Below are 115,343 nucleotides of genomic sequence, written 5' to 3'. Positions count from 1 at the left end.
ACCACATTGAAAATGGTCGTTTCTTACTGGTCGAGCGCGTGGCTGAAGAAGTAGCAGAGCTTATCATGCAGCGTTTCTCTGTGCCTTGGGTGACAATCCGCCTAGCGAAGCCTGGCGCCGTGCCGCAAGCACGTGCTGTTGGTGTGGTGATTGAGCGAGGCCGAGCATGATCACCACTTATATTGGTGTTGGGACGAACGTAGAAAGAGAGCAACATGTGCTTGCTGCGTATCAGGAGCTGCAACGGCTTGGAGAAAATCTCCTCGTATCACCGATATATGAATGCGAACCTATTGGTTTTAGCAGCAAGAATTTCTACAACTTTGTCGTTGCAATGCGTACCGAGTTGTCATTAGAAGAGTTGAGCCATCAACTACGCGAGATTGAATTTAAGTGGGGACGCGAAGAAAACGCGCAAAAGTATCAGGATCGAACACTGGATCTCGATATAGTGTTGTTCGGTGAGCGCGTCTCCAAGAAAAAACCTGAGCTACCTCGCAGTGATATCTACAAATATCCTTTTGTCACAAAGCCGCTGTATGATCTCGAACCGCAATTAGTGATCCCAGGCGATGGACGCACAGTCGCAGACATTTGGCATGCTATGCAGCCAGTCGATTCGCTCAAACCCGTTTCCTTTCATTTTTAATTTGAGTTGTTTACATGAGTTATTTTGAAGCCTTTATTTTGGCTCTGATTCAGGGGCTGACAGAGTTTTTGCCTATCTCAAGCTCTGCCCATTTGATCCTGCCTTCCGCTATTTTAGGATGGGAAGACCAAGGTCTGGCCTTTGATGTTGCTGTTCACGTCGGTACATTAATGGCTGTCGTGATCTATTTTCGTCATGAAGTAATCACTTTGTTTCAAGCGTTATTTGCTTCGATCTTTAAAGGAGATCGCAGTAAAGAAGCTAAATTGGCTTGGATGATCGTGATTGCGACGATTCCAGCTTGTGTGTTCGGCTTATTGATGAAAGACATCATTGAAGTGTATCTACGTAGCGCTTACGTCATCGCGACTACTACGATCGTATTTGGCCTGTTGCTATGGTGGGTAGACAAAAACGCTAAACTCGTTGCCGATGAATACCAAACGGGTTGGAAGAAAGCTGTATTTATCGGTATTGCTCAAGCCTTAGCGATGATTCCTGGAACTTCACGTTCAGGGGCGACCATCACAGCAGCGCTTTACCTTGGCTTTACTCGAGAAGCGGCTGCCCGATTTTCGTTTTTAATGTCGATCCCAATCATTACATTAGCTGGTAGCTACTTAGGCATGAAGTTAGTGACCAGTGGTGAACCTGTCCATGTTGGTTTCTTAATGACTGGCATTATCACATCGTTTATCAGTGCGTACATCTGTATCCACTTCTTCTTGAAGATGATTTCACGAATGGGCATGACACCGTTTGTGATTTACCGTCTCATTTTGGGCGTCGGTTTGTTCGCTTTTCTATTAAGTGCATAATTGATGTTAACGAAAAACGCCCGCGAAATCCGCGGGCGTTTTTGTTTGTTCGTTACTTCTTAAGTGCTGCTTTCACTGCTTCAATACGTCGTTTTTCTTGCTCGTCACGAATCGCAGGGCCTTTAAAGCCCTCTTTGATAATGGCTTGAACGTCAACTGCCGCTGCTGCTTGGTAGGCTTGCCTAAAAATATCCGCCTGTGGATATGGTTGCGTTTCCAGTCCTTTACGACCAGCGTGATCCGCTTGGCAGCAAAGCAAGATATCTTGCAGACGTTCGGACTTACGCCACACATCAAGTTTATTGAGTATTTTAATTATGGTTTGTGGTTTAAGTTCAGCCGCGCGATGAATATTGGAGTGCTGTTCGCACACCATCAAGGCTAAATCACGAAACTCATTTGGTACCCGGACACGTTCGCACAGCTTTTTGATCAGTTTTAATCCTGTATGGCAATGCATTTTGTGGCTTGGCCATTCGCTCTCTGGCGTCACGCCCTTACCCAAGTCATGCACTTGGGCGGCAAACCTGACGGGGAGTGAGTTACTCAATTTTGCGGCTTGCTCTGCCACCATCAAAGTATGGATGCCAGTATCGATTTCTGGATGCCACTTCTCAGGTTGAGGTACGCCAAATAGTGCATCAATTTCAGGTAACACCACGGTTAATGCACCACAGTCTCGTAGAACCGATAAGAAAATATCAGGGCGAGGAGTAGAGAGAGATTTATGCCATTCTTGCCAAACACGCTCGGGAGTCAGTGTGCTCAGCTCTCCGGACTCTGCCATGTGACGCATTAACCGCATGGTTTCGTCGGCAACCGTAAAGTTTAGATCAGCAAGCTTCGCTGCGAAGCGAGCGACACGTAAAACGCGTAGAGGGTCTTCAATAAAGGCGTCTGATACATGGCGTAGCAGTTTATCGTTGAGATCTTGCTGGCCACCATATGGGTCATGGATCGTGCCATCACTCTCCATTGCCATCGCGTTAATGGTTAAATCACGACGTATCAAATCTTCTTCTAAGGTGACGTTTTGATCGAAGAAACATTCAAAACCAGTGTAACCAGAACCTGACTTTCTCTCTGTTCGTGCAAGGGCATATTCTTCTTTACTTTTGGGATGCAGAAATACAGGAAAGTCTTTACCAACGGCGGTGTATCCTTGGGACAGCATCATCTCGGGCGTCGCGCCTACGACCACCCAGTCGTTGTCATAACTATCAATTCCGAGCAATTTATCTCGAACTGCGCCACCTACTAAATAAACTTGCACGAATTACCTCTTAATTTATGGATATGCCGTTGGACATTGTAGCAAGCAATGGTACTTTTCTTTACTCCTAAGAATAGAAGAAGAGCGTTTATACCATGTCTGACTATTCCCAGGTGGTTTTTTAGCTGGAGAGCCTAATGTATAAGGACTTTTTTGGGTTTGTCGAACAACCATTTTCGATTGTTCCAAACTCACGTTATTTGTATTTAAGCCAACGTCACAAAGAGGCAATCACACATCTCCAAGCTGGGCTAGGCGATGGCGGTGGCTTTGCTATGCTTACTGGCGAAGTAGGTACAGGCAAAACGACCGTCGCAAAAGCGATGCTGGCGAATTTGGGTGATAACACCAAAGCGGGTCTTATTCTCAATCCCACGTTTTCGAGTAGAGACTTGCTCGAAGCCATTTGCGATGAGTTCAAAATCACCTATCCGCCAGATGCAAACCTCAAACAGCTAAACCAGGTTATCCATCAATATTTGCTGCGTAATTATCGTTCAGGCTGGCAGACATTGCTGGTCATTGATGAGGCTCAACACCTTGCCGCCGACGTTCTAGAGCAGTTGCGCTTGTTGACCAACTTGGAAACCGATACCAGAAAATTGCTCAAAGTGTTGTTGGTCGGGCAGCCTGAATTGCAGCGGTTATTACAAACAACACAACTACGCCAACTTGCCCAGCGTATTACCGGGCGTTATCACCTGTTGCCGTTGGATGAAAAAGAGACAGAAGATTACATCGCATTTCGACTACATACAGCAGGTGGCGACCAGCAACTGTTTAATCGTGCTTCTTGTAAACTTATAGCCAAATACAGTCACGGTATACCGCGGCTCATCAACCTTATCTGTGACAAATCCCTCAACATTAGTTATCACCAGGGTAATGTGGTGGTGGATAAGCAAACCGTTCAGCAGGCCTGTGAAGAGGTGATGCAGTTTCAGGCAGATATTTATCAGCAAGATAAAAAAGAGCGCCGGACTTTCCGTTGGCCTGCTTGGGGCTCTGTCACGGTAGGCCTTATTGCTGCATTAAGTACGGGGTGGGCGGTCGTGAATTATATGCCAGCTCAAGCGACGTCAGTGTTGACACAAGTGACGGAGCCAAGAGTAGAGCCAACACCAACCGTCGTCAGCCAACAGTTAACGGATGAGCAGCGTGCTTTATTGTTAACACAAAAACAGTCGAACCTCGCTGTAAATGATTTGTATCGTTTGTGGGGGTATCAAGCATCGGTTCGCGATAACCTTTGTTTGTCAGAACCGCAGTCGACTATGCGTTGTGAGCGTAAAATGGCGACTTGGCCGCTGTTGATGCAACAAAATCGCCCTGTGATCTTGGAGTTGAATTATCAAGGTGATGTTGGGTATGTCATTCTATATGCCGTCGGTAATGACCAAGCTGAAGTGCTCAATGGTAAGCAGCGTCTCCGTCTGCCAATTTCATGGTTAAAGCCGTTGTGGCAGGGCAATATTATCGAACTGTGGCATGCTCCGCTGAATGAAACATTACGTTTAGACATGGAAGGCCCTGCGATTGAAGTATTAGACCGATTATTAGCAGAAGCGGTGAGTGAGCCACTGCTTGAAACGTCTATTTTTGATGGTGCGATGAAAGAGCGAGTCGAGTTATTTCAACGCTGGCAAGGAATTGGTGTCGATGGTATTGCAGGTAAGCGAACGCTAGACCGACTTCAGCAAAATGTTCAGCCAGATGCGCCTCAACTGGCGAGAATAGAGAAGGAGGACGCATAATGTCAGCTGTGAAACATATAGGTCTGTTCTTGCTGCCAATCACTGCTTCTGCTATTGGAGTCGCTTGGTACTTAGATCTCTTTGCACCGAGTGTTGAAGTAGATACAACGTCCCCGATAGAAAAGGTCGAAGTGGTATCACCTTTCAAAGTATTAGACTATCCAGAGAACACCCAGTTGGCCCAATTGCCAAGAGAGTGGCCAAGTGCAGAGCTATCGCGTGATTTTGGTACATTTACCACCCCCGATGAATACACGAGCCATACACCAAGCAGAGATGAAACACGCAACTCAGCATCAACCCAAACGACTTCTCCTGCTGAAGAGGACCTCGGGTTGTCTTTGGATGATCTGGATTTATCCTCATTATCTCCTGATTTAGCTAGGAAGGTCGAAAATGCCTTATCCCGAGATGATGACAACTCTTCATCACAAACGGCACGCGTGAACGATTTAGAGCGCAACGCTCACCAGTGGCAAGGGCGTCTACCTGCGCTTAATTTGCAAACCCATATGTACGCTAGTGATGAAAATCGCCGTTGGGTGAAAATTAACAATGTTGAGTATCATCAAGGGGATGTCGTTGATGATCAGGTCACTCTAAGAGAAATACAACCGCAAGCTGTGATTGTTGAGTTCCAAGGTGAGCAAATTCGTATACCAGCGTTGTATGAGTGGAAAGGCTAACTCTTGTAGAAACACATCAAGCCAGCGAAATCATATCGCTGGCTTTTTATTTTTCAGAGCATCTTTTGCATCTATTCTGGTGATGATTTTTAGATACTCAAACAAGCAAAATATAGCTTTTCTCAGTCGTTTAAATAGCACCAATATCATTCATCTATTGATAGCGCGATTCCAGTCAGCGTTGTGTAAAAAGACACCATCTTCACGAACTTCGGAGTAATGACTTGGTCCACGTTAGACCCCATCACATAATAGGAGTCTAAACAGAGACACATGCGTATTCTGATTTTTTCTTTAAGTATTGTTGCATCGACAAGCTATGCAGCAAAGCCAGACCCATTCCCAGTTACACCAGATAGTCGCGGGCAAGATTTCATGGTCAGTGCGACGAATCCTTACGTGAGCAGTACCGGTTACTCAATATTGAAAGAAGGCGGTAACGCTGTTGATGCTATGGTCGCGATGCAGATGGTGATGTCTGTCGTTGAGCCAGATATGACCGGAATTGGCGGCGGGACTTTCGCGCTGTTTTATCAACATGACGAGAAAAAATTTCTGGCCCTTGATGGTCGAGATGAAGCGCCCTCTAGCGCGAACCCTGAAATGTTTGTTGAGAATGGGGAAGTACTCAGTCGCAACGAAATATTAGGCCCTCGTTCTGTTGCGGTTCCGGGCACGTTGCGGTTGCTTTACACCACTCATGAACAATACGGCAAGTTGCCATGGGCAGAGCTGATTAAGCCGGCGATTACATTGGCGAGCAATGGGTACGCGATGAACAGCTACACCTACGACATCGTAGTAAGAGAGCAAAGCCGACTTGAGCAAGATCCGGAAGTGAAAGCCTTGTATTGGCAAGGGGACGATATTAAGCCGACGGGAACCTTGATGAAGAACCCTAAGATGGCTGAGACGCTGAGGAAGATCGCGCAACAAGGCGATAGTTACCTTTATGGTGGTGAGCTTGGTCAGCACATCGTAGAGACGGTTAATAGTCGTATTGACGACCAACACGAGAAGTTGTCTTTAGAAGATTTTAAACATTACCAAGTGAAGCAGCGTGACATCATTGAGAGCGACTACCGTGGGAATAAAATCGTCTCTTTTGGTTACCCAGCTTCGGGCGGTGTGATGGTCGCTCAGAGTCTTGAACTGCTTGCACCCTATGACATTGCCCATATGGCGAAAACGGATGTGGAACCTTGGCGTCTCATGACTGAAGCGATGCGAATTGCAAAAGCCGATCGTATTGCGTATGCCGGAGATCCGGATTATGTGGAAGCGCCAGTTGAACAGTTGTTGTCTAAAGCCTATCTAGATCAGAGACGTGATTTAATCCCCGATAATGGCACTTTAAAAGAGGATCCAAAAGCAGGACAGATAACGCAAACTCAGTATGCGCAATATCAAGGCTTCGAGAGCAAAGATACAGGGCATATTTCTATCGTCGATAGAGATGGAAATGCAATAGCAATGACTAGTACGGTAGGAACGGGTATGGGCTCGGGTGTGATGGTCGATGGCGTTATCTTGAACGCGCAGATGGCTAACTTCTCACCTCTGCCAACGGTTAACGGCAAACCTACGCAAAACTCAATTGAAGCGGGCAAGCGTCCACGTTCGGCTATTACGCCATTAATGGTGATGGACAGTGATGATAATTTGCGTTTGGTGGTTGGGTCACCAGGTAGTTCACAAATCCCGGGGTATGTACTCAAAACCGTGGTTGGGGTGCTGGATTGGAACTTATCAGCGCAAGAGGCTATTGACTTACCAAACATCCAGTATGGCACTAAGATAGACCGCACCAAGTCTTATGACCCGACTGGTTTGCTGGTGGAAAAGAAAACGTTCGCAGAAATGTTGGTGCCTGAGTTTATGGAGCTTGGCTACCCAGTGCACGTTATTCCAGTGGTAAGCGGTTTGAATGCAATTGAGCTAAAAGATGGCAAGCTTTATGGCGCAACGGATCGTCGTCGAGCCTCTAGTTCAATGGGGGAGTAGTACTCACTTCTATCAAACGAAGCAAACTAAAAAGCCAGTCAATATCGACTGGCTTTTGCGTTCTTTTTAAAGATAAAAGCGTAAGGGTTTATGCCCAACCCGCAGGAGAGCGCTTTCTACGAGGCATGACATGCGGAAGAATCAAACCAAATAGTAAACCTAAACCTGCGACACCGCCGCCATAAGTGAAGTACTTAAGCAGCATGTCATCTTTTTGTGTATCCAGTTTTGCGCGTAGCTCGCGGTTTTCTGTTTCAACAGAAGTAAGCTGATCGCTGATCTCAGAGTATTTATTTTCTAGATCTGAAATTTGTTGGTTACGTGTTTCGAGAGAGGTAACAAGACCTGCTTTCTCTGCATCAGAAGTTTGACGAGCATTAGCAAGCTGCTCTTTTACTTCGGCTAGCTCTTTCTCAATGCGAGGAAGGCGAATTGCCATGCTCTCTTGGTTTGTCACAAACTTGCTTTGTACCCAACCAGTGCGACCACGGTCATCACGAACTTGCGTGTAGCCAGTATCTCGGTTGGTTTTAATCAGTTGTACTTTAGAACCGGCGTTAACACTACCAATAATACGGTAGGTGTTATTTGGACCTGAGTGCATAAAAGTGAAGAGGTCATCAGAAATATAACGGTCTGCTGCTAGGGCCGCTGGCGCTGCTAGCAAAGTAAACAAAACCGTGATGATTAGTTTTTTCACAGTAAATCCCTTAACGATTTTTCTTGGAGACAGCGTTGGCACCGAATGATTGGAGCCGGAAATAGACGAATAGTATGCAGTTTCAAACTTCGGTGCAACAAAGAAGGGAGGCAAAGCCTCCCTTTCTGTGCGTTTGAGTCAATAATGACAAAGCGCTTACATTCTATTGACGAGTGTCTTAAGCGAACATCGCTTGAAGTCCGTAGAAGAATACTACGGCCAATAACGCACCCGCTGGTAGTGTAACGATCCATGATGCCACGATGTTACGAACTACGCCTAGGTTCAGTGCTGCGATACCACGAGCAAAGCCAACACCGAGAACCGCACCAACCAATGTTTGAGTGGTTGAAATTGGCAGGCCTGTACCAGACGCTAGAACTACCGTACATGCTGTTGCTAGCTGTGCTGCAAAACCGCGGCTAGGCGTTAGCTCAGTGATGCCTGTACCAACGGTTGCCATTACTTTGTGACCTAGTGTTGCAAGACCGACCACGATACCAATACCACCAAGAGGTAGAATCCACCAAGCGATGGTGCTTTTCGTGCTGATTTCGCCCATGTGTTCAACAGTCGATACGACAGCAGACAGTGGACCAATGGCGTTTGCAACGTCGTTTGAACCGTGTGCAAATGCCATCGCACAAGCGGTGATAACCATCAGAACGCTGAAGATACCTTCCACGCCAGAAAAGCTGCGGTCTTCTTCGCGATTAGCGAATTTTTTCTGGATGTATACGTAGCCGCCAATCATCACAAGTGCTGAAACTGCTGCTGCCCACATCCAGGCTTCACCATTGGTCAGGTGAAGACCAACGTGTTTTAGACCTTTTTTGATGGTTACAAGTGCAATCACCATTGTTGTGATGAACATGTAAACAGGTACAAAACGTTTCGCGTTAAACAGAGGGTTCTCAGTATCAAAAATCAGGCGCTGTGCGCTGACAAAGATAACGTAAGCAAAGAAACCTGAAATCACTGGCGTAATAATCCAGCTACCAACAATGCCTTGAACGCTGCCCCAGTCAACCGCTTCAGTACCTACTGATACGCATGCAAAACCAATGATTGCACCGATGATTGAGTGAGTCGTTGATACTGGCCAGCCCATGTAAGAAGCAAGAAGCAGCCATGTACCTGCTGCTAAAAGCGCAGACATCATGCCGTAGACAAGAACATCTGGTTGACTAGCAAATAAAGAAGTTTCGATTACACCTTTACGGATAGTGTCGGTTACTTCACCGCCTGCAAGGTAAGCACCTGCAAATTCGAAGATCATCGCAATGATGATAGCTTGTTTTACAGTTAGCGCTTTTGAACCTACAGATGTACCCATCGCATTAGCAACGTCGTTCGCGCCAATACCAATCGCCATCATGAAACCAAAAATCGCTGCAACAATAATCAGGACAGTGCCGTAGTTCGCAAGGATATCCATCGTAATACCTAGTTGTTTTATAACAAGCGGAACAAAATTTTACGCGCGCCAAACCATAAGACGATGAAAATAGTCATCGTCCCTATGACACGTGTTAATTATGCTCTTCGTTATGTCGTTAACTTTATGTTTTAAGATCGAGATAGCATGACTTCCAAACGAGCACCTACGCGCTGCGCTTGGTCGGCAATACCACCTACCCATTCAAGAATCTTGTATAGGAACATGACATCGATAGGGTTCATGTCAGCTTCAATCACCATCAACTGTTGGCGAAGTTCAATCTGCATGGCATCGGTATCATCTTCGATAACGTCTAATTGATGAATCATTTCAGCGACGAGCGTCACTTCACGGCCTTTGAAGCCGGTTTCTAGCAATTCATCAAGTTCATTGATTACCTTTTGCGCCTGATCGGCAGCATCAAGACAACGTTGAACGTAAGCGAGGAAGTTTGGTTGGAGAGCCTCAGGGATGACAAGTTGACGACCATATACACGGCCAGCAATGTCTTTTGCCAGGTTTGCAAGTTTGTCCTGTTGAGTCAAAAGCTCAAGCATGTCAGTACGGTCGACTGGCATGAACAAACCGCGAGGCAGTTTTAGACGGATTTCACGTTTCAGCACATCCGCTTCTTTCTCTAGGTGAGAAATTTGTGCACGGATTTCTGCTGCTTTTTCCCAATCACCCTTTGAAGATACTTCAAAGAATTTCACCAAGTGTGAACAACATTCGTTGACACACACAACGTGGCGTTGCAAAGGCTTAATTGGGGACTTTGCAAATAACCCCATAATTGTATTTACTGGCATGGTCATTCAACCTAATAACTATAACCTTAAAAAAACATACACCATTTCTGAGTGCTTGGCGAAATGTTGAACGATGGCTATAAAGGCGCGCATGGTAACGCATTAAATCGCTCATTAAAACTGTTTTAGATCATCATTCCGGCGATATTTCTCTCTTGCCGTGTGAGAAATTACGCAATATCCTGTTTCTATCTGCTTTGAAAGGTATAGCTATGGAAACCGAAATAGAACTGAAGTTTTTTGTTTCTCCTGAATTTTCAGAAACTTTAAAAGAAAAAATTTCTGAGACAAAAGTACTTCAGCATAGTTGTCGTGACTTGGGTAACACCTATTTTGATACTGCCGATAAATGGCTTCGAAAGCACGACATTGGTTTAAGAATTCGCCGTTTTGATGATGTATTCGTCCAAACCGTAAAGACAGCAGGACGCGTCGTCGCAGGCTTACATCAAAGACCAGAATACAATGCTGAGCACACTAGCGACGAGCCTAATCTGTCGCTTCATCCTCTAGATATTTGGCCTCCAGGTAAAGATGCAGAAACGCTGCAATCCGAGCTTATGCCATTATTCTCGACCAACTTCACACGTGAACAATGGCTGATTGGCATGCCCGATGGCAGTCAGATTGAAGTTGCCTTTGACCAAGGCTTAGTTGTAGCCAAAGGTGAAGACGAAGAAGAGAAGCAAGAGCCGATTTGCGAAGTTGAACTGGAACTTAAGTCTGGCCAAACCGAAGCTTTATTCACGCTGGCACGCAGCTTTTGCGAGCAAGGCGGTATGCGCTTGGGTAACTTGAGCAAAGCGGCGAAAGGTTATCGACTTGCAAGCGGTTATGCGGGTGATGAAGTAAAATCATTGGCACTTGTGGACAGTAGTCCGACGGATACCGTTGAATTTTGCTTGATCAACTCTTTAGAGCACGCTTTGTCTCATTGGCATTATCACGAGCAAATTTATGCTGAGCGTGACAGCGTGGAAGCACTGCGTGAAATCAATAATGCCATTCGTTTCATTCGTCAAACATTGACTATTTTTGGCGGGATTGTCCCTCGTCGCGCGAGCGCGATTCTGCGCCAAGAGCTTAAATGGTTGGAAGAAGAACTGAGTTGGTTGGATGAGCATGCACACCTTGAAGAGCTTTTAGATGACAAAGGCAATGTGCTGCGCAAGTTGGATGCACGTAAGTTCTTAGTATCTGAGTTGACTCAGCAGTTACAAGAGTTGCCAAGCCGTGAAGAAGTGCTAGGGTTGCTCAATTCCGCTCGTTACACAGGGTTACTGCTGGATCTAAGCCGCTGGATCTTAGCGCGCGGTTGGCAGCCATTTCTTGATGAAAAAGCACGTGAAAAAATGGCAAGTAATATCATGCCGTTTTCAGTTACTCAGCTCGATCGCACTTGGGCTGAGCTAATGGAAGCTTTCCCAGCAGAGCGCGATTTGACGGCGCAAGAGTACGTTGATCAGCGTTATCGCTTATTGCGTAACCTCTATACTGGTATTGGTTTCGCGAGTTTGTATAACTCGGATGAGCGTAACAGCTTCCGTTTACCATGGGCGGATCTGGTGCATGGTATCGATGATCTGCTAATGCTGAACCATTTGCTCCCGTTGGTTGATATGCTGGAAGACGCAGAAAAAGAGCAGTTAGAACGCTGGTTGCACCGTCAAGAGCGCTCAATTTTGCATGCAATGGATCAAACCCGAGCGATCAGTGTGGAAGTACAGCCTTATTGGCGTGAATGATCGTTCTGGTGGTAACGACAAAAAAATAGGACCGCATGGTCCTATTTTTTTGTCTCTGTTTTACGTTGTTGTAGCTCTTTTTCCATGAAATCGAGTCGTTCTAGTATTTGCGCTTGTTGGGTTAGGAGCTGCTCGAGCATACGTTCTTTATTGATTGAACTGTGCGTCTGTTGTTTCGTTGGGGCAGTAAGGATAGAGGTGATAAGACCCGAGATCATACCAAAGATACCCACCCCGCAAACAATGATGATGACAGCCAAAAACTTTCCTATGGAGGTCACTGGATAATGATCGCCGTAACCAACCGTTGAGATTGTTACAAATACCCACCACAAAGCATCGGCGCCAGTACGAATATTCGCTTCTGGGTTTTTCGCTTCGATAAACAGCATTGCACTAGAACCGAGTGTTATGAGGATAACCATCAATAGCAGTATAGAGGCGACCGTGGTTTCGCGGCGGTTTTCTTTGAGCTGATGCAAAATGAACTTTGACGAACGCAGTACTAATACCACTCGCATAATATGAAAAATACGAGCAAAGCGCAGGGGCTCTATCAATGGGATGCTCGCCACGAAATCTATCCAATGACGTTTAAGGAATAACCAGCGATCTGTGGACCGGATCAAATCAATGGTGAGCTGTAGTAGAAAAATACTACAGATTATGAAATCCAGACCGATAAGAACTTGACGGGTTTCGTGATCGATCGGGAAAAACAACAAGCCAGAGATCACAAATAGTGCCATAAAAGACAATATTAGTGACAACAGGCCCATCGGTCGTGTGCTGTCTTTGATATCATTGTTTTTCATACGAAGCTCAAAATAAATCGCGTAACCACGCAAAGCGCGAACATAACTATAAGTAATATAAAGATTATAGATAAAGACTATATAAGACTCGGTGGAGAACTGACAATGGAAAAGCTGGCATTTAAGCCATGGGAAAGGGTCATATCCGACATTCGACTGGTGCCTAAAATGGTCATGTTGATGGTCTTCAGTACTGTCCTGATCGTGGCAAAACAACTGTGGGACGCAAACACTTTTTACGACTCACTTTTAGCGGCGACACAAAACGCGCAAGTTGCCCAACAGCATTATGAAGCATACTTAACGCAAGTTGCTTGGCAAACCGCCTTATTGATAGTGGTTTTTGTCGTGCTCTTATTAGCGGCGGCTAGAGTGATGTTGCGTCAAACACAGTATCTGAGCGACGCGATCAAACTGATGGCGAGCAAGAACCTCTCTGTTCCATTTGGTATGGATTGTAAAGATGAATACGGAGATGTGGCACGTGAATTAGAAAAGACACGTCGACAATTGCACGATGTGATTCAAATGCAAATTAATGCGTCTGATGAATTATCAACGCTCACCGAAGTCATGACACTGAGCATGTCGGAAACGAAGGAATCGGCGCAAGAAGAGTTTAACGAAATTGATCAACTTGCTACGGCGATGAGTGAAATGTCGTCGACGGTCCAAACGGTTGCGGAACATGCCCAGACGGCATCTTCTCTAACAGAGCAAGCTTCCGCACAAGCAATTTCTGGTCAGCAGTTCTTGCAAAGTACAATGGCGAAAATGAGTGAACTTTCGTCGGATATCGCTTCATCGGCACAAGCGGTTAACCAAGTTGAAGAACGTGTTGAAGCCATTGGTAGCGTTGTGGGGACGATTCAAGGCATTTCTGAACAAACCAACCTGCTTGCACTGAATGCGGCGATTGAAGCGGCGCGAGCTGGCGAGGCTGGGCGGGGTTTTGCTGTGGTTGCAGATGAAGTTCGTAACCTTGCCCAACGCACACAACAAGCGACGGTAGAAATTCAAGAGATGATCGCACAGCTGCAAACCAGTGCTGAATCTGCGGTAGAACTCATGGAAAAAAGCGTTGTAGAAGCGGCAGATGGAAACGAGCTGGTTTCTAATGCTGGATCTGAGCTCGATGGTATTGTTGGGCAAGTGACGCAAATCAATGACATGAACTTCCAGATCGCGACGGCGTCTGGTCAGCAAAGCAGTGTTGCAGAAGAGATGAGCCAAAACCTCACCAATGTACGTGAGTTGGTTGAAGCCTCAGTTGTTGTTGTTACCGAGCTGCTAGAAACCTCTGAAATGATGCAAAATAATGCAGGTGAGCTAGACAAGAAGATCAAATCTTTCCAAGTTTAATATTCGATCCCGAACTTTTGATAAAACGCCCACAAACCTTTTGTGGGCGTTTTTATTTGCTTTCAGTCTGGTATAAAGAATGAGTTACCGTGCTTTTCAAACAAGGAAGAAAAATGCAGCTGCCTTCGCCACTGATTTCTATCGCTGAATCTGCCGTACAAAACGCCCAAGACGCAGGTTATTTTCCCCTTTGGCCCGATGAGGTTGCGCAGCAATTTCGTTATGTGGCGGGCTTAAGCCAGTTTATAACTGAAGCCATTCATCGCGATGAAGTCCTAGCCCGTGAGTTGCCAAGTATGTTAGCGCAGCCAAGTCGTCAGGAGTCTTACCGCTCACGCCTTGCTGAACTGTTGGAACAATGTCCTGATGAGATGTCTGGTCATCGCGTATTGCGTCAGTTTCGCAATCGAGAAATGGTGTACATTGCGTGGAAGGATTTCACGCATGCATGGTCTCTAGAGACGTCTTTAAGCCACTTATCTGAGTTGGCAGAAGCGATGATTTTTGAAACCTATCAATGGCAATATCAAGTGTGTTGTCAGGAGTGGGGCACGCCAACAAGTGAGGACGGTGAAGTGCAGCCGATGTTAATTATCGGCATGGGGAAACTGGGTGGTGGCGAGCTAAACTTTTCTTCCGATATTGATCTAATTTTCACGTATCCAGAGAATGGCGAAACCCAAGGCGCACGCCGCAGCATTGCCAATGCCCAGTTCTTTACTCGTCTTGGTCAACGCATCATCAAAGCGCTCGACCAACAAACCTTCGATGGTTTTTGCTACCGCGTCGACATGCGACTTCGCCCATTTGGAGAAAGTGGCCCCTTGGTAATGAGCTATGCCGCACTTGAAGATTATTACCAAGAGCAGGGGCGAGATTGGGAACGTTACGCGATGATCAAAGCTCGGGTGATGGGATGTGAGATGTACCCGCAGTATCAAGAGCTACGCCAAATGCTGCGCCCTTTTGTTTTTCGTCGTTATATTGATTTCAGTGCGATTCAATCTTTGCGTCGAATGAAGTCGATGATCAGTAGCGAGGTTCGCCGCCGAGGGTTGAATAACAACATTAAGCTAGGTGCGGGTGGCATTCGAGAAATTGAATTTATCGCTCAAGTTTTTCAATTGATTCGAGGTGGTCGAGAACCTTCTTTACGTAATCGAGGGCTGTTGGAAACGCTGCAAGGCATTGAAGAACTGGCATTGCTTACTCCACAAGAAGTCAGCGATCTAGAAGCCGCATACAAGTACTTGCGTCAATTAGAAAACTTGTTGCAAGCAATGGCGGATAAGCAAACCCAGACGCTGCCTGATTGCGAAACCGAACGCTTAAAGCTCGCCACCGCGATGAAAATGAGCTGTTGGGAGCAATTGATTGAGCAAACCCAGCAGCATATGGCAAATGTTCACCAAGTTTTTGAATCACTAATTGGTGATGATGAAGAAGACGAGGGGACTACCGTTGCTCGTCATTTTCATGAGCTATGGGATATGGCCGACAAACAAGATGTTCTTGAGCATATCTTGCAGCAGGATATTCAGATTGAAGACTTTGCTTCATGCGCGAAAACCATCATCAACTTTAAAACCGATCTGGCCAAAAAAACGTTAGGCCCACGTGGACGCGAAGTGCTCAATCGTTTGATGCCGAAAGTGTTTGATGCGGTCTTTGCCCATCCTGATGCACAGTTTGGTTTATCTCGTGTACTTCACTTGCTACACAACATCTGCACTCGCACGACTTACTTGGAATTATTGGATGAGCATCCAGCGGCTCTGGTGCAGCTCGTACGTTTGTGTACCGCAAGCCCAATGATTTCAGAGCAGCTGTCTCGTTATCCTATCTTGCTTGATGAGTTGATCGACCCTGCGCAGCTGTACAATCCCATTCCATTAGACAGTTACCGTACAGAGCTACGTGATTATTTGGCGCGTATTCCTGAAGATGATATGGAACAGCAAATGGAAGCGTTGCGTCAGTTTAAGCAAATTTGTATTTTGCGTATTGCAGCGGCAGATATTGCTGGCGCATTGCCAGTGATGAAAGTGAGTGACCATTTAACTTATTTAGCGGAAGCTATCGTTGATGCGGTGATCAGTCAGGCTTGGTTGCAAGTGTCTGAAAAGTACGGCGAGCCAACGCATGTGAAAGATCGTGAAGGTAAAGGCTTTGCTGTAATTGGCTATGGTAAAGTCGGAGGGTGGGAGCTCGGCTATAACTCCGATTTGGATATTGTCTTCATGCATGACTGCCCCGTCAATGTCTACACTGACGGCAAGAAAGAGATTGATGGTCGTCAGTTCTACCTTCGTTTAGCACAGCGTATCATTCATATTTTCTCCACTCGCACCGCTTCCGGTATTTTATACGAGGTCGATACCCGATTGCGTCCGTCCGGTGCATCGGGTTTGTTGGTTAGCCCAACGGACGCGTTCGACGACTATCAACATCAAGACGCGTGGACATGGGAGCATCAAGCACTTGTCCGCGCGCGCATGATTTATGGTGATGAACCACTGGCGAACGCATTTCACAATACGCGGCATGATGTGTTGTGCAAAGCACGCGATCAAGCTGAACTGAAAAAAGACGTTGTCGAAATGAGAGAAAAAATGCGCGGTCATCTTGGGGGGAAAAAGCCAGGCCGCTTTATGCTCAAGCAAGATGTGGGTGGGATTACCGATATCGAATTTCTCGCTCAGTACCTAGTGCTCAACTATAGTCACGATAAGCCGAAATTGACGCGTTGGTGTGATAATGTGCGCATCTTTGAAACGCTCATTGCGCAAAATGTCATGGACGAAGACCAAGCAATGCAGTTGATACGTGCCTACACGACAATGCGCAACGAAATACACCGCCGAAATCTACTCAATTTAGACGCTGATGTGGTGGAAGATAAGTTTGTTGCCGAAAGGGAGTGGGTAAAACAGGCTTGGAATCAGTGGTTCAGTTAAGACCATATATTTAGCCTCGATAAGGGCTGTGATAAACTCACTTCGATTTAATTTTTGGAGACCAACAATGAAACCAATTCTACCTGATTACAACAGCGCTGGTGTGCTCATCATCGGTGATGTCATGCTAGATCGTTACTGGTATGGCCCAACCGGGCGCATTTCTCCTGAAGCGCCGGTTCCTGTTGTAAAAGTAGAAAACAATGAAGAGCGTCCTGGTGGTGCTGCGAACGTTGCGATGAACATCGCATCACTAGGTGGCCATGCTCACATTGTTGGTCTTACTGGGGAAGATGAGCCTGCAAAAGTGCTGACGGAGACGCTGAGCTCACTCAATGTGAAGTGCGATTTCGTTGCACTGCCTGATTACCCAACGATTACGAAGCTTCGCGTAATGAGCCGTGGACAACAGCTTATTCGTCTCGACTTCGAAGACAAGTTTGAAAACACAGATTCTGCACCTGTGTTATCACGTATGGATGTCGCACTGCCAAACGTTAAAGCCGTGATTATGTCTGACTACGCAAAAGGCTCGTTAGAGCATGTTCAGGCATACATTCAAAAAGCGCGCGCAGCAAATATTCCGGTTTTCATTGACCCGAAAGGTGCGGATTTTGAACGCTACCGTGGCGCAACACTTCTTACGCCAAACATGAAAGAGTTCGAAGACGTTGTAGGTAAAGTGAAATCTGACCAAGAGCTAGTAGAGAAAGCACTGGCTTTGGTTGAAGAGTTTGAATTTGAAGCGCTTTTAGTGACACGCAGCGAAAACGGAATGACCTTGATTCGTCGTGGTCAGGAACCGTTCCACCTTCCAACTCAAGCGAAAGAAGTGTACGACGTGACAGGTGCGGGCGACACGGTTATCTCTGTATTGGCAGCGTCTGTTGCCGCAGGCAAATCATTTGAAGAAGCGTGTGCATTAGCAAACGCAGCGGCAGGTGTTGTGGTTGGTAAACTAGGCACGTCAACGCTTTCTGAGATTGAATTAGCAGAAGCGGTACATGGCAGCCAAGACACGGATTACGGTGTGATTTCAGAAAAAGCACTGATCGAAGCGGTGAAAAAAGCACGAGCTCGTGGCGAGAAAGTCGTTATGACAAATGGCTGCTTTGATATTCTGCACGCTGGGCATGTGTCTTACTTAAACCATGCTGCTGAACTGGGCGATCGCCTAATCGTTGCGGTAAATACCGATGAGTCAGTAAAACGCCTTAAAGGCCCTGGTCGTCCGGTAAACCCAACCGATCGCCGCATGGCGGTGTTGGCAGGTTTGGGCGCTGTGGATTGGGTTGTACCATTTAGTGAAGATACGCCGCAGCGTTTGATCTCAGAAGTTCTACCAAGCTTGCTAGTAAAAGGCGGTGACTACAAACCAGAAGAGATTGCTGGTGGTAAAGAAGTCATTGCGGCGGGTGGTGAAGTTCGTGTATTGAACTTTGAAGATGGCTGCTCGACCAGTGAAATCATTAATGCAATCAAAGGCGGTAAGGGCTAAGCCTGCTGTTTGTTAGCATTGAAATGCTATTTGCTCATAAAGGTCGCTAAGTGCGGCCTTTTTGATACTTGATGCTCAGAGACACTTATAGGCTCTGAACTATAAGTAATAAAAAACGCCAGCTGATAACTCAACTGGCGTTTTTTATTTATTAAGGCCTGAAGTATTCAGTTCGCGGTTATTTTGCCGCTTTCAAACCTGCATCAACATCCAAGATGTCTTGTTCGCTTAGCGTACCAACGGCTTGGCGTAGCTGAAGAACACTTAAAATGTAGTCGTAACGAGCGTTCGATAGGTTTTTGTTCGCATCGTATAGACGACGAGTCGCGTCCAGTACATCAACGATAGTACGAGTACCTACATCAAAGCCAGCTTCTGTTGCTTCTAGTGCAGAGCGTGCAGAAATAACCGCTTGCTCATACGCACGTAATGCGCCGATAGAGGCGTTAATGTTGTTGTTTTGTGCGCGAACATCTTTTACTACGCTACGGTACTGTGCTTCAAGATCTTCGCTTGCTGCCACGTACGCGTATTCAGCCTGTTTGGTTTGAGAGGTTACGTTACCACCTGTGTATAGCGGTACTGCAAGGTTCACACCAATATTGAAGTTGTCTGTCGTGTTATCACGAGAGCTATGAGAAGTATCACCGTAGTTGTAACCACCATCTAGAGAGAGCGTTGGTAGGTGGCCAGAGCTTGCTAGTGAAATATTGTCACGCGCAATGTCTTGAAGAATACGTGAAGATAGCAAGGTCAGGTTTTTGGTTTTTGCTTCATCAATGAGCGATTCAGCTGGTACGGTCGATGGGCTAGCAGTGAAGCGGCCAGTGTCCAAAATGTTGAGATCTTTGTGCTCTTGGCCTGTAATTTCACGCAGTGACTCGTAGCTATTAGTGAGCGCGTTTTCTGCCAACACTTCGTCCGCTAGCACTTGGTCGTACTGAGCTTGTGCGTCATGCACGTCAGTGATTGCAGACAAACCTACTTCAAAACGCTGTTTAGTTTGCTCAAGTTGACGGCCAACCGCGGCTTTTTCTGCACGTACGAAAACAAGATTATCTTGTGCGCGTAGAACTTCAAAATACGCTTGTGACACGCGAAGAATCAGTGCCTGTTGCGTCGCAGCGTAAGTTGCGTCTGCTTGGCGAGCACTTTTCTCAGCAGTATCTAGAGAGATCCAAGATGCGCGGTTGTAAAGTGCTTGTGAAAAGCTAACGCCAGCGGTTAGTGCGTTGCCATCGTTTGATACGTCGCTAATTAGATTTGAATCGTATTCAGTATCACCACGAGTTAAATTGTAACCCGCAGTAAGGTTAATTTGTGGTAATAGAGCACTACGGCTTGAGGTGATTGCTTCGAAAGCTTGGTCACGTTGTGCTGCTACACTGAGCAATTGTGGATCATTTTGTTTTGCCAAGTCGTAGATTTCAGCCAAAGAGTCTGCGAACGCAGACGTACTCATGCTACCTAGCGCTGCACTGATAAATAGTGGAAGCAATTTTTTCATTTTCTATTCCCGCGGTCCATAGATTGGTTAATTCTCAGTAGTTTAACTCAATTTGCACGATATTTACTCTAAAGTTTGCACTTTTTTACACGTAATTATCCACTTGTGCAATAAATTTTTAGCAAAGACTTAAATTAATTTGTAACTATTATACAAAAAGTTGAGCCAAGTCCTTTGAGCAAGCGAATAACAATGAGTAAACTACAGGATTCACTCAGAGAGGTGTTGAATGCAACAGCGTGACAAACAACAACAAGATTTTACTTCGCGAGATGTAAAAGTCATCTCGAAAGAAACCTTATTTGAAGGTTTTTTCAAAATGGTGAAATACCGCTTTCAGCATAGGCTATTTGCTGGTGGTTGGAGTGGAGTTGTCGAACGAGAAATGTTCGAGCGTGGTCACGCAGCAGCGATGCTTCCTTATGATCCAAAGACGGACCAGGTCGTAATCATTGAACAGATTCGTATTGGCGCGTTGGAACATGAACACCCTTGGCAGCTAGAAATTGTCGCCGGTATGATTGACCGCGATGAATCTGCTGAAGCCGTAATTCGTCGAGAGGCTGTCGAAGAAGCGGGGATTCAGGTGGGGCGCGTTATACCTGTCACTTCTTATTATCCTTCGGCTGGTGGTTGCTCGGAAAAGCTAGACGTCTTTGTTGGTGAAGTGGATGCGTCTAAAGCGCACGGCATTCATGGTTTAGACTATGAGAATGAAGATATCCGAGTTCATGTCATGAGTCGTGAAACGGCGTATCAATGGGTGAAGGACGGAAAATTTGAAAATGGTGCGTCGATTATTGCGTTGCAATGGCTGCAATTACACCATCAAGAGTTAAAGTCAGAATGGGGACTATCCCAAACGGTGGAGAGTGAGTAATGGCACAATTGGCTGAAAAACAGAGATATCATGTTGATTTAGCTGGTCTTATGAGAACGTATGAGACCAACTACGCTAAATTGAATGCCTTATTGCCTGCTTCTGCTGAAGTTGGGGATGTACGTTGCTACCAAGCGGCGAACATGGTTTACCAATTGACCGTGAATGAAATCACAAAATACACCACAGTTGTTGAGATATGTCAGAGTGATGAAACGCCAGTGTTTCCTTTACCGACGATGTCTGTCAGGCTTTATCATGATGCGAGAGTAGCCGAAGTATGCTCAAGCGGAGAGTTCTCTCGCATAAAAGCTAAGTATGATTATCCCAATGACCAACTGATGCAGAAAGATGAAAAGCATCAATTAAACACATTCCTCGGTGAATGGCTGACGTTTTGTTTACGAAGTGGTATCAGTAGAACACCACTTGCCTTCAATTGATCGTCACTTCACTAAAGGAAAATAACAAATAACGATATAGTGGACGAATCAGGTTTTCATTTTGCAATCATCTAGTGACAGCATCAAACTTTTACAAATTACGGATACTCATCTGTTTGCTGCCGATGAGGGAAGTTTGCTAAGCGTAAAAACAGTCGATAGCTTTAATGCTGTTGTTGCTGATGTTTTACGCCGCAACGTGGCGTTTGATTACATCTTGGCGACAGGCGATATTTCCCAAGACCATAGTGCAGAATCTTATCAGCGCTTTGCCAACGGCATTGAACCGCTAGAGAAAGACTGCTTTTGGCTACCTGGTAATCATGATTACAAGCCTAATATGGGCAGTGTTTTGCCTTCGCCACAAATCAAAGCCGCAGAGCATGTGTTGCTTGGCGAGCATTGGCAGTTAATTCTTTTAGACTCGCAAGTTGTTGGCGTTCCTCATGGGCGCTTGAGTGATCAGCAATTAACGCTACTCGAAGAAAAGCTAGCCGAACACCCAGAAAGACACACACTTGTTTTGTTGCATCATCACCCGTTACTGGTCGGAAGCGCGTGGCTTGATCAACATACTTTAAAAGATGCCGAAGCGTTTTGGCAGGTTGTCGAGCGTTTTGATAACGTGAAAGGCATTCTCTGTGGTCATGTTCATCAAGATATGAATGTGCTTTACAAGGGCATTCGAGTGATGGCAACACCCTCAACTTGTGTTCAGTTTAAGCCTAACTCGGATGATTTTGCCCTTGATACCACTTCGCCTGGTTGGCGGGAGCTGCAACTACACGCTTGTGGCGATATTACGACCCAAGTAGGTCGGCTTCCTGATGGCCAGTTCCAACCAGACTTCTCTTCTAACGGCTACTAACGCGCCCGAGCTCTCTGTTCGGGCTCGCTTTTTTGTGCGAGATATCTATGAGTAAACCTTCACTTCTTCTCTATATCCATGGCTTTAATAGCTCTCCACTCTCCATGAAAGCGAATGTGATGAGAGCCTACTGCGAGCAACATAGGTCTGATATCAAGGTGATTGTTCCCCAGTTACCTTGTTATCCTCAGCAAGCGGCGAAAATGTTGTTGGATATTATCGAGCAATATAAAGATGACTATAAAATTGGTCTAGTGGGCAGCTCATTAGGCGGTTTTATGTCAACGTGGCTAAATGACAAGTTTGGGTTTAAAGCGGTAGTGGTTAACCCCGCAGTCAAGCCTTATGAGTTGCTAGTAGATTATTTGGGTAAGCAAACTAACCCATATACGCATGAAACCTATACACTTGAAGCTTGTCATATTGACGAGTTAAAAGCTCTTGATGTACAAAGCATCGCGTCGCCACATTCTTTTTGGTTATTGCAACAAACAGAAGATGAGGTTTTAGACTATCGACAAGCGGTAGATAAGTTTGCAGACGCTAAGCAAACAGTAGAACAAGGCGGTGATCACAGTTTTGTAGGCTTTGAGCGTTATCCTGCACAGATTATCGAATTTCTAGAACTGTAATTCGAAAGCGATTGGAAAAGGCTCATAGTTTTTATTGATATATCCAACCGTTTCTTGACATGGGCGGTATGCTTTCCGACTATGTTTTGCCAAAAGATCTTAAGGGTCGAGGACCCTGGCTACTTTGTTATGCATCATGTTTACAAACTCTTAGTGATGTGAACAGGGTGGCTTTTTCGTTTCCTGAGTATGGGTACGCCCATTGGTGATACTCAGGCAACAAGTAAACTTTGAGAATAATTCCGTATTATGACTGAACAATATAATGCTGGTGCCATTGAAGTACTGAATGGCTTAGAGCCAGTACGTCGCCGACCAGGGATGTATACGGATACAGCGCGCCCAAACCATTTGGGCCAAGAAGTTATCGACAACAGTGTCGATGAAGCGCTAGCCGGACATGCCTCAAAAGTACAAGTCATCCTACATGCTGACCAATCACTCGAAGTGATCGATGATGGTCGAGGCATGCCTGTTGATATCCACCCAGAAGAGAAAGTATCAGGCGTAGAGCTAATTCTATGTAAGCTACATGCGGGTGGTAAGTTCTCTAACAAAAACTACCAATTCTCTGGTGGTTTGCACGGGGTAGGTATATCTGTAGTAAACGCGTTGTCAAAACGCGTTGAAGTAACAGTTCGTCGTGATGGTCAAGTGTATGAAATTGCATTTGAACACGGCGAGAAAGTGTCTGATCTGACCGTAACTGGCACATGTGGTCGTCGCAATCGCGGTACCAGCGTACATTTCTGGCCTGATGCGAAGTACTTCGATTCGGCTAACTTCTCTGTGACGCGATTAGTCAACAACCTGCGCGCAAAAGCGGTTTTGTGTCCGGGCTTAGAAATCACATTAACCGACAAAGTTAATGACAAAGACTATAAGTGGTACTACGAAGATGGTTTGAAAGACTATCTTGCGGAAGGTGTAAAAGGCTATCCAGTTATTCCTGAAGAACCATTTACTGGTGAGTTCTTGGCGGATACTGAAGCGGCAAACTGGGCGGTAATTTGGCAGCCAGAAGGCGGTGAGATGATCACCGAAAGCTACGTTAACCTGATCCCAACCGCTCAAGGTGGTACGCACGTTAATGGTTTACGCCAAGGCTTGTTGGAAGCGATGCGCGAATTCTGTGAGTTCCGTAATCTATTACCTCGTGGTGTGAAGCTAACGGGTGATGACGTTTTCGACCGCTGTTCTTACGTGCTGTCGGTTAAAATTCAAGATCCACAATTTGCAGGCCAGACTAAGGAACGTCTCTCTTCTCGTCAAACCGCGGCATTTGTCTCTGGCGTTGTAAAAGATGCGTTCAGTCTTTGGTTGAACGAAAAGCCTCAGCTCGCAGAGCAATTGGCAGAAGTCTGTATCGCTAACGCGCACCGTCGTATGCGAGCGGCGAAAAAAGTCGTACGTAAGAAAGTGGCATCCGGCCCGGCATTGCCAGGCAAGTTGACCGACTGTTCTGCACAGGACTTAAGTCGCACGGAAATCTTCTTTGTGGAGGGTGACTCTGCGGGTGGCTCGGCAAAACAGGCTCGTGACCGTGAATTCCAAGCCGTGATGCCACTGCGTGGTAAGATCTTGAACACGTGGGAAGTCTCTGCCGATCAAGTTCTTGCGTCTCAAGAAGTACACGATATCTCTGTTGCTTTGGGTATTGACCCAGATAGCGACAACCTCGAGAGTCTTCGTTACGGTAAGATCTGTATCCTTGCCGATGCGGACTCGGATGGTCTTCACATCGCAACGCTGCTTTGTGCTCTATTTACTCGTCACTTCCGCGCACTAGTGGAAGCGGGTCATATCTATGTGGCGATGCCGCCTCTGTATCGAATCGACTGCGGGAAAGAAGTGTTCTACGCCCTCGATGATGATGAAAAAGATGGCATTTTAGAGCGCTTGTCGAAGAAGAAAGCCAAAATCAACGTGCAACGATTCAAAGGTCTGGGTGAGATGAACCCACTTCAGTTGCGTGAAACCACCATGGATCCGAACACGCGTCGCTTAGTGCAGTTAACCATTGACGACTCTACGGCGACCATGGAAATGATGGACATGCTGCTAGGTAAAAAGCGTGCAGATGACCGTCGTTCTTGGCTACAAAACAACGGCGACTTGGCAGAGGTGTAACGGATGTCTACAGAAATTACCTACGATGGCGTCGAACAATTGCCAATGCGCAAGTTCACTGAAGACGCTTATCTGAATTACTCGATGTACGTAATCATGGACCGCGCCTTGCCATACATTGGTGATGGCTTAAAGCCGGTTCAACGACGCATCATTTATGCGATGTCAGAGCTTGGTCTCTCTGCATCAGCAAAATACAAAAAATCTGCACGTACCGTTGGTGACGTGCTAGGTAAATACCATCCGCACGGTGATTCAGCGTGTTACGAAGCGATGGTATTGATGGCTCAGCCATTCTCTTACCGCTATCCATTAGTGGATGGTCAAGGTAACTGGGGTGCGCCAGATGATCCGAAATCATTTGCGGCAATGCGTTATACCGAAGCAAAACTGTCTAAGTTTGCTGAAGTATTGCTTGGCGAACTTGGCCAGGGCACGGTTGAATGGCAACCTAACTTTGATGGCACAATGAAAGAGCCACAAATGTTGCCAGCACGTCTGCCTCACATCCTGCTTAACGGTGTAACCGGCATTGCCGTTGGTATGGCAACAGACATCCCACCGCACAACGTTCGTGAAATCGCAGATGCGACTATTCATTTGATCGACAACCCGAAAGCAGAACTGCCGGACGTGATGCAGTATGTCAAAGGTCCGGATTACCCAACAGAAGCAGAAATCATCTCGCCGCAAGCGGATATCGAGAAGATTTACCGCAACGGTCGTGGCAGCATCAAAATGCGCGCGGTTTGGCATAAAGAAGGTTCTGATATTGTTATCACTTCTTTGCCTCACCAAGTATCGGGTGCCAAACTGCTTGAGCAAATCGCTAACCAGATGCGTGCGAAGAAGCTGCCAATGGTTGACGATCTTCGTGACGAATCGGATCACGAGAACCCAACGCGTATCGTTGTGGTGCCTAAGTCAAACCGCGTCGATTGTGACTTGTTGATGAACCACTTGTTCGCATCAACGGATCTTGAGCGCAGTTACCGCGTTAACTTGAACATGATTGGTTTGGATAACCGTCCTCAAGTTAAAGGTCTGGTGCAAATTCTGTCTGAGTGGATCGAGTTCCGTCGTACGACTGTGCGTCGTCGTCTACAACATCGCCTAGACAAAGTAATGGCTCGTCTACACATCTTGGAAGGTTTGTTGGTTGCTTACCTCAACCTAGATGAAGTGATTGAGATCATCCGTACTGAAGACGATCCAAAAGCGGTGCTGATGGAACGCTTTGGTATTACCGATATCCAAGCGGATGCAATTTTAGATACCAAACTTCGTCATCTAGCAAAACTAGAAGAGATGAAGATCCGTGGTGAGCAAGACGAGCTAGAGAAAGAGCGTGAGAAGCTAGAACAGCTACTCGGTTCTGAGCGTCGTCTGAACACACTACTGAAAAAAGAAATCAAAGCAGACGCAGAGAAATACGGTGATGACCGTCGCTCTCCAATGGTTGAGCGTGCAGAAGCAAAAGCGCTGACTGAACGTGACCTCGTACCAAGTGAGCCAATCACGGTTGTGCTTTCTGAGAAAGGTTGGATTCGTCACGCGAAAGGCCATGACGTGGATGCCGAAGGCTTAAACTATAAGTCGGGTGATAAGTATTTAGCGCATGCTCGAGGTAAGAGTAATCAGCCTGCGGTATTCCTAGGTAGTGACGGTCGAAGTTACTCTCTGGAATCGCACTCACTGCCTTCTGCTCGTAGTCAAGGTGAGCCGATTACCGGTCGCTTGAATATTACGGCTGGTAGCAGTATTCGCCAAGTCATCATGAGTGAAGAAGAGCAGCTGTGGCTGGTGGGCTCAGATGCAGGTTACGGCTTTGTATGTAAAGGCGCGGACTTGCTGTCTAAAAACCGCAGTGGTAAAGCGCTCGTCACTTTACCTGCCAACTCTGAGATCATGACGCCAAAAGAGATTGAAGATTTAGACTCTGATGAAATCTTAGCAATCACTAACCAAGGTCGCATGCTGCTGTTCCCAATCAAAGACTTGCCACAACTGGCGAAAGGTAAAGGGAATAAGATCATCAACATTCCTGCTGCTAAAGCAAAAGAGCGAGAAGAAGTACTATCTCACTTAATGTCTTTACCAAAAGGTGCATCGTTAACGCTGTACGCGGGTAAGCGAAAGTTGGGTCTTAAACCGTCTGATCTTGATAACTTCCGTGGCGAACGTGGTCGCCGAGGTGGGTTATTACCGAGAGGTTTGCAGCGAGTCACTCGCATTGAAGTTGAGCTAGATGATTCCGATACGACGGAAACACCGAGCGATAGCGAGTAACGCACAAATAAAAATCCCAGCCAATGGCTGGGATTTTTTATGCTTCTTGCTTGTCTTCGGCAATGGTGACTTTCAAGGTCATCTCTTTTCCTTTGCGAATGATACCGACGTCCACGGTGGTGCCAGGACGTAAATCGGTGACGATATCCATAACGCTCTGACGCCCTTGCACTTTATTGCCATCAATGCTGATAATGATGTCCTGCTTTTGGAAGCCTGCCGCATTGGCTGGACCATTTGGATCAATACCAAGTACGACAATACCACCTATGTGTTCATTTCCAAGTAGGCGAGCAGTGACCGCATTAATGTCTTGGCCGTCGATTCCAATATAACCACGAATCACGCGGCCATCAGCGATGATTTTCTGCATGATCTTACTCGCTAGCGGCGCAGGGATCGCAAAAGAAATACCGTAAGTTTCTAAGTCAGTCGCTTGCTGAAAAGAGGCGGTGTTAATGCCGACGAGCTCGCCTTGTGTGTTCACTAGGGCTCCACCAGAGTTACCTTCATTGATGGCGGCATCGGTTTGAATGAATGCTTGACGACCGTCGCTAATAGATGAACGACCTGTGGCAGAAATAATGCCGAACGTTGTGGTTTGTCCAAGGTTGTATGGGTTACCGATGGCTAGTACTACGTCGCCCACTTGTGGTTTGTAATTAGAGTTCAGAGGGATTACGGGCAAATTCGAACCTTCGACACGCAGCACGGCTATATCAGTACGTTTATCTGTCCCTACGAGCTGAGCCGCTGCGGCTCTGCCGTCTTGTAATGCCACAACAATTTGATCAGCTTGAGCAACCACATGATAGTTAGTAATGATGTAGCCTTTCTCACTAACAATGACACCTGACCCCAGGCCTTGAGTCGAGAGTTTACTGCGATCATTCTCAACATACTTACGACTGTAGATGTTTACCACTGCAGGCGCTGCTCTTCGGACCGCTTGATTAAACGTCAACTCGACTGATGCGATATTAACAGGTTGAGGATCAAGCGCGGCAGGAATTACGTTTTTGCGCAAAGATGGAACCGCCAGTAATACCACTGCGGCAGTAGCCAAGCCTAAAAAGACAGAACGTAATAAAAAGCTGAGCATATCCTCTCCATGCGTGAGCGCCAAAATGGCATCGAAGATGAAGAATAGCATTACATTGAAAAATAACAAAAGGGCAGCGCGTCATCGCGTTGCCCTTTTCATTAGTTATTGAGCGATAAGGAAAAGTGATCGAGCCTTATCACTCAGTACTATGCATCGAAAACCTTATTTTCTATCACTTTGAAAGTGGTTAACGAATGACAAGATAAATAGTACGCTCACCACGTTGAATATTAAGAGCCAGTACACCTTTGTGTTTCTCTACGATTGTACGAAGCTCGGCAAGGTTTTTCACTCGTTGACGGTTCACACCGATAATAATGTCACCTTGTTGTAATTGATATTGAGCAGCCGGAGAGTTATCTGCAACGCTCGATACTTTAACACCTTGGATTACATCACTTGGTGTTGTATTGCTTAATTCCGCCCCTTTGAGTCCCTCATGTAATGTCTCCGCTTTAGCTTTCATATTCGTAGATTCGCCAAGCGTTACATCAAAGGTTTTATTCTTACCATCTCGAACCACACCTAATGTGATTTCTTTACCTGCGCCCAGTGTTGCCACTTTTGCGCGGAGCTCTGAGAAAGTATTAATCGCTTTGCCGTTCACCGATACAATTACGTCACCGGCTTTTAATCCTGCTTTATCGGCTGCGCTGTCCGGTACGACTTGACCAATAAAGGCCCCTTTACTCGACTCGTAACCCAATGCATCAGCTAGCTCAGAGGTTACTTCGCCACCTTGCACACCCAACATGCCGCGTTTGACTTCACCAAACTCTAGAATTTGATCAGTGAGGTTTTTCATCATGTTTGATGGAATCGCAAAGCCAATACCCACATTACCGCCGTTAGGGCCTAAAATTGCAGTATTAATACCGATCAGCTCACCATTAAGGTTGACCAATGCACCACCAGAGTTACCGCTGTTAATTGCGGCATCGGTTTGGATGAAGTTTTCGAAGTTTTCAACGTTTAAGCCACTACGACCAAGGGCTGAAACAATACCCGAAGTTACGGTTTGACCGAGCCCAAATGGGTTACCAATCGCAACCGTAAAGTCACCGACACGCAGTTTGTCGGAATCCGCGACTTTAATCTGCGTTAAGTTTTTCGCTTTCTCTAATTTAAGTAACGCAACATCGGCCATTTCATCACCGCCAACGAGCGTAGCGTCATACTCGCGCCCGTCAAAGAGGCGAACTCGAATCTCATCTGCGCCCTTGATCACATGGTAGTTAGTGACAATATGGCCTTTCTTCGCATCAATAATGACACCAGACCCTAAACCTCTGAACGGGCGCTCTCGCCTTTGTTCCATAGGAAAGTCTGGGCCAAAGAAAAATTGAAATTGCTCGGGAATGCGGCTGGTTTGTACTTGTTTACCTTCTACAGCAATACTCACAACAGCTGGGGTCACCTTCTCAAGCATTGGTGCCAAGCTAGGTAACTGTTGGCCATCCACATTCAAAGGTAATGCGGCAGTGGCTTGAACTGGGGCAATAATCGACCCCAAACTCAGAGATAGAACGGTGAGCGCAAGCAGTGGTTTTTTCATCCAATAACTCCTCTTGAAACATGTCTGCCAAAAAGAAATATCCGAACGGTTAGTTCACTTTGTTAATAACTAATATAGGGTCTAGTTCGGACAATCAAAAGGGGAGGCAGTGCACATCCAAGTTAGAGCGAAGGTGAGGTGAAAAAGTTCAAAAAAGGGCCGATACAAATGTATCGGCCCTAGATAGAAGTAAGAGAGGATTATGATGCTTTTGCGGTTACCGCTTCGGGAGCATTAATGATTTCTTTCTCTTGATCCTTCAAAAGACCGGTGGCGCCATTAGCGTAGTCTTTTGGTTGTTCGTTAAACTCTGGTTGATCTTCTGCAATGGTTTCAGACGACATTGCCGTTTTCTTATCAAACGGGTTGTCTTGTTCTGGTAAGTTTGGCAAAAGCTCAGAAGAGGTCTTGGCCATATGTTGGTATAGCTTGGTGTAATCTTTACCTAGGGTGTCCAACATTTCTGCGGTTTGTGCAAAGTGATCGACGAGCTCTTGACGTTGTTGCTCTAATTCAAACTTGGCCGCTTCAAGTTCTTTCTGCACAGACTTTTGTTTCTTGTATTCAGGGGTGGTTAGTCTACTAATGACTACGCCTACGATTGTACCGACCAGCAAACCCACAATGGCATAAATCCAAGGCATAACTGCTCCTTATAGTTGTTTTAACAAGTCTTTTACTACTTAGTTACACGCGGTGCTCGTCCATGTTACTATGGCTTGAACAGCCGATAAAGAAAAATAGCAGTATGTCTTCGGGGACTGATAACTACTTCTCTCTATTCTCAAAGTTGACCCCGAGGTAACCCTTTTCTCTATACCTCTATACGACTTAATACGATGACACCACTACAACAATATCAAAAAGACATAGCAGAACACGGGTTTCAGCGTGATGAAGCTCAGTATCAAGCGGTCGTTGCATTAGACAAGCTTTACCATGCTATCGTTGAATTTCAGTCAGCGCCTGTGCCTCAGCTTTCCAAATGGCAAAAGCTAATGGGGAAAAAAATCGACAAGCCTGAACCACCAAAAGGCCTTTACTTTTGGGGTGGGGTAGGTCGCGGTAAAACCTACCTTATGGACGCATTTTTTGATGCTTTACCGACCCAAAGAAAAATGCGCGTCCACTTCCATCGATTTATGTATCGAGTACATGATGAGTTGAAGCTGTTAGGTGATGTCGAAAATCCTCTATCAAAAGTGGCGGATAAATTTAAAGAAGAAGCAGATGTGGTTTGCTTTGATGAATTTTTTGTTTCCGACATTACTGATGCGATGATCCTTGCAACGTTACTTCAAGAAATGTTCAAGCGGCAGATGATCCTAGTCGCGACTTCAAACATCGAGCCGCAGAACTTATATCGTAACGGTTTGCAAAGAGCGCGCTTTTTGCCCGCGATCGATATGATTTTGGCACGTTGTGAAGTGTTGAATGTCGATAGTGGCGTTGATTATCGCTTAAGAACGTTAGAACAGGCTGAAATATACCATTACCCGCTTGATGAGCAGGCTAGCATAAACCTTAACAAATATTATCAGCAGCTGACTGGAGAGCGTCAGTTTGTTGCTCATCAAATCGAAGTTAACCACCGTCAACTAGCGGTGATTGAAGCAAGTGACGGGGTGCTGCATGCGTCGTTTGCTCAGTTGTGTCAAACTGCTCGCAGTCAAAATGACTACATTGAATTGTCTCGTATTTACCACACTGTATTACTGGCAGATGTTCAACAAATGAACCGAAAAATAGATGATGCGGCGAGACGCTTTATCGCGCTGGTCGATGAGTTTTACGAGCGCAATGTTAAGTTGATTATTTCTGCTGAAGTGCCAATGGCCGACTTATATACTGACGGGCAGTTAGAGTTCGAATTTAAGCGCTGTTTGTCTCGGCTTACTGAGATGCAAAGTCATGAGTATCTCGCGCGTGAACATTTGGCCTAGATCCAATGGGTTCTTAAAAAAGTGAAGAAAAAATTAGTGATTTGGCGCAAAAAAAGGTGATTTTTTCTTCGCTCTTCTCTATAATCCTGCGACCCACCGTTACTGCAGACCTGATTATCGAAGTTATTTCGAAATTGAAGGTCGAGAGTACCAACGACTCGAAGGGGTGATGACTGGGCTCTTAGACAGTGTGGGAGCACTATTGGGTGTTCCTTTAAAGTTTAAAATTTAATTAACGGGTTATTGTTAGCATGAAAACTTTCGTTGCTAAACCAGAAACTGTAAAACGCGACTGGTACGTTGTAGACGCTGAAGGTAAAACTCTTGGCCGTCTAGCAAGTGAAATTGCATCTCGCCTACGTGGCAAACATAAAGCTGAATACACTCCTCACGTTGACACTGGTGATTACATCATCGTTATCAACGCTGAGAAAGTTGCTGTAACTGGTAACAAAGCTAAGAACAAAGTGTACTACCGTCACTCTGAATTCCCAGGTGGTCTAAAATCTATCACTTTTGAAAAGTTGATCGATCGTAAACCTGAGATGGCTCTTGAGCTTGCAGTTAAAGGCATGCTTCCACGTGGTCCTCTAGGCCGTGCTATGTACCGTAAGCTAAAAGTTTACGCGGGCGCTGAGCACAACCATGTTGCTCAACAACCACAAGTACTAGACATCTAATTGGGGATTTCGAAAATGGCAGAGAATCAATACTACGGCACTGGCCGTCGCAAAAGCTCAGCTGCACGTGTTTTCATTAAACCAGGCAGCGGTAACATTGTAGTAAACAAGCGTAACCTTGACGAATACTTCGGTCGTCCAACAGCACGTATGGTTGTACAACAACCTCTAGAGCTAGTTGAACTAACTGAAAAGCTAGACCTTTACGTAACAGTTAAAGGCGGCGGTATTTCTGGTCAAGCTGGTGCTATCCGTCACGGTATCACTCGCGCGCTTATGGAATACGATGAGTCTCTACGTCCTGCTCTACGCGCAGCTGGCTACGTTACTCGTGACGCTCGTTGCGTTGAACGTAAGAAAGTTGGTCTACGTAAAGCACGTCGTCGTCCACAGTTCTCTAAGCGTTAATTTCCTCTTATCGGGAATTATGCTTTCAGAGTTACTCTGGAAACTGTGTACCAAAAGCTCGGCTCTATGCCGGGCTTTTTTGTATTTAAAGACATCATACTTGTCTTCAAGCAACGAACAGCCTTCACTTATCATCACACTCCGAGCAGGCCTTCTTATTCGTCCTCTTCGTCGAAAGGTTGTCAGTGCCGTTTTATATGTGTGCCTTATTTAATCGCGACTCACCACGCTTTCTCTTGCGATGCAGCATAGATGTATTCATCAGCAAGAATGTCTTTGTATCTTATTCTCCCTGTAACATGTTTTAAAATGACTTACGCTCCTTTTTGAGCATTCTGCGTGCTACAAAATTGAAAATATAAACACAGCAAGCTGAACGCGTAATACGAAATATTTCTCTGTGTAATTAACTGAAAACTACCAAGATAAAAGGTTTTATCCGCTTTCAGCGGGGCTTCTATGTGGTGCTTTCTTGTTACAAATCACATCAATTTTTTATAATTCTGCCGCTTTTGTGACGACGCGAGCGATTTGCCTCACAAATGTTACAAAAAGGTAGCTTTATCTTGTCAAAAAGTAGGGTTTTCTTTATCATTTCCCTCCAATAAATAGAACTAAATTCATTATTTGTTAGCCATGCTCTTATAAGCGGAATAATAACGATCCAAAGGGAGCAAATGGGAGAATGTTTGGATGAGCAACGCGCCTTTAAATAACGGTCGCAGGCGTTTTCTAACCGCTACAACGGCAGTTGTTGGTGGGTTAGGGGCAGTCGCCGTCGCCGTGCCTTTTATCAAATCATGGAATCCGAGTGCTAAAGCCAAAGCGGCGGGCGCACCGGTGGAAGTGGATATAAGTAAAATTGAACCAGGTCAGCTGGTTCGTGTTGAGTGGCAGGGAAAACCTGTATGGATTGTTCGCCGCACTCAAAGCGTTCTGGATAACTTAAAATCGATCGGTGATAAGCTTCGCGATCCACAATCTGAAATGGAGCAGCAGCCTGAGTACGCTCAGAATGAGTTTCGTTCGATTAAGGAAGAGTTTTTCGTCGCAGTTGGTTTCTGTACCCACTTAGGTTGTTCACCAACCTATCTACCTGACTCTTTCTCAGAGCAGGTGCAGGGCGTAAGATCTGGCTTCTTCTGTCCTTGTCATGGTTCTAAGTTCGACATGGCTGGTCGAGTGTTCCAAGGAGTACCTGCTCCGTTGAACCTTGTCGTTCCTAAGCACATGTATTTGAGCGATACCAAGCTCATTGTGGGTGTTGATGAGGGAGATGCATAATGCAAGCAATGTTAGATTGGGTTGAAAAGCGTATTCCTGCAATGAATGCTTATAAAAAGCATTTGTCTGAATACCCAATGCCTAAGAACTTCAACTTTTGGTACCTTTTCGGTTCTCTGGCGATGCTGGTTCTTGTTAACCAAATCCTAACGGGTATTTGGCTAACGATGAACTATGTTCCTTCAGGTGACGGTGCATTTGCGTCCATCGAATACATTATGCGTGATGTAGAGTACGGTTGGCTTCTGCGTTACATGCATTCCACTGGCGCGTCAGCGTTTTTCGTTGTTGTGTATCTTCACATGTTCCGTGGTTTGATCTACGGTTCATACCAAAAACCTCGTGAACTGTTGTGGATCTTCGGTATGTTGATCTTCTTAGTTCTCATGGCTGAAGCGTTCATGGGTTACCTACTTCCATGGGGTCAGATGTCATACTGGGGTGCGCAGGTAATCATTTCCCTGTTTGGTGCTATTCCTGTTATCGGTGATGACCTAACGCTTTGGATTCGTGGTGACTACATCATCTCTGGTGCAACGCTAAACCGTTTCTTTGCACTACACGTTATTGCACTGCCTATCGTTTTGCTTCTTCTTGTTGTTCTGCACGTATTGGCGCTGCACGAAGTAGGCTCAAACAACCCGGATGGTATCGAAACTAAGCTGCCAAAAGGCTCAATGGGCGACGATTACAAAACGCAATTCAAGTTCCACGATTACTACACGAAGAAATATGACATCATTGATTCGATTCCTTTCCATCCGTACGGCACGGTTAAGGACTTGGTCGGTGTTGCTGGTTTCTTGTTCTTCTTCTGTTACGTGCTGTTCTTTAACCCAGAAATGGGTGGGTACTTCCTTGAGCCGCCTAACTTTGAAGCTGCAAACCCACTGAAGACACCAGAGCATATTGCTCCGGTATGGTACTTCACGCCGTTCTACGCAATCTTACGTGCGGTTCCAGACAAACTATTAGGTGTTATCCTAATGGGCGCGTCAATTGCAGTGCTGTTTGTTCTACCTTGGTTGGATCGTTGTAAAGTTCGTTCATACCGTTACCGTAGCAAACTTCATCTATTGAATATTGTACAGTTCACCATCGCCTTTATCGCTCTGGGTATTTTAGGTGCGTTACCTGCGACACCAACGTACACACTACTATCTCAGATCTTTAGCTTGTGTTACTTCATGTTCTTTGTGTTGCTGTTCTTCTACAGCAAAAATGAAGCAACCAAACCATTACCAGAGAGGGTGACATTCAAATGAAGAAGTGGATTGTAATTCTATTTGCTATGTTGCCATCACTAGCGATGGCAGCTGGGGCCAGTGTTCCGCTGGATAAAGCGAATGTTGACCTTACGGATAAAGCTTCGCTACAAAACGGCGCGAAGTTATTCATGAACTACTGTTTTGCTTGTCACTCTACGCAATACCAGCGTTACGAGCGTGTAGCAACAGACTTGGAAATTCCAACAGACTTAATGAAAGAAAACCTGATTTTCAATCCTGAAGCGAAAATCGGTGATCTAATGGTCAATGCTATGCCACCGAAGCAAGCGGCAAACTGGTTTGGTGCTCCACCACCAGATCTTACGTTGGTTGCACGAGTTCGTGGTGCTGATTGGTTATACACTTACTTACGCTCTTTCTATGTTGATCCATCTCGCCCATTCGGCGTGAACAACATCGTCTTCCCGAGTGTTGGTATGCCGCATGTGCTTGAAGAGCTACAGGGCATCCCGACGCCTATTTACGATACGAAAATCGTAGATGGCGAAGAAGTACAAGTTGTTGTTGGTACTGAAACCGATGGCACGGGTGAGCTGAGTGAAGGCGAATATGACAAAGCGGTTGGCGATCTCGTTAACTTCTTAGTTTATTCAGGTGACCCAGTGCAGCTTGAGCGTCACGCTCTAGGCTGGTGGGTAATGGGCTTCTTAGTGCTTCTAACCATCGTTGTCGTGATGCTCAAGAAAGAGTATTGGCGCGATGTGCATTAATTGTGCTAAAATACCGTGCTAATTCCCAATTTTAATTGATGTACAATGGAGGCTTAGCCTCCATTGTTTTTATTTGTAAGTGTACTGGAGGGCTCCATGGCTGTAGCTGCCAATAAACGTTCTGTGATGACTCTTTTCTCAAGTGCATCAGATTTGTATAGCCATCAGGTTCGCATTGTACTAGCTGAAAAAGGTGTAAGTGTTGAAGTTGAGCTTGTTGACGAAGCAAACCTTCCTGCTGAGCTTGTTGAGCTAAACCCATATAAATCAGTGCCAACTCTTGTTGACCGTGAGCTAGCTCTTTACGATTCAAAAATCATCATGGAGTACTTGGACGAGCGTTTCCCTCATCCACCTCTAATGCCGGTTTACCCTGTTGCTCGTGGCAACAGCCGCTTGATGATGTACCGTATCGAACGCAACTGGTATTCACTCGCTGAAAAAGTGATGAAAGGTAATGCGGAAGAATCAGAAAAAGCACGCACAAAGCTGCGTAATGATCTTCTGACGTTAGCGCCAATTTTTGCTGAATATGAGTACTTCATGAGCGAAGAATTCAGCTTGATCGATTGTTACTTAGCTCCACTATTGTGGCGTTTGCCTCAACTTGGTATCGATCTTGTTGGCCCTGGTTCAAAAGAAATCAAGGTATACATGAACCGCGTATTTGAACGTGATTCGTTCCTTGCTTCTTTGACTGAAGCTGAACGTGAAATGCGCCTAGTTCGCTAAGCGATTTGAAACACGTTATGGATATTGCAAAAATGACTGCTCGCCGCCCGTATATGCTTCGCGCATTTTACGACTGGTTAGTAGACAATGACTTGACTCCTCACTTGGTTGTGGATGCAACAATGCCAGGGGTGCGTGTCCCGGTTGAATTTATTCAAGATGGTCAAATTATTTTGAATATTGCGCCACGTGCAGTGGGTAATCTTGAGTTAGGTAATGATGCGATTACCTTCCATGCTCGCTTTAGCGGTCGTCCGCACTCAGTGATTGTGCCTGTGTATGCTGTTCAAGCTATTTATGCACGTGAGAATGGTGCTGGTACTATGTTTGAACCAGAAGAAGCGTACACTCACATCGAAGAAGAAGCGATGACCGAGGAAGAATCATCCCCATCGTTCACAACGGTTAGCGATGAGCCTTCTGAGTTAGTTTCTGATTCAGATGCCGAAGAGGACGATGCTCCTCGACCAAAAGGCAAACCAAGCTTAAGAGTGATTAAATAATAAAAAAGCAGCGTAACGCTGCTTTTTTCTTTTTAACTTGTTGAAGATGATTTCAAGCCAGACTTTGGAAATTACTCACTAATCGTAAAGACTTCGACGTTCTCTTCACTTTCTGTGCTTGCCTCACTTTCTATTGTTTGTACACCGTCACTCGGTAAGTCCACTTCAACAGGCTCCATTTCGCCGTATTGGAACCCTTTAATGACTTGTTTTACGCCTGAGATATTACGTGCGATTTCTGTCGCTCGATCGCCTTGCTCTGGTGTGACATAACCAAACAGAAAAACATCGCCATCTTCGGTGATCACTTTAACCTTAACACCATTAAGCTCAGAATCAGTAAGCAAAGCTGACTTTACTTTGGTTGTGATCCAGCTGTCATTGCTAATCTGGGTAACAGTGAGTGGCTCTTTTTGTTTGATTTGATTGTGTATGACTTTTACACCACTAACTTCTCGAGCCCTTCGCTCTAAAGCAAGGATAAGGTCTTGTGTCGGAGCTTGTCCCATAAGGACTACAGTCCCATTATATGAACTGGCAACGACACGAACTTCACCTTTAAATGGTGCTTTATTGCCGATCGCCGCAACTTCGAATTCGATGTTATTGTCCTGCCAGATTTGTTTTGTCGTGCGTGTGTCCGTGACAATATTCGCTGTGGTTGCTGCACCTGCGATAAACAAACCTGCGCAACCACTTAAACTCAATGCTGTTAATAAGATAACGAGGCTACGTATCATAATTCTGACTCTCAGTCTTGGTTACTCTTCGTGAGCAGGGAAAAGCACCTGGTCAATAAGATCACAAAGACAATGGAGTGTTACCATATGTACTTCGTGAATACGTGCAGTGCGGTGTGATGGAATACGAATTTCGACGTCGTTCTCACCGAGTAGTCCTGCCATCTCTCCGCCATCTTTTCCTGTTAGCGCGATAATCGTCATGTCTCGAGTTACGGCTGCTTCCATCGCTTTGATAATATTTTTACTGTTACCGCTAGTCGACATGGCAAGCAAAATGTCGCCTGGTTGACCAAACGCTCGTACCTGTTTTGAGAAGATTTCCTGGTAGTGGTAATCGTTGGCCACTGCGGTTAGGGTGGTATTATCGGCGGTTAAGGCCATTGCTGGTAGGCTAGGGCGCTCAGTTTCAAAACGGTTTAAAAGACAAGAAACAAATTGTTGAGCGTTTGAAGCACTGCCGCCATTACCACAACATAAAATTTTATTGCCATTAAGCAGGCTCGACACCATCGCTTGAGCTGCATGAGTAATGGCATCAGGCAGCGCCTCTGCTGCTGCGATTTGAATTTGAATACTTTCTGTAAAGCTGTCTTTAATGCTGTCTAGCATCGCTTATCCTTCAGAGATTGCGTTTTCTATCCAGTTGATATCTCGCCCATTATCATGAATGGCGATGACATCAAATCGATAATCGATATTGTGTTTTAAGCGCTTTTGTTGGCTAAGCCAAACTTGTGCGGTTTTGACTAGCTTGCGCATTTTAGCGTGCGTCACCATTTCTGCTGCCGAGCCAAAGTGATTGTTCTTACGGTATTTGACTTCAACAAACACAATAGTTTCACCTTGTTGGAAGATTAAATCAATCTCACCGACCTTAGTCAGAAAATTTTGTTCAATAAAGTTTAAGCCCTGGCGTTGTAAATATTGCTTCGCCAGAGCTTCATATTGATTTCCGATTTGGCGCTTGCTAAAGAGCCCCACGCTCAGCCCAGCTTAGCTCACGCTGTACAACACAATTATTGTCGATACTTAAAATACCGGTTTGGCCGCCAACTGAGTAGCCCGGAACGACCTTCATTTGTGGCAGCTCCCCAATCAATTTATACGCATCCATACCCAGTGCTTTCAAACGTTTTTCCATGTTAGATTGCTCTGACCACAGCTCGTTCATTTCAGCGGTCACGCTAGGGTCTGGGTCAATCAGTAATGGAATATCGCTGTAGATGATGCCTGTTAGATCTTCGTAAGTCGCGCCGCCACTGTTGCTACGCGAGCTAGAGAAAATTTGTGGCGCTTTGGCGTCTGGGTTAATCGCTACCTCAATAAACGGCTTGATCAAAGTCAGTTCCGTGCTTCTAGCAACAATATAAACCGCATCGACATCACGACGGCTACGTGGCTGTGTTTCAAGCTTGATACGCATTAATGATTGCATCTGAGCAATGCGTTGTTTGCTTTCTTGCAGACCAAATACTTCATTGATGTCTTTTTGAAGTTGGCGCTTGTCGCCAAAATAACTTGCTGCGACTTTATTAGAGCTGTACTTGCGCCATTCTTTGTTGAACGCTTCAGTTACGCGCTCACCAAAGCTGCCCTTTGGTGCCAGAATCAGAGGGAAGTTATAGCCTTCGCTGAACAAGTGTTTCGCTGCCTGTGCGGCTTCTTGTTCTGGTGATAATGCCAAGTAGCAAATATTGCTATCTGGTTGCACATCTTCGGGAATATTTAGCGCAAGGGCTGGAATCGTAGGACCATTTTCTGAGCCATCCATGGTTGTGTGCAATAGCTCAACGTTTTCTTTTTCTAGGGGACCAACAACAAAGTCGATGTTTTCATTGATCAAACGTTGTTTAATTTGGTCGGCGTTATACGCATTAGTGTCGATTACCGTGAGGGTAGCGCTTGGATCACGGTTACGATCATTCATCATCGCAAACACAAAACCATCACGAATTAATTGCGCTTGTGGCGAGAACTTACCAGTAAGTGGCAGTAACAAAGCGGTGTTGTTTGGTTTAACGATGTCTAGAGAGAGAATGTTTTGAATCTCTTCTGGTGTGTAGATAGCGGCTGGGTGCGATGGGTTCTCGTTTAACCAGCGTTCTAGGGTATTTTTTAGTTGGGATAAGTTGCCCGACAGCGTTTTCGCATAAATAGCGAGTTGTAGCCAACCATCCAAAACATCTTCATTTGGCTCTGTTTCTAATGAGGTCAGTTCGTACTCGGAGTAGCTGCCAAAGTTCATCCAAATACGGCTAGAAATCTCTCTCTGCTCCGCGGACGATGCATATTGGCCAAATGCAACCAGTTGGCGGTTTGCCTCAAACGCTTGGTTAAGACCTTGATAAGCGTCGGCACGCATCAAGTAATAGTCTTTCCATTGCTCATTTGGCAACTTCCACCAAGGTTTAAAATTCAACAATTGCAGCAACTGAGAGTAATTACCCTGTTTTTGCTGTATGGTCGCACGCGCTAGTTGCCACTCTGCTTGCTGAACTTCGGTTAACTGTTGACGAGCCAGGCGCTTGATCAACATTTCTGCTTGATCAAACTGGTTTGCTTGAATCGCGGCTTTGGTTGCCATGATCAACCAGTCATTTTGTAAACTGCCTTCCGTGCTATCAGCTTGGATCATATAGTTCTGAACAGACTGAGTAGGCTCAAGTGTTACATCAACGCCATCAGGCTGTCTTGGACCTGAAGAACAGGCGGCGAGCGTAATTGCTAGTGCAACAGGAGTAAGTATGCGTGGTACACTGAGTCTCTTATGGTTAATCATTGCCGTGAGTTCTCTATAATTTTGTACAAAATTGTCTCTATATTAATCGTTGAAGTGATGGTAAACAAATGACAGATAAAAATAAGTTGCCGAATGAGGGGCCAACTCTCTATATCGTACCGACTCCAATCGGAAATTTAGCGGATATCACCCAACGTGCTATCGAAATTCTGTCGACTGTGGACATCATTGCCGCTGAGGATACTCGACATACGGGCAAATTACTGTCTCACTTCAATATTCAAACCAAAACTTTTGCTCTACATGACCACAATGAGCAGCAAAAAGCACAAGTTTTGGTAGAAAAGCTGCTTTCCGGTCAGTCTATCGCATTAGTTTCTGACGCTGGTACGCCACTTATCAGCGACCCAGGATACCATTTGGTGACAAAATGTCGTCAAGCGGGCGTTAGAGTTGTGCCTCTTCCAGGTGCTTGTGCGGTCATTACGGCGTTAAGTGCCTCTGGCTTGCCATCTGATCGCTTTAGCTTCGAAGGTTTTTTACCCCCGAAAAGCAAAGGTCGTAAGGATAAATTCCTAGAGATTGCTTCGGTAGAGCGTACGTGTATTTTTTACGAGTCACCGCACCGTATTTTAGACTCTCTACAAGACATGTTAGACGTTCTTGGCCCAGATAGAGAAGTTGTGTTGGCAAGAGAGCTAACAAAAACCTTTGAAACCATTCAAGGCATGCCGTTAGGTGAGCTGATTGAATGGGTGAAAAGTGACGATAACCAACAGCGTGGTGAAATGGTATTGTTGGTACATGGCCATCGTGAAACAACAGACGACTCACTACCTGAAGATGCTTTACGCACGTTAGGGATTTTGACCAAAGAGCTGCCTTTGAAAAAAGCAGCTGCTTTGGTGGCAGAAATACATAACTTGAAGAAGAATGCGCTATATAAATGGGGCTTAGAAAACTTAGACTAAGTGCCGCTAGCGAGATAAATGGTCAATGAGGGCTGATGTTTAGGAATCGGCCTTTTTATTATCTATTTTTGGCGCGCTGACTAAAAAGTCATCACTTAGTGCATTCATTTCATCATATCTGTGATCTAACTAGACTCTGAAGTGAGAACTCTATACAATCCGCCCTCGGAGCTGACTGGGTAGTCGCTGCTTTGTTGATGTCCTTCGGGAGACTGACGTCGAAGTCCCTTTGGGAGACTGACGTTGACGTCCTTCGGGAGACTGACAAAGGGGAGGAAAGTCCGGGCTTCATAGAGCAAGGTGCCAGGTAACGCCTGGGGGGCGCAAGCCTACGACAAGTGCAGCAGAGAGAAGACCGCCGATGGCCCGTAAGGGTACAGGTAAGGGTGAAAGGGTGCGGTAAGAGCGCACCGGACGACTAGCAATAGTTCGTAGCAGGGTAAACTCCACCTGAAGCAAGACCAAATAGGCCTCCACATTGCGTTGCTCGCGTAAGGAGGCGGGTAGGTTGCTCGAGCCAGTGAGTGATTGCTGGCCTAGACGAATGGCTACCGCCGCGCAAGCGGAACAGAACCCGGCTTATGTGTCGGCTCCACCTATTCGAGACCCATCTCTACTTCGGTAGTGATGGGTTTTTTGCATTTAATTGACGCAAACTATGTCATTACCAATAAACTTGGCGTAAATCACGTCTAACTTTAGACTTGTGGTGGCGATGATGTAGGAAATCAGTACACTAAAGAATCGCTTCAAGATCATTCAACGAGAAAGCTATGACCGAAACCTTCCAACATATTTCCGTGTTATTAAATGAATCCATTGATGGCTTAGCTATCAAACCAGACGGCGTCTATATTGATGGAACATTTGGCCGTGGCGGTCACAGCCGGACAATTCTATCTAAACTCGGTGAAAATGGCCGACTGTACAGTATCGACCGTGACCCTCAAGCGATCGCTGAGGCAGGCAAAATCAATGACCCTCGCTTCACCATTATTCATGGTCCATTTTCTGGTATTGCTGAGTATGCTGAAGAGTATGGACTAGTTGGAAAAGTGGATGGTGTTCTGCTGGATTTAGGCGTTTCTTCTCCTCAGTTAGACGACGCAGAGCGTGGCTTTAGCTTTATGAAAGACGGTCCGCTAGATATGCGTATGGACCCGACATCAGGTGTTCCAGTATCTCAATGGTTGATGGAAGCAGACCTCGATGATATCACTTGGGTCATTCGCGAGTTTGGGGAAGATAAACATGCGCGCCGTATTGCAAAAGCGATTGTTGCCTACCGTGAAGACGAAGAAAATGAGCCAATGGTTCGCACTGGTCAGCTGGCAAAATTGATTTCAGATGCCGCACCGAAAAGTTTTAAAGAGAAAAAACACCCTGCGACTCGTGCTTTCCAGGCTTTTCGTATTTACATCAACAGTGAGTTAGAAGAAATTGATACGGCACTTAAAGGCGCGGCGAGCATTCTAGCTCCTGAAGGCCGTTTATCTGTGATTAGCTTTCACTCTCTGGAAGACCGTATGGTCAAACGTTTTATCCGTAAAGAGAGCAAAGGGCCTGAAGTGCCACACGGTATTCCAATGACGGAAGAGCAAATTCGTGCTCTTGGTAGTGCGAATATGAAAGCGGTGAGCAAAGCGATTAAGCCAAGCAAACAAGAAATTGAAATGAACCCTCGCTCGCGCAGCTCTGTGTTAAGAATTGCGGAAAAGCTTTAATTATTATGACGAAATCCACTCCTAATCTTGCTAAGTTGATTGCAACAGATCTCCTCACTGTTGGTCGCTGGCCATTACTGTTGTTGCTATTGATCGTGGCATCGGCAATGGGAGTGGTATTTGCTACCCACCATGCGCGTCAAGCGATCACCGAGAAAGACCATACGTTGGTTGAACGAGAACGATTAGATAGCGAATGGCGCAACTTAATGTTGGAAGAAACTGCCCTCGCGGAACACAGTCGTGTTCAAGACCTTGCCAAAAAAGAACTTGAAATGAAACGACCTGATGGCGATAAAGAAGTGGTTGTCACGCTCAAATGATTAGAAAAAAATCCAACACGAAACAAGCCAATAAGCGTAAACCTGTAGCAAAAGAGAAATCGGCTACGGGGGATAAGAAAAACGATAATAAAGCAGTGAAAGTGGCGGTCGAAGAATCTTTCTTGATTCGTTGGCGCTTCCATCTATTACTGTTTTTTGTTTTTTGTGCATTTGCCCTTTTGGTGGCACGCGTAGCCTACATCCAAATCATTGAGCCAGATAACCTGATTAAACAAGGTGACCTACGTTCGGTTCGTGTTAAATCCATTCCTTCTGCTCGCGGTATTATTTCGGATCGAAATGGTGAGCCGCTTGCTGTCAGTGTACCGGTTGAGGCGGTTTGGGCAGATCCTGCCACTATATTTAAAGAAAACGCGTTAAGCCAGACCAAAAGTTGGCATGCATTAGCGGATGTTCTTGGTATTGACCGACAAGGGTTAATAGACAAAATTAAGCGCAATGAAAAACGTCGCTTTATCTACTTGCAGCGCCAGGTCAGTCCGGCCATGGCGAACTATATTCGTGAGCTAAAGCTGCCAGGTGTTGGCCTTAAGTCGGAATCTCGTCGTTATTATCCTGCAGGTGAGGTTAGTGCTCACTTAGTCGGTGTAACAGGCATTGACGGGCATGGCCTAGAAGGTGTGGAGCGTAGCTACGATGAGTGGCTCACTGGCGCGGCGGGTAAGAAAACTATTCGTAAAGACCGTTATGGTCGTGTTGTGGAAAACATTGCTTGGCAAGACAAGCAAGAAGGTAAATCACTTCAGTTAACCATCGATCAGCGCCTACAGGCGATTGCGTATCGTGCGATTAAGCAAGCCGTTGCGGACCACCGCGCCACTTCAGGTTCCGTTGTCATGTTGGATGTAAAAACGGGCGCCGTATTGGCCATGGTTAATGCTCCTTCTTACAACCCTAATAATCGTAGCGATTGGCAAAGCTATCAAATGCGTAACCGAGTGATCACGGACTCAATGGAGCCCGGTTCGACCATTAAGCCTTTCGTTATTTTAGCCGCCTTAGAAAATGGGATAGCCGATAAAGATACCATCGTAGATACCGGTAATGGTGTCCTACGTTTAGGTGGTAGTCGAGTCAGAGATGTCTCTCGCGTAGGCAAAGCGAGCTTGACCACGATCCTTAAAAAGTCGAGTAATATCGGTGTGACGAAGCTAGCAATGCAAATGCCGGTAGAGGCGCTTCTTGGGCTGTACAGTTCAGTGGGTTTTGGTGAGCTTTCTGGCCTAAACCTAGTTGGGGAAGTGACGGGTATTTTTCCTACACGAACTCGTTGGTCGCCAATTGAGCGCGCCACGATTGCGTTTGGTTATGGTCTATCAATTACACCAATCCAGCTAGCCCATGCTTATGCGACGCTTGGAAACCTTGGCAAATACGAGCCTATTCATATTATCGAAAGCAATGATCATGACATGTCACGTCAAGTGGTGAGTGCGAAGTATGCGCGTCAAGTATTAGACATGTTGGAAACCGTAACTCAAAAAGGGGGCTCGGCTCGCAGAGCGGCAGTTCCTGGTTATCGAGTGGGAGCGAAAACGGGTACATCACGTAAAGCTTCTGCCGGTGGGTACAGCGACGAGTACATCACCTACACGGCTGGGCTTGCTCCGGTTAGCGATCCGCGAATTGCTTTAGTAGTGATCGTAAACGAGCCTCAAGGTGATGACTACTATGGTGGTTCGGTAGCGTCTCCTGTTTTCTCTGAAATCATGAAAGGCGCGCTACAAATACTCAATGTTGCACCTGACGAAAACAAATTCCAACAGTAAGCCCTGTGGTTTACTGAGCAAACAAAATTAAGAAAACCTGAGCCAAAGCTCGGAGAACAAATATGACTAAAGCCATCAGTATGGACGTGCTGCTTTCCCCTTGGGTGGATTGCCCTAGCTTATCGTCCGTTCTTGTTTCTGAATTGGAGCTCGACAGCCGAAGAGTTCAACCTGGAACCACGTTTGTAGCAGTGATTGGCCATGTTGTGGATGGGCGTAAATTCATTGCCTCTGCAATTGAGCAAGGTGCAAATGCAGCCCTGGCGCAAGCCTGCGATGTCAAAACACATGGTACGGTGGAAATCATTGATGATGTTCCCGTCATTTACATCGATAGGTTGGACCAACGTTTATCCGCAATTGCTGGAAAGCTCTATGCTTACCCTAATATGGATTTGATTGGTGTCACCGGCACCAACGGCAAAACCACCATTACCCAGTTAATAGCGCAATGGCTAGAACTGCTTGACCATAAAGCGGCGGTAATGGGAACAACAGGAAATGGCTTCCTCAATAACTTGCAACAAGCTGCGAATACAACGGGGAATGCCGTTGAAATTCAGAAAACGCTCTCCTCTCTCGCAAATCAACAAGCCACATACACCGCGCTAGAAGTATCTTCCCATGGCCTGACGCAAGGTCGTGTCAAAGCACTATCATTTGCGGCGGGCGTGTTTACTAACTTAAGTCGTGACCACTTAGATTATCATGGCACGATGGAAGAGTATGCCAATGCAAAGCTTGGGTTGTTCACGCAACACCAATGTGAACGTGCCATTATCAATGCTGATGATGAAGTAGGTCATCAATGGGCGTCGCAGTTAAGTAATGCGGTCGCTGTTTCGCTCAAGCCGAACACTGAATTTGAAAGCGCAATTTGGGCGACGGAAGTCAGTTACGCGGAGTCAGGGATTACTATTAAGTTCGATGGTAAATTTGGCTCAGGTGAATTGCACGCGCCATTGATTGGTGAGTTTAATGCAACCAACTTAATGCTCGCTTTTGCGACCTTATTAAGCTTAGGTAAAGAGAAACAAGCGTTACTCGAAACTGCAGGTCAACTGCAACCCGTACTCGGCCGAATGGAGTTATTCCAAACTGAGGACCGTGCCAAAGTCGTGGTCGATTATGCTCATACTCCTGATGCTTTAGAAAAAGCGCTGCAAGCTTTACGAGTTCATTGTGAAGGCCAGCTGTGGGCTATTTTTGGCTGCGGTGGCGATCGCGATGCAGGTAAGCGTCCAATGATGGCGGAAATTGCAGAGCGTCTGGGCGACAGAGTGGTGTTGACTGACGATAACCCACGCAGCGAAGATCCGGTTCAGATTGTGAAAGATATGTTAGCTGGGCTGTCAAAACCTGCTGAAGCGATTGTTCAGCATGACCGCTTCAAAGCGCTGTCTTATGCCATTGAAAATGCTTCGCCAAACGACATTATCTTGTTAGCTGGAAAGGGCCATGAAGATTATCAGATTCGTAATGGCGAAACGATTCATTACTCCGACCGCGAGTCCGCAATGCAACTTTTAGGATTGACCTCATGATCAAAGTAACGTTATCTCAAATTGCAGACATCACTCGTGGTGAGCGATTCGGCGACGAGCTACTTATCGACGCGGTTTCTACTGATACACGAACGATTGAGCGTGGGGCTTTATTCGTCGCGTTAGTTGGGGAGCGCTTTGATGCGCACAACTTTTGCCAACAAGCGGTAGATGCAGGTGCCGGTGCTTTACTCGTAGAAAAACGCTTAGATGTGAATGTGCCGCAAATTGTGGTGTCGGATACCAAACTTGCATTGGGTGAGTTTGCTTCTTGGGTGCATCAAGCATGCAAAACACCTACCGTTGCCATCACCGGAAGTTGCGGTAAAACGACCGTAAAAGAAATGGTTGCGAGTATCCTGCAATTGAAAGGCAAAGTGTTATTCACGGCGGGTAACTTCAATAATGATATTGGTGTTCCGTTGACATTATTGCGCTCACAGCAGGATGATGATTATGCCGTGATTGAGCTTGGTGCTAATCATATAGGTGAAATTGCTTACACGACTCAGTTAGTAAAACCAGATATCGCGTTAGTGAACAATGTAGCCGCCGCTCACCTTGAAGGCTTTGGTTCTATCGATGGCGTGAAACAAGCCAAAGGTGAAATCTACCAAGGCCTTTCAGCTGGTGGTATTGCGATTGTTAACCTAGACAGCAATGGTGAAGCCAAGTGGGATGAAGTGTTAGCAGATAAGAAAGTCATTACTTTTTCACAAAGTAATACTGATGCAGACTTCTTCGCTTCTAACATCGTATTGAACGCCGCAGGTGAAGCAAGCTTTGACTTACATATCGCAGCAAGCTCACAAGAAATTGAACTGTCTCTGGGTATTATAGGTCAACACAACGTTGCGAATGCGATCGCTGCTTCTATTATTGCGTTACAAATGGGCGCCACATTAGAAGAGGTTCGCGCTGGCCTTAAACATTTGAACAAAGTGAAAGGTCGCGTCGAGGTTGAAGCGCTGAGCGAAAAGATAAAATTGATTGACGACAGCTACAACGCGAGCGTGCCAGCCATGAAAGCGGCAGTTGATTTATTGGCCGCTTTCCCAGGTCAACGCTGGCTGATTTTAGGTAATATGGCGGAATTGGGCGAGGAAAGTCTTGCACTTCATCGTCAAGTCGGGGAACATGCTGCCCCACAAAAATTTGAACATGTTCTCACATATGGTGCAGACGCCAAGGTGATCAGTGATCTTTGCCAAGGCATTCATTTTGAGACGCACCAAGAGATGATTGAATACATCAAGCAGCATCTAGACCAAGCCGTTCCTGAAAACCATACGATATTGGTGAAAGGAGCGAATGGTGCACGTATGTTTGAAGTCGCTGCTGCTTTGAAGGAGTATTATTAATGATTATTTGGCTTGCCGAGCTGCTACAGCCATACCTGTCTTTTTTCCGATTGTTTGAATACTTGTCTTTTCGAGCAATCCTAAGCGTATTAACCGCTCTAGGTCTGTCATTATGGATGGGACCAATCATGATCAAGCGTTTGCAAATGCTGCAAATTGGTCAGGTAGTGCGTAACGAAGGTCCTGAATCTCACTTTAGTAAGCGTGGTACCCCAACAATGGGCGGTATCATGATCTTAGCGGCCATCTCAATCACGATTTTGCTATGGACAGACTTATCCAACCCTTACGTATGGGCGGTACTGACAGTCTTACTTGGCTACGGTGCGGTCGGATTTGTTGATGATTATCGTAAAGTGGTACGCAAAAATACCGATGGCTTGATCGCGCGTTGGAAGTACTTCTGGCAGTCGTTGATCGCGTTTGTCGTCGCTTTCGCATTGTATGCTTACGGTAAAGACACAGCAGCAACTCAGCTAGTGGTGCCATTCTTTAAAGACATCATGCCGCAGCTTGGTTTGATGTATATCATTCTGACTTACTTTGTCATTGTAGGTACAAGTAACGCGGTCAACCTGACTGATGGTCTAGACGGTTTGGCAATCATGCCAACGGTTCTTGTTGCAGCAGGCTTCGCGGTTATTGCATGGGCGACCGGTAACGTTAACTTCTCTGAATACCTTCATATACCATACTTACCACATGCTTCTGAGTTAGTTGTCGTATGTACAGCAATCGTAGGTGCAGGCCTTGGTTTCTTGTGGTTTAACACGTACCCAGCACAAGTGTTCATGGGCGATGTGGGCTCACTAGCGCTTGGCGGTGCATTGGGCACCATTGCTGTTCTAGTTCGTCAAGAGTTGGTGTTGGTGATCATGGGTGGCGTATTTGTAATGGAAACGCTATCAGTCATCCTGCAGGTAGGTTCTTACAAATTACGTGGTCAGCGCATTTTCCGTATGGCACCAATTCACCACCACTACGAATTGAAAGGTTGGCCAGAACCTCGCGTAATCGTGCGCTTCTGGATTATTTCTATGGTTCTTGTTCTGATTGGTCTTGCGACATTGAAAGTGCGTTAATCGCGCTTTCCAAGAACAAGATTTACAGTGTGATCAAATATGGAACGTTGGCAAAACATACATAGTGTTGTCGTCGTAGGGCTCGGTATTACCGGGCTCTCTGTCGTTAAACACCTAAGAAAAAATCAGCCACAACTTGTGGTCAAAGTCATTGATACTCGTGTAAACCCTCCAGGTGCAGAGCGCTTGCCGGAAAGTGTTCAACTGCATAGTGGTGGTTGGAATACAGACTGGCTTTCTGACGCGGATCTTATCGTGACCAACCCTGGTATTGCGCTAGCGACACCAGAGATCCAAGCCGTATTAGCAAAAGGTACGGCAGTAGTAGGTGATATCGAGTTATTCGCTTGGGCGGTGCAGAAACCGGTGATTGCGATTACGGGCTCAAACGGTAAGAGCACAGTAACCGACCTCACAGGTGTGATGGCTGAGGCTGCAGGTTTGGATGTTGGCGTTGGTGGTAACATCGGTGTGCCTGCACTGGATTTGTTAGAACAAGACGCAGACCTATATGTACTCGAACTCTCGAGCTTCCAGTTAGAAACGACGTCAAGCTTAAAGCTCAAAGCCGCTGCGTTTCTGAATCTTTCTGAAGATCATATGGATCGTTATCAAGGCATGTCTGACTATCGACAAGCTAAGTTGCGTATTTTTAACCATGCTGCTCTTGCAGTCGTGAACCGTGATGATCAAGAAACCTTCCCAGACGCAGAGATGCCATTGGTGACATTTGGCAGCGACAATCAGGACTTTGGTCTCGAGGTGGATGGCAACCGTACTTGGCTGCTCGATCACGGTCAACGAGTTGTCGCAAGTGATGAGCTTAAGTTGGTTGGTAAGCACAACTTATCTAACGCTCTGGTTGCTTTAGCGCTATTAAAAGCTGCGGACGTAAACTATCACAACGCATTGAATGCACTTAAAAATTACACGGGACTGACACACCGATGCCAGGTGGTTGCGGATAATCAAGGCGTCAAATGGGTGAATGACTCTAAAGCAACTAATATTGCCAGCACTATGGCTGCGCTATCTGGTTTGGAATTGACAGGCAAGCTCTACTTACTCGTTGGTGGTGTTGGCAAAGGTGCTGACTTCTCGCCATTAAAACCGATCTTCGCGACGCTTAACTTGCAACTGTGTTGCTTTGGCGCTGATGGCGATGAATTTATGCCACTGCATGAATCTGCAATACGTTTCGACACTATGGAAGATGTGATTCAACAAGTATCTTCGCAGTTAAAACCAGGTGATATGGTGATGCTGTCTCCTGCATGTGCTAGCTTTGACCAATTCGACAACTTTATGGCAAGAGGTGATGCTTTCGCTGCTCTTGCTCAGAAATATGCATAATTAAAGGTTACACACTTCGTGGGTTTAGGTAACGTTAAACGCAGTATTGGCAATTGGCTCAAGCATCCAGCCCCAGAGGCGATGTTTGATCGTCAGTTAGTGTGGATTGCACTGGGTTTGATGTTGACTGGTTTGGTCATGGTAACCTCTGCATCATTTCCAATCAGCTCTCGATTAACTGAACAGCCGTTCCACTTTATGTTTCGTCATGCGACGTTTCTCGTGCTGGCGTTAGGGACGTCCGCTGTTATTTTGCAAGTGCCTTTGCAAGAGTGGTTTAAGAAGAGCCATTACTTACTTTGGGCTTCTTTCGCACTGTTGATCATCGTGCTCTTGGCGGGTAAGTCGGTTAATGGTGCGTCTCGTTGGATTCCCCTCGGGCTGTTTAACCTTCAGCCAGCGGAGGTCGCGAAGCTATCGCTGTTTATCTTCATGTCTGGTTACTTAGTTCGAAAGCAAGACGAAGTACGACAAACGTTCTTTGGTGGCTTTATGAAGCCAATCATGGTGTTTGCCTTCTTCGCAGTATTACTACTTGGTCAGCCAGACTTGGGGACGGTCGTCGTGATGCTGGTCACGCTGTTTGGCATGCTTTTTATCGCAGGTGCAAAACTAACCCAGTTTCTCGCCTTAATGGTGGCAGGTATCGGCGCTGTGGTAGGTTTGATTCTCGTCGAGCCATACCGTATGCGACGTGTAACCTCCTTCCTTGACCCGTGGGAAGATCCATTTGGCAGTGGCTATCAGTTGACTCAGTCTTTGATGGCGTTTGGTCGTGGTGAATGGTTCGGTCAAGGTCTCGGTAACTCAATTCAAAAACTGGAATATCTACCGGAAGCGCATACCGACTTTGTGTTTGCCGTACTTGCTGAAGAGCTTGGTTTCGTAGGCGTAGTGCTGGTCTTAATGCTGATTTTTAGCTTGGTGCTAAAAGCGGTTTACATCGGCAAGCGTGCATTTGAAGAAGGCGAAATGTTCGGAGGTTATCTGGCTTTCGGAATTGGTATTTGGTTTGCGTTTCAAACCTTGGTTAATGTTGGAGCCGCCGCCGGTATTGTTCCAACTAAAGGTTTAACACTTCCACTCATCAGTTATGGTGGTTCTAGTCTAATAATTATGTCCGTCGCAGTGTCCATATTACTGCGTATCGATTACGAATGCCGCTTGAAACGCGAGCAACAACAATCAGAACAACAAGCTAATGAAACAAAATAAACGTTTGATGGTGATGGCTGGTGGTACTGGCGGTCACGTATTCCCAGGTTTGGCGGTAGCAAAACAGCTTCAAGAGCAAGGTTGGGAGATCCGTTGGTTAGGTACGGCGGATCGAATGGAAGCGGATTTGGTGCCAAAACATGGCATTGAAATCGACTTTATCAAAGTAAAAGGGTTACGAGGTCAAGGCGTTAAACGTCTTCTTGCAGCACCATTTCAAATTATCAATGCCATTATGCAGGCTCGTGGTCACATGAAACGCTGGCAGCCAGACGCAGTGCTTGGTATGGGCGGTTATGTTAGCGGCCCGGGTGGTATTGCCGCTTGGATGAGTGGCATTCCTGTTGTTCTGCATGAACAAAATGCAGTAGCAGGTTTAACGAACCAATGGTTATCGAAAATCGCTAAGAAGGTTTTTCAGGCTTTCCCAGGCGCTTTTCCAAATGCCGAAGTGGTTGGGAACCCAGTTCGTGAAGACGTGACTCAATTAGCAGCGCCAACTGAGCGCATGCAAGAGCGCCAAGGTCCAATTCGCATTTTGGTGATGGGTGGCAGCCAAGGCGCACGTATTCTTAACCAAACTCTGCCAGAAGTGATGTCGAAATTGGGCGAAGATTACTGTATTCGTCATCAAGCGGGTAAAGGTTCTGCCGAAGAAGTGAACGCAGCATACCTAGCTAATGGTGTGGTAAAGGCAGAAGTAATGGAATTCATTGATGACGTTGCAGAAGCTTACGCATGGACTGACCTTTTAGTTTGTCGCTCTGGAGCGTTAACTGTTTCTGAAGTCTCGGCGGCAGGTGTAGGCGCTATTTTTGTTCCATTCATGCACAAAGACCGCCAGCAAGCACTTAATGCAGACCACTTGGTGGATTGCGGCGCGGCGAAAATGATTGAACAACCAGATTTAACCGTTGAGTCTCTGACTCAGCAGATCCAACAATTGGATCGCCAAGCTTTACTTACAATGGCTGAGCAAGCGCGTGGCGCTGCAAAATTGAATGCTGACCGAGTTGTCGCACAAGCCATTGTCGCTTTGACCGAAAAGCGTTAACCGAATTATTGAGAATAGAATTGATGACAATACAACATACACAAGACTTAGCTCAGATTCGCGCAATGGTGCCAGAGATGCGCCGCGTGAAATCCATCCACTTCATCGGTATTGGTGGTGCGGGTATGAGCGGCATTGCAGAAGTGCTGTTGAACGAAGGCTACCAAATCACAGGTTCTGATCTATCAGAGAACGCTGTGACAGAGCGTTTGGTATCAAAAGGTGCGACGGTATTTATTGGTCATCAAGCCAGTAATGTAGAAAAAGCCAGTGTGGTTGTTGTGTCAACGGCGATCAACGAAGAAAACCCAGAAGTGATGGCGGCACGTGAATTACGCATCCCTATTGTACGCCGCGCAGAGATGTTGGCTGAATTGATGCGATTCCGTCACGGTATTGCCGTTGCGGGTACACACGGTAAAACCACGACGACCGCTCTTGTTACTCAAATCTATTCTGAAGCCGGTCTTGATCCAACGTTTGTGAATGGCGGTTTGGTGAAAAGCGCAGGTACAAATGCGCGTCTAGGCTCGAGTCGTATTCTAATTGCAGAGGCAGATGAAAGTGACGCGTCATTCCTGCACTTGCAACCAATGGTGAGCATTGTTACCAATATCGAAGCCGATCATATGGATACCTATGGTGGTGACTTTGAAACCTTAAAGCAAACCTTCATCGATTTCCTTCATAATCTACCGTTTTACGGCCAAGCAATTGTTTGCATTGACGATCCTGTGGTTCGAGAGTTAATCCCACGTATTAGTCGTCAAGTGATAACTTACGGTTTTTCTGAAGATGCCGACGTACGTATTGAAGATTATCGTCAAGAGGGGCAGCAAGGCAAATTTACGGTAGTACGTAAAGGGCGAGCTAACTTAGATATCACGCTGAATATTCCAGGTCGTCACAATGCATTGAATGCGTCTGCTGCGATTGCGGTTGCTACTGAAGATGACATTGAAGACGATGCGATCCTAAAGGCAATGGCTGGTACGCAAGGTACGGGAAGACGTTTTGATCACCTTGGCGAGTTTGATACTGGCAACGGCCATGCAATGCTTGTTGATGATTACGGCCATCATCCAACAGAAGTGGATGTAACCATTAATGCAGCACGCAGTGGTTGGCAAGACAAGCGTTTGGTGATGATTTTCCAACCGCACCGTTATAGCCGTACTCGTGATTTATACGATGATTTCGCGAATGTGCTTGAACAGGTGGATGTATTGATCATGCTGGATGTTTACGCAGCGGGTGAAAAGCCGATTGCAGGTGCTGATGGGCGCGCTTTATGTCGCACAATTCGCAGCCGAGGCAAGGTAGATCCGATTTTTGTTCCAGAAATCGAGCAATTACCTTCAGTTTTAGCTAACGTTATACAAGACGGCGACCTAATCTTAACGCAAGGTGCGGGTGATATTGGTAAAGTGGCGAAACAGCTGGCAGGTCTTAAATTGAATATAAACAAGATGCTTGGCTGACACATATTGTTGATGCGAAGGACAGATAAAGACTCAGATCTCGATTTTGCGTCAATATCATTGTGATTTATTGCTATCAGTGTTTGATAGTTTACAAGAGCTCAGTATAATCCCAAGGTTAAAGTCAAGACTTTTACCTCTGCGTAATTATATGGGTAAAAAGTACACGACAAAAGTCAGGAAACGAAGACGTTGTTGAATATTGCACTGAATGACGAGCGACCAAACACGGGTAACAACCGTGGTCGCCAAGAAAAAATCTTGGGTGCGTTATTTTTCGTTGTGGTTGTGACTTTAATTAGTTCTGTTTTGTACGCGGCGATCAGTTGGATGTGGGATGACCAAAGGTTACCTCTCTCCAAAATAGTACTTCAGGGGAAACTGGAGTATGTCCAAGCTGACGATGTGCAGGCTGCATTTAGTCGAATTGATCACATCGGTACATTTATGTCTCAGGATATTGATGTATTACAGCAAAGTGTCGAAGCTCTGCCATGGGTAGCGCATGCCGCAATCCGAAAGCAGTGGCCGGATACAGTAAAAGTTTTTTTGACGGAGCATCAACCAGAAGCCATTTGGAATGGCAACGAACTGTTAGATAAAAACGGGTTCGTTTTTGATGGAGATGTTGCTCTGTTGCAAGAAGAAAAAGTGAAGCTGTACGGACCCAAAGATAGCGGGCCGGAAGTCTTACAGACTTACCGTGATTTGAGTCCTAAGTTTCAGCAATTGGGTTTAGCGATATCGTCTCTGGTATTAAACGAGCGACGAGCTTGGCAAATCATCCTTGATAACGGTATTCGATTAGAGCTCGGTAAAGAGTCTCTTCTTGAGCGTATAGAGCGCTTTTTTAAGCTCTATAACAAGCTTGGCAGTGACACGCAAAGAATCAGTTATATCGATCTTAGGTACGATACAGGAGCCGCAGTTGGTTGGTTTCCTGAACAAGAGTTAGAAGAGAGTACAGATGACTAAGGCCGCTGATGACAACATTATTGTTGGTCTTGATATAGGCACTGCAACCGTATCGGCTCTAGTGGGTGAGGTTTTACCAGACGGTCAAATTAATATTATTGGCGCAGGTAGTAGCCCCTCACGCGGCATGGATAAAGGTGGCGTGAATGATTTGGAGTCGGTTGTAAAATCAGTACAACGTGCAATTGATCAAGCTGAATTAATGGCAGAGTGCCAGATCAGCCGAGTCTTCATTTCGTTGTCTGGTAAGCATATCGCAAGCCGAATTGAAAAAGGTATGGGCACGATTTCTGATGAAGAGGTGTCTCAAGAAGACATGGATCGCGCTATCCATACCGCAAAATCGATTAAAATCGGTGATGAACAGCGAATTCTTCATGTGATCCCGCAGGAGTTCACCATTGATTACCAAGAAGGAATCAAAAATCCGCTTGGTTTATCTGGGGTAAGAATGGAAGTGAGTGTCCACCTTATCTCATGCCATAATGACATGGCACGCAATATTATTAAGGCGGTAGAACGCTGCGGCCTTAAAGTAGAACAACTCGTATTTTCTGGGCTTGCTGCTAGTAATGCAGTAATCACCGAGGATGAAAGAGAGCTTGGAGTTTGTGTGGTTGATATTGGCGCCGGCACGATGGATGTGGCCATCTGGACTGGCGGTGCGTTACGTCACACAGAAGTATTTTCGTACGCAGGAAATGCTGTAACCAGTGATATTGCTTTTGCTTTTGGTACGCCAGTGAGCGATGCTGAAGAAATAAAAGTCAAATATGGCTGTGCTTTGAGTGAACTGGTCAGTAAGGATGACACGGTTAATGTACCAAGCGTAGGTGGACGACCATCACGTAGCCTGCAACGTCAAACGTTGTCAGAAGTGATTGAGCCACGCTACTCTGAGCTTATGGGACTGGTTAACCAAACTATCGACTCTGTACAAGCAAAATTGCGCGAAGAGGGTATCAAGCACCATCTGGCTGCGGGAGTTGTACTCACCGGCGGTGCTGCGCAAATGGACGGAGTGGTAGAATGTGCGGAACGCGTATTCCGCAATCAAGTAAGGGTCGGCAAACCGCTCGAAGTCAGCGGATTAACTGACTATGTAAAAGAGCCGTACCATTCTACGGCAGTTGGATTACTTCATTACGCAAGAGACATGCAGTCTAGCGACGATAGCGATTATAATGAACCTAAACGCTCATCTGTAACTGGCTTTTTCGATAAATTGCGTAACTGGATACAAAAAGAGTTTTAACCTGAGTTGCAGGATAAACGGAGACAACACATGTTTGAACCGATGATGGAAATGTCTGACGATGCAGTAATCAAGGTCGTTGGGGTTGGTGGCGGCGGTGGTAACGCCGTTGAACACATGGTGCGTGAATCCATCGAAGGTGTGGAATTCATCAGCGTCAACACTGATGCACAAGCACTTCGTAAGACAAGCGTTGGCAATGTTATTCAGATCGGTGGTGATATCACTAAAGGTCTGGGTGCAGGTGCTAATCCACAGGTTGGCCGTGACGCAGCTCTCGAAGACAGAGATCGAATTAAAGATTCCCTGACTGGCGCCGATATGGTGTTTATCGCAGCTGGTATGGGTGGCGGTACCGGTACTGGTGCAGCGCCTGTTATTGCTGAAGTGGCTAAAGAGCTTGGCATTCTAACAGTAGCGGTAGTAACTAAACCGTTTAGTTTTGAAGGTAAAAAGCGTTTGGCATTTGCTGAGCAAGGTATCGATGAGCTCTCTAAGCATGTTGACTCTTTGATCACGATTCCAAACGAAAAGCTACTTAAAGTACTTGGTCGTGGTGTAACACTACTAGAAGCTTTTGCAAGCGCTAACGATGTTCTTAAGAATGCCGTTCAAGGTATTGCTGAGCTAATTACTCGCCCTGGCATGATCAACGTCGACTTTGCGGACGTAAGAACTGTAATGTCTGAAATGGGTCACGCAATGATGGGTAGCGGCATCGCCAAAGGTGAAGACCGAGCTGAAGAAGCGGCTGAAATGGCAATTTCTAGCCCACTTCTGGAAGACATCGATCTAGCGGGCGCTCGTGGTGTTCTTGTCAATATTACTGCTGGTCTGGATATGCGTCTTGACGAGTTTGAGACGGTTGGTAATACAGTGAAGGCATTCGCTTCTGACAATGCGACTGTTGTTATCGGTACTTCTCTAGACCCTGATATGACTGACGAAATCCGCGTAACAGTTGTAGCGACAGGTATTGGTAATGAGAAAAAGCCAGATATCACGCTAGTTGCGGGTGGTAAAGCGAAAGTGGCACCGACGCCGCAAGCTCAACCACAGCAACAAGCAGCGGCAACGCAAGCTGAAGAAAAACCGGCACAGACCTTGCAAAATAATCAAGTGCAAGAGAAGCCACAGGTAACTCCTCAGCCGACAAACACTGCTTCTTCTTCTCCAGCTTCGTCGAGTCAAAGTTCTGCGGCTCCAAAGCAAGAAAAGGAAAGTGGTTATTTAGATATACCGGCATTTTTGCGTCGTCAGGCTGATTAATCTTTAACCCATAAATTTGACATGGCTCAAAATTATGGTAGCATTCACGGTCGACGTTACAGACGGCCGTGTTTTGTAGCAAATTTTTGAGAGGCAAGCAGATGATCAGACAACGTACTCTGAAAGAAATAGTGAAAACAACTGGTGTGGGTCTCCACTCTGGTCGTAAAGTCACACTTACTCTGCGCCCGGCTGCTGCAAATACAGGTATCATTTACCGTCGTACAGATGTAAATCCACCTGTAGATTTTCCAGCTGATCCAGCTTCGGTTCGTGACACCATGCTTTGTACTGCATTGGTAAACGATGAAGGTGTGCGTATTTCAACTGTTGAGCACTTGAATGCGGCACTTGCTGGTATGGGCATCGATAACATTGTTGTCGAAGTAGACGCACCTGAAATTCCGATCATGGATGGTAGTGCAAGCCCATTTGTATACTTGCTACAACAAGCAGGTATCGAAACGCAAAATGCGCCAAAACGCTTCATCCGTATCAAAAAGCCAGTTCGTTTTGAAGATGGTGATAAATGGGCAGAATTTGTACCATTTAACGGCTTCCGTATGGACTTCGAAATTGAGTTTAATCACCCAGCGATTGAATCAGACGAGCAACGTTTGCTGTTTGATTTCTCGTCAAAAGGCTTTGTTCGTGAGATTTCTCGAGCACGTACGTTTGGCTTTATGCGTGATATCGAATATCTACAATCTCAAAACCTAGTTTTGGGTGGTAGTTTTGACAATGCTATCGTTTTGGATGATTACCGTATTCTTAATGAAGAAGGTCTACGCTTTGAAAATGAGTTTGTGACTCACAAAGTGTTGGATGCGATTGGTGACCTTTACATGTGTGGCCACCCAATCATTGGTGAATTCCGTGCCTTTAAATCTGGCCACGGTTTAAATAACCAACTGTTACGTGCTGTTCTTGCAGATCAGGAAGCGTGGGAGTGGACTACATTCGAAGAAGAAGTCGGCTCACCAGTAGCATTCGCAGAACCAAATATGGTGCTTGCGTAAATACTTGGCATTAGAATTAATAAAAAACCAGGCTTATGCCTGGTTTTTTGCTATTTGGCTTTAATCTTCGACTTATCAATAACATTCAAGCTTTCAGCATATTGAAATAACGTTCACTTACGATCTTCCTTTTCTGCCATATCGGCTAATCGTTTTAAACGCTCTTGAATTTTAGGTGGCGCCATGTCGGCAATCGTCATTAATGACTTTGCTGCAGATTCTGTTAGTGGTGGACGCTTAGGTCTGTCGTCTTGTTGAAAGCGGTTTCTATATAGTGAAGGATTGATCCTCACTTCAACGCTCATCAGCTTGGCAAAGCCTTGAGTACGAAGTTTATTTAGGATCATGAGGCGATCGTAATCGATCTTCATTTTGATCGCGGCACTAGAGACATCGATCAATAGATGGCCGTTACGAACATTCGCCACTCGGCAATGATCGGCCGTCCCCATGGGTAAGACCTCTTGCAAAGCTTGGTTAAGCTGTAAGATTTCTCCAGCATGTTCTTGAATCTGCTTGAACTGTGACTCAGCAATAACATCTTCAGTCGAGGTTGGACGGTGATCACGCATAGGTAAAATCTAATTTTGTTGAGATATAGCTATTCTAGAGCAGCTTTCTATCAAGGTATAGTTTACATTAACGTCTTTAGCTTCAGTTTTACAATATAGCAAGGTAAAAAGCAAAGTTTGCTCTGGATGGATTACACATATTGCGGTATGCAATATCGGCTAATCAGTCACCACTTTAAGTAAAAACTTCAGAGTGCTTCAAACAAATACGTCTATTTATGGTTGTATCGATTAAAAATCCTTACACTAAGCCACATTGTTTCAAAACTTAGCCTTGAAATATGGATGTTTGAACTCAATATCTTTGATAAATGATTTATCTCAGTATTCTTAGTTCCAAACTGGCAGAGACTGAAGGCATTATGAGTAGATCGGGAACGGTCTGAATAAAGAGAGATTCACGAAAAATGATAACTAAGCTACTGACAAAAGTGATTGGCAGTCGCAACGACCGAACACTGCGCCGCCTTAGAAAAATTGTAAAAGAAATTAATAACTATGAGCCAACATTCGAGGCTCTAAGTGATGAAGAGTTAAAAGCAAAGACGGTTGAATTCCGTGAGCGCCTAGAGAAAGGTGAAACTCTTGATAAACTACTTCCAGAAGCTTTTGCTACGGTTCGTGAAGCATCTAAGCGTGTCTACGGTATGCGCCACTTCGACGTCCAGCTTATCGGCGGTATGGTTCTAAATGCGGGTCAAATCGCTGAAATGCGTACGGGTGAAGGTAAAACGCTGACGGCAACGCTTCCTGCTTACCTAAATGCCCTGGCTGGTAAAGGCGTTCACATTGTAACAGTGAACGATTATCTAGCTAAACGTGATGCAGAGACAAACCGCCCTCTATTTGAATTTTTAGGTATGACTGTTGGCGTAAACGTGCCAAACATGCCTCCTCAAGAGAAAAAAGAAGCGTACCAAGCTGACATCTTGTACGGAACGAACAATGAATTTGGTTTTGACTACCTTCGTGACAATATGGCTTTCCGTAGCGAAGATCGCGTACAACGTGAACGCTTCTTTGCAGTTGTCGATGAGGTGGACTCAATCCTAATTGATGAAGCTCGTACCCCTTTAATCATTTCTGGTCCTGCTGAAGATAGCTCTGAGCTATACACCCGAATCAACCTTTTGATCCCGCATCTTAAAAAGCAAGACAAAGAAGACTCTGAAGAATATCGTGGTGATGGTCACTACACTGTTGATGAGAAATCAAAGCAAGTATACCTCACAGAAACGGGCCAAGAGTACGTTGAAGAACTGTTGGTGAAAAATGGTCTTATGGAAGAGGGTGACACACTTTACTCTCCGACTAACATCAGCATGTTACATCACGTGAATGCCGCTTTGCGTGCTCATGTGTTGTTTGAGCGCAACGTTGATTACATCGTTACTGACGAAGGTGAAGTAGTAATTGTTGATGAACATACTGGTCGTACAATGCCAGGTCGTCGTTGGTCTGAAGGTCTTCACCAAGCAGTAGAAGCGAAAGAAGGCGTTAAGATTCAAAACGAAAACCAAACTTTGGCTTCGATTACCTTCCAGAACTACTTCCGCTTATACGAAAAACTGTCTGGTATGACAGGTACTGCGGATACTGAAGCGTTTGAGTTCCAATCTATTTATGGCTTGGAAACGGTGGTTATCCCAACCAACAAACCTATGATTCGTAACGATATGCCGGATGTGGTGTACCGTACTGAAGCTGAGAAGTTTGCTGCAATCATTGAAGATATCAAAGAGCGCGTTGCGAAAGGTCAGCCAACATTGGTTGGTACCGTATCGATTGAAAAATCAGAACTTCTTTCTAACGCATTGAAGAAGGCTAAGATCAAACACAACGTATTGAATGCAAAATTCCATGAGAAGGAAGCGGAAATTGTCGCTGAAGCGGGTATGCCTGGTGCGGTAACTATCGCGACCAACATGGCCGGTCGTGGTACGGATATTGTGCTTGGCGGTAGTTGGCAATCAAAAGTGGAAGCTTTGGAGAACCCAACTCAAGAACAAATCGATGCGATTAAAGCAGAGTGGAAAGTTGTACATGATCAAGTATTAGATGCTGGTGGTCTACACATCATTGGTACTGAGCGCCACGAATCTCGCCGTATTGATAACCAGCTACGTGGTCGTTCTGGTCGTCAAGGTGATGCGGGTTCATCGCGCTTCTACCTATCTATGGAAGACTCTTTGTTACGTATTTTCACTTCTGATCGTATGGCGAGCCTTATTCAAAGTGGTATGGAAGAAGGTGAAGCTATTGAATCGAAAATGCTTTCTCGCTCAATTGAAAAAGCACAGCGCAAAGTGGAAGGTCGTAACTTTGATATCCGTAAGCAGCTACTAGAATACGATGATGTGGCGAACGATCAGCGTAAGGTTGTCTACGAGCTGCGCGACGAATTGATGAACGTTGAAGACATCAGCGGTATGATCGAGCAAAACCGTGAAGATGTGCTAACAGCGGTTATTGATGAGTACATCCCGCCACAATCACTAGAAGATATGTGGGACGTTGAAGGTCTGCAAGAGCGCTTGAAAGCAGACTTCGATCTTGATGCACCAGTGAAGCAATGGCTTGAAGAAGACGATAAGCTTTACGAAGAGGCGCTACGCGAGAAGATCATCAATCTAGCCGTTGAAGTGTACAAAGAGAAAGAGGAAGTGGTGGGTGCCCAAGTGCTTCGTAACTTCGAGAAATCGGTTATGCTTCAAACTCTGGATACGCTTTGGAAAGAGCACTTGGCAGCAATGGATCACTTGCGTCAGGGTATTCACTTACGCGGCTATGCGCAGAAGAACCCGAAACAGGAATACAAGCGTGAATCGTTTGAACTGTTTGAAGGTCTACTAGAAGCGCTGAAAACTGATGTGATTACTGTTCTATCTCGCGTTCGAGTTCAGCAACAAGAAGAAGTTGAACGTATGGAAGAGCAACGTCGTGCGCAAGCTGAAGAGGCCGCTCGTCGTGCTCAAGCGCAACACGCAGCAGCACAAAACCCTCTTTCTGAAGGTGAAGAATCTGAAGAAGGTTCAAGTCAGCCAATGGTACGTGATGAACGTAAAGTAGGTCGCAATGAGCCTTGCCCTTGTGGTAGTGGTAAGAAGTATAAACAGTGCCACGGCAAAATCGACTAACGTATTAGTCAGATAATGTTTTAAAGAGTCGCCTAGGCGGCTCTTTTTTTGAGCAAATTCTGTGGCTGTCGAATTTCATAAGTTTTGATAGCATCGGATAGTTTTAGAGATGCAAAGACCGTTGAAGTGTAACGGCTTGAGAGTTAGGAAACCCTATGAAAAGAATTCACATAGTCGCGGCTATTATTTTTAACCAAGACAAATCAAAAATTTTTATTACAAAGCGTCCAGACGACAAGCATAAAGGCGGGTTTTGGGAGTTTCCCGGCGGGAAAGTCGAGTCAGGAGAAAGTATTGAACATGCTCTAGCAAGAGAACTTGAAGAAGAAGTAGGAATTGAAGTTACTGAGCAAGCCCTTTTCGAGCATTTGGAATATGACTATCCAGACAAATCACTTAAGTTTGATTTTATTACGGTATCTAAGTTCAGTAATGAGCCTTACGGCCGAGAAGGTCAAGAAGGTCGCTGGGTTGAGATAAGAGAATTGGGTAACTATGCCTTTCCTGAAGCGAACGTGCCTATCTTGGAGCGTGTCGTAAAAGAGTTCGCTTAAGCCTGATGAACTTGCTTGTGGTAACCACGGTATGTTGTTAGTTTAAACAGATTAAGCGAAACGAGAGAACGAGAGCAAACCTCGTTATCCAGAGAAGGAGAGAAAGCGCAATGGTTCGTATTGCAATCGCAGGAGCAGCAGGCCGAATGGGCCGTAATTTGGTTAAAGCTTCACACCTTAACCCAGAGGCGACAGTGAGCGCGGGATCAGAACGACCTGAGTCCTCACTTGTCGGTGTCGATATCGGTGAGCTTTGTGGTGAAGGTAAATTCGATGTGTTCTTAACGGATGATCTTGCTAAAGACGTCGATAATTTTGATGTAATCATCGATTTTACTGCCCCAGTAAGTACGTTGGCGAATCTTGAACTGTGTAAGAAGCATGGAAAGAGTATTGTGATTGGGACGACTGGTTTCAGTGATGCAGAGCGTGAACTGATTGACGAAGCCGCTAAGCAAGTGCCTGTTGTCATGGCTCCTAACTACTCTGTTGGTGTGAACCTAGTATTTAAGCTTCTTGAGAAAGCAGCCAAAGTGATGGGCGACTACTGTGATGTTGAGATTGTCGAAGCACATCATCGTCATAAAGTTGATGCTCCTTCTGGTACCGCTATCGGGATGGGCGAAGCCATTGCTGGTGCGATGGGCAACAAGCTGAATGATGTAGCTGTCTATGCGCGAGAAGGTATCACAGGTGAACGTACTAAAGATGAGATCGGCTTTGCTACAATTCGCGCTGGCGATATTGTCGGTGAGCACACAGCCATGTTTGCTGATATCGGGGAACGAGTGGAGATAACGCACAAAGCGACCGATCGTATGACGTTTGCTAATGGCGCCGTCAAGGCCGCTGTTTGGTTGAGTGCCAAACCAGCGGGCTTTTATACCATGACAGATGTTTTGGGATTGAATGAACTCTAAATACATAATTATTCGCCGGCGGTAGCCGGCTTTTTTATATCTATAGAATTAGTTGTAAATGAAATGATTCTAACAGAAAGTATTTTGGTGCTTACTTTTGTTGTTGTTTTGGTTGTTTTGTGGGTGTTTTGGGTTTTGATGTCTAAAAACTAATGTCTTTTTTGTTGTGTGAACGTTTGCGTGAAAAACTCATACTTTTTTGTGATCTCTAAAAAGTTCAAATTTGTAAAATTCATTAAACCTCTATGCCTCTCTATGTAATAGCATGTAAAAGTTATCTTTTTGGGCCTTACTGATTCAAAATGACCTTACTCGCTAGAAATTAATCATTTATTTTTGATTGTAGGTTGACAGGTTTCGAGTCCAACTTTAGAATACCGCCAATTTGTCTGAAATACCTATTTATGTAGATTTTATAGGTAAAGGAAGGCATGTTTGCAGTTTGATTTATTTTTTTTGCATTTTTATTCTGGAGGTTGTCTTGGGTAAATTAGCACTGTTGGTCCTAGAAGATGGGACAGTGTTCCGCGGAGTGTCCATAGGGGCAGATGGTCTTTCCGTTGGTGAAGTCGTTTTTAATACCTCGATGACGGGGTATCAAGAAATCCTCACTGATCCTTCCTATTCTCAGCAAATCGTCACTCTCACTTATCCTCACATTGGCAATACCGGAACCACTTCCGAAGATGAAGAATCCTCTTCCATTCATGCACAAGGCCTTGTGATTCGCGATCTTCCTCTAATCGCTTCTAACTTCCGTAACGAACAATCCCTCTCTGATTATCTTAAGTCTCAAAATATCGTTGGCATCGCTGATATCGATACTCGTAAGCTCACTCGTATCCTGCGTGAAAAAGGTGCTCAAAACGGCTGTATTGTTGCGGGCAATAACCTAGACGAAGCTTTGGCACTAGCGAAAGCAAAAGAATTCCCAGGCTTAAAAGGAATGGACCTTGCGAAAGAAGTTACAACAAAAGAAGCGTATCAGTGGAAACAAGGTTCGTGGACGCTTGAAGGTGGACTTCCAGAGGCGAAAGATGACAGCGAGCTGCCATACCACGTTGTCGCTTACGACTTCGGCGCAAAACGCAACATCTTACGAATGTTGGTTGACCGCGGCTGCCGCTTAACGGTTGTACCTGCAGAAACGTCAGCGGAAGAAGTTCTGGCACTAAATCCAGATGGCGTATTCTTATCGAACGGCCCTGGTGACCCAGAACCATGTACTTACGCGATTGAAGCAACCAAAGTGTTCCTAGAAAAAGGCCTGCCAATTTTTGGTATTTGTCTAGGTCACCAAATTCTGGCGCTAGCATCAGGTGCGCAAACGGTGAAAATGAAGTTTGGTCACCACGGTGCAAACCACCCAGTAAAAGATTTAGAGCGTAACGTTGTGATGATCACTTCGCAAAACCACGGCTTTGCGGCAGATGAAGCAACATTACCGGAAAACTTACGTGCTACTCACGTATCGCTATTTGATGGCTCTTTGCAAGGTATCCACCGCACAGACAAGCCAGCATTTAGCTTCCAAGGTCACCCAGAAGCGAGCCCTGGTCCACATGACGCGGCACCGCTATTTGACCACTTTATCGAACTAATCAAAAAACACAGCGCTTAATTCGGAGTAGTAGATAATGCCAAAACGTACTGACATTCAAAGTATTCTAATTCTTGGTGCTGGTCCGATTGTTATCGGTCAGGCATGTGAGTTTGACTACTCTGGCGCACAAGCGTGTAAAGCTCTTCGTGAAGAAGGCTACCGAGTTATCCTGGTTAACTCTAACCCAGCAACGATTATGACTGACCCAGAGATGGCAGATGCGACTTACATCGAGCCGATTCAGTGGGAAGTTGTACGCAAGATCATCGAGAAAGAACGTCCTGATGCAGTTCTGCCAACTATGGGTGGTCAGACAGCACTTAACTGTGCGTTAGATTTAGAGAAGCACGGCGTTCTCGCAGAGTTTGGCGTAGAGATGATTGGTGCAACGGCTGATGCAATCGACAAAGCGGAAGACCGTTCTCGTTTTGATAAAGCGATGAAGTCTATCGGCCTTGAGTGTCCTCGCGCAGATACAGCGAAGAGCATGGAAGAAGCTTACAAAGTTTTAGATATGGTTGGCTTCCCTTGTATCATTCGTCCATCGTTCACCATGGGTGGCACTGGTGGTGGTATCGCGTACAACAAAGAAGAGTTCGAAGAAATCTGTCGTCGCGGTCTGGACTTATCTCCGACCAACGAACTTCTTATCGATGAGTCACTAATCGGTTGGAAAGAGTACGAAATGGAAGTCGTTCGTGACAAAGCGGACAACTGTATCATCGTATGTTCAATCGAGAACTTTGACCCAATGGGCATCCATACGGGCGACTCAATCACGGTTGCTCCAGCACAAACACTGACTGACAAAGAATACCAGCTTATGCGTAATGCATCGCTAGCTGTTCTGCGTGAAATCGGTGTTGAAACAGGTGGTTCAAACGTACAGTTTGGTATCAACCCGAAAGATGGTCGTATGGTCATCATCGAGATGAACCCGCGTGTATCTCGCTCTTCTGCGCTAGCATCAAAAGCAACAGGCTTCCCAATTGCGAAAATTGCCGCGAAACTGGCTGTTGGCTTTACGCTAGACGAACTACAAAACGACATCACAGGTGGTGCAACACCCGCGTCATTTGAACCAACTATCGACTACGTCGTAACTAAGATCCCTCGCTTTAACTTCGAGAAATTTGCTGGTGCAAACGATCGTCTGACAACTCAGATGAAATCGGTTGGTGAGGTAATGGCGATTGGTCGTAACCAACAAGAATCTCTTCATAAAGCACTGCGTGGCCTAGAAGTTGGCGCAACTGGTTTTGATGAGATGGTCGATCTGGAAGCGCCAGATGCACTGACTAAGATTCGTCACGAACTTAAAGAAGCAGGTGCAGAGCGTATCTGGTACATCGCCGATGCATTCCGAGCGGGTATGTCAGTCGACGGTGTGTTCAACTTGACTCAAATCGACCGCTGGTTCCTGGTTCAAATCGAAGAAATTGTAAAACTCGAAGAACAAGTCAAGGCGGGCGGCTACGCAGGTTTGACCAAAGAAGTGCTTCGTCAGATGAAACGCAAAGGCTTCTCTGATGCTCGCTTGTCTAAATTGCTTGGTGTCGCTGAAAGTGAAATTCGCCGTGCTCGTGAGCAGTTTGATATTCATCCGGTTTACAAACGTGTGGATACATGTGCAGCAGAGTTTTCTTCTGACACGGCTTACATGTACTCATCTTACGATGAAGAATGTGAAGCAAACCCAACAGACAAAGATAAGATCATGGTTCTTGGTGGCGGTCCAAACCGTATCGGCCAAGGTATTGAATTCGATTACTGTTGTGTCCATGCATCACTTGCGCTGCGTGAAGACGGTTACGAAACCATTATGGTTAACTGTAACCCAGAAACGGTATCTACTGACTACGATACGTCTGATCGTCTGTACTTCGAGCCAGTAACTCTGGAAGATGTACTGTCTATCGCTCGCGTTGAAAAACCAAAAGGTGTGATTGTTCAGTACGGTGGTCAAACGCCACTTAAACTGGCTCGTGCTCTAGAAGCGGCTGGTGTGCCAATCATTGGTACTAGCCCAGATGCTATCGACCGTGCGGAAGACCGTGAACGCTTCCAAGCCGCTGTTGACCGTTTAGGTCTACTTCAGCCAGAAAACGCGACAGTAACAACGATGGAGCAAGCGGTTGAGAAATCGAAAGAAATTGGCTTCCCATTAGTTGTTCGTCCATCTTATGTACTCGGTGGTCGTGCGATGGAAATCGTGTACGACGAGCAAGACCTGCGTCGCTACTTCAACGAAGCAGTAAGCGTATCGAACGAGTCTCCAGTTCTGCTAGACCGTTTCTTGGATGATGCAACCGAAGTTGATATTGATGCTATCTGTGACGGTGAACGCGTCGTTATCGGCGGTATCATGGAGCACATCGAACAAGCGGGTGTTCACTCTGGTGACTCTGCATGTTCACTGCCTGCATACACGCTAAGTCAGGAAATTCAAGACAAGATGCGTGAGCAAGTTGAGAAGTTAGCATTCGAACTCGGTGTACGCGGTTTGATGAACACGCAGTTTGCTGTGAAAGATAACGACGTTTATCTAATTGAAGTGAACCCTCGTGCTGCTCGTACGGTACCATTCGTATCGAAAGCGACAGGCGCTCCTCTAGCGAAAATCGCTGCACGTGTAATGGCGGGTCAATCTCTAGAGTCACAAGGCTTTACTAAAGAGATTATCCCTCCTTACTACTCAGTGAAAGAAGTGGTTCTGCCGTTCAACAAATTCCCTGGTGTTGACCCTCTATTGGGCCCTGAAATGCGCTCAACAGGTGAAGTAATGGGTGTGGGTGCAACGTTCGCAGAAGCTTACGCTAAAGCAGAGCTAGGTTGTGGTGCGGTTTATCCTGAAGGTGGTCGTGCGCTACTGTCTGTACGTGAAGGTGATAAAGAGCGTGTTGTTGACCTAGCTTCTAAGTTAGTGAAACTGGGTTACCAGTTGGATGCGACACACGGTACTGCTGTAATTCTGGGCGAAGCGGGTATTAACCCACGTTTGGTAAACAAAGTACACGAAGGTCGTCCACACATTCTTGACCGCATCAAGAACAACGAATACACCTACATCGTAAACACGGCTGCTGGTCGTCAAGCGATTGAAGATTCGAAAGTTCTACGCCGTGGTGCACTGGCAGAAAAAGTGAACTACACAACGACACTGAATGCAGCGTTCGCTACATGTATGTCTCATACTGCAGACGCAAAAGCGTCAGTAACTTCGGTTCAAGAGTTACACGCTAAAGTGAAAGCGAGTCTAGACGCGTAACAGATAAAAATCAGTAAGCTCATTAATCAGGCTTACATGACAACCTCATTGCCCGCTCATTTGAGCGGGCTTTTTTATATCGAGGTTTTTCTAAAATGAAGAGCATTAAAGTGTGCTAGGAACGATTGGTATGCTTCGCTTTTGAAGATCATTAAGCTAATGATGGCAAGCAATGTACCCAAAGATGAAGAAATAGTACTACCATTTGCTACAACAAAATTAATGCTGTAGGACTGAGGTATTAAGCCGACCATAACTCTTTAAGCAGATAGGTAATTAGAAAAAGTTAAAATAAGCAGTGTCGAGCTTAAAAACATACTAACTATGGAGTGCTTCGATAGGTTCTTTTTTCTAAGACTAAGTTATAAGTTGATTCTTCAGTATCAAGAGAGTATCCGTTACTTTTTGCAAAAACATCTGCTGCTAGTAGCGAGGGATAAAGAAGAAAAAAACTAGTTACCGATATAGTTAGGAATATCTTACTAGAGCTTTTAAACTCACTTTTAGTTAGGAAATTATTTGATTTTAATGTTTTTACGGACATTCTAGAGCATTCAAATAAGATCAAACTAGAGCCTATAATCAAAATATCAGCCTGATCAAAAGATGAATAACTTTCATTATTATAGATGTTAAGATAAAAGTCTGATAATCCATCAAAACCATATATTAACAGTGATATTGCTGATGCTAATAAAATTATTAAATAAAAAAACACTTGCGTTCGGTCGTAACTCCCTTTTTTCATCGTAACAAACCTCGCTGTATTTCTTGCGAGAAAATCATACTTTGAGTTTTACGTTGAATCTCATTATATTCTTCTTTTGCTCTTCTCTTTGCTTCTATATCTCTTTGCTTTAAGTAAATATCTATAGAGGCTATTAACTTCTGTGTTAAACCTCGTTTATCATTTTCTCTATTCAATAAAAGACCTACAGCCGAGCTTATCAAAATAGCCCCTAATAATGGGCCAGCACTTAAAGTTACAACACTGCCACCCACTGCTGCGGCAAAGTTTACAAATATAGCTGCTGCAGCTGACGATAACCCGATAGTGATTATATCACTAGCTAAAGTACCAAATAGTTTGGCTAAGGTTTGACGGTCATTGAGGAAAAAGTCAATCACTCTGTATGTGGATATTAAGATAATTGTTATTATGCCCCCACTTCTAATGGATTGTAATGCCCCTTCTGGTCCAACAGCGAACTTTGCCACAGTTGGAGTGGGAAGAAATTTTCCTAATCCAGAAAGCTTTGAGTGCATAGCAGGGGAGCCTGTGAGTATGATATGTGGAGCTCCAGAATAATTTTTAACGATAACAGAGCTATTATTTCCGTACAAATAGTTTGATAAGTTGGTTATAAAAACTAAGTCCTGTCCTGTAGCATAATAGTTTGCTGTATTTTCAAACATTCCCTTTATCTTTTCCCAACGTTCTAATTTCGCTTTATCTTTTACATTGTTCTTGACAACGATATCGAAGCTATCGATAGATAAGATAATGGTTTCTTGATTTCGATGTTGATGATTTGATTTATAAAGTGGGTAGGTGCTTATACTACCACTATTTTTTGAGGATTGATGTCGTGATAAAGGGTAGTTGCTAGTCATGTATTTTCCTCAGATATCGGGCCTTGAGCGCTGACAATGTAAACTCTACATGCTGAACAGATCTTTCATATTCGTCTAGTTTTATATTTAAAGGTAAGCGTTTGATCTCATTATCAGGAATAGATTTGTGACAGTGATTCAATTCTTTCTGACAACTAAATTTTATATAAAAGTTTGGAGTCAAGTTTAAGCATTAATTCTATGAAAATTAGGAATAGATTGGTGTCTTGACTTTCCATTGGTAGTTTTGTGAATAAATGCTACCGTTTCTTCCTCTTTGATACCTCTTCAAAAAGGAAGTGTAGTGGAAATCACGGTTGAAATTTTGTTGGCCTTATTTTTGGTTGCGACTGCCGCAGGCTTTATTGATGCGATGGCTGGTGGGGGAGGGCTCATTACGCTCCCTGCGCTTTTGGCTGCGGGGTTGAGTCCGACTCAAGCTCTAGCAACCAATAAGTTACAAAGTTCGTTTGGCAGTTTCTCTGCTAGCTGGTATTTCGTGCGTAACGGTATTGTTAGCTTAAAGGAAATGCGTTTTGCGATACTCTGCACTTTTATAGGCGCTGCAATCGGTGCCGAGGCTGTGCAGTTTATTGATGCTAGCGTACTCACCAGTTTGATCCCCGTTCTTTTGATAGCCATTTCCCTCTATTTTTTACTCGCGCCAAGTACGCGAAAAATCGATGGAGAACCAAAGTTATCTGAAGCGATGTTTGCGCTATGCATTGGTGGCGGGATCGGTTTCTATGATGGCTTTTTTGGCCCTGGGACTGGATCTATTTTTACTGTTTGTTTTGTTGCACTAGGTCACTTTTCTTTGGTCGAAGCCACTGCTAGAACCAAAATCCTCAATTTCACGTCAAACATTGCGGCACTACTCTTTTTTATCTTAGCTGGGTTGCCAGTGTGGAAGCTTGGCTTAACAATGGCTGTTGGCGGTTTTCTTGGTGCTCAGTTAGGGGCGAAGGTCGTGGTAAGTAAAGGGCAAAAATGGATTCGTCCTCTAGTTATAGTGATGTCGATGCTCATGGCAACGAAACTTCTTTGGCAACAACACCAGCAATGGATTCTGTCAGTGCTTTAACTCGTTCGCTACGATATGTGCTGTGACGTAAGCAGATATGTATTGGTCGAACTAACTGATCTAGCTCTTCAAAGTCATAGCAGAACTTAGATGTGATATTAAGTGTCGTTAGGATAGATTTAGGGATTAAAGCGGGAGCCATACCTCCCAAAGCCAGTTGTGCTGCCGCAGTATACGAATCCATTTCCATCAAAGGTTCGATTCCGTGTTTGGATAAAATAGCTTGTTGATATGTGTTGGCAGGGTTAGTTAGGTCATTGGTCAAAATAGCTTTAGGTAGTTGTGAAAGTGAATGTCGACTGACAATTGAGAAAGGTTCATCGGCGAGGTGAAGGCTCATTAATCCATGATGAGGTGGTAGATAGCCAGCGCAAAATCCCAATGTTGCTTTGCCTGATTTCACATTCTCAATAATGCGTGGCGTATGATTGGTCGATATTCGTATGTACTGATCATGGGCAAAGTGTTCTGCCATGATCATGCTGAGGTATCCCGCCACTAAGGTTTCAGAGCAGTCCATTTTGATTAAAGAAGTATCTTCTATTTGTTGTTGATCGTGGATTTTTCCTCTTAACTCATTGAACGTGGGTTCTATTGTGTTTATGAGGGCAAGGCCATCGGAGGTCAGCTTTATGTGCCGACCATTTGGCTCTATCAATTTTTTTCCTAACTTCTTCTCTAGATTTGAAATACGTTTACTCACGGCAGATTGACTAATATAGAGTTGACTGCCTGTGCGGCTCATGGTTTTTTCTTTACTGAGGACAAGTAACGTTTCAATACCTTCAAGCAACATAATGATTAATGAAAGTTAGGAATGGTTGAGATAATTTAGCGAATTGCCCAAGAATTGGCGAATCAAATGAGCATAAATGAGAGGAGCCGACACTTGGTCGACTCCATAATGAGTGATGTTGTTGGTGTTTAACGGTTAATGGCGAAAGTTGGCAGGGATAGATGCCAACGAATCGCACCGAGACGTATAATGAGCGTTGAGATTACACCAGCGAGTAAAGCCGTTGAGTGGTCATAACCCATGTTTACCGCCATCGTATGGAAGATGCCGCCAATAATACATGCCGTAGCATAGACTTCACTTCTTAATACCATAGGAACTTCGCGAGCCAGCACGTCTCGTATAATGCCACCGCCACAGCCAGTAATAACCCCCATTATCACCGCGACCATCCCAGATGCATTGTAGGCGAGTGCCTTTTCTACTCCTATTCCCACAAATACAGCGAGACCGATGGCATCACAAACGGGTAATACCCACCATGAGAGTCGCTTGGGTCTTCGAATAACAAGCATGGTTAGTAGACACGTAACAAATATCACCCATAAGTAAGTCGTATCTGTTATCCAAAATACGGGAGTGGCACCAAGCGCCATGTCTCGGATTGTTCCGCCACCTATAGCAGTCACACTGCCGAGCACGATAACGCCGAATGGATCCATTTTTAAACGGCCCGCCAGTAATACGCCAGAGATAGCGAAAACAGCGGTACCGAACAAATCGATCATATAAAGCAGCATGGAGTCCATGTTACTTAGTACCTTTAAATAGTGTGAGAAAAAATGGGCGGAAATTGTACGGTATTTGCCACGAAATCGTTAGCGTTTTTGACGAACGCTTTTAAAGTGCTCACACACTTCCTTGATCGCGTTCAATGTGCGTGGTGTCGGACGGTTAATCCAATCAGAGTTTAGGGACCAGATGTGTTTGTTTTTAAGAGCAAGAAGCTCATTACTCCACTCAGCCCACATACCATCGTTACTCATTGCGTGACGAGAAGTAAAAATAACCTCTGGCTGGCGAGTAATGACTTGCTCGATGCTAACTTGAGGATAAGGCGCGCTGGATGCGGCGAAAATGTTCTCACCACCGCAAAAAGTAAAGACTTCACTTGGCCAGTTCTTTCCAGCGACAGTGATGATAGGCTTTTCACTCAACTGATAAAAGTAACTAACTTTCTCGTTCGTGTTGTACTGTTCTTTTAGTGTACTCAGCTGCGTTCTAAAATCTTCAGCGGCCTTTTTTCCTACTTGTGGAGTTTCGCTGTATTGGCTGAGTTGCTCAATATTATTGGCGATATCTTCTAATGAACCTGTAGTGGAGTAATAGATAGGAATACCGAACTGTTTAATTTTCTCCAACTCTTTAGCGGGGTTTCCGGCTGGCCAAGCAATCACTAAGTCCGGCTGAAGAGCAATAATGCGCTCTAATTTAATTCCTTGATAATTTGAGACTCTTTCTAGCTGCTTTGCCTGTTCTGGATAATCGCTCATTTCGCTGACAGCAACAAGCTGCTCTCCTAGCCCTGCTGCAAAGGCAATTTCGGTGGCATGTGGAGCTAAACTTATAATGCGTTGAGCGGGTTGAGCGAAGGTCGCTGTCGAAACAAACAGCGTTAATGCGAAGCATAATTTATTCATCATAATCCTTGATAAATTATTCCTAAAAGCAAACTTTGGATTGCGATCCAAGCCAGGACGCGCCAAACGAGCAGCGTATGTATTTGTGAAAGGTGAATAGCCGATGGCGCAATGCGCCCACCGATTTTTGCGCGCTCTGCACGCACACCTTGATAGATAGCAGGGCCGCATAAAGACAGTTGTAGTTTGTGTCCGATAGTACATAACACCCAGCTAGGTCCTGGTAAGGGCCAAGACTTCGCTTGCTGTTGTATTCCAGAGAGCACATTACTTGTATTCTTTCCGGCAGCTAAAAGTATGGCAAAGAGACGAAGTGGAATAATATCCAGAGTAGCAACCAGTTGAATCACAGGTTTACCAAAGGGCAAATATTGGCGTCGGCTAGGGGACCACACTCGCGCTAATTCTGTTGTGAGTCGATACATTAACGCACCAATACCACCTGTTAGTGCGTACCAAAATAGCACGCCGATCACGTTGCGGCTGTATCCCATAATCAGGGTTTCTGAGCCAGCTTTACCTATGCCAACGATCGAGAGGCTACCAGTGTCGCGATTAAGATATGGTTGCAGTAATGCTCGACATTGGGCTTTGTCTTCCGAAGAGATACTTGTGACGAGCTGTTTCGTTAACGTTTCGCTGTTGCGCCAGTCTAGCGCAATGATCAATAGAACCAGTTCATATAAAGGGATTTGCCAAACAAATGGCTTTACTGCAATCAGTAATATCAAGCAAGGAAACAGCATCAAGCCTAATGCAAGACTGCCTGAGATTACACTCTGTGAGTAATTGTGATTATTGTTCACTTTGTTGGCTAGCTGTTCTGCTAGCTTTCGCCATAAAGTGATGGGGTGCGCTGAATGGGGGATTGGCACTAGAAGGTGCAAGATCAGTGCGCCCCACATTATAAGGAGCGCACCGTTGGCATAAAATGACTGAAAAACTTCTTCCATGAATGAGTCGTTTACTTAATGAGTTCCAGCATTTTGAATACCATTTCGGAAGAGCTTTTTGCTGCTAGAGGTAGGAACTCATCAAAGCTCATTGGTGATTCTTTATCAGCGACATCAGAGATTGCACGCACAACAACAAACGGAGTGTTGAATTGATGACAAGTTTGAGCGATAGCAGATGCTTCCATTTCTACAGCGATAACTGACGGGAAGTGTTTACGAATAAACTCTTGACGCTCAGCAGTACAAACAAACGCATCGCCAGTACAAATTAGGCCGCGAACCGCATGAGTGTTTTCCATTTGTGCTAGGGCTTTTTCGGCTAAGTCCATTAGCTTGTCATCCGCTTTGAATGCAGCTGGTTGACCGGCCATTTGGCCAATTTCATAACCAAAAGCGGTTACGTCTGCATCGTGATGACGAACTTCTGTAGAGATAACTACATCGCCAAGGTTTAAGCTTGAATCGAAACCGCCAGCAGAGCCTGTGTTAATCACAACGTCTGGTTGGTATTCATCAAGAAGGATTGTCGTGCCCACTGCCGCTGCAACTTTACCGATGCCCGATTGTAGTACGACGACTTCGACATCGTTAATTTGACCAGAGAAAAACGTACAACCTGCTTTATTTACAGTTTTGCAGTTTGTAATTGCTTGCTTCAGGATGGTCACTTCTTGTTCCATCGCACCGATGATACCAACTTTCATAACACTCTCTTTAGGTAAATATTTTAGTTGGCCGAGAGTATAGCACTCCCCGTTGGCAGTTTTCTATTTGATGAGCTTAGCTTGAGTGAGCTTTTGTCGTAATTGATCGGCGCGCTTTCTGTTTACGCCAAAGTCAGAGTAGCCCACACGAGATTCCGAGCGCACAATCAGTTGGTCTCCTGCTATTTTTAGTTCGAGGTCATCCACGAAGCGCATGATTTTAGATGTGCACTCGATACGAAGGTAGTTGCTTTCTTTCACCGCGGTTTTCGCGCCTGGCAGTTCAAGCGCAACTTGCTCAATAGCGTCGATGTTCGCTGAATCCACTAAGATGAATGGCGTTAGGTTGTATTTTTCTCGCGTGTCTTGGGTGGAGACGCAGTTTGGTTTGTCACCACAAGGTGATTGAGAACGATCCGTCATGGTTTTGACTCCTTGGCTACAAGCGGTTAAGCCGAGCAAAGTAATGGAAAGGAGAGCGGCTTTTTTCATTGGTTTTATCCCTTATCATAGGAATTTAATTATATGTAATAAAAGAAAAAAGGATCCAATAGTAGGATCCTTTTTGAGACGTTAACAGTGATTAAACTTCGAGGTAATCGAGAATGCCTTCTGCCGCTTTTCGTCCTTCATCAATTGCGGTTACGACAAGATCAGAACCTCGTACCGCATCGCCACCCGCGAAGATCTTTTCGTTGCTGGTCTGGAACTGGAACTCTTGCTTCGCTGGGGCTTTGATACGACCCCATTGATCCAAATCGACATCAAACGGTGCTAACCAGTCCATTTTGTGCGGCTGGAAACCAAACGCCATGATAACAACGTCTGCTGGTAGAACGTGCTCGCTGCCTTCAACGGGCTCTGGACGTCGGCGACCCGCTTCATCAGGTTCACCAAGTGCGGTTTTCACCACTTTGACCCCCGAGACTTTGCCTGACGCATCCACTTCAACTCCCAAAGGCTGAAGGTTGAACATGAACTTCACGCCTTCTTCCTTTGCGTTTTTTACCTCGCGACGAGAGCCTGGCATGTTGGCCTCATCACGACGATAAGCACAAACTACGTTGGAGGCACCTTGGCGAATTGAGGTACGAACGCAGTCCATTGCGGTATCACCACCACCCAGTACGACGACTTTCTTTCCTGCCATATCGATAAAGGGTTGGTTACTCTCAAGACCCATGACTTTGTAGGTGTTCGAAACTAAAAATGGCAGCGCGTCATACACACCCGGCGCATCTTCATTATCTAGACCTGCACGCATGTATTTATAGGTGCCAACGCCCAAGAAAACAGCATCGTATTCATCAAGTAGCTCTTGCATTTGGACATCTTTGCCTACTTCCATGTTCATGCGGAACTCGACGCCCATTTCAGTGAACACACGGCGGCGGTTTTCCATCACGCCTTTTTCAAGCTTGAAGGAAGGAATACCGAAGGTCAGAAGGCCTCCAATTTCAGGGTAGCGGTCAAACACGACTGGCTTAACGCCATTGCGCACTAGGATATCCGCGGCAGCCAAGCCAGCTGGGCCTGCTCCAATGATTGCGACCTTTTTATCGGTCCACTCCACATTGGACATATCTGGCTTCCAGCCCATTTCAAACGCTTTGTCGGTAATGTACTTTTCTATGTTACCGATGGTGACGGCACCAAAGTCATCATTAAGCGTGCATGAACCTTCACATAGGCGGTCTTGAGGACAAACGCGCCCACATACTTCCGGTAGGCTGTTGGTTTGATGCGATAGTTCAACCGCTTCAAGAATACGACCTTCATTGGCAAGTTTTAACCATTGAGGGATGTAGTTGTGGACTGGGCATTTCCATTCACAATATGGGTTGCCACAATCTAAGCAGCGATCCGCTTGTGCAGTCGCCTGTTGTTTAGTGAACGGTTCATAGATTTCAACGAACTCGATCTTACGAACTTTGATAGGCTTTTTCGCAGGATCTACACGCTGCACATCGATAAATTGATAAACGTTCTGGCTCATGATTCAAACATCCTCCATGATTACTGTGCTTGAACACGCAGCTCTGCGGCACTGCGGCTCTGGTGACCAAGTAGCGTGCGAAGATCTGCCGCTTGTGGTTTCACCAAATAGAACTTTGGAATCCATTCATCAAAGTTCGCCAAAATATTTTCAGCATGACTCGACCCTGTTTCTTCAAGGTGTTCCGCAATTAGGCCACGCAAATGTTCTTGGTGGATGTAAAGATCGGACAATGAGATGGCTTCGACAGACTCAGTATTAACTCGACCTTCAAAGCTTTGGTTCTCATCCAGAACATAGGCAAAGCCTCCAGTCATACCCGCGCCAAAGTTCACACCTGTCGCACCAAGAATGGCAACAATACCGCCAGTCATGTACTCACAAGCGTTATCGCCAGCACCTTCAATGACGGCTATCGTACCTGAGTTTCGTACGCCGAAACGCTCACCTGCTTTACCGGCTGCAAATAGTTTACCGCCGGTCGCGCCGTACAGACAGGTGTTACCAATGATGGTTGCTTCATTACACTTAAATGCAGTGCCAAGGTGAGGTTTGATAACCACTTTACCACCCGCCATGCCTTTGCCCACGTAGTCGTTCGCATCGCCCGTGAGGTAAAGCTCTACACCACCTGCGTTCCAAACACCAAAGGACTGGCCTGCGGTGCCGTCAAGATAGATTTTGATAGGGGAAGCCGCCAACCCTTGGTTGCCATAGCGTTTTGCTATTTCGCCAGATAAGCGTGCACCAACAGAACGATCAGTGTTGATGACATTGTAGAAGAAACTTGCCGATTGACTGTTTTCGACCGCATGCATGGCATCATCAACGATCTTTTGGTTGAGCTCAGCTTTATCAAACGGTTTGTTTGGCTCTGTCCAAAATAGCGGATGGCCCTCAGGTGATACTGGAGCTTCTAGAATATTGGATAGATCCAGCTTGGTCTGTTTCGCTGTAAATCCCTCTACTGCCTCAAGTAAATCGGTACGACCAATCAAGTCCGTCAGCTTTTCAACGCCAAGTTCGGCGAGTAATCCGCGCACTTCGTCTGCCAGGCCGATGAAGTAATTCATCACCATTTCTGGTAGACCTTTGAAGTATTCTTTACGCAGTGTCTCGTCTTGAGTCGCAACCCCAGTTGCACAGTTGTTGAGGTGACAAATTCGTAGGAACTTACAACCCATAGCGACCATTGGCGCAGTACCAAAACCGAAGCTTTCTGCACCTAAAATTGCGGCTTTAACTACGTCTAAACCAGTCTTTAGACCACCGTCTACCTGTAGGCGGATCTTATGACGCAGACCATTAGCAACCAGAGCTTGTTGTGTCTCTGCCAACCCCAACTCCCAAGGGCTACCAGCGTATTTTACCGAAGTTAATGGGCTTGCTGCGGTACCACCGTCGTAACCCGAAATGGTAATAAGATCAGCGTAAGCCTTGGCTACACCCGTTGCGATGGTGCCGACACCTGGCTCGGAGACGAGTTTTACCGAAACCAGCGCATTCGGGTTGACTTGTTTAAGGTCGAAGATCAGCTGGGCCAAATCTTCAATCGAATAGATATCGTGATGCGGAGGAGGGGAGATCAGAGTCACGCCTTGTACCGAATAACGCAGTTTTGCGATTTCTGCGGTGACTTTGTGTCCTGGTAGCTGTCCACCTTCACCCGGTTTCGCACCTTGTGCCACCTTGATTTGCAGTACATCCGCATTAGTCAGGTAATGCGGCGTTACACCAAATCGGCCAGAAGCAATCTGTTTGATACGTGAGTTACGCTCAGTACCGAAACGGCGAGGATCTTCACCGCCTTCACCCGAGTTAGAGTAACCACCAAGACGGTTCATCGCCGTTGCAAGTGCTTCATGCGCTTCTGGGCTAAGTGCGCCAATGGACATTGCCGCTGAGTCAAAGCGTTTGAACAGTTCAGTGCGTGGTTCTATTTGCTCAAGTGGCAGCGGTGAGTCTGATTTTTTCAGCGACATTAAGTCACGCAGCATGGCAACAGGGCGTTGGTTTACCTGCTTAGCAAAGCTCTGATAGTCGTTACTTTCGCCAGATTTAACGGCCTGTTGCAGCGTGCCGACAACATCCGGGTTGTAAGCATGATACTCACCTCCATGGACGTACTTTAACAAGCCGCCATGATCAATCGATTTGCGTTTCGCCCATGCTTTACGAGATAAGTTTGTAAGATCTTGCTGGAAGTCGTCAAAATTCGCGCCTTCAATTCGAGTTGTGACGCCTTTAAAACACAGATCGACCACATCTTGGCTCAAGCCAACTGCTTCAAATAGTTGTGAGCAGCGGTAAGAGGCGATGGTTGAGATCCCCATTTTCGACATGATCTTGTACAGGCCTTTGTTGATGCCGTATTGGTAGTTTTGCATCACATCGCGGTAGTCTTTCTCTAGCGCTTTATCATCAATCAGTTTACCTAACGCTTCATAAGCAAGGTATGGGTAAACCGCAGTGGCACCAAAACCAAGCAAGACGGCAAATTGGTGTGGATCACGGGCTGTTGCGGTTTCGACAACAATGTTGGCATCGCAACGCAAGTTCGCGTCAATCAGACGAGTTTGAACGGCGCCGACTGCCATTGCTGCCGGAATTGGCAACTTACCTTTGACCAAGGCTCTGTCCGAAAGCACCACTAAAACCGTGCCTTCACGAACGACTTGCTCTGCTTGCTCACACAGATCATTAATGGCTTGTTTAAGATCTTTTTGTTGTGGGTCGTAATTGATATCGAGAATGGTATTACGGTAGTGATCGTCACTCAGCTCTAGTAGTTGCTGCATGTCTGAATAGAGCAGTACTGGAGAATCAAAGGTTACACGATGCGCGTGGCCATCGGTTTCACAGAAGACATTCATTTCCTGACCGATGCTGGTCGCCAGCGACATGACGTGTTTCTCACGCAGTGGATCGATTGGTGGGTTGGTGACCTGCGCGAACTTCTGACGGAAGTAATCAGTCACCAAGCGCTCTTTCGAAGAAAGAACCGCCATCGGGGTGTCATCACCCATCGAACCGACGGCTTCTTGCCCCATATCACCTAGGACACGCAATACTTGATCGACTTCTTCATTGCTCATGGCAAACTGCTTTTGATAAGTCTTAAGCAAGTCTTCATCAAAGCTACGCTCACCTACTTGATCTTCAGGCAGCTGAGAGAACGGCGTTAGTTTGCGAACGTTGTTCTCCATCCATTCGCGATAAGGGTGACGAGATTTCAGATCATTATCGATCTCGCTAGATTGCCAAAGCTTACCTTTACGAGTGTCGATGACGAGCAATTCCCCCGGACCTACACGACCTTTTTTGGCAACTTCATCTGGGGCGTAATTCCAAATCCCTACCTCAGATGCCAGAGTGATCAGCTTGTCTTTGGTAATTACATAACGCGCAGGACGTAGACCGTTTCGGTCTAGGTTACAAGCAGCATAACGACCATCGGACAGTACGATACCTGCTGGGCCATCCCATGGTTCCATGTGTTTGGAGTTGAAATCGTAAAACGCACGCAAATCCGGATCCATATCCGGGTGGTTTTGCCATGCTGGCGGTACGAGCATACGCATGGCACGGAAGATATCCATGCCGCCAGCTAAGAAGAGATCTAGCATATTATCTAAGCTAGACGAGTCTGAGCCTGTCTCGTTCACAAACGGTGCTGCAGTTTGTAGGTCAGGCAGCAGTGGTGACGAGAACTTATAAGCACGAGCGCGTGCCCATTGTCGGTTACCTTCAATGGTATTGATCTCACCATTATGAGCAAGGTAGCGGAACGGTTGAGCTAATGGCCAACGCGGTTGAGTGTTGGTAGAAAAACGCTGGTGGAACAGACAGATAGCAGATTCCATACGTAGATCGGCAAGATCAAGATAAAAGCGCGGTAAGTCCGCAGGCATGCATAGGCCTTTGTACACCAAAACTTGAGTCGACAAGCTACAGATGTAGAAATCCGGATCTTCGGTGATTTGTTTCTCGATGCGACGGCGTGCGATGTAGAGACGACGTTCAATGTCACGCTCGCGCCAACCTGCCGGTGCAGAGATAAAGACTTGCTGAATATTTGGAAGCGAGTTGGCCGCAATTGGACCGAGTACTTCTGAATTAGTTGGTACTTCACGCCAACCAGCCACAGTTAGCGTCTCTTGCGCCAGTTCTTTGTTGACGATGTCTTTAGCGAGTTGAGCTTTGACTGGATCTTGGTTGAAGAAAATCATCCCTACGGCGTATTGCTTGCCAAGGTTGAAACCATTTTCTTCGGCAATAAGACGTAAATAGGAATCGGGCTTTTGTAATAGAAGACCACAACCATCACCAGTTTTACCATCGGCGGCGATACCACCACGGTGAGTCATGCGGTCAAGTGCAGAAATTGCTGTACGTACCAGCTTGTGGCTTTGTTCGCCTTCCATATGCGCGATCAAGCCAAATCCACAGTTGTCTTTCTCAAGACTTGGATCATAAAGAGCCATTGCAATTCTCCCTTTGCTTATCCGTCATCCCGACAGATATATCAACACTGCTTACGTTGATATCGATGACTAACTATGCGTCATCTTTATAGCTTTATGTATAATTATTCAGTAAAAGTTGTGAAATATTTAACATTTTTTGAGTGTTTTATTTTCATCAACTTCACAAGCTATAGCTTATTGTAAAAAAGGTCAAGTTATTAGTGGATCATCACGTGAATATACGATTTACCATTTAATAAGCTAAAATAGTTTAATAATTTCAAATAGATAGAAAATTGATTGTTACAAAAAAGTAACATTTGATTCTGTGGGAGATAAAAAAGACCAGCATAAAATGCTGGTCAAAATAGAAAGATTGGAAGGAATTGTTTTCTTTCTTCACCGATAGCCATCGATATTGCTGATGGCTATTAGGCAATTGAAAGAGCGAAGCATGACTGCTTCGTTAAGCAGAAAGCATCAGTGAATCTGCTTTTGCTTCTAGGTTTGTTCCACCCATTAGGTAATCATCGATAGCACGGGCACATTCGCGGCCTTCATTGATACAACGAACCACCAAAGATTGGCCTGTTCGCATATCACCAGCAGCAAATACACCTTCTTGGTTTGTAGCAAAACCTTGAGTTGCTACGTTACCACGATCATCTAGCGCGATATCCAGTTGAGCAAGTACGCCTGTTGGTTCAGGGTGTAGGAAGCCCATCGCTAGAAATGCCATATCACATGGAATCACACGCTCGCTGCCTTCTGCTTCTTTGAAGCTTGGGCGCTCGCCTGGTTTTGCATCTTGCCAAACGATATCAGCAAGACGAAGGCCTGTGACTTCACCTTTGTCATTTCCGATGAACTCTTTGGTCAGGATGTTCCAGTGACGATCGACACCTTCTTCATGAGAGGTCGAAGTACGCAAGATCATCGGGTACTGTGGCCAAGGCATATTGGCAGGACGCTTTTCTGGTGGAATCGGCATGATTTCCACTTGAGTTACACTTGCTGCGCCGTGACGGTTTGATGTTCCCACACAGTCTGAACCCGTATCACCACCACCGATAACCACAACATGTTTACCCGCAGCGTGAATTTCTTCCGTTTTCAGGTCCATGTTATTGGCGCGACGGTTGTTTTGACCTAGGAATTCCATCGCGAAGTGAACGCCTTTTAGTTCACGACCCGGAACGGGCAAATCACGTGGAACCGTTGAGCCACCGGTTAGTAGAACCACATCGAACTCTTGACGCAATTGTTGAGCATTTACATCAACACCGACGTGTTGGTTTACTTTAAACTCAATGCCAGCTTCTGCCATTAGATTGATCTTGCGATCAATGACTTCCATGCTCAGTTTAAAGTCTGGGATACCAAAACGTAGTAGACCGCCCACTTTCTCGTCTCGCTCGAATACCGTCACAGTATGACCTGCGCTGTTTAGCTGCTCAGCAGCTGCAAGGCCAGCAGGACCTGAACCAATGATCGCAACGGTTTTGCCAGTGCGAGAGCGTGGTGTTTTTGGTTTGGCGTACCCTTCACGATACGCCGTTTCTACGATGGTTTTTTCGATATTACAGATAGTGATTGGGTCTTGGTTGATACCAAGAACACAAGCACTTTCACATGGAGCAGGGCAAACACGACCAGTAAACTCTGGGAAGTTGTTCGTCGAGCTTAGGATGTTCCAAGCTTCTTCCCAGCTATCACGATAAACCGCGTCGTTAAATTCTGGGATGATGTTACCGATAGGGCAGCCGTTATGACAAAACGGCACGCCACAATCCATACAACGAGAAGCTTGAGTATTGATCTTGTCACCAAACTCCTCGTTCAGAACGAACTCTTTGTTGTTCTTGATGCGTTCAGCTGGGTCAATCTTCTGTGGTAGTTCACGACCATGCTCTAAAAATCCAGTAGGCTTACCCATTATACGGCCTCCACTTGAGTTTCGTTTCCTTGAGACAGTGCTTCAGCTTTGCGTTTTTGAAGAACCGCTTTGTAGTCACGCGGCATTACCTTAGCCATAGAGGCTAGGCTAGCTTCAAAATTGTCTAGGAAAGACTGAGCGACTTCACTTCCTGTGAATTGAACATGCTTAGTTAGCATGTCGAGTAATAGATCTCTGTCTTCTTGCTCGATTGGATCTAGGTCTACTAGCTCTGGGTTCAGTTTCGACTCAAAGTCACCTGATTTATCCCATACGTATGCCACGCCGCCACTCATACCTGCGGCAAAGTTACGACCTGTTGAACCTAGGATAATTGCTGCACCGCCCGTCATGTATTCACAACCGTGGTCACCGACGCCTTCTACTACTACTTTCGCGCCTGAGTTACGAACACAGAAACGTTCACCAGCCATACCGCGAATGAAAGACTCACCCGAAGTTGCACCGTAGAAACACACGTTACCAACCACGATGTTGTCTTCCGCGACAATACTTGATTTTGCATCTGGGTAAAGTACTAACGTACCGCCAGATAAGCCTTTACCCCAGTAGTCGTTCGCGTCGCCTTCCACTTCGAACTTCACGCCCTTAGCTAGGAATGCACCGAATGACTGACCCGCAGAACCTTTGAACTTCACGTTCATTGGCTGAGGTAGACCCGCATCTTTGTACACTTTCGAGATTTCGTTCGACAACATGGTACCTGCAGAGCGGTCCGTGTTGACGATAGGGAACTCGGCATTCACCGCTTCGCCTTTCTCTAGTGCAGGAATCGCTGCTTGAATCAGCTTACGGTCTAGCACTTCTTCTAGGTTGTGGTTCTGTTGAGCTTGGTTGAATACACCATCAGCTTCACGTGGTTGCTCAACGTGGAGAACAGGAGACAGATCTAGGTTCTTGTATTTCCAGTGAGAAATGTCTTGGCGGATCTTCAGTTTCTGACCTTGACCGACCATTTCATCGATAGTGCGGAAGCCAAGCTCAGCCATGATTTCACGTAGACCTTGTGCCATGTATTGGAAGAAGGTAACGACGTCTTCTACGCGGCCATCAAAGCGCTCGCGAAGCGTCTTGTTCTGAGTCGCGATACCAACAGGACAAGTGTTCTTATGACACTTACGCATCATGATACAACCTTCAACCACTAATGCTGCGGTTGCTACGCCCCATTCTTCTGCACCAAGTAGTGTTGCCACTGCAAGGTCGCGAGGTGTCTTCATCTGACCATCTGCTTGAACCACGATACGGTTACGTAGACCGTTCTTCAGTAGCGTTTGGTGCGTTTCTGCCAAGCCAAGTTCCCAAGGAAGACCGGTATGGCGGATTGAAGACATTGGTGATGCACCTGTACCGCCGTCGAAACCTGCGATTAGTACAACGTCCGCTTTCGCTTTCGCTACACCAGAAGCGATCGTACCTACGCCTGCTTCTGATACCAGCTTCACGTTTACACGGCCTGCGCGGTTCGCGTTCTTCAAGTCGTAGATAAGCTGAGCCAAATCTTCGATTGAGTAGATATCGTGGTGTGGTGGTGGAGAGATAAGGCCAACGCCCGGAGTCGAGTGACGCGTTGCACCGATCCAGTCATCTACTTTATCGCCTGGTAGCTGACCACCTTCACCTGGCTTCGCACCTTGAGCCATTTTGATTTGCAGCTCTTCAGCGTTAGTTAGGTAGTAAGAGGTTACGCCGAAACGACCTGAAGCCACCTGCTTGATTGCAGAGCGTTCCCAATCGCCGTTCTCTTTGCGCTCGAAACGCATTGGGTCTTCACCACCTTCACCAGAGTTCGATTTCGCGCCAAGACGGTTCATCGCAACAGCTAGTGTGGAGTGTGCTTCGTAAGAAATAGAACCGAATGACATAGCGCCCGTCGCGAAGCGTTTCACGATGCTTTCAATTGGCTCGACGTCGTCGATAGAGATAGAACCAGCGGGGTTCTTAATGAACTCAAGTTGGCTACGCAGGGTTACCGCGTTGTCACCTTGCTTATCTACAGCAGTCGCGTATTGCTTGAACTGATCGTAGTTCTTGTTGCGCGTAGACTCTTGCAGTAGAGAAATGGTTTCTGGGTTGAATAGGTGCTTCTCACCACGCTGTTTCCATTGGTAAACACCACCAACATCCAGCATTTGAATTGGGATTTCGCGTTGTGGGTAACCGATGCGGTGACGGATAAGTACTTCTTTGGCGATATCATCAAGGGTTAGACCTTGGATACGAGAAACCGTCCCTGTGAAGTATTTGTCGACCACGGATTTGTGGATACCCAATGCTTCGAAGATTTGCGCACCATGGTACGACTGTAGCGTAGAGATGCCCATCTTCGAGAAGATCTTCAGAAGACCGCCATTGATCGCTTTACGGTAGTTGTTGAACAGATCGCGAGGGTTCGCTTCTGGATCCAACTTCTTCGTACGTTGAAGTTCAATGATGGTTTCAATCACTAGGTAAGGGTTAACCGCATTCGCACCGTAACCAAGTAGCGTTGCAAAGTGGTGCGTTTCACGCGCGTCACCAGTTTCAACCACGATGTCACACTTCGCACGTAGACCTTTACGGATCAAGTGGTGGTGTACTGCGCCAACTGCCAGCATTGCTGGGATCGCTGCGTGGTTTGAATTCACTGCGCGGTCAGTGAGTAGGATGATTGAATAACCATCGATAACCGCGTCTTCTGCGTATTGGCAGATACGTTTTAATGCACGCTCAAGTTTGCCTTGATCTTCACTAGCTTGGAATACGATATCCAACGTTTTCGCTTGTAGGTGCTCGTTATCGATCGCACGCAATTTTTCAAGCTCAGAGTTGGCTAGAACAGGCGATTCCAATTCTACTTTCTGACAGTGAAGTGGTGTTTCAGTCAGAAGGTTTTGGTCTTTACCCAAGTAAGTGTTCAGCGACATAACCATGCGCTCACGGATCGGGTCGATCGGTGGGTTAGTTACTTGTGCAAACAGCTGCTTGAAGTAGTTTGAAAGGTGCTGAGATTGATGAGATAGAACCGCAAGAGGCCAGTCGGCACCCATTGCTGATAATGGTTCTTTCGCGTCATTCGCCATTGGAACGATGATTTCGTTCACTTCTTCAGTGCTTACGCCAAACGCTTGTTGGCGGTGTAGAAGGTGTTCTGGCTTAGGTTGGCTGAACTGGTTGCTCGCATCTGGCAGCTTCTTCAAGCTCAGTAGGTTTTCTTCTACCCACTTCTCGTAAGGCTGTGCCGTTGCGATGGTGTCTTTCACTTCTTCATCAGAGATGATTCGACCTTGTTCTAGGTCTGCAACGAAGATACGACCTGGCTGTAGGCGACCACGGAACTCAACGTTTTCTGGTTCTATATCCACAACACCAGATTCAGATGCCATCACTAGGAAGTTATCTTTGGTCACTGTGTAGCGAGAAGGGCGCAAACCGTTACGGTCTAGTGTCGCACCAACTTGAACACCATCAGTAAAACATACGGAAGCCGGGCCATCCCATGGTTCCATGATGTTCGCATGGTACTGATAGAACGCGCGACGTTTAGGATCCATGTTTTTGTTTTCTTGCCATGCTTCAGGAATCATCATCATCAATGCGTGTGGCAGGCTGCGACCAGACAGAACTAGGAGCTCAAGTGCCATGTCAAAGTTAGATGAATCCGAGCTGCCTTCCTGACAGATTGGAAGAAGCATGTCGATTTCAGCCTGAGTGAACAGGTCTGATTCTAGGATTGCTTCACGGGCTTTCATCCAGTTCAAGTTACCGCGAACTGTATTGATTTCGCCGTTGTGGGCAATGTAACGGAAAGGCTGTGCAAGACGCCATTTCGGGAAGGTGTTGGTAGAGAAACGAGAGTGTACCAGTGCCAGTGCAGTCACCATGGTCGGGTTTTGCAGATCGAGGAAGTACTGAGGTACTTGCTCAGTCGTTAACTGACCTTTGTACACTAATGTCTTGTAAGACATGGAGTTAATGTAGAAGTCGTCACCAATGTTCGAAACGCTTTCTAGGCAAACGCGTACGGTGTAATTACGAAGTACGTACAGTTTGCGTTCTAGCTCTTCAGGCGTGATGCCAGGGCCGCCGGAGATAAACACGTGCTCAAATTGAGGCTCTGTGCTTAGAGGGTCGGCACCAATCATGGAGTTGTCGGTTGGTAATACGCGGTAGCCGATAACTTCAAGGTCTAGACGCTGTGCGTTGCGTTCTAGAATGTCACGGCATTGTTCGCGTTTGTATTCGTCTTTCGGGAAAAGAACGACACCAACACCATACTTTTCAAACGAAGGCAGTTTAATGCCTAGCTTAACGGCTTCTTCTAATAGGAATTCATGAGGTTTTTGTAGCAAGATACCCGCACCGTCACCGCTGCATGGGTCACAACCTTGACCACCACGGTGTTCCATGCGAGCCAGCATATCCAATGCTTGAGTCACTACTTCATGAGATTTACGGTTTTTAAGGTGAGCAACAAAACCGATACCACAAGCGTCATGCTCCAGTTCCGGAGTGTACAGACCCTGTGGATTTTGCTCTCTATCTACCATAGATACATCCTTCCAGTTCAATGTCGACGCAAAAGTACCGGGCAGCAAATACTACCTAGACTATTGATTACGTCTTGTCCTTTATATTTATTATCGCCACCGATCTAGGTTGACCGGTCTTGATTCCTTTCCGTATCTCGCAGGAAAAGTTTTGCGAGAAAAACAATCCTTGGTGGTATCCCTTTATTTATTATCACTATCTAGTGATTTATATAGGTAGGAGTGGGATAACACCGACAAATCCCGCAGTGTGCTTTGTAATAAAAGTCACAAAAATAACGGGGTTGTGTAAGTATCCTACAATTTTGTCACTTCAGAATGCAATGAAAAAGTCGGCGTTGTGACCCAATTTTTTCGTTTAATTATGCATTTTTAGTTTAACATTTACGCAACATGAACGATTTTTGTCTTTAATTATGCAAGTTTATTGATTTTGACCTGCATGGTGGGTGTTTGAATTGATTAATATTGTGTGTTTTTTCTTGCAGGGATGTAATTTATTTACACAGATCGTAGTGAGATTGATTACGATTTATTGTTGGTGAGAATTTATGCAGTTACATGAGTTGGTCAATACAATCGGCCAAGATCTTCAGCGTCGATACGGTGAAAAGGTTCATAAGTTAACATTGCACGGTGGATTTAGTTGCCCTAACCGCGATGGCACGATTGGGCGGGGAGGATGTACATTTTGCAATGTGGCTTCGTTTGCAGATGAAGAAGTCCAGATAAAAAGCATTCACGAACAGTTAAAAGATCGCGCAGGTGAAATTCACAGAGCGAAGAAGTATCTCGCTTATTTTCAGGCCTACACCAGTACCTATGCAGAAGTACAAGTTCTCAAAAACATGTATGAGGAAGCACTAAAGGCTGCAGACATGGTTGGTCTTTGTGTGGGGACGCGTCCTGATTGCGTCCCTGATGCGGTATTGGATTTACTGTCGGGCTATGTACAGCAAGGTTATGAAATTTGGCTAGAACTAGGTCTTCAAACCGCCAACAACGACACCCTCAAACGTATCAATCGTGGTCATGACTTTGAGTGTTATGCCGAAATCACTAAGCGTGCTCGAACACTCGGAATCAAGGTTTGTACTCACTTAATTGTGGGTTTACCCAAAGAAACCCGCGCCGAAAATATTGAAACGCTGCAAAAAGTGTTGGCCGTGGGAACGGATGGCATCAAGTTACATGGCTTGCATATTGTCGAAGGTAGCACCATGGCGAAAGCTTGGCGTGCTGGAAAGCTAGAAGCCCCTGAATTAGAAGAATATGTTGCGATCGCCAGTGAAATGATTCGTATGACACCACCAGATGTGATTTATCATCGCGTTTCATCAGCAGCCAGGAGGCCCACGTTATTATCGCCTCTGTGGTGTGAAAACCGTTGGCTAGCGATGACGGAAATTGGTCGAGATCTCAGTGCTCATGGTGCTCAAGGGAGTCTTACGGGGAATACCTTTATCTATACTAAACCGGAATTAATAGCAGATCGCTCAATAAATAACTGATATATTTTAACCAGTGTTCTTTGAAGGTTTAAACGATGGATCAGTTACTCAATTGGCTTTGGGGTGGTCAAGGCGGTTATGGCTATGTCGTCTTGTTGTTAATCGCAGGCGTGTGCGCGTTAGCACTGATCTATTTGCACTTTCAGACGTCACTTAAGCAACTAGTAACGGATTCTCCCTATCCAGTCATAGTGGTGGACACTAGCCATGCTCAGCTCTTGCTATCTAACCAGGCTGCGATGCAGTTATTAGGCATTCGCTCTTTGGGAACGGGGTATTTGTATCCTGCTTTATTCGATATTCATGAGCTTGAGCAGTTTCTCGATCGCTTCTCTAGTAGTCATTTTCGTCAGCAGGCTTTTGACTGGCGACTATCTGATAGTGAATCTATTAAAGTGGAGCTGTCAGGCAGAAAGAGTTTATTGCGCAATCATCGAGTTTGGATTCTTTATGCTCAGCCATATCAAGCCACTCACCAAGAGCAGCAACAAGAACTTGCACAATTAATCATCGCACGTTCGGCATTAGACTCACTTTCAGAGCTGATTTGTACCCAAGACCGCCAAGGCAATCTGTTAACGACCAATCGAGCATTTGATCAATTCTGGCAAGGGCGAAGGGAAGAAGCTTGCGCATCCAAGACCTTGGGTGAGATGACCAGAAAAAGCGAACGTAAATGGACAACGGATCCACAAGGTCGAAGTTGCTTACTGGAAGTCAATCAAAACTCTCTTGTTTCGCCGAGTGGTGAGCTTATCGGTACGCTGTCTATTAGTCATGACGTGACTGAATGGCACAAGATGCAACAGAATCTGCGAGATGAAATGGAGCGTCGCAAAGATACAGAGGTGGCGCTAGCGCAAAGAGATACTATCTTACAAACGATTCTGGATGCCAGTCCGGACTCTATTGGTATTTTCAATGAGAACATGGTCTATCAAGCGTGTAATCAGCCTTTTGTTAAGGCGTTAGGAATTTCAAAAATTTCTGATTTGATAGGTAAGCGCCTCCAAGACGTGATTCCTAAAGAGATGTACGCGCGCTTAGCAGACAGTGACTTAGAAGCATTACGCCAGTTAGAGCCAGTTCGATACATAGATAAAGTCGTGAGTAGTGATGGTAAAAGTACGTGGTTTGATGTGGTGAAATCGCCTTTTAAAGATAAAGCATCAGGAACGAATGGTGTGCTGATCATGGCGCGTGATATTTCTGAGCGTTATCTTGCAGAACAAAAGTTGGAAAAAGCCAACCTAGAGTTAGAAAAATTGAGCTTTATGGATAGCTTAACTCAAGTATCGAACCGACGCCGTTTCGATGAACAACTGCAGGTATTGTGGTACCACCATGCTAGAGAAAAGCTGCCGCTCACCATCATGTTATGTGACATCGACTTTTTCAAAGATTACAACGACTGTTACGGTCACCAACAAGGTGATGAAGCGTTAGTCAGTGTTGCTACCGTGTTTACACAAGTCATCAATCGTTCTTCGGATTGTGTTGCGCGTTATGGTGGCGAGGAGTTTGGTTTTATCTTGCCGAATACCACCACGGAAGGTGCGCGCAACGTAGCACAGCGTATTCATGAGAAAATTCTACAGCTTGATATGGAACACGACAGTTCAGAAGCATCTGAACGCCTTACCGTCAGTATCGGTCTGGTCTCTTACATTCCTCAGCATGGTGATGAACCCGAAATGGGCATCGCTATGGCTGACAGTGCGTTATATCAAGCTAAAGCTGATGGACGTAATCGCACTTGTATTCACCCCAGTTCTTGCTAACGCTTTGTGACCGCTTGCTCTAAGTTGATAGCTGATTGTTTAAATCACCGTATTAAACACGTTAAACTTACACAAGCCTGTGCGCTCGTTGGTTTATCTTTTTATCTCGTATCACAAGAGCAGATCGCACCGTGTGTTTTTCACTAATCAAACAGACCTAAATTGCGTTAGGTCGAGTGCATTTACCTGTTTTTCATCATCGAATGGCGCTATCTAGCCACCACCATGGAGTAGTTAATGAAACCCATGAAAAATCTCGCCCAGTATTATGTCGACTTGCTAGTCAAACTGGGGATTGTTCGCTTCTCTATTTTGCTAGCCCTTGCGCTGGTGGCATTAGCTGTTGTGGTGCAGGTAGGGATTACTTTAGCTCTCAAAGGGCGAGTAGATGATATCGACATTGTCCGTTCGGTGTTTTTTGGTCTATTGATCACCCCTTGGGCGGTTTACTTCCTCTCTGTGGTTGTCGATCAACTAGAAGAGTCTCGCCAGCGTTTAACTAAGCTGGTGTCCAAACTGAAGGACATGCGTTCGCGAGATCAAGAGCTGAATTACCAACTTCAACAAAACATTGAAAAGCTTAACCAAGAAATTGAAGAGCGTATTAAAGCGGAAGAAGCACGTGAAGAGGCGATGCAAGACCTCGAAAATGAGGTGTTCCAACGCGAACGTACTCAATTAGAGTTGGCAGAACGTACCGCATTACTGCGTTCATTTATTGATGCCTCACCAGACTTAATTTACTACCGCAATGCGGATGGTGTTTTCTCTGGCTGTAACCGCGCGATGGAAGAGCTAACGGGCAAGAAAGAGCACCAGTTAGTCGGATTAAGCCCTTGGGATGTGTATAGCAAAGAAATCGCCGAGCATATCGTTGATACTGACCAAAAGGTTTTTGCCGATAATCAAGCAATTACTTACGAGCAATGGCTCGAATACCCAGATGGTCGCAAGCATTACTTTGAGCTGCGTAAAGTGCCATTTTACAGCAAAGATGGCCGCCACCTTGGTCTCGTTGGGTTCGGTCGTGATATCACTGAACGTAAGCGCCATGAAGAGTCGTTAGAGAAAGCAAGCCGCGACAAAACTACCTTCATCTCAACCATCAGTCATGAGCTGCGAACGCCGCTGAATGGCATTGTAGGCTTAAGTCGTATGCTTCTAGATAGTCCGTTGACAGAAGAGCAGCGTAAACACATGCAGACCATCAATGTGAGTGCGATTACTCTAGGTAACATCTTCAACGATATTATCGATATGGATAAATTTGATCGCCGTAAGTTAGAACTATTACCTGCGCCACTTAACTTCGAAGACTTCGTCGCAGAGATTGAGAGTATCTCAGCTCTGATGGCGGAACAAAAAGGGTTACGCTTTGACTTAGAACGTTTAAGCGACTTGCCAAAAGCAATTGAAGTGGATGCAACCCGTCTACGTCAGGTGATTTGGAACTTGGTCAGCAACGCAATGAAGTTCACCAAGGAAGGTGGCGTTGTGATGACAGTGAGCGCGGATGTCGAAGACGATTTTGCGACCATTATTATGGAAGTGGAAGACACAGGTATTGGTATCCCAGACGAAGAGCTAGATAAGATCTTTGCGATGTACTACCAAGTGAAATCAGGCAAGGACAACCTGCATGCGGTCGGTACAGGTATTGGTTTGGCGGTATCTAAGCAACTGATCAATATGATGGATGGTGACATTACGGTTACCAGTGAGGAAGGCTTTGGTAGCACTTTTACTGTATCGATCCACGTTCCGATTGTTGAACTAGCTGAGCCAGTCATTGATGCGAAACGCGACAATGTGCGCCTCAACATATTTATGGTCGAAGACATCGAGCTTAACGTAACTGTGGCTAAATCGTTACTAGAGAGCCTAGGGCACTCTGTCACCGTGGCAATGACGGGCCAAGAAGCGTTAGTGAACTTTGTGCCAGAAAAATACGACTTAGCGTTGTTGGATATCCAACTGCCTGATATGACAGGCTTTGATGTCGCCAATTATTACCGCAAGCATTATAACAATCTTCCTCCATTGGTCGCCTTAACTGCTAATGTAATGAAAGATCGTCGTGAATACTTAGATAACGGCATGGATGATGCGATCAGTAAGCCGCTGGCAGTGAATGCTATTCAGTCAGTGATTGATAAATTCTTCGCTCACCAGTTAGAACAACCTAAGGAAGTGGTGAGCGGTCCCGAAACAGTGGAAGAGCCAGTGCCTTCTCCTGTGATTGAGACACATTTGCTCGATATGGATATGTTAGAGTCTTACGTCGACATTGTTGGTGCAAAACCTGTCTACGACAGCATAAAAATGTTTGAAGATATGATGCCAGACTATATCGATGTCTTAGATTCGAACATGACAGCGAAAGATCAAGATGGGATTGTTTCTGAAGCGCATAAAATCAAAGGTGCTGCAGGTTCAATTGGCCTGAAACGTATCCAAAGTGTGGCGCAAAAAGCGCAATCGCCCGATATGCCAGCATGGTGGGAAAACATTTCAGACTGGGTTGAAGAGATCAAAAATGAATACCAAAACGATATTCAAGTCCTCAAAAGTTGGTTGGAACAAAGGAAATAACATGAAAAGAATCGCACCATTGGCATTAGCCATGGCATTGATGGCAGGCTGTAGTTCCGTTCCAAATGTGAATTGGCAACAAAACAGTCAGATTACGATTAATGAGGTTAATGTTGAGCTCAAAAGTAATTTATGGGTGAACCTCATGCCGAATATTGGGGACGTGGAAGAGCAAAGTATTCAAGGTGCACTTTACCTCGAAGGAGATCAGTTACTTCCTGCAAATCTAACGGCAGAAGCTCTTATTATTAAACAGGGGCAAAAAGAGTGGTTGGTGGACAGTGCGTCTTTAGATACTCGAACGCACAGTGAAAGCCGATGGGAGGTGGCGTTCTCGTCTCACATTGATGTGAACACAGAAAAATCGGTTGATATCGCAGTGCTTCTAGACGATGCGGGTAAACAGCGTTGGTTAGTCGAAAAGTACGTGAAGATTAACAAGGTTTATTAACCGCAATGATGTTGCATTAGTCGTTAGACCTAAAACAAAAAGGGCTTGCTCAATGAGCAAGCCCTTTGCATATTAGCGGTTAAATCTAGTCTTCTAGATCGCCACAGAAGCGGTAACCTTCGCCGTGGATAGTGGCGATGATTTCTGGCGTACCTGAAACAGACTCAAAGTGCTTACGGATACGACGAATCGTTACGTCTACAGTACGGTCGTGTGGCTTAAGTTCACGACCAGTCATCTTCTTAAGAAGATCTGCACGAGTTTGAATCTTACCCGGGTTCTCACAGAAGTGCAGTAATGCGCGGAACTCAGAGCGAGGTAGCTTGTAGCTATCACCAGCAGGGCTTACTAGAGAGCGGCTGTTGATGTCTAGTACCCAACCGTTGAATTCATACTTTTCTACCGAGCGCTTCTCTTCTTGCACCGCGTTAGAGCTCATTGAGCGACTAAGTAGGTTACGTGCACGAATAGTTAGTTCACGTGGGTTGAATGGTTTAGTGATGTAGTCATCTGCACCAATCTCAAGACCTAGGATCTTGTCTACTTCATTGTCACGGCCTGTCAGGAACATTAAAGCAATGTTCGCTTGCTCGCGTAATTCACGCGCTAGTAGAAGGCCATTCTTGCCTGGAAGATTAATGTCCATAATAACCAAGTTGACTGAGTTATCAGACAACACTTGGTGCATCTCTTCACCGTCACTGGCTTCAAAAACAGCGTATCCCTCTGCTTCAAAAATACTCTTAAGAGTGTTACGAGTTACTTGCTCATCTTCAACGATAAGAATCTGCGGGGTTTGCATTGGCGGTACCTAAATTTGTGACAAAATTGTGCTAATAGAATAAATTCTAGGCAAAAATATAACATACAGGTAATGTGATTTTGATAATAAATCAAGTTGATCAAAAAAACACTTCTTTCAGTTATCCGCCCTCCATGGAATTTTGCCAACTCACCAGTATCCAATGGCGACGTTTATTCTAAAGGGCTTGTTTACCTTTCATTTCCTGCTTTCAGTGGGGCCTGAAACGTAAACACCCTAAGATATTGAGCGGATTTTATATTGTTAACAGCATGCTAACAATGCTCAAATGTTAATTCCATTCAGTTTGTTGATTTATATCAATTGATGAAATGTAACTGTTATTAATCGTTTAAGACTTATGATAGAAAAAAGTAATAAGAACATAGACGCATCGTTATGGAATGCTTATTCAGAATCTTTTTTCAGATTCGAAGCCGAGTGGCGTGTTTCAAACTATGCTGTGATAACCGCTTGGAACCCATACAGTAACTTGAGGTCCAAAGAAGAGAACAGCATAAACAATCACGCGTTAGAAAAACAGCTACAGCACGTTAATTACGCGCCTGTCACGGTAGGTGATAGCGCTTTTACATGGTATGAGGAAAGCTTTGCCGTCGAGTTGTCGCCAGAGGTAGCCGTTGAATTGGCGAGTGACTTTCAACAAAACGCGATTTATTACGTCATTAATGACCAACTTTATCTTATTGCGTGCTCGCAGCCGAAAGTTTTTCATACGTTAGGCTCCATTAAACCTCGGCTCGTATAGAAGGTATAGAAAAGGATACTGCTCACTGAAGCACCGCTTGGGTGAGAAAATTCACGGAGGAAATATGAGAGACATTACACCCGATATTTGTGACCAATTTGAAGACCAAGTGAGCTTGCTTACTTTACCATTGCAGAACTTTGGTCAACGTAGCGCTTTTTACGGTGAAATCGTTACGGTGCGCTGCTATCACGATAACTCGAAAGTGCGTGAAGTACTGGGCGAAGATGGAACGGGTAAAGTATTGATTGTTGACGGACATGGATCGTGTCAGAGAGCATTACTCGGCGATCAATTAGCGATACTCGGAATAGAAAATGGGTGGGAAGGTATCATTGTCTATGGTGCAATACGCGACGTAGCACAAATATCTCAAATGGACATTGGCGTTCAAGCTCTTGGAACTAACCCGTTTAAAACAGAGAAACGCGGGATAGGAGAGGTAAACGTAACCTTAACGATGCAAAACCAAATCGTTCAACCTAAGCACTACGTTTACGCGGACTGGAACGGTGTGTTGATTTCTAAGCAAAAGCTGGACTTCTAAAAACGAAAGCCTAAACCAACCTCAAAGCCTTGTTGCCAATCTTGGTAATCAAGAGTCGCGTGAAGATCCAGTTTATCGGTAATTTTTACGCGACTTGATACTTCAGCCGCGAGGCTACTGTCGTCTTGGCGAATACCTTCCGCTGTTTCATTCTTGTAAGAGCGAACTGTACTTTTCAGCGTGACACGATCATTAAAGTGATAGCTGATCCCACTCAAAAAACCACTTTGATTTTGGGTAGGAGAGTTATTGACTCGCGCACCGACATAAACGTCTACCGAATCAAAAAGTTCGTAGGCGTAACCCGTATCGATATTCCAAACATCAAAACTGTCAGACTGATAACTGTCGCTGGAAATGAATAGTTTATGAGGAGAAGGGGATGTTTTACCTGGAAGCGGCGGAAGCTCGTTGGCTAGACAAACACCAGGCACAAAAAACAGCAACAGAAAAAGCCATCTTTTCATGTTCACCACTCCTTGTGTCAACTTTTTTATTAGTATGCGCCCAAAGCTTCTCACTATTAAAGCATAGAATATGAAAGCTAGCTCACCTATTTTCTAAATAATTCGATCCTATGAACATAAGTCACAGTTAAGTTGTTGTTATGTGTCACAACCCTCTCGAATTATTTGATCGTACGTTTTATGGCAAAGATTAGACTAGTTATTAGATAAAAAACCGAACTGGTGATGATAGTTAAGTCCTTTACAAAAACTAACTGTAGATTTCCAAATGATCAATAATGTGTAATTAACTATAAATATCAATGACATTGCTTAGCAGAAATCTCTGAAAGATGGAAAAACAAACAATTTTTTGTTGACTATGTATCAGAAACTCGGTAAACGTAGAGTTAAGCAAACACAATTAACGTTGAATATTTATTTATGCCATCTAACAGCCTAGTAGTAATGACCACGACCATTATTATTACCGACACGACACATGTTGGGGCAGGCTGCTGAGCGAAAGAAATTCACAAAAAAGGCCTGTATCCAACAAGATACAGGCCTTTTTTTATGCTTTTTTATCCAGAATTTAGACAAATTTAAGAAGATATACCGGAGGAAGGGATGCGAGTATTGAAGTTTGGCGGATCATCACTAGCTGATGCAGATCGCTTTTTGAGAGCGGCAGACATTATTGCCAATAACGCTCAACAAGAAGAAGTAGCGGTTGTTCTTTCCGCTCCTGGTAAAACAACAAACAAATTGGTTGCGGTCATTGAAGGCGCATTGCGCAATGGTGAAGCAGAACTACAAATCAAAGAGTTGGAGGAGTCGTTTAAAACGCTCTTCACTCAAATCCAAGCAGTACTACCCAATATCGATGGTTCAGCTTTCGATAACCAAGTGAAAACTTCTCTCTCTCAATTACGCCAGTTCGTTCATGGCATCAACCTTCTTGGCATGTGCCCAAATAACGTCAATGCACGCATCATCAGCAAAGGCGAACGCGTTTCAATTCAATTGATGAAGGCAGTGCTTGAAGCGAAAGGCCAACCTGCGCATCTTATCGACCCAGTCGAGTATCTATACGCAAAAGGCGATCACCTAGAAGCCATGGTCGATGTTGAAGTTTCGACTCAGAACTTCCGCCAGAATCCTCTTCCTCAAGGTCATGTGAACATCATGCCTGGTTTTACTGCCGGTAACGAGAAAGGTGAACTAGTTACACTAGGTCGTAATGGTTCAGACTACTCAGCGGCGGTTCTTGCGGCGTGTCTGCGCGCAGATTGTTGTGAGATCTGGACTGACGTAGACGGTGTATACAACTGTGACCCTCGTTTAGTAGAAGATGCTCGCCTGCTTAAATCTCTTAGCTACCAAGAAGCGATGGAGCTTTCTTACTTCGGTGCTTCCGTTTTGCATCCGAAAACCATTGCTCCTATCGCGCAGTTCCACATCCCATGTCTGATCAAAAACAGCTTTAACCCACAAGGTGCAGGAACTCTGATTGGGCAAGACACTGGTGAAGACAATCTGGCGATCAAAGGTATCACGACGCTAAACGACCTAACCATGGTTAACGTTTCCGGCCCAGGTATGAAGGGTATGGTTGGCATGGCAAGCCGCGTATTTGGCGCAATGTCTTCCGCTGGTGTGTCTATTGTTCTTATTACTCAGTCTTCTTCTGAGTACAGCATTAGCTTCTGTATTGAGGCAGAAGATAAAGCAAAAGCGCAACAAGTACTGGCCGATGCGTTTGAGTTGGAACTGAAAGATAGCTTATTAGAGCCGGTCGAGTTTATTGATAATGTTTCAATCATAACGTTGGTTGGTGACGGCATGCGTACATCGCGCGGTGTTGCATCTCGCTTCTTCTCATCTCTTGCTGAAGTGAACGTAAACATTGTAGCCATCGCACAGGGCTCATCTGAGCGCGCTATCTCAGCCGTGATTCCTGAAGATAAAATCTCTGAAGCGATCAAAGCGTGTCACGAAAACCTATTCAACTCTAAGCACTTCTTAGACGTATTCGTGGTTGGTATTGGCGGCGTTGGTGGTGAGCTGGTGGATCAGATCGAGCGTCAACAGGCGAAGCTTGCGGAAAAAGGCATCGTGATCCGCGTGTGTGGCTTGGCAAACAGCAAAGGTCTTCTGCTTGATAGTGAAGGTCTTCCACTCGATCATTGGCGTGATCGTATGTCGGCAGCGACAGAAGAGTTCAGCCTAGCGCGTTTGATTTCTTTGGTTCAACGTAACCACATCATCAACCCAGTATTGGTTGACTGTACATCAAGTGAAGATATCGCGAATCAATACGCTGATTTCTTAGCTGCTGGTTTCCATGTCGTTACACCAAATAAAAAAGCAAACACAGCAAGCATGGCTTACTACCATCAGCTTCGCGATGTTGCGCGCAGCTCTCGTCGCAAGCTGATGTACGAAACAACTGTGGGGGCGGGTCTACCGGTAATCGAAAACCTGCAAAACCTAATCTCAGCGGGTGATGAGCTAGAGCGCTTTAGCGGTATTCTTTCTGGCTCTCTGTCATACATCTTCGGTAAGTTAGATGAAGGTATGAGCCTAAGTGAAGCAACTAATATCGCAAAAGAAAATGGTTTTACTGAACCGGATCCTCGTGATGATCTTTCTGGTATGGATGTCGCGCGTAAGCTTCTGATCCTAGCTCGTGAAGCAGGCATGTCTCTAGAACTAGAAGACGTTGTGGTTGATCAAGCACTGCCACCAGGTTTTGATGATTCTGGTAGCGTTGATGAATTTATGGCGCGTTTACCTGAAGCAGACGCCTACTTTAAAGAATTATCTGCAAGGGCAGCGGAAGAGGGCAAAGTACTGCGCTACGTTGGTGAAATTAATGAGGGCAAGTGCACAGTAAGCATCGCAGCGGTGGATGAAAACGATCCAATGTATAAAATCAAGGACGGTGAAAACGCACTGGCATTTTACAGCCGTTACTATCAGCCAATCCCACTAGTGTTACGTGGCTATGGTGCAGGCACCGAAGTAACGGCTGCGGGTGTATTTTCTGACGTGATGCGTACTTTAGGTTGGAAACTAGGGGTATAACAATAATGAGTTCAAGTGATATGGATGTAGTGGTTTATGCCCCAGCATCAATTGGTAATGTAAGCGTTGGCTTTGATGTGCTGGGGGCTGCCGTGTCTCCAGTGGATGGCACACTATTGGGTGACCGTGTATTGGTGAAATCTGGGGCTGATCCGTTCAGCCTTAAAACGGCGGGTGATTTTGTTGAGAAATTGCCAACTGAACCAAAAGAGAACATCGTCTACGACTGTTGGCTCGTGTTTGCTCGTGAGTTAGACAAAAAAGGCGTTGAGCTAAAACCACTTGAGATGACGCTAGAAAAGAACATGCCAATTGGCTCTGGTTTAGGCTCAAGTGCATGTTCTATCGTTGCTGCATTAGATGCATTGAACCGATTCCATGGACAGCCACTTAACGAGACAGAATTACTAGCGCTGATGGGAGAGATGGAAGGCAAGATCTCCGGTGGTATTCACTACGACAACGTTGCGCCATGTTATCTTGGTGGTGTGCAACTGATGCTTGAAGAGTTGGGTATCATCAGTCAAGAAGTGCCTTGCTTTGATGATTGGTACTGGGTGATGGCGTATCCGGGTATCAAGGTATCAACGGCGGAAGCGCGTGAGATCCTACCATCTCAATACCGCCGACAAGATATCATCGCTCATGGTCGCCACCTTGCGGGCTTTATTCATGCGTGTCATTCTGGTCAGCCAGAACTTGCTGCAAAAATGATCAAAGACGTGATCGCAGAACCGTATCGTGAGAAACTGCTTCCAGGTTTTGCGAATGCACGTCAATACGCAGCGTCTGCGGGTGCATTGGCAACCGGTATTTCTGGCAGTGGTCCGACACTGTTCAGTATTTGCAAAGAGAAAGATGTCGCTGAGCGAGTTGCTCGCTGGTTAGAACAAAACTACGTACAAAACGAAGAAGGATTCGTCCACGTTTGTCGTCTAGATAAGCAGGGTTCGAAAGTAACAGGAAGTGAGCTATGAAGCTTTACAATATAAAAGAAAATGATGAACAAGTTTCCTTTGGCCAAGCCGTTCGCCAAGGGTTAGGTCGCAATCAAGGCCTATTTTTCCCATCGGAATTACCAAAATTTGAAGATATCGATGCGCTGCTTGCAGAAGACTTTGTCTCTCGTAGCACTAAGATTCTATCGGCGTTAATTGGAGATGAACTTACAGAGGAGCAAGTGAATGCTCTTGTTGATGCTGCATTCCAATTCCCTGCGCCAATTAATCAGGTCAAAGACGGTGTTTACGCTCTGGAACTGTTCCATGGTCCAACGCTTGCATTTAAAGACTTTGGTGGTCGCTTTATGGCGCAATCTCTTGCTGCGGTTTCGGACGGCGGCAAGATCACTATCCTAACTGCAACTTCCGGCGATACTGGCGCAGCCGTTGCGCATGCTTTCTACGGTATGGAAGACATCAACGTTGTGATTCTTTACCCGAAAGGCAAGATCAGCCCACTGCAAGAGAAGCTATTCTGTACGCTTGGTAAGAACATCCATACTGTCGCGATCGATGGAGACTTCGATGCGTGTCAGGCACTGGTTAAGCAAGCTTTTGATGATTCTGCACTGCGTGAAGAGATCGGTCTGAACTCTGCCAACTCAATCAACATCAGCCGTTTGATGGCGCAAATCTGTTACTACTTTGAAGCAGCTGCGCAAATGAGCAAGCAAGAGCGTGAAAACCTAGTGGTATCAGTACCAAGTGGTAACTTTGGTAACCTAACTGCTGGTCTACTGGCAAAAGCGCTGGGCTTGCCTATCAAACGCTTTATCGCGGCAACTAATGCCAATGACACTGTTCCTCGCTACCTAGAAACAGGTAAGTGGGAGCCAAAACCAACAGTCGCAACAACATCGAACGCGATGGACGTGAGCCAACCAAACAACTGGCCTCGTATTGAAGAGCTGTGCCGCGTGAAAGAGTGGGGCTTGGAGACGTTAGGTAAAGGCGCAGTATCTGATGAGCAAAGCGCACAGTCAGTGAAAGATTTACATGCTCTAGGCTACCTATGCGAACCGCATGGTGCGATTGCTTACCGAGTGCTTGAAGAACAATTGCAAGACGGTGAAACCGGTCTGTTCCTATGTACTGCTCACCCTGCGAAGTTCAAAGAAGTCGTGGATGATATTCTAGAATCCGATATCGAGCTTCCTGCGCCACTAGCGAAGCACGCTGCGATGGAGCTGCTATCGGAAGAGCTCGACGCAGACTTTGACGCATTGAAACAAGTACTGCGCCGCGTGCAGTAAGCTTCAAAGTATAGTAAGTATCAAAAACAGAAATAACGAGAGGTGAATGAGTAATCATTCACCTTTTTTATTGTCGGTAAGTTTTGACTCTCTTTATGATTGAGAAACGAACTTAACTAAATGAGATGGAAAGAGAAGCATGCATTTTTTGATTTTTCTTGGCTCAGTGAGAGACAGCACTCCACCACGACCAGCCCGTTTAGGAATGCGAGTCAGTAAAGCGTGTGAAAAACTCATCGCGAGTCAACATTCGCAACATACGGTCGAAATCATCGACCCTTTGAATTACGACTTTGGTGATGTGTTTAAGCCCGAGTTTGCTTATCACCGCTCTAAAGTTCCGCAGCACCTAAGTGAGCTAGCAGACAAAATCAAACATGCGGATGGGTATGTGATGGTTAGCCCGGAATATAACCATTCGATGAGTCCTGCTTTGGCGAACATGCTTAACCATTTCGGCAGTTCGCTGTTTTCTTACAAGCCGAGTGCTATCGTGACCTATTCTGCCGGACAATGGGGTGGTGTTAGAGCTGCCGTTTCTATGCGTACCTTCTTATCTGAACTTGGATGTCTACCTGTCTCTGCGATGATCCACATTCCGAAAGCGCAAGAAGTCTTTGATGAACAGGGCGTTGCTGCGGATGAGTCGGAGCAGACGCAGTGGGACAACTATATGAATCGCACTATGCATCAATTGATTTGGTGGGCAGAAGGGGCGTCACTGCAAAGAGATAGGCTTGATCCAACCTCTGTAGCGCAAGCGTTTCAGAAAGATCCTTCGCAAAGAAATGCACCTCAGAGGCGAGTTGCTTTCCATTATAGAAAGGGGTTAGAAGGATTCTGAAACAAAAAAGCTTGGTCATTGCTGACCAAGCTTTTTAAATTCTAGCGAGCTAGTTTACTGAGAGATTATAGAGTCTCAGTAAAAGTACGAGCGATTACATCACGTTGTTGCTCTGGAGTTAGCGAGTTAAAACGTACTGCGTAACCAGAAACACGAATAGTTAGTTGTGGGTATTTCTCTGGGTGTGCAACTGCATCTTCTAGTGTTTCGCGTTTAAGCACGTTCACGTTTAGGTGTTGGCCGCCTTCGATACGAGGAGCAGTTTCGATTGCAACTTCACGGCTTTCGTATTCACCTAGGTCGCTGATTGCGATAACTTGGTCTGCTTCGTAGCCAGCAGTTGCAGCAACACAACGAGCTTCATTTTTTTCGCTATCTAATAGCCAGATAGAGTTTAGTAGGTCGTCGTTTGCCGCTTTTGTAATTTGGATACCTTGGATCATCACTATCTCCTAGACCACTTACGTGGTGATTATTGGTGTTAATTTTCGAATTTTCGTTGAGCTGAGTATTATATAGCTAATATCCACTATTTTAATATTGATTTAAGTCAAAAAACAACCAAAAACATTATTTTTATTAAGGTAATTTTATTGAGTTAAATCAATAAAACCTTTGAAAACAAACTAATTACAATTTATTTGATAATATAAAAAATATTTAATAACTAGTTTTGTTGTAAATTTACTACAAATTGAGATTAAAGTTTAAACTGGTTAACGCAACTATCTGTATTTAGGTAGCAATACTGAAAGTCTAAAGTGATTAAATGACAAACATGAAAAACAAGCTTGGGAATAAACTCATTGGTGCACATGTCTCTGCTGCTGGTGGGGTCGATCAAGCTCCGTTGAGAGCTCGTGAAATTGGCGCGAATGCATTCGCACTATTTACAAAAAACCAACGCCAGTGGGTGGCGAAGCCTTTAGAAGCAAAAACCATCAGTGCGTTTAAAGCGAACTGTAAAATGCTGGGTTTCGGAGCAGAACATATTCTTCCCCATGATTCTTATCTGATTAACTTGGGTGCGCCGGAAGAAGAAAAGCTGAATAAATCCCGCGCGGCATTTATTGATGAAATGGAGCGTTGTAATCAGTTAGGGCTGACTTTGCTTAACTTCCACCCGGGTAGTCACCTAAAGAAAGTCTCTGAACAGGAGTGCCTCGCAACGATCGCCGAGTCGATCAATCTTGCGCATAAAGCGGTGCCGAATGTGATCGCTGTTATCGAGAATACGGCAGGTCAAGGCACTAACTTAGGCTGGAAGTTTGAGCACCTTGCTGAAATCATCGAGCAAGTGGAAGATAAAGATCGTGTCGGCGTTTGTATTGATACCTGCCATACCTTTACGGCTGGTTATGACTTACGTACAAAAGAAGATTGCGAGCGCACCTTTGCAGAGTTCGACCGTATCGTAGGTATGCACTATTTAAGAGCAATGCATCTAAATGATTCAAAAGTAGAGTTTGCCAGCAAAGTAGATCGCCACCATTCTCTAGGTAAAGGAGAGATCGGGTGGGATTGCTTTGAGTACATCGCAAAAGACCCTCGTTTTGATGGTATCCCTCTGATTTTAGAAACAATTGATCCAGATATTTGGCAGCAAGAGATCGACACGTTGCGTCAATTCCATTTAGCGGCCATTGCCAGTTAATGGCGTAACCACAAAGTTGGCACCTTTCTTTCTTAGTCATTGAACATCAATCTCTGAATTAGCAAAGAAGGATGCCAACATGTCTCGACCACTCTCTTTTACTCCTTATGCTTACACTCGTCGCGTGCTTCGCTTACCGATGCCTAATCGTCACATTACCGGACGGGGGCATTTTCGAACGCCACAGAAGCATTAGTCTTTTATTACTTGTCTCAAGTTCGTGGTAAGTTTTTGTTTGTTTGAGTTTCGCTCGTTAGAATAGAAGCAAAATTTAGGACAGGAACTTTCCATGAATCAGTCACCCACTTGGCACGATGTGATCGGCGAAGAGAAAAAGCAGAGCTACTTTGTAGACACCTTGAATTTTGTTGAAGCCGAACGCGCCGCAGGCAAAGCTATTTTTCCTCCCGCAAAAGATGTCTTTAACGCGTTTCGTTTTACCGAGTTCAAAGACGTTAAGGTCGTGATTCTAGGACAAGACCCATACCACGGCCCAAATCAGGCGCATGGCCTGTGTTTCTCTGTACTTCCTGGCATTAAAACGCCACCGTCACTGGTTAATATGTATAAAGAGCTGGCGCAAGATATTGAAGGTTTCCAAATCCCTCAGCATGGTTTTTTGCAAAGCTGGGCTGAACAAGGCGTATTGTTACTCAATACGGTATTAACGGTGGAGCAAGGTAAAGCGCATTCACATTCAAAGACAGGTTGGGAAACGTTTACTGATCGAGTGATTGAAGCCATTAATCAGCATCAAGAAGGTGTAGTGTTCTTGCTGTGGGGTTCACATGCACAGAAGAAAGGTCGTTTTATCGATCGCAATAAGCACCATGTGTTAGCTGCCCCACACCCATCGCCACTTTCTGCACATCGAGGCTTTTTCGGTTGTAAGCATTTCTCTCAAGCAAACCAGTTGCTTACATCACAAGAAAAAGCACCAATTAACTGGCATTTGCCATTAACGGTATAAATGAAGAGACAGCGATCATGGATGCTATGATCGCTGTTTTTTTGAGCATGCTCGAGGCTGATAGTAAATTTCTCATGTACACTTACTAAAAGTAGGTGTTAAGGAGAGACGCTATGATGATCGAAAGAATTCGACGCGAACATGGTTATATGGTTCGTCTGTTGGCGATACTGCGCCATAAGCTTAATGAGATAAAAAAAGAACGTGTAATCAACTATGCGTTAGTAAGCGAGATTGTTGATTACCTCTCTAATCATTCGGAGAAAGTACACCACCCGAAAGAAGATATCCTCTATCACCACTTTCTTGAACACTATGGTAAGCAACAAACCATGGAAAATTTAGAGAAAGAACATCTAGAGTTAGCTAGTAAAACCAGAGAGTTTTCATCCGTGATAGAGATGATCCTTCAGGATGCTGTTGTGCCACAAGACATGTTCGTCGCTCACCTAGAAGATTTCATTGAATCGCAAAGGCGCCACTTGGAGCTAGAAGAGCGAAAAATTTTGCCTCTCATTGAAGAGTTATTTACCACAGAAGATTGGCAGCATGTCGAGAGCTTATGGAGCGTCAGTGAGGATGATCCTGTGTTTGGTGACACGATTGCTGATCGTTATAAGCAGTTGGCCGAACGTGTTCGTCAAAGTGATACTGAGTATGTTTAAGCCTGAGTGATGAAACCTGAGCGAGCGAAAGCCGTCTCTCGGGTTTGTGAGATACATTTCTTATTTATTGGGAATCAACCGAAAATTTAGTGTGCATATTTCTCGGCAAAAAGTACGGAAGATTCTCATTGAGTAATAATGGTATTCATACTTAAACCTTGGTACATAAACTCACGGTGTTTACGGTCACTGTAAACAAAAAACAAAAGGCACCTGTAAGGTGCCTTTTGTTTGAATTAGAGTTTAATGTCTTCCAAGTTATAATCGGTACAGACATCAAGTTCGCGCAGCTCTTTAAGCAAATTGCGTCTGTCGTTCATCTCTTCTATTTCACGCCACTTTCGCTTTACTGGTTTGGCACGAGATTTGGTTGTTGAGGTAGTATCCAGATTAAAAATGTCATCTAGTTGAAAGCCTTCCATAAGCCACCTTTACCTTTCTTAAGCTAAACTGTTGTAACCAGTCCTTGTGGAGTTTTTTAAGTACCACAATAGCCGTGAGAATAACCATGATATATTTCGCATTTGTGTCGGTAGCATGACATTTTCGTGCAAAAATATTCTCAAAATCACACTTTTTATTGCAACGATGTGGATAAAAAATGCACAAACGATCTCAAGAAAACGATTAAATAGAGAGATTTTCTATGTTAATTCGATTTGATGAATGGGTGCACTGCGCAAAGGTTAAAGTTGCATAAAATCAGTTTGATGAAATAGTGTTCAATTAGATGGTAAGTCACTAGCGTAAATTTATGTAACACCTTGTGAATACTAGCTTGTTCTTGTTTATACGGTTTGCCATTCCATTTAATGAAGAATAATTATTTATGTTGGTGTTTGGTAATTGAAATGTTGCGCAGTTTGAGTGTTAAGTCTTCTATTTATGTTATTTTTTGGTGACTTTATAGTGAAAAATAACAATGTTATTCTTATTATTGCATATTGATTTTTGCGCTCCTAGGTTGCATTATCCGCCCGTCAAAAAATACGCTGGTACGTAAAATGGATGCATGAAGCGACGTTTACGATTCTAGATTGCCCATAAACATTACTTAAAAAGCTAAGCACACTTTGACACTTAGCAGGCAATTTGGTGGATGGCTAGGACGCATAGACTGGCGCAACTCACTTTGAGGTACACATGACAGACTTAATCAATTTGATGAACGATCTCCTCTGGGGCTCGATTCTGGTTTATCTTCTTGTTGGTGTTGGTATTTACTTCACCGTTCGATTAGGGTTCATTCAGTTCCGCCATTTCGGCCACATGTTCTCTGTTCTTAAGAACAGCCGTAAAGCAGACAAAGCTGGTATTTCTTCTTTCCAAGCGCTTTGTACTAGTCTTGCTGCACGTGTTGGTACAGGTAACATGGCGGGCGTTGCAGTGGCATTGACTGCGGGTGGTCCTGGTGCGATCTTCTGGATGTGGCTGATTGCAATGCTTGGTATGGCAACATCGTTTGCTGAGAGCACACTGGCGCAGCTATACAAAACCAAAGATGATGATGGCAACTACCGTGGTGGCCCTGCCTACTACATGGAAAAAGGCTTGGGCATGCGTTGGATGGGCGTGTTGTTCTCAGTTTTCCTAATCATCGCTTTTGGTTTGGTATTCAACGCCGTACAAGCTAACTCAATTGCCAATGCAATGAGCAACGCATTTGGTTGGAATAACCTGTATGTCGGTATTGCCGTTGTTCTACTGTCTGCAATTGTTATTTTCGGTGGCATCAAGCGTATCGCAAGAGTTGCTGAGATGATCGTTCCGATCATGGCACTACTTTATCTAGCCCTAGCGCTGTTCATCATGTTCTCTAACCTAGAGAAATTACCTGATGTATTGATGCTTATCTTTAAGAGTGCATTTGGTCTGCAAGAAGCAGCAGCAGGTGGTCTTGGCTACGCAATTGCACAGGCAATGATTAACGGTATCAAGCGCGGTCTATTCTCGAATGAAGCAGGTATGGGTTCTGCACCTAACGCGGCAGCTTCAGCAACACCTTACCCACCACACCCAGCGTCTCAAGGTTACGTACAGATGCTAGGCGTGTTCATGGATACGATCGTTATCTGTTCTGCAACAGTGGCTATCATCCTGATGTCTGGTGAGTATGTCGGTCAAGCAACAGAAGTGACGGGTATCGAGCTAACTCAGCGTGCATTGAGCTCACAAGTTGGCGATTGGGGCGGCATCTTTGTTGCTGTGGCAATCTTCTTCTTTGCGTTTACTTCAATCATTGCAAACTACTCGTATGCTGAAACGAACTTAATCTTCCTAGAGCACAATCATAAAGCGGGCTTAAGCATTTTCCGCGTTATTGTTCTTGGTATGGTGATGTTTGGTGCACTAGCTTCGTTACCAGTCGTATGGTCGCTTGCTGACGTCTCTATGGGTCTGATGGCGATAGTCAACTTAGTGGCGATCATCTTGCTATCTGGCATCGTGATTAAACTGGCAAAAGATTACAACCGCCAGCTTGGTGAAGGCAAAGTGCCAACATTTGATGCGAATGACTTCCCGGAGCTGAAATCTCAGCTTGAAGAAGGCATTTGGTACAACGATAAAAAAGACTAAGTGAGCTATCACTCATAGTTGAAAGCTATTAGTACGATGTAAAAAGCCATGCAGACAATGCATGGCTTTTTTTGTACCCTATTAAAAACAAAATTAGAGAAGGGAAAGTCATGCTTATCGTAGTTTCTCCAGCGAAGACTCTTGATTACGAGTCTCCGTTAGCGACAGAAAAATTTACTCAACCTGAGTTGGTCGAATACTCAAAAGAGCTTATCGATGTTTGCCGCAAACTGACTCCTGCTGATGTTGCCTCTTTAATGAAAGTGAGCGACAAGATTGCCGATTTAAATGTGGGCCGATTCCAAGAGTGGAGTGAAACGTTTACCACGGAAAACTCACGACAAGCCATTCTTGCATTTAAAGGTGACGTTTACACAGGGCTAGACGCCGAAAGTTTATCTGAAGCGGACTTCGAATATGCTCAAGATCATCTGCGTATGCTATCGGGTCTTTATGGTTTACTAAAACCACTTGATTTGATGCAGCCATACCGTCTTGAAATGGGTACCAAGCTTGCAAACGACAAGGGTACGAACTTGTACCAGTTTTGGGGCAATGTAATTACGGACAAGCTTAACGAAGCGATTTCTGCTCAAGGTGATAATGTCCTTATCAACCTTGCATCAAATGAATACTTTAAAGCGGTTAAGCCAAAGAATTTAGATGCGCAAGTGATCACGCCAGTATTCAAAGATTGTAAGAATGGTCAATACAAGGTCATCAGTTTTTACGCGAAGAAAGCGCGCGGTATGATGGCGCGTTACATCATTGAAAACCGTGTTGAGAGCGTTGCAGACCTGACTAAGTTTGATACGGCGGGTTACTACTTTGTGGAAGATGAATCGACGCCAACAGAGTTAGTATTTAAACGCGAAGAGCAAAAATAAAGCTGATTGAGACGTAGTCTACGTTAATCTCTATCAGCACAAACGAAAAAGGGTTGGCATTGCCAACCCTTTGTTATTTTCTAGCTTGAGCTACTTGGCCCCAACAAGATTACTTCTTCTTAGCGGTTTTCTTTTTCGCTACTTTTTTCTTGTCGTCTTTTTTCTTTTTCTTCTTAAACACAGGCTTTTTGTGTTTAGGACGCATCTCTTTCACGAAACGCTCTTTGATGTCTTCTTTCACGTAACGTGCAACGCGATCCATCATTGGTTGGTCGTGTGCTTCTACGATTGAGATAGCGTTACCTTTCTTACCTGCGCGAGCCGTACGGCCGATACGGTGAAGGTAAACATCAGCCGTGCGCGGCATGTCGTAGTTGATAACGTGTGATACATCCGGAAGATCGATACCACGCGCAGCAACGTCCGTCGCGAGCAGCACGTTCACAGTTCCATCGCGGAAGCGAGAAATCGCATTGTTACGACGATCTTGCGGCATTTCACCTTGAATCCAAGAACATGGAATCTGTGCACTTTCAAGCTGCGCTCGTAGCTCAGCCAAACGCTCACGAGTCTTTAAAAAGACGATAGTGCGCTCAGCTTGCTGAGTAATAATGTGTTTTAGTAATTCCAGTTTGTGTTCAGCATCATCAGCTCGGTGGTACCACTGAGCAATTTTCTTACGCTCACGCAGCGGCGATTTTGCGTCGATCTCTGCTGGGTCATTCAACAGATCAGCGGTAAAGCCTTCTACGCCTTTCCCTTCTAACGTTGCTGAGAACAGAAGGGTTTGCTTACGCCAGCGACATTCGTTAGATAGGCGATCGACTGTAGGAGCAAAACCCATATCTAGCATACGGTCTGCTTCATCAAGGATTAACCATTCGATTGCACGACAATCAAAACGTTCTGCATCAATGTATTCTTTTAAACGGCCAGGTGTCGCAACCACAATGTCTTGTGTTGTTGCAAGGATGTCGGCGTGCTCTTGGTACTGAACACCACCAGTGATGGTGAAAATGTTGAGTTTGGTATTTTTTGCCAAAGCACGTGCTTGATCGGCAATTTGCATCGCCAGTTCGCGAGTAGGCGTTAGGATCAAAATACGCGCAGGTCCAGGCTTACGACGAGGGAAGTCTTGCAAGTATTGCAATGCTGGCAGGACGAAGGCGGCCGTTTTACCAGTTCCTGTTGGCGCTGACGCTAGAATGTCACGACCGTCCAACGCTTGTGGAATCGCTTCTGCCTGAATTTTTGTTGGGCGTTCGTAACCCATCTCTTCAATGGCTTCAAGTAGGTTTTGGTCTAGATCAAGTTCAGCAAAGGTTCTGATCACAATGAGTTCTCCACAAGCAAAGCTTGGTTAATGGTTCGCCACAACAGCATAGAATACAAAAAGGTCGCACATTATAAAGTGATTGGTGATAAGGATCACATGTTATTTCACATCTTAAGATAAAACTCGCGGGTTAACTGGATGAAATCATCACTATAGCCGTCATTTGAACGGATAATTAAATGTGACGTCTGCAAATCGCAAGGTCGTTTTGACAGTTCAAATAACAGTCGGTGTACTGGTTTCTTTTCTGATGGTTGCACACGACAGATCCGCGATAGATACCAACTTTGGTTTAATGCTAGCTCAATGAACTGCTCGCCTTCGGTGATTGGCAACACAAAACTAGCTCTCCCTTCGTCATCAAGCAAATGATAGCAACGCTGTAGCAATGCGTTATGGCCTAGCGTATCAGTGTGCCTCGCGGTTGCACGTTGACTGTGTTTCGATTGCTCGCCGCTGTTGAAGTAGGGCGGGTTACAAATGATGCGTTGGAATGGATGTGTCGGCGTAAAGTGCAGTATGTCGGTGTGATGCACACTTACACGATCTGACCAAGGAGACTGGGCCATATTTTTTTGCGCGGCAGCAACGGCTGTTAATTCGATATCGACCGCGGTTATTTGAGCTTCTGTAAAGCGTTGAGCACACATCAGGGCAAGCAGGCCAGTGCCAGTGCCAATATCGAGAATTTTAGCGTCGTTAGGGCTTTGAATCCAAGCACCAAGCATTACCCCATCTGTGCTGACTGGCATACCACTCTCGCCGCCCTCAATACAAAATTGCTTAAAATTGAAGCCTTTAGTTTTCAGTTTTTTGTTCTTCATGATTGTTTTATATTTGCTCAATAATTAAGTGGATTGCTCTATTGTTTATTAATTGTATAGATTGTTGTTTTGTTGGTTACTAAATTGTATTGTTAATTGATCGAGATAAAGAACTGGTCTGTTATTTGGATCTGGTTATATCCACTGCTTTTAAGTTTGAAAACTAAATTAATATGGTGTTTTTTTCTTAAAGGTTGCCAAATGATGAGTCTTTCGTCATTATGCGGCGAAAATTTTATAGATTGAACCACGTGTACTTATTGACTTTAGGTATACAAAAAGTGGTCTAAGCATACACAACATTCATTAATTAAAAGACAAGGGTTATCTGTGAAGCAGACGTTAAAACTAACAGATATTATCGCAGTAGGCTTTATGCTATTTGCGTTCTTTTTAGGTGCGGGCAATATTATCTTTCCACCTCTAGCGGGTCAGTTAGCGGGTGAAAACTTAATGCCAGCTATGTTTGGTTTCTTGCTAACAGCGGTAGGTCTACCTCTTATTACTATCGTTGCTATTGCTGTTGCTGGTGGTTCTTGGGATCACTTGACGCAAGATCTTCCGAAAAAAGCGGCAGTTCTTATGGCTGCACTGATTTTCATCATCATTGGTCCTGCGTTTGCAGCGCCTCGTACTGGCCTAGTGGCTTACGAGATGGCGGTGAAACCTTTCTTCCTTGAGGCGTCACAAACGCATCTGACAGCGTTCTCAGTGATCTTCTTTATCGCAGCAATGATGTTCTCATGGTTCCAAGGCCGTTTGATCGATCTCATCGGTAAAGTACTGACACCAGCATTGTTCGTTGGTTTGATCATTCTTGCTGTCGCTGTCTTCCTTGATCCTCAGGGCGATATGATTGGCGCGCACGGTGAATACCTAACGCAGCCTCTGACCAAAGGCTTCTTAGAAGGCTACAACACAATGGATACGTTCGCGTCATTGATGTTTGGCATGCTGATGGTTGATGCACTGCGCGGTAAAGGCATTACTGAGCGCTCTGCAACTACTAAATATCTGATCTATGCAGGTTGTATTGCTGCTGCTGGTCTTGCGTTTGTTTACATCTCACTATTTTACTTAGGTGCGACGAGTGCAACGGTTGCTGCTGGTGCTGATAATGGTGGCCTAGTGCTTAGCCAATACGTTCAAGCGTTGTTTGGTCCATACGGTCAAATCGTTCTGTCTGTCATCGTATTGCTAGCGTGTCTGACAACCGCGATTGGCTTGATTTCTGCGTGTTCAGATTTCTTCAGCTCGAAAACACCACTGTCATACAAGCAATGGGTACTGATTAATGGTTCTGTTTGTGCATTGGTTGCAAACGTTGGTCTTGCGCAGCTGATTTCTCTGTCAGTGCCAGTATTGTTTGCGCTGTACCCTGTGGCGATTGCGTTGGTTGCACTAACATTTGTGCGCAGCAAACTGCCGAATCCACGCTTTGCTTACCGTGCAGTACTGCTTGTATCTCTGCTGTTTGCGTTGGTTGATGCGGCAAAAGTATCGGGTATTGATGTTTCTGCGTTTAACATGTTGCCATTATTCGAAGTCGGCATGGGTTGGGTGCTTCCAACATTTGCGGCTATCGTGTGCATGTTCTTCATCGCGAAACCTCGCCCAGAGCTAGCACAAGAAACCGCGTAATCACTTCGCGTTATCAAGATAATAAAAAGCCCGATGAATTACTTCATCGGGCTTTTTACTTTTTAATGATGACGTGTTTGCGCTATTAAAGCGTGTCGTGGAATTCCACAAGAACTTGTTCACACCATTTTTCGATGCGTTCATCACTCAGTTCGTACTGTGAGTCTTCATCTAACGCAAGTCCAACAAACTTGCTGCCATCTTCGATCAATGCTTTCGATGCTTCAAATTCGTAGCCTTCATTTGGCCAGTAACCGATAAAGGTTGCGCCTGTGGCTTGCAATTCATCGTGAAGTAAGCCCATCGCATCTAAATACCACTCTCCGTAACCTTCTTGGTCACCCAGACCAAACAGCGCTACAACTTTGCCTTTCAGTGGTGTGGTCGCGATGTCTTGCCAAATCGCGTTCCAATCTTCTTGAATTTCACCAAAATCCCAAGTTGAGATGCCAAGGAGTAATAAGTCGTAGTCCGCCATTAGTGATAACGGTGTCTCTTTCACATTGTGAATGTCGACAAGGTCTTCACCAATAAGGGT

95 protein-coding genes, 1 other RNA gene and 1 other annotated feature (2 of these 97 cut by a window edge) are annotated in these 115,343 nt (G+C 45.4%); of the genes, 63 read left to right on the top strand and 33 right to left on the bottom strand.

Annotation, left to right across the window (positions count from 1 at the left end; all coding sequences use genetic code 11):
- The 3 genes in view from folB to R7F67_RS00720 are tightly spaced (at most 14 nt apart) and all read left to right on the top strand, a layout consistent with a single transcriptional unit that may run on beyond the window.
- Window positions 1–170: the final stretch of a bifunctional dihydroneopterin aldolase/7,8-dihydroneopterin epimerase gene (folB, locus tag R7F67_RS00730; protein ID WP_053350198.1), read on the top strand. The gene continues 190 nt to the left of window position 1, outside the view; the window shows 170 of its 360 coding nt (coding positions 191–360); its start codon lies off the left edge, out of view; its stop codon occupies window positions 168–170.
- The gene (folK, locus tag R7F67_RS00725) at window positions 167–649 is read left to right on the top strand and encodes a 2-amino-4-hydroxy-6-hydroxymethyldihydropteridine diphosphokinase (RefSeq protein WP_005387457.1); all 483 of its coding nucleotides are present in this window, start codon (window positions 167–169) and stop codon (window positions 647–649) included. Before folB ends, folK begins: the two co-directional genes overlap by 4 nt.
- A gap of 14 nt (window positions 650–663) precedes the next feature.
- Window positions 664–1,467: an undecaprenyl-diphosphate phosphatase gene (locus R7F67_RS00720; protein WP_017820255.1), complete on the top strand. Its 804-nt coding sequence runs from the start codon at window positions 664–666 to the stop codon at window positions 1,465–1,467.
- Between the two features lie 52 nt (window positions 1,468–1,519).
- On the opposite strand, the gene R7F67_RS00715 is transcribed toward R7F67_RS00720, so the two are convergent.
- Entirely contained in the window at window positions 1,520–2,740 is a 1,221-nt protein-coding gene (locus R7F67_RS00715; protein ID WP_005379907.1) for a multifunctional CCA addition/repair protein, read from the bottom strand.
- 137 nt (window positions 2,741–2,877) lie between these two features.
- Here R7F67_RS00715 and R7F67_RS00710 point away from each other — a divergent pair, with 137 nt between their 5' ends.
- The 3 genes from R7F67_RS00710 to ggt all read left to right on the top strand — a co-directional run bounded on the left by R7F67_RS00710 (window position 2,878) and on the right by ggt (window position 7,184).
- Window positions 2,878–4,494, top strand: coding sequence for an ExeA family protein (locus R7F67_RS00710; RefSeq protein WP_017820254.1), 1,617 nt, complete (start codon window positions 2,878–2,880; stop codon window positions 4,492–4,494).
- Window positions 4,494–5,180 (top strand): general secretion pathway protein GspB, encoded by a 687-nt coding sequence (locus R7F67_RS00705; RefSeq protein ID WP_017820253.1) that lies wholly within the window; start codon window positions 4,494–4,496, stop codon window positions 5,178–5,180. The genes R7F67_RS00710 and R7F67_RS00705 overlap by 1 nt, the downstream gene beginning before the upstream one ends.
- 273 nt (window positions 5,181–5,453) lie before the next feature.
- Window positions 5,454–7,184: a gamma-glutamyltransferase gene (ggt, locus tag R7F67_RS00700; RefSeq protein ID WP_225466381.1), complete on the top strand. Its 1,731-nt coding sequence runs from the start codon at window positions 5,454–5,456 to the stop codon at window positions 7,182–7,184.
- A gap of 88 nt (window positions 7,185–7,272) precedes the next feature.
- Here the strand turns inward: ggt and R7F67_RS00695 are convergent, their stop codons facing one another.
- The 3 genes from R7F67_RS00695 to R7F67_RS00685 form a co-directional block, all read right to left on the bottom strand.
- The gene (locus tag R7F67_RS00695; RefSeq protein WP_005379900.1) at window positions 7,273–7,884 is read right to left on the bottom strand and encodes a TIGR04211 family SH3 domain-containing protein; all 612 of its coding nucleotides are present in this window, start codon (window positions 7,882–7,884) and stop codon (window positions 7,273–7,275) included.
- Window positions 7,885–8,062: 178 nt separating this feature from the next.
- Entirely contained in the window at window positions 8,063–9,322 is a 1,260-nt protein-coding gene (locus tag R7F67_RS00690) for an inorganic phosphate transporter (protein ID WP_005379898.1), read from the bottom strand.
- Window positions 9,323–9,453: 131 nt separating this feature from the next.
- On the bottom strand, window positions 9,454–10,134 hold the full coding sequence (locus tag R7F67_RS00685; protein WP_005379896.1) for a TIGR00153 family protein: 681 nt from the start codon (window positions 10,132–10,134) through the stop codon (window positions 9,454–9,456).
- Between the two features lie 212 nt (window positions 10,135–10,346).
- Here R7F67_RS00685 and R7F67_RS00680 point away from each other — a divergent pair, with 212 nt between their 5' ends.
- Window positions 10,347–11,879 (top strand): inorganic triphosphatase, encoded by a 1,533-nt coding sequence (locus R7F67_RS00680; protein WP_104975843.1) that lies wholly within the window; start codon window positions 10,347–10,349, stop codon window positions 11,877–11,879.
- 41 nt (window positions 11,880–11,920) lie between these two features.
- Here the strand turns inward: R7F67_RS00680 and R7F67_RS00675 are convergent, their stop codons facing one another.
- On the bottom strand, window positions 11,921–12,694 hold the full coding sequence (locus R7F67_RS00675) for a potassium channel family protein (protein WP_025768395.1): 774 nt from the start codon (window positions 12,692–12,694) through the stop codon (window positions 11,921–11,923).
- Window positions 12,695–12,799: 105 nt separating this feature from the next.
- On the opposite strand from R7F67_RS00675, the gene R7F67_RS00670 reads away from it, so the two are divergent.
- From R7F67_RS00670 to hldE, 3 genes are all read left to right on the top strand, one after another.
- Window positions 12,800–14,056 (top strand): methyl-accepting chemotaxis protein, encoded by a 1,257-nt coding sequence (locus R7F67_RS00670; RefSeq protein ID WP_005379890.1) that lies wholly within the window; start codon window positions 12,800–12,802, stop codon window positions 14,054–14,056.
- Window positions 14,057–14,169: 113 nt separating this feature from the next.
- Entirely contained in the window at window positions 14,170–17,013 is a 2,844-nt protein-coding gene (gene glnE, locus R7F67_RS00665; RefSeq protein WP_005379888.1) for a bifunctional [glutamate--ammonia ligase]-adenylyl-L-tyrosine phosphorylase/[glutamate--ammonia-ligase] adenylyltransferase, read from the top strand.
- 67 nt (window positions 17,014–17,080) lie between these two features.
- Window positions 17,081–18,511 (top strand): bifunctional D-glycero-beta-D-manno-heptose-7-phosphate kinase/D-glycero-beta-D-manno-heptose 1-phosphate adenylyltransferase HldE, encoded by a 1,431-nt coding sequence (gene hldE / locus R7F67_RS00660; RefSeq protein ID WP_005379886.1) that lies wholly within the window; start codon window positions 17,081–17,083, stop codon window positions 18,509–18,511.
- Window positions 18,512–18,689: 178 nt separating this feature from the next.
- Here hldE and tolC read toward each other — a convergent pair whose 3' ends face one another.
- Window positions 18,690–20,018: an outer membrane channel protein TolC gene (gene tolC / locus R7F67_RS00655; RefSeq protein WP_005379884.1), complete on the bottom strand. Its 1,329-nt coding sequence runs from the start codon at window positions 20,016–20,018 to the stop codon at window positions 18,690–18,692.
- Window positions 20,019–20,247: 229 nt separating this feature from the next.
- Here tolC and nudF point away from each other — a divergent pair, with 229 nt between their 5' ends.
- The 6 genes from nudF (at window position 20,248) to parC (ending at window position 27,260) form a co-directional block, all read left to right on the top strand.
- Window positions 20,248–20,898, top strand: coding sequence for an ADP-ribose diphosphatase (nudF, locus tag R7F67_RS00650; RefSeq protein WP_005379881.1), 651 nt, complete (start codon window positions 20,248–20,250; stop codon window positions 20,896–20,898).
- Window positions 20,898–21,341: a DUF1249 family protein gene (locus R7F67_RS00645; RefSeq protein ID WP_005379879.1), complete on the top strand. Its 444-nt coding sequence runs from the start codon at window positions 20,898–20,900 to the stop codon at window positions 21,339–21,341. The genes nudF and R7F67_RS00645 overlap by 1 nt, the downstream gene beginning before the upstream one ends.
- A gap of 61 nt (window positions 21,342–21,402) precedes the next feature.
- Window positions 21,403–22,209, top strand: a complete 807-nt coding sequence (gene cpdA, locus R7F67_RS00640) for a 3',5'-cyclic-AMP phosphodiesterase (RefSeq protein WP_005379877.1) — start codon at window positions 21,403–21,405, stop codon at window positions 22,207–22,209.
- A gap of 47 nt (window positions 22,210–22,256) precedes the next feature.
- Window positions 22,257–22,841, top strand: coding sequence for an esterase YqiA (gene yqiA, locus R7F67_RS00635; protein WP_005379875.1), 585 nt, complete (start codon window positions 22,257–22,259; stop codon window positions 22,839–22,841).
- A 249-nt stretch (window positions 22,842–23,090) separates the two neighbouring features.
- Window positions 23,091–24,971 (top strand): DNA topoisomerase IV subunit B, encoded by a 1,881-nt coding sequence (gene parE / locus R7F67_RS00630; RefSeq protein WP_005379872.1) that lies wholly within the window; start codon window positions 23,091–23,093, stop codon window positions 24,969–24,971.
- Between the two features lie 3 nt (window positions 24,972–24,974).
- Window positions 24,975–27,260, top strand: a complete 2,286-nt coding sequence (parC, locus tag R7F67_RS00625; protein ID WP_005379870.1) for a DNA topoisomerase IV subunit A — start codon at window positions 24,975–24,977, stop codon at window positions 27,258–27,260.
- A 37-nt stretch (window positions 27,261–27,297) separates the two neighbouring features.
- Here the strand turns inward: parC and degS are convergent, their stop codons facing one another.
- The 3 genes from degS to zapG form a co-directional block, all read right to left on the bottom strand.
- Window positions 27,298–28,362 (bottom strand): outer membrane-stress sensor serine endopeptidase DegS, encoded by a 1,065-nt coding sequence (gene degS, locus R7F67_RS00620; RefSeq protein WP_031779031.1) that lies wholly within the window; start codon window positions 28,360–28,362, stop codon window positions 27,298–27,300.
- A 190-nt stretch (window positions 28,363–28,552) separates the two neighbouring features.
- Window positions 28,553–29,920, bottom strand: a complete 1,368-nt coding sequence (locus R7F67_RS00615) for a Do family serine endopeptidase (RefSeq protein ID WP_025768400.1) — start codon at window positions 29,918–29,920, stop codon at window positions 28,553–28,555.
- Window positions 29,921–30,120: 200 nt separating this feature from the next.
- A complete protein-coding gene (zapG, locus tag R7F67_RS00610; RefSeq protein ID WP_005379861.1) occupies window positions 30,121–30,564 on the bottom strand; it encodes a Z-ring associated protein ZapG in 444 nt (147 codons plus the stop codon).
- A gap of 195 nt (window positions 30,565–30,759) precedes the next feature.
- Between zapG and zapE the strand changes: the two genes are divergently transcribed.
- From zapE to sspB, 8 genes are all read left to right on the top strand, one after another.
- Window positions 30,760–31,863: a cell division protein ZapE gene (gene zapE / locus R7F67_RS00605; protein WP_005387411.1), complete on the top strand. Its 1,104-nt coding sequence runs from the start codon at window positions 30,760–30,762 to the stop codon at window positions 31,861–31,863.
- A gap of 251 nt (window positions 31,864–32,114) precedes the next feature.
- A complete protein-coding gene (rplM, locus tag R7F67_RS00600; RefSeq protein ID WP_005372872.1) occupies window positions 32,115–32,543 on the top strand; it encodes a 50S ribosomal protein L13 in 429 nt (142 codons plus the stop codon).
- Between the two features lie 15 nt (window positions 32,544–32,558).
- Window positions 32,559–32,951 carry a 30S ribosomal protein S9 gene (gene rpsI, locus R7F67_RS00595; RefSeq protein WP_005372876.1) on the top strand — a complete coding sequence of 131 codons (393 nt, stop codon included), beginning with the start codon at window positions 32,559–32,561 and terminating at the stop codon, window positions 32,949–32,951.
- Between the two features lie 693 nt (window positions 32,952–33,644).
- Window positions 33,645–34,235, top strand: a complete 591-nt coding sequence (gene petA / locus R7F67_RS00590) for a ubiquinol-cytochrome c reductase iron-sulfur subunit (protein WP_005372877.1) — start codon at window positions 33,645–33,647, stop codon at window positions 34,233–34,235.
- The gene (locus R7F67_RS00585) at window positions 34,235–35,500 is read left to right on the top strand and encodes a cytochrome b (RefSeq protein ID WP_005372880.1); all 1,266 of its coding nucleotides are present in this window, start codon (window positions 34,235–34,237) and stop codon (window positions 35,498–35,500) included. The genes petA and R7F67_RS00585 overlap by 1 nt, the downstream gene beginning before the upstream one ends.
- Window positions 35,497–36,234, top strand: coding sequence for a cytochrome c1 (locus R7F67_RS00580; protein ID WP_017633608.1), 738 nt, complete (start codon window positions 35,497–35,499; stop codon window positions 36,232–36,234). The genes R7F67_RS00585 and R7F67_RS00580 overlap by 4 nt, the downstream gene beginning before the upstream one ends.
- Before the next feature lie 96 nt (window positions 36,235–36,330).
- Window positions 36,331–36,966: a stringent starvation protein SspA gene (gene sspA / locus R7F67_RS00575; protein WP_005372897.1), complete on the top strand. Its 636-nt coding sequence runs from the start codon at window positions 36,331–36,333 to the stop codon at window positions 36,964–36,966.
- Window positions 36,967–36,983: 17 nt separating this feature from the next.
- A complete protein-coding gene (gene sspB / locus R7F67_RS00570) occupies window positions 36,984–37,469 on the top strand; it encodes a ClpXP protease specificity-enhancing factor (RefSeq protein WP_005387408.1) in 486 nt (161 codons plus the stop codon).
- 71 nt (window positions 37,470–37,540) lie between these two features.
- On the opposite strand, the gene R7F67_RS00565 is transcribed toward sspB, so the two are convergent.
- The 4 genes from R7F67_RS00565 to R7F67_RS00550 are packed head-to-tail and all read right to left on the bottom strand — an operon-like array spanning window position 37,541 to window position 40,991.
- Window positions 37,541–38,209 carry a BON domain-containing protein gene (locus tag R7F67_RS00565; RefSeq protein ID WP_017633609.1) on the bottom strand — a complete coding sequence of 223 codons (669 nt, stop codon included), beginning with the start codon at window positions 38,207–38,209 and terminating at the stop codon, window positions 37,541–37,543.
- A 21-nt stretch (window positions 38,210–38,230) separates the two neighbouring features.
- The gene (locus R7F67_RS00560) at window positions 38,231–38,821 is read right to left on the bottom strand and encodes a phosphoheptose isomerase (protein WP_005372901.1); all 591 of its coding nucleotides are present in this window, start codon (window positions 38,819–38,821) and stop codon (window positions 38,231–38,233) included.
- A 3-nt stretch (window positions 38,822–38,824) separates the two neighbouring features.
- Window positions 38,825–39,193 (bottom strand): YraN family protein, encoded by a 369-nt coding sequence (locus R7F67_RS00555; protein WP_005372903.1) that lies wholly within the window; start codon window positions 39,191–39,193, stop codon window positions 38,825–38,827.
- Window positions 39,180–40,991, bottom strand: coding sequence for a penicillin-binding protein activator (locus R7F67_RS00550; RefSeq protein WP_005372905.1), 1,812 nt, complete (start codon window positions 40,989–40,991; stop codon window positions 39,180–39,182). Before R7F67_RS00550 ends, R7F67_RS00555 begins: the two co-directional genes overlap by 14 nt.
- 68 nt (window positions 40,992–41,059) lie before the next feature.
- Here R7F67_RS00550 and rsmI point away from each other — a divergent pair, with 68 nt between their 5' ends.
- The 16 genes from rsmI (at window position 41,060) to lpxC (ending at window position 59,368) form a co-directional block, all read left to right on the top strand.
- On the top strand, window positions 41,060–41,923 hold the full coding sequence (rsmI, locus tag R7F67_RS00545; protein ID WP_005372907.1) for a 16S rRNA (cytidine(1402)-2'-O)-methyltransferase: 864 nt from the start codon (window positions 41,060–41,062) through the stop codon (window positions 41,921–41,923).
- 167 nt (window positions 41,924–42,090) lie between these two features.
- Window positions 42,091–42,521, top strand: an RNA gene (gene rnpB / locus R7F67_RS00540) — RNase P RNA component class A.
- Between the two features lie 175 nt (window positions 42,522–42,696).
- Entirely contained in the window at window positions 42,697–43,647 is a 951-nt protein-coding gene (gene rsmH / locus R7F67_RS00535) for a 16S rRNA (cytosine(1402)-N(4))-methyltransferase RsmH (RefSeq protein ID WP_005372918.1), read from the top strand.
- Window positions 43,648–43,652: 5 nt separating this feature from the next.
- Complete coding sequence (ftsL, locus tag R7F67_RS00530; protein ID WP_005372920.1) at window positions 43,653–43,970, top strand: cell division protein FtsL; 318 nt, start codon at window positions 43,653–43,655, stop codon at window positions 43,968–43,970.
- Window positions 43,967–45,760, top strand: a complete 1,794-nt coding sequence (locus tag R7F67_RS00525) for a penicillin-binding transpeptidase domain-containing protein (protein WP_411913735.1) — start codon at window positions 43,967–43,969, stop codon at window positions 45,758–45,760. Before ftsL ends, R7F67_RS00525 begins: the two co-directional genes overlap by 4 nt.
- A gap of 62 nt (window positions 45,761–45,822) precedes the next feature.
- Window positions 45,823–47,304 (top strand): UDP-N-acetylmuramoyl-L-alanyl-D-glutamate--2,6-diaminopimelate ligase, encoded by a 1,482-nt coding sequence (murE, locus tag R7F67_RS00520; RefSeq protein WP_033906090.1) that lies wholly within the window; start codon window positions 45,823–45,825, stop codon window positions 47,302–47,304.
- A complete protein-coding gene (locus R7F67_RS00515) occupies window positions 47,301–48,665 on the top strand; it encodes a UDP-N-acetylmuramoyl-tripeptide--D-alanyl-D-alanine ligase (protein WP_005372928.1) in 1,365 nt (454 codons plus the stop codon). The genes murE and R7F67_RS00515 overlap by 4 nt, the downstream gene beginning before the upstream one ends.
- Window positions 48,665–49,747, top strand: coding sequence for a phospho-N-acetylmuramoyl-pentapeptide-transferase (mraY, locus tag R7F67_RS00510; protein WP_005372931.1), 1,083 nt, complete (start codon window positions 48,665–48,667; stop codon window positions 49,745–49,747). The genes R7F67_RS00515 and mraY overlap by 1 nt, the downstream gene beginning before the upstream one ends.
- A gap of 39 nt (window positions 49,748–49,786) precedes the next feature.
- Window positions 49,787–51,100 carry a UDP-N-acetylmuramoyl-L-alanine--D-glutamate ligase gene (gene murD / locus R7F67_RS00505; RefSeq protein WP_054576661.1) on the top strand — a complete coding sequence of 438 codons (1,314 nt, stop codon included), beginning with the start codon at window positions 49,787–49,789 and terminating at the stop codon, window positions 51,098–51,100.
- 18 nt (window positions 51,101–51,118) lie between these two features.
- Window positions 51,119–52,315 (top strand): cell division protein FtsW, encoded by a 1,197-nt coding sequence (ftsW, locus tag R7F67_RS00500; RefSeq protein ID WP_005372933.1) that lies wholly within the window; start codon window positions 51,119–51,121, stop codon window positions 52,313–52,315.
- Window positions 52,302–53,369 carry an undecaprenyldiphospho-muramoylpentapeptide beta-N-acetylglucosaminyltransferase gene (gene murG, locus R7F67_RS00495; protein ID WP_054576662.1) on the top strand — a complete coding sequence of 356 codons (1,068 nt, stop codon included), beginning with the start codon at window positions 52,302–52,304 and terminating at the stop codon, window positions 53,367–53,369. The genes ftsW and murG overlap by 14 nt, the downstream gene beginning before the upstream one ends.
- 23 nt (window positions 53,370–53,392) lie before the next feature.
- Window positions 53,393–54,850 carry a UDP-N-acetylmuramate--L-alanine ligase gene (murC, locus tag R7F67_RS00490; protein WP_005387395.1) on the top strand — a complete coding sequence of 486 codons (1,458 nt, stop codon included), beginning with the start codon at window positions 53,393–53,395 and terminating at the stop codon, window positions 54,848–54,850.
- Between the two features lie 192 nt (window positions 54,851–55,042).
- A complete protein-coding gene (locus tag R7F67_RS00485) occupies window positions 55,043–55,825 on the top strand; it encodes a cell division protein FtsQ/DivIB (RefSeq protein ID WP_005387393.1) in 783 nt (260 codons plus the stop codon).
- Window positions 55,818–57,080 carry a cell division protein FtsA gene (gene ftsA, locus R7F67_RS00480; protein ID WP_005372946.1) on the top strand — a complete coding sequence of 421 codons (1,263 nt, stop codon included), beginning with the start codon at window positions 55,818–55,820 and terminating at the stop codon, window positions 57,078–57,080. The genes R7F67_RS00485 and ftsA overlap by 8 nt, the downstream gene beginning before the upstream one ends.
- 30 nt (window positions 57,081–57,110) lie before the next feature.
- On the top strand, window positions 57,111–58,349 hold the full coding sequence (gene ftsZ / locus R7F67_RS00475; RefSeq protein ID WP_005387391.1) for a cell division protein FtsZ: 1,239 nt from the start codon (window positions 57,111–57,113) through the stop codon (window positions 58,347–58,349).
- Between the two features lie 101 nt (window positions 58,350–58,450).
- On the top strand, window positions 58,451–59,368 hold the full coding sequence (gene lpxC, locus R7F67_RS00470; protein ID WP_005381871.1) for a UDP-3-O-acyl-N-acetylglucosamine deacetylase: 918 nt from the start codon (window positions 58,451–58,453) through the stop codon (window positions 59,366–59,368).
- A 113-nt stretch (window positions 59,369–59,481) separates the two neighbouring features.
- Here the strand turns inward: lpxC and R7F67_RS00465 are convergent, their stop codons facing one another.
- On the bottom strand, window positions 59,482–59,940 hold the full coding sequence (locus tag R7F67_RS00465; protein WP_005381869.1) for a DUF721 domain-containing protein: 459 nt from the start codon (window positions 59,938–59,940) through the stop codon (window positions 59,482–59,484).
- 407 nt (window positions 59,941–60,347) lie between these two features.
- Here R7F67_RS00465 and secA point away from each other — a divergent pair, with 407 nt between their 5' ends.
- From secA to carB, 5 genes are all read left to right on the top strand, one after another.
- The gene (gene secA, locus R7F67_RS00460; RefSeq protein ID WP_005387389.1) at window positions 60,348–63,077 is read left to right on the top strand and encodes a preprotein translocase subunit SecA; all 2,730 of its coding nucleotides are present in this window, start codon (window positions 60,348–60,350) and stop codon (window positions 63,075–63,077) included.
- Window positions 63,078–63,232: 155 nt separating this feature from the next.
- Entirely contained in the window at window positions 63,233–63,631 is a 399-nt protein-coding gene (gene mutT, locus R7F67_RS00455) for an 8-oxo-dGTP diphosphatase MutT (RefSeq protein WP_005387387.1), read from the top strand.
- Between the two features lie 110 nt (window positions 63,632–63,741).
- Window positions 63,742–64,551, top strand: coding sequence for a 4-hydroxy-tetrahydrodipicolinate reductase (gene dapB / locus R7F67_RS00450; protein ID WP_005381860.1), 810 nt, complete (start codon window positions 63,742–63,744; stop codon window positions 64,549–64,551).
- 481 nt (window positions 64,552–65,032) lie between these two features.
- Window positions 65,033–66,172 carry a glutamine-hydrolyzing carbamoyl-phosphate synthase small subunit gene (gene carA / locus R7F67_RS00445; RefSeq protein ID WP_017821483.1) on the top strand — a complete coding sequence of 380 codons (1,140 nt, stop codon included), beginning with the start codon at window positions 65,033–65,035 and terminating at the stop codon, window positions 66,170–66,172.
- 16 nt (window positions 66,173–66,188) lie between these two features.
- Complete coding sequence (gene carB / locus R7F67_RS00440) at window positions 66,189–69,422, top strand: carbamoyl-phosphate synthase large subunit (protein ID WP_005381854.1); 3,234 nt, start codon at window positions 66,189–66,191, stop codon at window positions 69,420–69,422.
- Window positions 69,423–69,744: 322 nt separating this feature from the next.
- Here carB and R7F67_RS00435 read toward each other — a convergent pair whose 3' ends face one another.
- Entirely contained in the window at window positions 69,745–70,170 is a 426-nt protein-coding gene (locus R7F67_RS00435; protein ID WP_017633621.1) for a hypothetical protein, read from the bottom strand.
- Window positions 70,167–71,036 carry a hypothetical protein gene (locus tag R7F67_RS00430; RefSeq protein WP_054576665.1) on the bottom strand — a complete coding sequence of 290 codons (870 nt, stop codon included), beginning with the start codon at window positions 71,034–71,036 and terminating at the stop codon, window positions 70,167–70,169. The genes R7F67_RS00435 and R7F67_RS00430 overlap by 4 nt, the downstream gene beginning before the upstream one ends.
- Window positions 71,037–71,340: 304 nt before the next feature.
- Here R7F67_RS00430 and R7F67_RS00425 point away from each other — a divergent pair, with 304 nt between their 5' ends.
- Window positions 71,341–72,120, top strand: a complete 780-nt coding sequence (locus tag R7F67_RS00425) for a TSUP family transporter (RefSeq protein WP_017821480.1) — start codon at window positions 71,341–71,343, stop codon at window positions 72,118–72,120.
- Here the strand turns inward: R7F67_RS00425 and R7F67_RS00420 are convergent.
- The 10 genes from R7F67_RS00420 to gltB (R7F67_RS00375) form a co-directional block, all read right to left on the bottom strand.
- Window positions 72,062–72,916 (bottom strand): LysR family transcriptional regulator, encoded by an 855-nt coding sequence (locus R7F67_RS00420; RefSeq protein WP_054576666.1) that lies wholly within the window; start codon window positions 72,914–72,916, stop codon window positions 72,062–72,064. The genes R7F67_RS00425 and R7F67_RS00420 overlap by 59 nt on opposite strands.
- A 128-nt stretch (window positions 72,917–73,044) precedes the next feature.
- Window positions 73,045–73,665 carry a TRIC cation channel family protein gene (locus R7F67_RS00415; RefSeq protein WP_005387377.1) on the bottom strand — a complete coding sequence of 207 codons (621 nt, stop codon included), beginning with the start codon at window positions 73,663–73,665 and terminating at the stop codon, window positions 73,045–73,047.
- Window positions 73,666–73,734: 69 nt separating this feature from the next.
- Window positions 73,735–74,556, bottom strand: coding sequence for a vitamin B12 ABC transporter substrate-binding protein BtuF (btuF, locus tag R7F67_RS00410; RefSeq protein ID WP_017633625.1), 822 nt, complete (start codon window positions 74,554–74,556; stop codon window positions 73,735–73,737).
- Window positions 74,556–75,509, bottom strand: a complete 954-nt coding sequence (locus R7F67_RS00405; RefSeq protein ID WP_054576667.1) for a cobalamin biosynthesis family protein — start codon at window positions 75,507–75,509, stop codon at window positions 74,556–74,558. The genes btuF and R7F67_RS00405 overlap by 1 nt, the downstream gene beginning before the upstream one ends.
- An 11-nt stretch (window positions 75,510–75,520) precedes the next feature.
- Window positions 75,521–76,216, bottom strand: coding sequence for a 5'-methylthioadenosine/S-adenosylhomocysteine nucleosidase (gene mtnN, locus R7F67_RS00400; RefSeq protein ID WP_005381837.1), 696 nt, complete (start codon window positions 76,214–76,216; stop codon window positions 75,521–75,523).
- A gap of 63 nt (window positions 76,217–76,279) precedes the next feature.
- Entirely contained in the window at window positions 76,280–76,708 is a 429-nt protein-coding gene (locus tag R7F67_RS00395) for a DUF1499 domain-containing protein (protein WP_047102022.1), read from the bottom strand.
- Window positions 76,709–76,799: 91 nt separating this feature from the next.
- Window positions 76,800–78,212 (bottom strand): FAD-dependent oxidoreductase, encoded by a 1,413-nt coding sequence (locus tag R7F67_RS00390; protein WP_054576668.1) that lies wholly within the window; start codon window positions 78,210–78,212, stop codon window positions 76,800–76,802.
- A gap of 20 nt (window positions 78,213–78,232) precedes the next feature.
- Window positions 78,233–82,696 (bottom strand): glutamate synthase large subunit, encoded by a 4,464-nt coding sequence (gltB, locus tag R7F67_RS00385; protein ID WP_033906097.1) that lies wholly within the window; start codon window positions 82,694–82,696, stop codon window positions 78,233–78,235.
- Between the two features lie 448 nt (window positions 82,697–83,144).
- The gene (locus tag R7F67_RS00380) at window positions 83,145–84,614 is read right to left on the bottom strand and encodes a glutamate synthase subunit beta (RefSeq protein ID WP_017633629.1); all 1,470 of its coding nucleotides are present in this window, start codon (window positions 84,612–84,614) and stop codon (window positions 83,145–83,147) included.
- Complete coding sequence (gene gltB / locus R7F67_RS00375) at window positions 84,614–89,164, bottom strand: glutamate synthase large subunit (RefSeq protein ID WP_017633630.1); 4,551 nt, start codon at window positions 89,162–89,164, stop codon at window positions 84,614–84,616. The genes R7F67_RS00380 and gltB (R7F67_RS00375) overlap by 1 nt, the downstream gene beginning before the upstream one ends.
- Window positions 89,165–89,715: 551 nt before the next feature.
- Here gltB (R7F67_RS00375) and R7F67_RS00370 point away from each other — a divergent pair.
- The 4 genes from R7F67_RS00370 (at window position 89,716) to R7F67_RS00355 (ending at window position 95,499) form a co-directional block, all read left to right on the top strand.
- The gene (locus R7F67_RS00370; RefSeq protein WP_017633631.1) at window positions 89,716–90,675 is read left to right on the top strand and encodes a TIGR01212 family radical SAM protein; all 960 of its coding nucleotides are present in this window, start codon (window positions 89,716–89,718) and stop codon (window positions 90,673–90,675) included.
- Between the two features lie 35 nt (window positions 90,676–90,710).
- Window positions 90,711–92,456 (top strand): GGDEF domain-containing protein, encoded by a 1,746-nt coding sequence (locus R7F67_RS00365; protein WP_017633632.1) that lies wholly within the window; start codon window positions 90,711–90,713, stop codon window positions 92,454–92,456.
- Between the two features lie 237 nt (window positions 92,457–92,693).
- Window positions 92,694–95,048 carry an aerobic respiration two-component sensor histidine kinase ArcB gene (gene arcB, locus R7F67_RS00360; RefSeq protein WP_005381826.1) on the top strand — a complete coding sequence of 785 codons (2,355 nt, stop codon included), beginning with the start codon at window positions 92,694–92,696 and terminating at the stop codon, window positions 95,046–95,048.
- 1 nt (window position 95,049) lies between these two features.
- A complete protein-coding gene (locus R7F67_RS00355; protein ID WP_005381825.1) occupies window positions 95,050–95,499 on the top strand; it encodes a hypothetical protein in 450 nt (149 codons plus the stop codon).
- Window positions 95,500–95,584: 85 nt separating this feature from the next.
- On the opposite strand, the gene arcA is transcribed toward R7F67_RS00355, so the two are convergent.
- Entirely contained in the window at window positions 95,585–96,301 is a 717-nt protein-coding gene (gene arcA / locus R7F67_RS00350; RefSeq protein ID WP_005381824.1) for a two-component system response regulator ArcA, read from the bottom strand.
- A gap of 361 nt (window positions 96,302–96,662) precedes the next feature.
- On the opposite strand from arcA, the gene R7F67_RS00345 reads away from it, so the two are divergent.
- Together R7F67_RS00345 and R7F67_RS00340 are read left to right on the top strand one after the other, a co-directional pair.
- Entirely contained in the window at window positions 96,663–97,070 is a 408-nt protein-coding gene (locus tag R7F67_RS00345) for a DUF3293 domain-containing protein (protein ID WP_005381823.1), read from the top strand.
- Between the two features lie 64 nt (window positions 97,071–97,134).
- The gene (locus R7F67_RS00340; RefSeq protein ID WP_005381822.1) at window positions 97,135–97,617 is read left to right on the top strand and encodes a putative 4-hydroxy-4-methyl-2-oxoglutarate aldolase; all 483 of its coding nucleotides are present in this window, start codon (window positions 97,135–97,137) and stop codon (window positions 97,615–97,617) included.
- Here the strand turns inward: R7F67_RS00340 and R7F67_RS00335 are convergent.
- Window positions 97,614–98,084 carry a hypothetical protein gene (locus R7F67_RS00335; protein ID WP_047102035.1) on the bottom strand — a complete coding sequence of 157 codons (471 nt, stop codon included), beginning with the start codon at window positions 98,082–98,084 and terminating at the stop codon, window positions 97,614–97,616. The genes R7F67_RS00340 and R7F67_RS00335 overlap by 4 nt on opposite strands.
- 423 nt (window positions 98,085–98,507) lie before the next feature.
- Here R7F67_RS00335 and thrL point away from each other — a divergent pair, with 423 nt between their 5' ends.
- From thrL to R7F67_RS00310, 5 genes are all read left to right on the top strand, one after another.
- Entirely contained in the window at window positions 98,508–98,585 is a 78-nt protein-coding gene (thrL, locus tag R7F67_RS00330) for a thr operon leader peptide (RefSeq protein ID WP_074192076.1), read from the top strand.
- Window positions 98,521–98,640: a sequence feature (Thr leader region), on the top strand. It overlaps the preceding gene by 65 nt.
- Window positions 98,641–98,693: 53 nt before the next feature.
- Window positions 98,694–101,153 (top strand): bifunctional aspartate kinase/homoserine dehydrogenase I, encoded by a 2,460-nt coding sequence (gene thrA, locus R7F67_RS00325; RefSeq protein ID WP_054576669.1) that lies wholly within the window; start codon window positions 98,694–98,696, stop codon window positions 101,151–101,153.
- Window positions 101,154–101,173: 20 nt separating this feature from the next.
- Window positions 101,174–102,130: a homoserine kinase gene (gene thrB, locus R7F67_RS00320; RefSeq protein ID WP_017635074.1), complete on the top strand. Its 957-nt coding sequence runs from the start codon at window positions 101,174–101,176 to the stop codon at window positions 102,128–102,130.
- Window positions 102,127–103,407: a threonine synthase gene (gene thrC / locus R7F67_RS00315; protein ID WP_005381818.1), complete on the top strand. Its 1,281-nt coding sequence runs from the start codon at window positions 102,127–102,129 to the stop codon at window positions 103,405–103,407. Before thrB ends, thrC begins: the two co-directional genes overlap by 4 nt.
- A 139-nt stretch (window positions 103,408–103,546) precedes the next feature.
- Entirely contained in the window at window positions 103,547–104,251 is a 705-nt protein-coding gene (locus R7F67_RS00310; protein ID WP_053304352.1) for an NADPH-dependent FMN reductase, read from the top strand.
- Between the two features lie 65 nt (window positions 104,252–104,316).
- On the opposite strand, the gene grcA is transcribed toward R7F67_RS00310, so the two are convergent.
- Complete coding sequence (gene grcA, locus R7F67_RS00305; RefSeq protein ID WP_005381814.1) at window positions 104,317–104,694, bottom strand: autonomous glycyl radical cofactor GrcA; 378 nt, start codon at window positions 104,692–104,694, stop codon at window positions 104,317–104,319.
- 326 nt (window positions 104,695–105,020) lie between these two features.
- Here grcA and nfo point away from each other — a divergent pair, with 326 nt between their 5' ends.
- The 3 genes from nfo to R7F67_RS00290 all read left to right on the top strand — a co-directional run bounded on the left by nfo (window position 105,021) and on the right by R7F67_RS00290 (window position 107,540).
- On the top strand, window positions 105,021–105,905 hold the full coding sequence (gene nfo / locus R7F67_RS00300) for a deoxyribonuclease IV (RefSeq protein ID WP_053304353.1): 885 nt from the start codon (window positions 105,021–105,023) through the stop codon (window positions 105,903–105,905).
- A gap of 289 nt (window positions 105,906–106,194) precedes the next feature.
- Window positions 106,195–106,875 carry a uracil-DNA glycosylase gene (gene ung, locus R7F67_RS00295; RefSeq protein ID WP_005382846.1) on the top strand — a complete coding sequence of 227 codons (681 nt, stop codon included), beginning with the start codon at window positions 106,195–106,197 and terminating at the stop codon, window positions 106,873–106,875.
- Between the two features lie 113 nt (window positions 106,876–106,988).
- Window positions 106,989–107,540 carry a hemerythrin domain-containing protein gene (locus tag R7F67_RS00290; RefSeq protein ID WP_017821507.1) on the top strand — a complete coding sequence of 184 codons (552 nt, stop codon included), beginning with the start codon at window positions 106,989–106,991 and terminating at the stop codon, window positions 107,538–107,540.
- Between the two features lie 236 nt (window positions 107,541–107,776).
- Here the strand turns inward: R7F67_RS00290 and R7F67_RS00285 are convergent, their stop codons facing one another.
- Window positions 107,777–107,962, bottom strand: a complete 186-nt coding sequence (locus tag R7F67_RS00285) for a DUF3545 family protein (protein WP_005381805.1) — start codon at window positions 107,960–107,962, stop codon at window positions 107,777–107,779.
- Window positions 107,963–108,683: 721 nt separating this feature from the next.
- Here R7F67_RS00285 and R7F67_RS00280 point away from each other — a divergent pair.
- Together R7F67_RS00280 and yaaA are read left to right on the top strand one after the other, a co-directional pair.
- Window positions 108,684–110,117 carry an alanine/glycine:cation symporter family protein gene (locus tag R7F67_RS00280; RefSeq protein WP_005381800.1) on the top strand — a complete coding sequence of 478 codons (1,434 nt, stop codon included), beginning with the start codon at window positions 108,684–108,686 and terminating at the stop codon, window positions 110,115–110,117.
- Between the two features lie 110 nt (window positions 110,118–110,227).
- On the top strand, window positions 110,228–111,004 hold the full coding sequence (gene yaaA, locus R7F67_RS00275) for a peroxide stress protein YaaA (protein ID WP_005382848.1): 777 nt from the start codon (window positions 110,228–110,230) through the stop codon (window positions 111,002–111,004).
- 109 nt (window positions 111,005–111,113) lie between these two features.
- Here the strand turns inward: yaaA and srmB are convergent, their stop codons facing one another.
- Together srmB and R7F67_RS00265 are read right to left on the bottom strand one after the other, a co-directional pair.
- The gene (srmB, locus tag R7F67_RS00270) at window positions 111,114–112,337 is read right to left on the bottom strand and encodes an ATP-dependent RNA helicase SrmB (protein ID WP_005381797.1); all 1,224 of its coding nucleotides are present in this window, start codon (window positions 112,335–112,337) and stop codon (window positions 111,114–111,116) included.
- Between the two features lie 107 nt (window positions 112,338–112,444).
- Window positions 112,445–113,164, bottom strand: coding sequence for a tRNA1(Val) (adenine(37)-N6)-methyltransferase (locus R7F67_RS00265; protein WP_017635070.1), 720 nt, complete (start codon window positions 113,162–113,164; stop codon window positions 112,445–112,447).
- Window positions 113,165–113,494: 330 nt separating this feature from the next.
- On the opposite strand from R7F67_RS00265, the gene brnQ reads away from it, so the two are divergent.
- Window positions 113,495–114,805 (top strand): branched-chain amino acid transport system II carrier protein, encoded by a 1,311-nt coding sequence (gene brnQ / locus R7F67_RS00260; protein WP_005381792.1) that lies wholly within the window; start codon window positions 113,495–113,497, stop codon window positions 114,803–114,805.
- An 85-nt stretch (window positions 114,806–114,890) separates the two neighbouring features.
- Here brnQ and fldB read toward each other — a convergent pair whose 3' ends face one another.
- Window positions 114,891–115,343, bottom strand: the 3' portion of a protein-coding gene (fldB, locus tag R7F67_RS00255) for a flavodoxin FldB (RefSeq protein WP_005381790.1). 66 nt of this gene lie beyond the right edge of the window; the window shows 453 of its 519 coding nt (coding positions 67–519); its start codon lies beyond the right edge, outside the window; its stop codon occupies window positions 114,891–114,893.

The sequence above is a fragment of the Vibrio sp. YT-17 genome, assembly GCF_033337375.1.
GTDB lineage: Bacteria > Pseudomonadota > Gammaproteobacteria > Enterobacterales > Vibrionaceae > Vibrio > Vibrio alginolyticus.
Note: the sequence above shows the minus strand (reverse complement) of the source record. Positions and strands in the feature narration are given on the sequence as shown.

Excerpts from the sequence above, each read along its gene's own strand:
- R7F67_RS00435 (WP_017633621.1), bottom strand. The coding sequence starts at position 70,170 with ATGAAAAAAGGGAGTTACGACCGAACGCAAGTGTTTTTTTATTTAATA.
- R7F67_RS00690 (WP_005379898.1), bottom strand. The coding sequence starts at position 9,322 with ATGGATATCCTTGCGAACTACGGCACTGTCCTGATTATTGTTGCAGCG.
- R7F67_RS00565 (WP_017633609.1), bottom strand. The coding sequence starts at position 38,209 with ATGATACGTAGCCTCGTTATCTTATTAACAGCATTGAGTTTAAGTGGT.
- rplM (WP_005372872.1), top strand. The coding sequence starts at position 32,115 with ATGAAAACTTTCGTTGCTAAACCAGAAACTGTAAAACGCGACTGGTAC.
- arcB (WP_005381826.1), top strand. The coding sequence starts at position 92,694 with ATGAAACCCATGAAAAATCTCGCCCAGTATTATGTCGACTTGCTAGTC.
- thrA (WP_054576669.1), top strand. The coding sequence starts at position 98,694 with ATGCGAGTATTGAAGTTTGGCGGATCATCACTAGCTGATGCAGATCGC.
- btuF (WP_017633625.1), bottom strand. The coding sequence starts at position 74,556 with ATGAATAAATTATGCTTCGCATTAACGCTGTTTGTTTCGACAGCGACC.
- yaaA (WP_005382848.1), top strand. The coding sequence starts at position 110,228 with ATGCTTATCGTAGTTTCTCCAGCGAAGACTCTTGATTACGAGTCTCCG.
- sspB (WP_005387408.1), top strand. The coding sequence starts at position 36,984 with ATGGATATTGCAAAAATGACTGCTCGCCGCCCGTATATGCTTCGCGCA.
- R7F67_RS00390 (WP_054576668.1), bottom strand. The coding sequence starts at position 78,212 with ATGAGCCAGAACGTTTATCAATTTATCGATGTGCAGCGTGTAGATCCT.
- yqiA (WP_005379875.1), top strand. The coding sequence starts at position 22,257 with ATGAGTAAACCTTCACTTCTTCTCTATATCCATGGCTTTAATAGCTCT.
- R7F67_RS00550 (WP_005372905.1), bottom strand. The coding sequence starts at position 40,991 with ATGATTAACCATAAGAGACTCAGTGTACCACGCATACTTACTCCTGTT.
- R7F67_RS00340 (WP_005381822.1), top strand. The coding sequence starts at position 97,135 with ATGAGAGACATTACACCCGATATTTGTGACCAATTTGAAGACCAAGTG.
- zapE (WP_005387411.1), top strand. The coding sequence starts at position 30,760 with ATGACACCACTACAACAATATCAAAAAGACATAGCAGAACACGGGTTT.
- mraY (WP_005372931.1), top strand. The coding sequence starts at position 48,665 with ATGATTATTTGGCTTGCCGAGCTGCTACAGCCATACCTGTCTTTTTTC.
- R7F67_RS00285 (WP_005381805.1), bottom strand. The coding sequence starts at position 107,962 with ATGGAAGGCTTTCAACTAGATGACATTTTTAATCTGGATACTACCTCA.
- R7F67_RS00525 (WP_411913735.1), top strand. The coding sequence starts at position 43,967 with ATGATTAGAAAAAAATCCAACACGAAACAAGCCAATAAGCGTAAACCT.
- gltB (WP_017633630.1), bottom strand. The coding sequence starts at position 89,164 with ATGGTAGATAGAGAGCAAAATCCACAGGGTCTGTACACTCCGGAACTG.
- R7F67_RS00705 (WP_017820253.1), top strand. The coding sequence starts at position 4,494 with ATGTCAGCTGTGAAACATATAGGTCTGTTCTTGCTGCCAATCACTGCT.
- zapG (WP_005379861.1), bottom strand. The coding sequence starts at position 30,564 with ATGCCTTGGATTTATGCCATTGTGGGTTTGCTGGTCGGTACAATCGTA.
- R7F67_RS00380 (WP_017633629.1), bottom strand. The coding sequence starts at position 84,614 with ATGGGTAAGCCTACTGGATTTTTAGAGCATGGTCGTGAACTACCACAG.
- R7F67_RS00430 (WP_054576665.1), bottom strand. The coding sequence starts at position 71,036 with ATGACTAGCAACTACCCTTTATCACGACATCAATCCTCAAAAAATAGT.
- R7F67_RS00370 (WP_017633631.1), top strand. The coding sequence starts at position 89,716 with ATGCAGTTACATGAGTTGGTCAATACAATCGGCCAAGATCTTCAGCGT.
- R7F67_RS00670 (WP_005379890.1), top strand. The coding sequence starts at position 12,800 with ATGGAAAAGCTGGCATTTAAGCCATGGGAAAGGGTCATATCCGACATT.
- R7F67_RS00415 (WP_005387377.1), bottom strand. The coding sequence starts at position 73,665 with ATGGACTCCATGCTGCTTTATATGATCGATTTGTTCGGTACCGCTGTT.
- sspA (WP_005372897.1), top strand. The coding sequence starts at position 36,331 with ATGGCTGTAGCTGCCAATAAACGTTCTGTGATGACTCTTTTCTCAAGT.
- secA (WP_005387389.1), top strand. The coding sequence starts at position 60,348 with ATGATAACTAAGCTACTGACAAAAGTGATTGGCAGTCGCAACGACCGA.
- gltB (WP_033906097.1), bottom strand. The coding sequence starts at position 82,696 with ATGGCTCTTTATGATCCAAGTCTTGAGAAAGACAACTGTGGATTTGGC.
- R7F67_RS00465 (WP_005381869.1), bottom strand. The coding sequence starts at position 59,940 with ATGCGTGATCACCGTCCAACCTCGACTGAAGATGTTATTGCTGAGTCA.
- R7F67_RS00395 (WP_047102022.1), bottom strand. The coding sequence starts at position 76,708 with ATGAAAAAAGCCGCTCTCCTTTCCATTACTTTGCTCGGCTTAACCGCT.
- folK (WP_005387457.1), top strand. The coding sequence starts at position 167 with ATGATCACCACTTATATTGGTGTTGGGACGAACGTAGAAAGAGAGCAA.
- R7F67_RS00280 (WP_005381800.1), top strand. The coding sequence starts at position 108,684 with ATGACAGACTTAATCAATTTGATGAACGATCTCCTCTGGGGCTCGATT.
- R7F67_RS00585 (WP_005372880.1), top strand. The coding sequence starts at position 34,235 with ATGCAAGCAATGTTAGATTGGGTTGAAAAGCGTATTCCTGCAATGAAT.
- R7F67_RS00335 (WP_047102035.1), bottom strand. The coding sequence starts at position 98,084 with ATGAAAAGATGGCTTTTTCTGTTGCTGTTTTTTGTGCCTGGTGTTTGT.
- nudF (WP_005379881.1), top strand. The coding sequence starts at position 20,248 with ATGCAACAGCGTGACAAACAACAACAAGATTTTACTTCGCGAGATGTA.
- nfo (WP_053304353.1), top strand. The coding sequence starts at position 105,021 with ATGACAAACATGAAAAACAAGCTTGGGAATAAACTCATTGGTGCACAT.
- murE (WP_033906090.1), top strand. The coding sequence starts at position 45,823 with ATGACTAAAGCCATCAGTATGGACGTGCTGCTTTCCCCTTGGGTGGAT.
- R7F67_RS00615 (WP_025768400.1), bottom strand. The coding sequence starts at position 29,920 with ATGAAAAAACCACTGCTTGCGCTCACCGTTCTATCTCTGAGTTTGGGG.
- R7F67_RS00710 (WP_017820254.1), top strand. The coding sequence starts at position 2,878 with ATGTATAAGGACTTTTTTGGGTTTGTCGAACAACCATTTTCGATTGTT.
- R7F67_RS00675 (WP_025768395.1), bottom strand. The coding sequence starts at position 12,694 with ATGAAAAACAATGATATCAAAGACAGCACACGACCGATGGGCCTGTTG.
- dapB (WP_005381860.1), top strand. The coding sequence starts at position 63,742 with ATGGTTCGTATTGCAATCGCAGGAGCAGCAGGCCGAATGGGCCGTAAT.
- ftsA (WP_005372946.1), top strand. The coding sequence starts at position 55,818 with ATGACTAAGGCCGCTGATGACAACATTATTGTTGGTCTTGATATAGGC.
- rpsI (WP_005372876.1), top strand. The coding sequence starts at position 32,559 with ATGGCAGAGAATCAATACTACGGCACTGGCCGTCGCAAAAGCTCAGCT.
- arcA (WP_005381824.1), bottom strand. The coding sequence starts at position 96,301 with ATGCAAACCCCGCAGATTCTTATCGTTGAAGATGAGCAAGTAACTCGT.
- R7F67_RS00580 (WP_017633608.1), top strand. The coding sequence starts at position 35,497 with ATGAAGAAGTGGATTGTAATTCTATTTGCTATGTTGCCATCACTAGCG.
- parC (WP_005379870.1), top strand. The coding sequence starts at position 24,975 with ATGTCTACAGAAATTACCTACGATGGCGTCGAACAATTGCCAATGCGC.
- R7F67_RS00720 (WP_017820255.1), top strand. The coding sequence starts at position 664 with ATGAGTTATTTTGAAGCCTTTATTTTGGCTCTGATTCAGGGGCTGACA.
- thrL (WP_074192076.1), top strand. The coding sequence starts at position 98,508 with ATGCCATCTAACAGCCTAGTAGTAATGACCACGACCATTATTATTACC.
- R7F67_RS00405 (WP_054576667.1), bottom strand. The coding sequence starts at position 75,509 with ATGGAAGAAGTTTTTCAGTCATTTTATGCCAACGGTGCGCTCCTTATA.
- R7F67_RS00680 (WP_104975843.1), top strand. The coding sequence starts at position 10,347 with ATGGAAACCGAAATAGAACTGAAGTTTTTTGTTTCTCCTGAATTTTCA.
- R7F67_RS00515 (WP_005372928.1), top strand. The coding sequence starts at position 47,301 with ATGATCAAAGTAACGTTATCTCAAATTGCAGACATCACTCGTGGTGAG.
- grcA (WP_005381814.1), bottom strand. The coding sequence starts at position 104,694 with ATGATCCAAGGTATCCAAATTACAAAAGCGGCAAACGACGACCTACTA.
- degS (WP_031779031.1), bottom strand. The coding sequence starts at position 28,362 with ATGCTCAGCTTTTTATTACGTTCTGTCTTTTTAGGCTTGGCTACTGCC.
- murG (WP_054576662.1), top strand. The coding sequence starts at position 52,302 with ATGAAACAAAATAAACGTTTGATGGTGATGGCTGGTGGTACTGGCGGT.
- glnE (WP_005379888.1), top strand. The coding sequence starts at position 14,170 with ATGCAGCTGCCTTCGCCACTGATTTCTATCGCTGAATCTGCCGTACAA.
- parE (WP_005379872.1), top strand. The coding sequence starts at position 23,091 with ATGACTGAACAATATAATGCTGGTGCCATTGAAGTACTGAATGGCTTA.
- R7F67_RS00420 (WP_054576666.1), bottom strand. The coding sequence starts at position 72,916 with ATGTTGCTTGAAGGTATTGAAACGTTACTTGTCCTCAGTAAAGAAAAA.
- thrC (WP_005381818.1), top strand. The coding sequence starts at position 102,127 with ATGAAGCTTTACAATATAAAAGAAAATGATGAACAAGTTTCCTTTGGC.
- R7F67_RS00645 (WP_005379879.1), top strand. The coding sequence starts at position 20,898 with ATGGCACAATTGGCTGAAAAACAGAGATATCATGTTGATTTAGCTGGT.
- murC (WP_005387395.1), top strand. The coding sequence starts at position 53,393 with ATGACAATACAACATACACAAGACTTAGCTCAGATTCGCGCAATGGTG.
- petA (WP_005372877.1), top strand. The coding sequence starts at position 33,645 with ATGAGCAACGCGCCTTTAAATAACGGTCGCAGGCGTTTTCTAACCGCT.
- lpxC (WP_005381871.1), top strand. The coding sequence starts at position 58,451 with ATGATCAGACAACGTACTCTGAAAGAAATAGTGAAAACAACTGGTGTG.
- ggt (WP_225466381.1), top strand. The coding sequence starts at position 5,454 with ATGCGTATTCTGATTTTTTCTTTAAGTATTGTTGCATCGACAAGCTAT.
- R7F67_RS00685 (WP_005379896.1), bottom strand. The coding sequence starts at position 10,134 with ATGCCAGTAAATACAATTATGGGGTTATTTGCAAAGTCCCCAATTAAG.
- R7F67_RS00310 (WP_053304352.1), top strand. The coding sequence starts at position 103,547 with ATGCATTTTTTGATTTTTCTTGGCTCAGTGAGAGACAGCACTCCACCA.
- R7F67_RS00265 (WP_017635070.1), bottom strand. The coding sequence starts at position 113,164 with ATGAAGAACAAAAAACTGAAAACTAAAGGCTTCAATTTTAAGCAATTT.
- R7F67_RS00560 (WP_005372901.1), bottom strand. The coding sequence starts at position 38,821 with ATGCTAGACAGCATTAAAGACAGCTTTACAGAAAGTATTCAAATTCAA.
- thrB (WP_017635074.1), top strand. The coding sequence starts at position 101,174 with ATGGATGTAGTGGTTTATGCCCCAGCATCAATTGGTAATGTAAGCGTT.
- rsmI (WP_005372907.1), top strand. The coding sequence starts at position 41,060 with ATGACAGATAAAAATAAGTTGCCGAATGAGGGGCCAACTCTCTATATC.
- carB (WP_005381854.1), top strand. The coding sequence starts at position 66,189 with ATGCCAAAACGTACTGACATTCAAAGTATTCTAATTCTTGGTGCTGGT.
- murD (WP_054576661.1), top strand. The coding sequence starts at position 49,787 with ATGGAACGTTGGCAAAACATACATAGTGTTGTCGTCGTAGGGCTCGGT.
- ung (WP_005382846.1), top strand. The coding sequence starts at position 106,195 with ATGAATCAGTCACCCACTTGGCACGATGTGATCGGCGAAGAGAAAAAG.
- R7F67_RS00290 (WP_017821507.1), top strand. The coding sequence starts at position 106,989 with ATGATGATCGAAAGAATTCGACGCGAACATGGTTATATGGTTCGTCTG.
- ftsZ (WP_005387391.1), top strand. The coding sequence starts at position 57,111 with ATGTTTGAACCGATGATGGAAATGTCTGACGATGCAGTAATCAAGGTC.
- mtnN (WP_005381837.1), bottom strand. The coding sequence starts at position 76,216 with ATGAAAGTTGGTATCATCGGTGCGATGGAACAAGAAGTGACCATCCTG.
- R7F67_RS00365 (WP_017633632.1), top strand. The coding sequence starts at position 90,711 with ATGGATCAGTTACTCAATTGGCTTTGGGGTGGTCAAGGCGGTTATGGC.
- hldE (WP_005379886.1), top strand. The coding sequence starts at position 17,081 with ATGAAACCAATTCTACCTGATTACAACAGCGCTGGTGTGCTCATCATC.
- R7F67_RS00355 (WP_005381825.1), top strand. The coding sequence starts at position 95,050 with ATGAAAAGAATCGCACCATTGGCATTAGCCATGGCATTGATGGCAGGC.
- mutT (WP_005387387.1), top strand. The coding sequence starts at position 63,233 with ATGAAAAGAATTCACATAGTCGCGGCTATTATTTTTAACCAAGACAAA.
- rsmH (WP_005372918.1), top strand. The coding sequence starts at position 42,697 with ATGACCGAAACCTTCCAACATATTTCCGTGTTATTAAATGAATCCATT.
- ftsL (WP_005372920.1), top strand. The coding sequence starts at position 43,653 with ATGACGAAATCCACTCCTAATCTTGCTAAGTTGATTGCAACAGATCTC.
- R7F67_RS00345 (WP_005381823.1), top strand. The coding sequence starts at position 96,663 with ATGATAGAAAAAAGTAATAAGAACATAGACGCATCGTTATGGAATGCT.
- tolC (WP_005379884.1), bottom strand. The coding sequence starts at position 20,018 with ATGAAAAAATTGCTTCCACTATTTATCAGTGCAGCGCTAGGTAGCATG.